Here is a 113298-nt window from a genome sequence, read left to right as displayed (position 1 = left end):
GACTGCCTTCTGGGCATGGAGCCGGTTCTCGGCCTCATCGAACACCACCGAATGCGGTCCGTCGATGACCTCGTCGGTAACCTCCTCACCGCGATGCGCCGGCAGACAGTGCATGAACAGCGCATCCGGCTTGGCTTTCGCCATCAGTGCCGCATTGACCTGATAGGGCAGGAAGACATTGTGGCCGCGGGCACGGTGCTCCTGGCCCATCGACACCCAGCAGTCGGTGACGATGCAGTCGGCCTCGTAAACGGCCTCCTCGGGCGAACGGGTGAATTTCAGCTTGCCGCCATTGGCTTTCGACCAGTCGACATGCTTCTGGGCCGGTTCGCTGCCCTCGGGCACGGCGACATTCAGCTTGAAATGGAACCGCGCGGATGCCTCCAGCAGCGAATGCAGCACGTTGTTGCCGTCGCCGGTCCAAGCGATCGTTTTACCGGCCACCGGACCGCGGTGCTCTTCGAAGGTCATGATGTCGGCCATCAGCTGGCAGGGATGGGTCTCGTCGGTCAGCCCGTTAATGACGGGGACCGTAGCGTTTTCCATCAGTTCCAGCAGCCGGTCATGCGAGGTGGTGCGGATCATGATGGCATCGACGTAGCGCGACAGCACCTTGGCCGTGTCGGCAATGGTCTCCGAGCGGCCAAGCTGCATCTCGGTGCCGGTCAGCATGATCGTCTCGCCACCCAATTGCCGCATACCGACGTCGAACGACACGCGCGTGCGCGTCGACGGCTTGTCGAAGATCATCGCCAGCACCTTGCCTTCGAGCGGCTTGCTGCGTTCGCCGGCCTTGAGCCTTGCCTTTCGCACCGCTGCGTCGTCGAGCATGAAGCGCAGATCGCCTTCGGAAACGGCGGAAAGATCGGTGAAATGGCGAAGGGACATCAGGAATTCCAGGATTACTTCGCAGCGGCAGCGACGATGGCATCTGCCAGGCTCTTGGCGCCGACACGAATGCGCTCGAGCGCTTCGCGGATCTCGGCGTCGGTGACGGTGAGAGGCGGCAGCAGGCGGATAACGTTGTCGCCGGCCGGAACCGTCAAGAGATGCTGGTCACGCAGTGCCACCGTGACCTTGGTGTTGGGCATCGCGCATTTAAGCCCGAGCATCAGGCCGGTGCCCCTGATGCTTTCGATAACATCCGGAAATTCGTCGGCGACGCCAGCGAGCCCCTGCTTCAACAGCAGTGCCTTGCGCTGGACGTCTTCGAGAAAGCCGTCTTCCAGTACCACGTCGAGCACGGCGTTGCCGACCGCCATTGCCAGCGGATTGCCGCCGAAGGTGGTGCCGTGCACGCCGGCGGTCATGCCGACCGCTGCCTCGTCGGTGGCGAGGCAGGCACCCATCGGGAAGCCGCCGCCGATGCCTTTGGCCACCGCCATGAGGTCGGGGGTGACACCCGCCCACTCATGCGCGAACAGCTTTCCGGTGCGGCCGACGCCGCATTGGACCTCGTCGAAAATCAGGAGCAGTCCGTGCTGATCGCAGAGCTGCCTGAGCCGCTTCAGCGATTGCGTCGGCACTTGCCTGATGCCGCCCTCGCCTTGCACCGGCTCGATCAGGATCGCCGCGGTTTCAGGCGTGATCGCCTTCTCGGTGGCATCCACATCGTCGAAACCGACCTGGTCGAAGCCGTCGACCTTGGGGCCGAAACCTTCCAGATACTTGTACTGGCCGCCGGCGGCGATGGTCGCCAGGGTGCGGCCGTGGAAGGCGCCTTCGAAGGTGATTGTGCGGTAGCGCTCGGGATGGCCCTTGACGAAGTGGTAGCGCCGCGCCGTCTTGATGGCGCATTCGAGCGCCTCTGCGCCGGAATTGGTGAAGAACACCTTGTCGGCAAAGCTTGCGTCGGCCAGCCGCTCGCCGAGCCGGCTCTGTCCCGGAATCTCGTACAGATTAGAGACGTGCCAGAGCTTGGCGGCCTGCTCGGTGAGGGCCGCGACCAGATGCGGATGGCTGTAGCCCAACGAATTCACGGCGATGCCGCCGGCGAAATCGAGATATCGCTCGCCCTTGTCGGTGACCAGCCAGGTGCCTTCACCGTGGTCGAAAGCCAGGGGTGCGCGAACAAAGGTCTCGAAAAGCGCCGAACCGCTCATTATATGCGTCTCCGGAACCGGAAAAATCAAAAAGCCGCCAAAGCGGCGGCCCTTGTGGCTTATCGTGTTTTTCGGCCGTGAAGTCAACGAAAAGGTCGCGCAAGGTCGCGCGGCAAGCCCCCCAGCATAACGCCGGCTCCTAAGCGACCGGGCAAGTTGGGGAAAACCGAAAAAACCGATTCGTGTTGGCCTTGGGACTCTTGTCACCGAGTCAGCGCATAAGGTAATTGTAGTAGAGAAATAACTAGATTTCGTGCGGCGGACCTAATCACCCGATATATGTGGTGTCTGCCCGGCAGAAGCCGGGTCGGGAATGGATTCCGATTGCCGCACGTTTCAGCAGGAGCGCGGTCTCATGAACTGGACTGACGAGCGAGTCGAACTTCTCAGAAAATTGTGGTCGGAGGGCCTCAGCGCCAGCCAGATCGCCGCACAGCTTGGCGGGGTCAGCCGCAATGCGGTCATCGGCAAAGTGCACCGGCTGAAACTGTCCGGTCGCGGACGCACGACCGCCTCACCGGCACGCCAGAAGAAGACGGTGCAGGGATCGACGATCCAGAAATCGGTGTCCCGGGCAGCAAGCGCCACGCGCCATGCCACCACCTCGATGTCGATCGGTGCGACCGCGCTCAAGGCGCAGTTCGATGCCGAACCGGTGGCGCGCCACTATATCCGCCCGGTCGAGAACGTCGTCGTGCCGATCTCGCGGCATCTGCAACTTGTCGAACTCAACGAGCGCACTTGCAAATGGCCGAACGGCGATCCGCTTTCGGAAGACTTCCATTTCTGCGGCAACGACGCCGCCGAAACCGGCCCCTACTGCAAGTACCACGCCCGCGTGGCGTTCCAGCCGGCATCGGAGCGGCGGCGGAGCAGGTGAATGGTGAATGGTGAATGGTGGCGGGCTGAGCTTGGAGTAAGAAAGCAAGGCTCTTGCCTAGCCCTATTCACTATTGATCATTCACCCACTTCATAGCCACCCATTCTTGCGAAACCGCCAGTAAAGAAACGTGCAGATCAGGGCAATTGCCGCCAGGACGGCCGGGTAGCCATATTCCATCCTCAGTTCCGGCATGTCGCTGAAATTCATGCCGTAAATGCCGGCGAATGCCGTCGGCACGGCCAAGATTGCGGCCCATGAGGCAAGCTTCTTGGAGATCGCCGTCTCCTGGCTTTGACCGACCAGAAGGCTCGCCTCGAAGGCGAAGGCGAGAACCTCACGCAGGCTGTCGATCTTTTCCTGGACAGTGCGGATGTGGTCGGTGACGTCGCGAAACAGCGGGTGCATGGCTGTGTGGATTTGCGGCAGATCGGCGCTGGTGAGCCGCCGGCAGACCTCCACCAGCGGCAGGGCCGCATTACGCAGGCGCAAGAGATCGCGGCGCAGCATGTAAAGCCGTTCGATATCGGAGCCGGTCATCGGTTTCAGCAGAACCTTGTCCTCGATCGCCTCGACCTCGTTTTCGATCTGCTCAAGCACCGGCATATAGTTGTCGACGATGAAATCGAGAATGGCGTAGAGGACGAAATCCTCGCCCTTGGCAAGGGAATGCGGGCAGCTTTCCCAATGCTGGCGAACGGCGGCGTAGGAGGTCGACGGGCCATGCCTGACGCTGACGATGTAGCCCGCGCCGACGAACAGATGCGTCTCGCCGAAGGTGACGCGGCTGTCGATCAGCTGCGCCGTGCGGGCAACGATGAACAGGGCATCACCATATTGCTCGATCTTCGGTCGCTGGTGCGGATGCTCGGCGTCCTCGATCGCCAGCTCATGCAGATGGAATTGCGCCTGGACGCGCAGCAACAAATTGCGGTCGGGCTCCAGCAGTCCGATCCAGACCACGTGGCCCGGCTTCCCGGCCCATTCGCCGGCTTCCTCGATCGGAATGTCGGCGATGCGCCGCCCAGCCGTATAGACGCCGCAAGCGATTATACCCGACATCGGCGGCGCAGGAGCAAACTCGCGGACATATCCCATCGCAGCCTCCTGAAGGCGGGGCCTTCATCGCGGAACTGAGAAGTCGGCGCGTCGAAAGCTTAGCGCAATTTTCTGTCGGGTGGCGAATCCGAAATTCGCATCAGTGCTGAGAGAACTCACTTCGCTGGTTGGGTTGCGGGAAGAATAATCTTGTCCGTCTTATCGCCCTTCGGACGATCGGCCGGCATCTGGTCGCCGGTGACGATATAGTAGATCGTCTCGGCGATGTTGGTGGCGTGGTCGCCGATGCGCTCGATGTTCTTGGCGCAAAACAGGAGATGTGTGCAGGGCGTGATGTTGCGTGGGTCTTCCATCATGTAGGTCAGCAATTCGCGAAACAGAGAGGTGTACATGGCGTCGATCTGGTCGTCGCGGTCGCGCACGAAACCGATTTTCTCCACCGACCGCGACGCATAGACGTCGAGTACTTCCTTGAGCTGGGTCAGTGCCAGATTGGCCAAAGCCTCGAGGCCGCGGAACAGGCTGTTCGGCTGGCGCCCGTCTGCGACGGCAACCACCCGCTTGGCGACGTTCTTGCCGAGGTCGCCTACCCGTTCGAGGTCAGCCGAGATGCGGATCGCGCCGACGATCTCGCGCAGATCCGTCGCCATCGGCTGGCGTTTGGCGATGATGATGATCGCCTTGTCGTCGATCTCGCGCTGTCCCTCATCCAGAACTAGGTCGTCCCGAATGACTTTCTGGGCAAGCCCCGGATCCGCATTGACCAGCGCCGCGACCGCCTGCTCGACCATGCGCTCGGCATGCCCGCCCATCGCAGCGATGCGCTTCGACAGATATTTCAGCTCCTCGTCATAGGCGCTGACGATATGCACGGACTGCATGGACGAAATGCCTTCCCGGGATCTCGTGGTTGAGTCGTTCCCTCGAATCCCCGCTGATACGCTAGCCGGATGACAGAAAAAAGAAACGGCCCATTATGTGCTAGAGATAGTACTACGTTAGCGAGCCGGCAAATGGACCGTGAACGCCGCACCCTTGCCGATCTCCGACCTGATGGAGAGTCTGGCGTTGTGGCGGGTCAGGATATGCTTGACGATGGACAGGCCAAGGCCGGTGCCCTTCTGGGTTCGGCTGTTCTCGACGTCGACGCGGTAGAAACGCTCGGTGATGCGCGGGATGTGCTCTTCGGGAATGCCGGGGCCGAAATCCCTGATGGTGACGTCGATGCCCGGTTCGGGATCGCTGTCGCTGCGTATGATCGACACCACGACACGTCCGCCCGACTGACCATATTTGCAGGCGTTTTCCAGCAGATTTTCGAAGACCTGGAAAAGCTCGTCCCGATCGCCGGCCACGTCGAGCGGCCCTTCCGCGAAATCACGCTCGATGACGACGCCGTTTTCCTTTGCGAGCGGCCCAAGCGAATCGATGACGCTGTCGATGGCCTGGCGCACGTCGACCTCGGTTCCCGGCTTGAGATAGGGCTTCATCTCCAGGCGCGACAGCGACAGAAGGTCGTCGATGAGGCGCGCCATGCGGCTGGTCTGGTTCTGCATGATCTGCAGGAACTGCTCGCGCGCCGCGGGGTCGTTGCGGGCCGGCCCGCGCAGCGTCTCGATGAAGCCGGCGATCGAGGCGAGAGGCGTGCGCAGCTCGTGGCTGGCATTGGCAATGAAGTCGGCACGCATTCTGTCGATCCGGCGCGCCTCACTCTGGTCCTTGAACACCAGCACGTAGAGATCCGTGGCATGGCCGACTGAAGACGCGCTCACCCGATAGGCTCGTTCGACCGGCAGCTTTTCTATGTAGTCGACGCTGTCCGAAGCGACGTTGCCCGCCAAGATGCTATCCAGCAAGGCCTGCATTTCCGGCGCGCGGAATTTCAGCGACAGCGACATGCCGGGGGCAATCCCACCGAAGGCGGCAAAGGCAGCGGCGTTGGCGTGGACGATGGCGGCGGAGCGATCGAAAATGATCAGCGGATCGGCAACCGCCGCCGCGAGATATTCGCCGGAAAGTTGTTGCACGCCCGACTCGATGGCCGCGGCATTTTCGGTCGATTGGCGGGCGATGCCGGCCGGCAGCATCGCAGCGGCAACCAGCACGGCGCCAGCCAGCAGCACCACATAGCCAGACATGCCGGCAAAACCATAGACCATCAGAACCGCAACGAGACCGGCCGCCAGCAGCCAGCGGCTGTTCCACAGCCGCATGGCGACGGTTTGCGCCCTGCCTCTCCGCTCTGTGCCGATGTCGGCCATTTGCGCTCCGTCTGCGGCCACTTCAAGAACTTCTTGCTGGACCGGCGCTAGAGCGCAGTGCGTCCAATTGGGCGCACAAAGGACGCTCTACCTCTTTATCTGCTGCATCGTTCTTTCCGAAAATCGATTCCGATTTTCGGGCCGATGCAGTAAGGCTCCCAATAGCACGAGTCCGGAAGCTGGAAAGGTTCGCCTCGATGAAAAACGCCAAGGAAAGCCCCGCCGCACCCTCATCGGGGCCGCTGAAGATCATGATCGGCGGCAAGGAGAGGGCGTTCGACATCGAGGCCCCCGCGCTTCCCGACTGGGTCGAGGACCGCAAGCTCACTGCCGGCGGTTACCCTTACGACAAGAAGATGAAGAGCGAGGAGTATGACGAGAGGCTAGAGAAGCTGCAGATCGAGCTGGTCAAGGCGCAGGCGTGGCTGCAGTCGACGGGCAAGCGGGTAATGTCGCTGTTCGAGGGGCGCGACGCTGCCGGCAAGGGCGGCACGATCTTCGTTTTGCGCCAGTATCTGAACCCTCGCACGGCGCGCAACGTGGCGCTGACCAAGCCAACGCCCACCGAGCTTGGACAATGGTACTTCCAGCGCTACGTCGACCACTTCCCGACGTCGGGCGAATTCGTCACCTTCGACCGCTCCTGGTATAACCGCGCCGGCGTTGAACCGGTGATGGGATTCTGCACGCCCGAGCAGCACGAGCAATTTCTGGACGAGGTTCCGCATTTCGAGCGGATGATTCGCAACGAGGGCATACATTTCTTCAAATTCTGGCTGAACATCGGCCGGGAAACGCAGCTCGAGCGATTCCACGACCGCCGCTGGAGCCCGCTGAAGAGCTGGAAGTTTTCGCCAATCGACATCGCCGGCATCACCAAATGGGACGAATACACCAAAGCGCGCGACCTGATGGTCGAGCGCACGCACAAGGAGTTCGCGCCCTGGATCATTGTGCGGGCGAACGACAAACGGCGCGCGCGGCTGGCCGTCATGCAGCGCATTCTCCTTTCGCTTCCCTATGACGGCCGCGACCTCGACGTCATCGGCAAGGAGGACAAGAAGATCATCGGCGAAGGGCCGACTTTCCTCGAAAAATAAGCTCACCTCATCGATACGCGGCTCTCATGCCGCCAGCCGGGCAATCCGCTGCAGTCGCTTCAGCGTGGTGTCGTCCTGCAGCGCCTGCTGGAAAAGCGAGATCTCCTGATCGATGCGGTCGCAGAGCGCGCCGGTGTCGCCCCTAAGCAGGTCGCGCGTCTGTAGCAGCGCCGCGACAGGCTTCTTGGCGAGTTGCCTGGCTCTTGCCAACGTGGCTTCCTCGACGCTGCCGTCCGTCACGATCTCGCCGACAAGGCCCAGTGCCCTGGCATCTTCGGCGGCGAGCGTGTCGCCCAGGCAGAAGAAGCGGAACGCCCCGGCATAGCCGAGCTTCTGCGGCGCCAGAATGCTGGTCGCCGCGTCCGGCACCAGGCCGAAATCGACGAACGGCACCCGAAACGTGCTCTTGCTCGAGGCGATCACCATGTCGCAGTGGAACAGGATGGTGCAACCGACGCCGACGGCGTCGCCGTCGACACAGGCAAGGACCGGTTTCGGAAACGTCGCCAGCGTGCGGAACATATCGGTGACGGCGGCGATCAGTCGCCGATGTTTGGTGGCGTCGAGAAATTCGGAGAAATCGGCACCGAGGCAGAAGCACCCGGCCAAGCCGCGCAGGACCACTACGCGGACGTCGTCGTCGACAGCGGCTTCGTGGAATGTCCTGGCCAGGCTTTCATAGGCCCGCCTGTCCAGCACCGGGCGGCCGTCACCCGACGATACCGTGACGATCAGCGTGTGATTGCGGAATTCTGCTTTTGAGTGAACGTTCATGGCCTCTCTCCAATCTCACGAGGCGCGTCTCTGTCCGAGCATGTCCGGGTACCCTCTGGCCAGCACCGGCGCAAAGTGGTTGCGGCGCGAACGCACCACGTCGAGCGTGTGCTCGTTGAAGGTGAGCAGTGTGGCAACCACCTGCTGGTTGCCATAGGTACGCTGGTAACCGAGCGGCGTTGCCAGGAAATGCAGCTGCAGCGCGCGAAGCACCCACATCGGCTCGAATTCGATGATCACCTGGTTGACGTTGCGCTTCAGACCCCACTCGACGAAGCCGGCGATCAGCTCGGTGCCGACCGTCGACACGCCGCGCCGACCGTCGCGGAATCCCGGCGCAACCGCATAGCGGGTCAGTTCATAGACATTCGGGCCCGACGGTGGGGTTCCCTCATAAAGGTCCGCCAGCACATCGGTTAGAAGATGGGCCCGGGTTGTCGGCAACATCCGCTGATAACCGGCGAGCTCGCCATTGCGGATGACGATCTGGTGCACTGCCTCGTCGTGGTCGAATTGATCGATCTCGAGGCCATCAGGGCGCTGCAGATCGGTCCATCCCATCTCTTCGACGAAAACTCTGTAACGCAAACGATGAACTGCCTCCCAGAGGTCGGGCCGTTCCATCAATTCCTGGGTTGTGAGGGAAAAAAGCATTTGCCGTCTCCTAGTTTCAATAGGAAGATACGGCCGTGCTTTCCCAAAAAAATTACGCGATCACGCAAGCAAGAATTTCTAGGCCGGCGCGGCCGACCTAGTTAATATAGCCGCGCCTTATCGCTTCCGCGACGGCCTGGACCCGGTTGACGGCACCGAGTTTGCTTTTGGCGTTAAGAAGGTGTTTCTCTGACGTGTGTTCCGAAATGCCGAGAATTTGTGAAATCTCCCATTCGGACTTGCCAACAGCAGCCCATTGCAGGCATTCGCGCTCACGCGGCGTTAATTCGACATGATCGATGGTTTTGCCCGCCATGGTGTGGAGCTGCATTGCGCGGCCAATCGCATAAGTCGAGACCAGCGACACCAACCCGAAATCGGCGCTCGACAATTCGACAGCCTCGCCGCCTAGCGACACCATGACGATCTGGCCATCGAGCGTGATTAGCGGGAAGGCCAACCCGTCGCGCAGCTTGAATTCGCCGGCATCGCCCATCACCTCGCCGCCGCTCTTGCCGATGCGGATGCCCTGAGATGCTTCCCGCCACTGGAATGGCGCTTGAAGCTGCTTCATGTGGCTGACGACGGGGTCGTGATCGACGTAGTTGCGCGCGACGTAGCGCTCAAGCCATTCAGCCGGCCAGTCGCAGAGCAGCACATGGTCCTTTTGCTGGTTTCTCGGTGTGCCAGGTTGCGGAACCGTCCCGGCCATCAGCGCCGTCAGCCCGAACCCGCTTGTTACCCCCAGCAGCTTTTCGCAGACGGCGGCGGCTGTGCCGGCGTGCTGCAACTGATCTATCAACTCCAGCGTACGATCGAAATGACCCATCGCAACATCTACCCCATGTTGCCTTCCGCTCTTGACGCCAATGGCAGTGATCAACCCGCACCACGCCATCAACCCCGGACTGCAAAGCTGCCTCCCCTGTGCGTCCTACTGCTCCTCTTCAGCCGGCATCACGCAGTCACTTGCAAACTCACTAAACAATATCCCTAAATTGCAATGATGAAACCAAAAACCGTCGTACCTGTGTTTTTTTCGTACAAAAACCTGTTATTTCGTACGAAAGCCGGGGCAAGACCCGGACGGAGTCGTCGCGTGGCGTTTCGGCGCATATCCATTTCATTGATCTCGATATTGATCGGAGCGCAATCGCTTGCGGTTGCTGCGCTCGCCGCGGAGCCGCAGGTGCCGGTGTTCTGGGACGCCAAGGAGCGGCTGCCAAAGCCGGACCTTTCGATGCTGCCGCGGCTGCGATTCCTGACCACCACGGATTTCCCGCCGTTCAATTTCCTCGATGGGGCAGGCCGGCTGTCGGGCTTCCATGTCGACCTGGCGCGCGCCATCTGCGCCGAGCTCGGCATTGCCGAAAAATGCCAGATCCAGGCGCTGCCCTGGGCCGAGCTCGAAGGTGCGCTCGGGAAAGGCGAGGGCGAAGCGATCATTGCCGGCATCGCCGCGACGCCGGAGTCGCGGTCGAAATACGCATTTTCACGCTCCTACCTGCAATTTCCGGCACGCTTCATCATGCTGAAGACACAGGCGCTGACCGAACCAATGTTCGACAAGCTGCGCAGCAAGCGTGTCGGCGTGATCGCCGGCTCCGCGCACGAGCGGATGCTGCGCGATTATTTCGGCGACGTCCAAATCGTCCCGTTCGCAAAGCCGGAGGAGCTTTATGGCGAGCTGAAAGCGGGCAAGATCGATGCCGCCTTCGGCGACGGCATGCGTTTCGCCTTCTGGCTCGGCGGTTCGGATGCAGCGGGCTGCTGCCGCTTTGCCGGCGGCCCCTATCTGGCGCCCGAATATCTCGGCTCAGGCATGACAATCGCCACCAGGGCCGACGATCCGGCACTGGCCGCCGCTTTCGACTACGCGCTGCAGGAAATCTCGGTGAAAGGCACGTTCGCCGAGTTCTATCTGCGCTATTTTCCCGTCAGTTTTTTCTGAGCTTGGCCGCCGGCTCAGGTCAGCGTGCGAAGGCGGGCCTTGGCGGCTCGCGCAATGGCGGCGACCGTCAGCGCATCGAGGTCGAGTTCCCGGCGGACGAGCTGCAGAACGCGTACCTCCTCCAGGCGCATTTCGAGATCGACAGCTGCGACCTCGAAGGCGGCGGCATAGGCGGTGTCACGCAGGCGTTCGGGCAGCGCCTCGGCGACGCGCGCCAGGACGCCCTCCAGCCCATCCTTTTCATGCAGCATTTTCTGGCAGGCCTGGGCGACCTCGACCAGCCGCTCCTGGTTGAAATCCTCAAACACCGGCCAGGATCGAACGACGTCGCCGATCCGCGCCAGTTCGACGTCGGTCATGTCGCGGTCTGACGCCGAGGTGATGACCATCAGGTAGATCATGGCTTCGTGTGGCGACAATGGCATTTACAACTCCTTGAGATGGTCCCGAAGTTAGGAACGAGGGACCGGCGCCGCAAGGAAAAACAGCCGCGATCGTTGGCGCTCCGATCACGCCTTGGAAGTTGATCCATCCTGACTATCGGGACGGGGGCTCTTAATCTTCTTGCCTGATCACGGTCCTGCCCGAAAACCGGGTTCCACTTTTCGGGATCATGGTCTAGAGCATGCGGCTGCCGGCATGGATGCTGGCAAAGTGCAGGAATAGCATCATGGCCGAACAACAGCCGATCGATCTCAGCCCGGAAGTCCTCGCCGCCGCCGCCGAAAGCAAGGCGTGGCCATTCGAGGAAGCGAAAAAGATCGTCGCCCGCTACGCGAGCAGCGGCTACCCGGAAACGGTGCTGTTCGAGACCGGCTACGGCCCGTCCGGCCTGCCGCACATCGGCACGTTCGGCGAGGTGGCGCGCACATCTATGGTGCGCCACGCCTTCCGCGTGCTGACCGAAGACAAGGTCAAGACGCGGCTGCTTTGCTTCTCCGACGACATGGACGGATTGCGCAAGGTGCCTGACAATGTGCCTAACAAGGACATGCTGCGCGCCTATCTCGGCAAGCCGCTGACCAGGATACCGGACCCGTTCTCCAATGAGTATCCGTCCTTCGGCGCCGCCAATAACGCACGGCTGCGCACTTTCCTCGACCGTTTCGGCTTCGATTACGAATTCGCTTCCTCGACCGACTATTATACTTCCGGCCGCTTCGACGCGACGCTGCTCAAGATGCTCGAGCGCTTCGATAAGGTGATGGCAATTATGCTGCCGTCGCTGCGCGAGGAGCGGGCGCTGAGCTATTCGCCCTTCCTGCCGATCCATCCCAAGACCGGCATCGTCATGCAAGTCGCGATCGACGAGCGCAAGCTCGACGCCGGCACCATCGTGTGGCGCGACCCGGACACCGGCGAGCGCTTCGAGACGCCGGTGACCGGCGGTCATGCCAAGCTGCAATGGAAGCCAGATTGGGCGATGCGGTGGGCAGCACTCGGCGTCGATTACGAGATGTCCGGCAAGGATCTGATCGATTCCGTCAAGCTCGCCGGGCAGATTTGCCGCGCGCTCGATGCTCCGGCACCGGAGGGCTTCAATTACGAGCTGTTCCTCGATGAGAACGGCCAGAAGATCTCGAAGTCGAAGGGCAATGGGCTGACCATCGACGAGTGGCTGACTTACGCGCCGACCGAGAGCCTTAGCCTTTATATGTTCCAGCGCCCGCGAACCGCGAAGAAGCTCTATTTCGACGTCATCCCGAAGGCGGTAGACGAATATTACACGTTCCTCTCTGCCTATCAGAGGCAGGACTGGAAGGAGCGGCTGGGCAATCCGGTCTGGCACATGCATGACGGCAATCCCCCGGCAGTCGACCTGCCGGTTCCGTTCTCGCTGCTGCTCAACCTGGTCAGCGCCTCGAATGCGCAGAACAGGGACGTGCTGTGGGGTTTCATTTCGCGCCACGCGCCGGGTGTGACGCCGACAACCCATCCCGAGCTCGACCGGCTGGCCGAATATGCCATCCGCTATTTCGACGATTTCGTGAAGCCGGCGAAAGTGTACCGTGCTGCCGACGCGGTCGAGCGCGAGGCGCTGACCAAGCTTTCGGAAGCGCTCGCCGCGCTGCCGGCTGATGCCGACAGCGAGGCAATCCAGAACGCTGCCCTCAATGTTGCGCGCAAGATCGAGCGCTACCAGGATCATTCCAAGCAGAGCCCGGAGGGCGGACCCGGTGTCTCCGTCGCCTTCTTCCAGATGATCTATCAGGTGCTGATAGGTCAGGAACGCGGACCGCGCTTCGGCTCCTTCGCCGCGCTCTACGGCATCGCCGAAACGCGCGAGCTCATTCAGCGGGCGCTGGCTGGTCAGCTGGCGGCATGAGGACGCCGTCTTGCTCCTCCAGGATCGAGCTAGGCGCTACAGGCGCGGATCGCGACGCAGCAGCCGGGAGCGGCGGCAGGCCTGAAACGCTCGGCGCCGGCCCGAAGACGCCTTTTTTTGCTGCACGCGCCTTCTCGCCGGCTTCTACGTAAGGGCCGCCCTTGGCGGCGCGCGCCCAGCCATTTTCGACCAGCCATTGACCGACATCCTGATTACCGATCCGGCACTCGGCGGCGATCAGATCACGACCGCCTTCGGGCGGCACGGCACAGACCACCGCACGACTGCGGAGAAAGGCGCGGAAGGCCGTTCGCGCCCGAATGCCGCAATTCCAGGACTCGCCGCCGTCGGTGCAAGTCTCCTCCTGCTTGACGATGTCGATCCCGGAAACCGCAATCGAATAGCCCTTTGCTTCGATGACCCCGGCGGCCGACGCGACGGGCTGGAATAGTTTCGTGCCTTTCCAGTCGTCGGGCATTTTCGTTTTTGGCGGCTTGGGCGGTCCAGCCAATGCCAGATCGCTCAACGGGGCGCGCGGCTCTATCCGTTCAAGCTCGTTGGAACCGGGCTGCGGCGGCACCACGATGTCTGGATCGATTGCCCTCGAATGCGCCGCCTGCTTGGCCGGCACTGGTTTCGGGATGGCCGACGTAGCCGGCGCGGCGGGCTGAGTTTCGGCGCCGACCTGGATTTGCTCCCAGGGGCCGCCGCTTTCGCTCTGGACGGCGCGGCCGCCGGCGACAATTGCCGTGGCCATCGCCGGGATCGCCAGAACAGCCAAAGCAAGGTGAGGCAGACGCACCGGCCCCGCGCCTACTGGCTTGCCCAGACAATCCGCGCCACCCATTCGACATCGCGCATGAGGATGTCGCGGTCCGGGTGATCGGGATTGAGGGAGACCAGCGCGATCGACCTCGGTGTCTGGCGGTCAAGCACCTTGGCCATCACCTCGCCGGCATTGGTCTTGACGACGACGCGATCACCCTTTCGTATGGTAGCCCCTGGCTCGACGATCAGGACATCGCCATTGCGATAGAGCGGCAGCATGGAATCGCCCTGGACCTTCAAGGCATAGGAGGTCTCGGTTGCCCGTGCCGGAAGCTCGATCAGATCCCATCCCTGCCCCGCTGGAAACCCGGCGTCGTCGAAGAAGCCACCGGCGCCCGCCTGGGCGAAGCCGAGCAGCGGCACCGACGATCTCTGCACGGGTAGTGCGCCGGAATTACCCCGACCCTCGACCAGCCCCGCAAATTCGTCCAGCGAGGCGCCGGTCGCCTCAATGATCTTGGCCAGCGATTCGGTCGACGGCCAGCGCGGCCGTCCATCTGAGGACAGCCGCTTCGATTTGTTGAAGGCGGTCGAGTCGAGGCCTGCGCGCCTGGCCAGTCCGGAGGCCGAAAGCGAATAACGCTCGGCGAGAGCGTCGATGGCGGCCCAAACGCGGTCGTGCGAGAGCACCTTGCTCTCCTTCGAAACAGGAAAAAATACCTTCCGTGTTCTACCCCTTGGCCGCCATCTTGTCCACCGCCGAAGACGGCGTCAGGCCGCCTCCTTGGCCTCGTCCCTGGTATAGGGATCGAAGCGCTCGTAGAAGGTCTCGCCCTTCTCGGCCATATCAAGCAGCAGCTTCGGCGCCTTGAACTCGGTGCCGTATTTCTTCTGCAGGCGCTTGGCGATTTTGACGAATTTCTTAGCGCCGATGCCGTCGATGTAGGACAGTGCACCGCCTGTATAGGGCGCGAAGCCGAAGGCCAGGATCGAGCCGACATCGGCCTCGCGTGGGTCGGTAACGATGCCCTCTTCCATCACCCGTACCGCCTCAAGCGCGATGGTGACCAGCAGCCGCTGCTTCAGTTCCTCATAATCAACCTGCTCCGGCGCCAGCTGCGGGTAGAGATCCCTGAGACCTGGCCACAGCTTCTTCTTGGCCGGTTTTGCCGGATAGTCATAGAAGCCCTTGCTGTTCTTGCGGCCCAAGCGACCATGCGTGTCGACCATCGTGTTGATCAGCGCCATCTGCTTCGGATCGACCGCCTTGTCGCCGAGATCGCGCATGGTCTGCTTCATGATCTTCTGGGCAAGGTCGATCGCGGTCTCGTCGGTCAACGCCAGAGGACCGACCGGCATGCCGGCGGCTTTCGCCGCATTCTCGATCATCGGCGCCGGAACACCTTCGATCAGCATCTTGTAGGCTTCCGACATGTAGCGCAGTACGCAGCGATTGACGTAAAAACCGCGCGTATCGTTGACAACGATCGGCGTCTTCTTGATGGCGCGGACGAAGTCGATTGCGGTGGCCAGCGCCTTGTCGCCGGTCTTCTTGCCGAGGATGATCTCGACCAGCATCATCTTGTCGACCGGCGAGAAGAAGTGGATGCCGATGAAATTCTTTGGCCGCGCCGAATTCCTGGCCAGCGATGTGATCGGTATGGTCGACGTATTCGAGGCGAAGATCGCCGACTGCTTGAGCACAGCCTCGGCCTGTTCGGTGGCATCCTTCTTGACGGCCGAGTCCTCGAACACCGCCTCGACCACAAGATCGCAGCCGGCAAGATCCGCGTAATCGGCCGTCGGCGTGATCAGCGACAGCAACCGATCCTTGTCCTGCGGCTTGGCACGGCCCTTTTTCACCTGATCCGAGATAAGGGTCTCGGAATGCGCCTTGCCCTTGGCGGCGGACTCCATGTCACGGTCGAGCAGCACCACCGGAATGCCGGCCTTGGCCGTCACATAGGCAATGCCAGCGCCCATGAAGCCGGCGCCGAGTACGCCGATCTTCTTGAACTTCGTTTCCGGCACACCGGCCGGGCGGCGCGCGCCCTTGTTCAGTTCCTGGAGCGACACGAACAGCGAACGGATCATCGCTGCCGCTTCCCTGGTCTGCATAATCTCGGTGAAATAGCGTTGCTCGATCCGCAGGGCGGTGTCGAACGGCACCAACAAGCCCTCGTAAACGCATTTCAGGATGGCGGCAGCGGCGGGATAATTGCCATAGGTCTCGCGGCGCAGAATGGCGATGGCCGGGGGCCACAGATTGGCACCGGCCACCGAATAGATCGGGGCGCCGGGCAGCTTGAAGCCCTTTTCATCCCATGGCGCCACCGGTTTCAAGCCGTCCCTGATCATCGCCTTGGCGGTTTCGACCAGCTTGTCCGGCTCGGCAATCTCATGGATCAAGCCCATCGACTTGGCCTTCTGAGGCGACAGCGTCTGGCCGGACGTCAGCATTTGCAGCGCCTGCTGCTGGTCGGTCAGCCGCGGCACGCGCTGGGTGCCGCCGGCGCCCGGAAAAATGCCGATCTTCACTTCGGGAAGCGCCATCCTCACTTTGTCTGAATCGGCCGCGACACGGCCATGGCAGGCGAGCGACAATTCGAACGCGCCACCCATGCATGTGCCGTTGATCGCCGAAACCCATGGCTTTCCCGACGTTTCCAGCTTGCGGAACAGGCCGTTCATGGTGCCCGCATTGTCGAACAGGGCCTTGGTCGCCTTCTCCGGGTCCTTCGCCTTGTCGGCGGCGAGGGTCGCCAGCATCTTCTGCAGCATGGTGATGTCGGCGCCGCCCGAGAACGTATCCTTGCCGGAGGTGATCACCGCGCCCTTTATCGCTGCATCGCTCGCCACTTTGTCGACGATGGTATTCAGTTCGAGCATCACCTCCTCGGTGAAGACGTTCATCGAACGGTCCGGCATGTCCCAGGTGACCAGCGCAATGCCGTCGGCGTCGATGTCGAGGGTGAAATTGGTGTAGCTCATCATCTCTCTCCGTCAGACGCGTTCGATGATCGTTGCAGTGCCCATGCCGGCGCCGATGCAAAGCGTCACCAGCGCGGTGTTGAGGTCGCGGCGTTCCAATTCATCCAGCACCGTACCGAAAATCATCGCACCGGTGGCGCCGAGCGGATGGCCCATGGCGATGGCCCCACCATTGACGTTGATCCGGTCATGCGGAATGTCGAAAGCCTGCATGTAGCGCAGCACCACCGAAGCGAAGGCCTCGTTGAGCTCGAACAGGTCGATGTCCGACAGCTTCATCTTCGCCCGCTTCAACAGCTTCTCGGTGACGTCGACGGGGCCGGTCAGCATCAGCACCGGTTCGGAGCCGATGTTGGCGAACGCACGGATGCGTGCGCGCGGCTTGAGGCCGAGCGTCTTTCCCGCCTTTTTCGAGCCGAGCAGCACGGCCGCCGCGCCATCGACGATGCCGGAGGAATTGCCGGCATGGTGGACGTGGTTGACCTGTTCCACCTCGGGATGCTTCTGCACGGCGACGGCGTCGAAGCCGCCCATTTCGCCGGGCATGACGAAGGACGGGTTGAGCGCGGCAAGCGACTGCATGTCGGTCGAGGGCCGCATATGTTCGTCATGGTCGAGGATGGTCAGGCCGTTCTGGTCCTTGACCGAGATCACCGAATTCTTGAAGCGGCCCTCGCCCCACGCCTTGGCGGCACGCTTCTGGCTTTCGACTGCGTAGGCATCGACGTCGTCGCGCGAAAAGCCGTATTTGGTGGCGATCAGGTCGGCCGAGATTCCTTGCGGCACGAACCAGCCGGGTAGGCCGACCGATGGGTCCATGAACCAGGCGCCGCCGGAGGCGCCCATGCCGACGCGCGACATCGATTCGACGCCACCGGCGATGACGACCTCGTCGGCGCCCTGCGCGATCTTGGCGGCGCCGAAATTGATGGCGTCGAGGCCCGAGGCGCAGAAACGCGATATCTGCATGCCAGGCGCCTTGGTGTCGTAGCCGGCCTCGAAAGCGGCGGCACGTGGAATGACCGCACCCGCCTCGCCAACCGGATCGACACAACCGAAGATGATGTCGTCGACGGTGCCGGTGTCCAGCCCGTTGCGGTCGCGGATGGCCTCGAGCACCTTGGCGCCGAGCCGCACCGCCGGCACTTCGTGCAGAGAGCCATCCTTCTTGCCCCTGCCGCGCGGCGTGCGCACGGCATCATAGACATAAGCTTCGGCCATTTTCCTGCTCCTTGGGTTTGCCGAAAAGTCGCTCAGAGCGAGCGCCCGATCAGCAATTTCATGATCTCGTTGGTGCCCCCGTAGATGCGCTGGACGCGGGCGTCGCGAAACATGCGCGCAATCGGATATTCATTCATGTAGCCATAGCCGCCATGCAATTGAAGGCATTCGTCGACGACTTTTCCTTGCAGGTCTGACAGCCAGTATTTGGCCATCGAAGCGGTCACCGGGTCGAGGCCGCCGTTAATGTGGCGTGCAACGCAGTCATTATAGAAGACGCGGCCGATGGTCGCCTCGGTCTTCAATTCGGCAAGCTTGAACTGGGTGTTCTGGAATTCGATGATGGCCTTGCCGAAGGCCTTGCGCTCCTTGACGTAGTCGATGGTAAGCGCCAGCGCCCGCTCGACCATGGCAATAGCAGTGGTGCCGATCTGCAGCCGCTCCTGCGGCAATTGTTGCATCAACTGGACGAAGCCCTGGCCTTCGTCGTTGCCGAGCAGGTTCGAGGTCGGCACACGTACGTCGTTGAAGAACAGTTCCGACGTGTCGTTGGCCTTGAGGCCGATCTTGTCGAGGTTGCGGCCGCGCTCGAAACCCTCCACCTCGTCGGTCTCGACGACGATCAGCGAGATGCCCTTGGCGCCCTTCTCAGGATCGGTCTTGGCAACGACGATGATGAAATTGGCGAGCTGGCCGTTGGTGATAAAGGTCTTCGAGCCGTTGAGCTTGTACTGGTTGCCGTCCTTTTCGGCGCGCGTCTTGACGCCCTGAAGGTCGGAGCCCGCACCGGGCTCGGTCATGGCGATGGCGCCGATCAGCTCGCCGCTCGCCAGCCTCGGCAGCCACTTCTTCTTCTGCTCCTCCGAGCCGTAGTGGAGGATATAGGGGGCAACGATCGAATTGTGCAGGCCAATGCCGAACCCGTCGACGCCGACATGGCCGATCGCCTCGATAATGGCGCTCTCATGCGCGAAGGTGCCGCCCGATCCGCCATATTCCTCCGGCATCGAGGCGCACAGCAGGCCGGCAGCACCCGCCTTCAGCCAGCTCTCGCGGTCGACCATTTCGTTCTTCTCGAACTCGTCGTAACGCGGCGCGATCTCTTCCGACATGAAGCGGTGCGCCATGTCGTAAAGCATGCCGACCTCGTCCGCCGCCCAGGCGGGCTTGGGAAGGCCAAGGATTTCGGCGGGGTGGGTCATGATTTCTCCCTCGCGCCGACGTTCCCCTCCCCCTCGAGGGGAGGGTGGCCGCGAAGCGGCCGGGTGGGGTCGCCGATGACTTGCTCGACCTTATCTTTTACAACCTGCGCCATGTGCCACGGCATTGCGATCATTTTCCTCCAAGGCATGCACCAGAATGGAGGTCGGCGCACTGCACGCAGGACCCCTCCCGGCCCTTCGGGCCACCCTCCCCTCGAGGGGAGGGGAACGCCGAAGCTAGAACGCTTCCGCCGGCAGTGCCATCAATGTGTCGGCACCGCTGGAGATGCGGGCAAGATGTGCCGACGTCTCCGGCATGATCCGCTCTATGAAGAAGCGCGCCGTCACCAGCTTGTTGTCGTAGAAAGACGAAGCGCCGTCAGCGCCATCAGCCAATTTCGCTGCGGCCACCCTGGCCATCCGGGCCCACATATAGCCCAGCGCCACCAGGCCGAAGAGATGCATGTAGTCGGTCGAGGCGGCACCGGCATTGTCGGGCTTGGCCATGCCGTTCTGCACCAGCCACATCGTCGCCGCCTGCAGATCGTTGAGGCCCTTTTTAAGCGCCTTGGTGAAGGGCGCCATCGTCTCGTCGGTGCGGTTCTCCTCGCAGAACTCTCCGACTTCCCTAAAGAAGGCCTGGACCGCGCGGCCGCCATTCAAGGCCAGCTTGCGGCCGACGAGATCGAGCGCCTGGATGCCGTTGGCACCCTCATAGATCATGGCTATGCGGGCATCGCGGACGAACTGGCTCATGCCGTGTTCTTCTATATAGCCGTGGCCGCCGAACACCTGCTGCGCCATTACCGCGTGATCGAAACCCTTGTCGGTGAGCACGCCCTTGACCACCGGCGTCATCAGGCCGGTATAGTCGTCTGCGACCTGGCGATCTTTGTCGTCACCGGAGCGGTGAGCGATGTCTGACTTGATTGCCGTCCACAGCGCCAGCGCGCGCCCGGCCTCGTTGAACGCCTTCATGGTCATCAGGCTGCGGCGGATGTCCGGATGGACAATGATCGGATCGGCCTTCCTGTCCGGCGCCTTCGGTCCTGACAGCGAGCGGCCCTGCAGACGGTCCTTGGCGTAGGAAACCGCATTCTGATAGGCGACCTCCGATAGCGAGAGGCCCTGCAGGCCGACGCCAAGCCGCGCCTCATTCATCATGGTGAACATTGCTTTCAGCCCGCCATTGGCCTCGCCGAGCAGCGTGCCTTCAGCGTCGTCGTAATTCATGACGCAGGTCGAGTTGCCGTGGATACCCATCTTCTGCTCGATCGAGCCACAGGAGACGGTGTTCTTCTCGTCCGGATTGCCTGAGGCATCGAGCTTGAGCTTCGGCACGATGAACAGCGAGATGCCCTTCACGCCATCCGGCGCGCCCTCGATACGGGCCAGCACCAGATGGACGATATTGTCCGACATGTCATGCTCGCCGGCAGAGATGAAGATCTTCTGACCGGAGATCCTGTAGGTGCCGTCGCCATTTGGGACGGCCTTGGCGCGCAGCAAGCCAAGATCGGTTCCGCAGTGTGGCTCGGTCAGGTTCATGGTGCCGGTCCAGGCGCCCTCGACCAGCTTCGGCAACCATGTTGCCTTCTGCTCTTTGGTGCCATGGGTGATGATCGCAGCGATCGCGCCTTGCGTCAGGCCGGCATACATCATCAGCGACATATTGGCCGACACCATGTATTCGGCAACCGCAGTGTGCACCGCGTAGGGCAAGCCTTGCCCGCCAAACTCGACAGGTGCCGCGAGCCCCATCCAGCCGCCTTCGCGATACTGGTCGAAAGCTTCCTTGAAGCCTTTCGGCGTCGTTACCGAACCGTCGTCATGGCGCATGCAGCCTTCCACGTCGCCAACGCGGTTCAGCGGCTGCATCACGTTTTCGGCGAGCTTCGCGCCCTCGGCAAGGATGGCCTCGAGCACATCCGGCGTCGCGTCGGAAAATCCGGGAAGATTGGAATAACGCTGATATCCCAGCACTTCGTTCAGCACGAACAGCGTGTCCCGGACCGGCGCTCTGTAGATCGGCATGCGTTTCCTCCACCATGCGGTCTTGGCCCTGAAATCAGCCCCAGCATATGAGGATGGCAGACGGACCAACGTTGTGGTCGAGATAACAAATATTGACGTTTGCGTAAACGTCAATTCTGTGCTGAGGTAAATTTTCTCCGGCGCGCCAGGACGACAAACGACAAAGCACGGCAAACGACGAAAAACCGCGCAGCGAAAGCCGCGCGGCTCTTATTCGTCACAAATCGAAAGCTTAGTTTAGCTCGCCACACTGGCCTGCGGCGTCGAGCGCTCGATCAGCATTTGCCGGACGGTCGACATCGAAGCACTCAGTTCGCTGATGGCATCGTCGATCAGCGCCCGCTGCTTCTGCAGGCGGGCAAGCTGCTTCTCCGACTTGTCGAGCGCCAGCCGCAATTGCTTGGTGTTGGAGCCGTTCGGATCGTAGAGGTCCATCATCTGCTTGACGTCACGCAGCGAGAACCCGACCTTGCGGCCAAGCAGGATCAGCTTCAGCCGGGCCCTGTCGCGGCGTGTATAAAGACGGGTCGAGCCGTCGCGCTGCGGGTTGAGCAGACCCTTGTCCTCATAGAAACGCAGCGTACGCAGCGTCACTCCGTATTTCTTGGCCATTTCGCCGATGCGGACAAGCTCTTCACCGGCTTCGCTCGACATATCGTTGGTGTTGGCCGCGGCTTGGCCGGGCGAAATAAGTTTCATGGTCACTGGCTTTCCCCGTCTGGTGGCGTCGCGGTCGCCGACCTTGCGTCGCCTGAGTGAAAGCGGGGGCGTGCTTCCACTCGTGGTTTCAACAAACAAATCGCAAACGGCGTAATCCGCTCATTTACGTTTACGTCAATTCTATATCGATAGCCGCCTCAGCACGCAAGAGTGTTCTGGTCTTGCAACTTTATGCCGCAGCACCAGCGGACAACCTAAAAGGTCGTTGCCGATTTCGGGAGCGATCATGCGGCTGATCAAAATTCTACAACGTCTTTTGCGCGTCCAAAAAAGACACCCGCGCCGTCGGCAGCCAGCCGACAAAGTTGCAACTTCTTAAGCTTGGTTAACGCGTTGTTTACCACGTTGGGGCGAAATGTGCGCATGTCGGTTACCCGTGTCTATCCTGTACTGAATTTTTCACGGTTTTTCGGAGCGCGGATGAGACCGGGAAGCTCGTCTTCCACTGCAACAAGCCAAGCAGTCGCCTTCGTCCCGGCAGGACTTTGGGAACCTGGTGAAAGCCAGCAATTCTGAAACGGGCGCATTGATGAACAGCAAGCGGTCCTACCTCGATACACTCAACGCCGGCAGGCAACGCCGGCCGCACACGACGCTTGAAGAGCTCAACCGCTCCCTGGAAACTCTGGAGCAGCGGCTGGAGCGGACGCGCGAGGAGACGGCAAGCCACCCCGATCCGCGCCGACCAGCGGCAGAACCACGCTATCCCAGCGCCCAACCCTATGGCCAGCAGCGCCGGTATGAGAATCCACGCGCGCAGCGGCCGAAAGGTCCAGCAGCGGCTTTCGACCAGAATTACCAGGCGATCGCCCGCGATATCGACCGGGTGCGCGGCCAGGAGGACGGCGTCGCCCTAGCCGGCAAGATCGCCGGGGAATTGCGCGGCCTGCGCGAAGAGTTGCGCCAGCAGATGACCTCCGGCATGCAACGCGAGTTCGAGGTACTGCGGAAGAATATTGAGCGAGCCTTCCAGTCAAATGGCGGCGGCAAAGGCAGCGCCGAACTCAGCGTCGAATTCGAGCGGCTTTCCGGCGCCATCCAGACACTGGCCGAAAAAAGCGACGACAGAAGCGTCAATATGCTGCGGCTCGAGCTTGAGCAGGTCAAAGCCGCGCTCGATACGCTAGCGCGCGAGGAGAGCGTGCAGGCGGTCGGACGCCGCTGGGACGATTTCGACCGCCGCTGGAACGCTTTCGAGGATCGCGTCGAGGCCGATCAGCGCAAGCGTTCCGATGCACCCGGCCTGTCGGCGCTGACGGAGCGGCTCGAACAGATCAGCAATGCCGTCAGCAATCTGCCGGAATCGCTGTCGCTGCGCTCGCTCGAGGAAAAGGTCCGCACGCTTGCCGGAGCGGTCGACCATTTCGCCCGCCAGCAGGACAATCGCGGCGGCGACACATTCAGTCAGATCGACGAGCGGCTCGACGAGATTTCCCGCGCGATCGTCGCCTCGACGGTTGCCGCGCAAGCCAATTCGTTCGACCCCGAGCCCTTCGAACGCATCGAGAAGCGGATCGATTCACTGGCCCAGCAAATCGAAGAAGTGTCGCAGGATCGTCCGGGTCGGGAGGTCATCGACCGTCTCAACACATTGTCGAGCCGCGTGGATGAACTGGCCGGCCGAGCCAATCTGCCGGAACAGGCGATGGAGCGCCTTGCCAGGCAAGTCGCGCTTATTGCCGACAAGATCGACCACGCACCTGCCATGCCCGACGCCGACTACATCTTCCAGGGGCTCGAGCAGCGCTTCGACGTGCTGTCCAGCATGATGGAACGTCGCCAGGGCGACGCAATCGAACAAGGCAACATGCTGTTTCGCGACCTTGAGCGCCGGTTGGACGAGGTCGCCGACAGGCTAGACCAGCGCATGCCGCAGGTCGATAGCGCCGGCATCATGGATGCCATCGACGCCCGCTTCACCGCGCTGGCCAAGCGGATTGAGACGCGCGTTCCAGATCCCGCCAACGAGGCGGCGATCCGTGGCCTGGAGAGCCGGCTCGAAGACATCTCAAGCCGGCTGGATTCGTCCGCGGCACAGGTCGCCAGCATCGACCCGGCGTTGATCCGCAGCCTTGAAGCGCAGGTCGCCGGCCTGGCGGCGCATCTTTCCAAGCCCGGCACGCCGCTGCCGGAATTCGACGACATCAGCCCGCGTCTCAACGAAATCGAGAAGTCGCTGGCCGGAACCCGCGATTCCATCCTCGGCGCGGCGCGCGAGGCGGCTGAGAGTGCCGTCCGCTCACTGGCCGGATCAAGCGCCAACACGGCGGCCGTCACCGGCCTCGCCCAGGACCTGAAGACGCTCGAGGCACTGACGCGGCGTTCGGACGAGCGCAATTCGAGAACGTTCGAGGCTATCCACGATACGCTGCTCAAGATCGTTGACAGGCTTGGTTCATTGGAGACGGGCGAACCGGCAAGCGCGGAGTTGAGCAAGCGTTTCGGCCGGCCATCCAAGATCTCGGTGCAGGACGCACCGTCGATGGACCTCGACCAGCCGCTGCCGTTGACGGGCAGCATGGCCGATCTCGACGGCCGCGCCGCGGCGCTCGTGCGCGACGAGCCAGGTCCGCGTACGCCAGCCGAGGCCGCCGCCGCAGCAGCCCTGGCGGCTCTCGGTTCAGACACGACGCGTGAAAAAACCGAGCAAGGCGGCGGCAGGAAATCGATGTTAGGCGGGCTGGCGCGCGCCTTGAAGGGCAAGAAGGACGCCGAGATGCCGCCGCTTGCAGGCTCGGCGCAGAGCGCCGAGGTACCGAGCGTCGATCTCGACGAGCCCCTCGACCCCAAGCTCGCCAACCGGCCACTGGAACCCGGCTCCGGCGCACCCGACCTCAGCGCCATCATGAAGCGCGTGCGCGACGAGCGCGGGCAGCCGACCCGGGAAGGCGGCGCTGAGGCGGCGAAATCGGACTTCATCGCGGCAGCCAGACGGGCCGCGCAAGCGGCGGCCGCCGAGGCGGACGCCCTCAAGCGCCAGTCGACGATGAAAGGCCCGGTCAAGGCGCTCAGGATCGGCGACCTGCTCAAGGCGCGGCGCAAACCGATCCTGATGGGGGCAATCGCGATCATGCTGGCGCTTGCCGGCCTGCAACTGGGCAAAGCCTTCTTCTCCGACCCGGTCGAAGTCACCAACAATGAGGCGGCACCGGCCGTGGCCGTACAGCCGGTGGAAACCGCTTTGGCCAGCGTTGCCAGCGAGCCGAAGGCGGACGCGCAGACGACAACACAGGAGAGCGCGCCGTCGCCCACCGTCAGGCAGGCAGAGCCATCCGCATCGATAACCAAGGACGACACGGCGGCGCAAACCGGCCCCGCTACACCGGCAGCCGAGACATCGACGGCGCCCTCGGCTTCCGCGGCGCCCGCTGACCTGGCGGCGCAAGACACCGCGGCCGCAGTGCCCGCGCCGGCAGCGGCGACGGCCAGCGACGCCGAGCCAATGGCTGCCGCGCCTGCTATAGCCACCGCTGCGACCCAGGACACGACCGGCACGGTGCCGCCGGCGGATGCTGCCGCGGCAGGCGTTGCCAAGATCGACGTTCCGGCCGATGCCGGTCCGGCCGCCCTGCGCGATGCAGCGGCCGGCGGCGACGCCAAAGCGCTGTTCGAGATCGGCTCGCGCTACGCCGAGTCTCGCGGCGTCAAAGAAGACATGGCGGCGGCGGCTAAATGGTATGAGAAAGCTGCCGAACTCGGTTTCGCACCGGCAGAATACCGCATCGGCAATTTCTACGAGAAGGGCATCGGCGTCGCACGCGACATCAAGAAAGCGAAAACCTGGTACCAGCTTGCCGCAGCGCAGGGCAATGCCAGCGCGATGCACAATCTTGCCGTGCTGTTTGCGATGGCGGCGGATGGCGTGACCGACAATGAATCGGCAGCGCGCTGGTTCCAGGCGGCGGCGGATCTCGGTGTCAAGGATAGCCAGTTCAATCTCGGCATCCTCGCGGCGAAGGGCGTCGGCATGAAGCAGAACCTCGAGGAGAGCTACAAATGGTTCGCACTCGTCGCCAAGACCGGCGACAAGGATGCGGCGGCCAAGCGCGACGAGATCGCCAAGGCGCTGAGGCCCGAGCAGCTGGAGCGTGCGCGGGCCGCGGCTGAACTGTGGAAGGCCAAGCCGCTCGATCCAGCCGCCAATTCGGCCGACGTTCCCGAATCGTGGCAGGACGGCACACCGCAGACGACCGCCGGCATCGACATGAAAAAAGCGGTCCAGAACATCCAGCGCATTCTCAACAAGAACGGCTACGAGGCCGGCAATCCCGACGGCATGATGGGCCAAAAAACCAAGAACGCGATCATGGCCTTCCAGGCCGACAACGATATGAAGGCAACCGGCGCGATCGACGAAAAGCTGGTCAAGGCGCTGCTTGCGCGTAAATAACGGCGGATGCGTCGTTTCCGCGACGCCCTTGCCACAGATTTGCCTGTTAACTGATTGAGTTGTTTTTTGTTTCGGCGGTGCGGCGAAGTTTGACTTCACGGCCCGGCCGGCGCAAGAACGAGATAGCCTTCTGACGCAAAATGCCCGCAACGGTTGCATTCGCCAGGAGGCAAACTGATCGAGACTGACGGGTGGGCATCTATCTCCCGATCGCGGAAATTTCCGTCAACATCTTCGTGCTGCTGGCCATGGGTGCGGCGGTGGGTTTCCTGTCGGGCATGTTCGGCGTGGGCGGCGGCTTTCTCATTACGCCGCTGCTGATCTTCTACAACATACCGCCGGCAATCGCGGTCGCCACCGGCGCCAACCAGGTCATCGCTTCCTCCTTCTCCGGCGCCCTGTCGCACATGAAGCGCGGCACGCTCGACTTCAAGCTCGGCGGCGTGCTTTTAGCCGGCGGCATCGTCGGCTCGACCGGTGGTATCTATGTCTTTGCGCTCCTGCGCCGGCTCGGCCAGCTCGACCTGTTCATCTCGCTGCTCTACGTCGTGCTGCTCGGCACCGTCGGCGGACTGATGCTTGTCGAGAGCGTCAATGCGCTGCGCGCCACTCGCAGCGGCGCCGCATCGGTGTTGAAGAAATCCGGCCAGCATAATTGGATCCACCGCCTGCCGCTGAAGATGCGGTTCAGGGCCTCGAAGCTCTTCGTCAGCGTCATTCCGGTGCTTGGGCTGGGCGCGGCGATTGGCTTCCTGTCCTCGATCATGGGCGTCGGCGGCGGCTTCATCATGGTGCCGGCCCTGATCTACCTTTTGAAAGTGCCGACCAACGTCGTCATCGGCACCTCGCTGTTCCAGATCATCTTCACCTCGGCTTACACCACGCTGGTCCACGCCACTACCAACCAGACGGTCGACGTCATGCTCGCCTTCCTGTTGATGGCAGGCGGCGTCGCCGGCGCGCAATATGGCGCCAAGGCTGGTCAGAGGCTGCGGGGCGAGCAACTCAGGGCGCTGCTGGCGCTGCTCGTGCTGGCGGTAGCCATCCGGCTTGCCATCGATCTTTTCGTCACGCCGCCCAATCTCTATTCTCTGTCCGGCGTGGGCCTGAGCTGATGGCCGGCCTAAGGACGCTCGCGGCCGCCGCCTTGCTGTCGCTGCTGGCTGCTGCGCCACCGGCGAAGGCGCAGGCGCCACTAACCGAAAACATCCAGATCGGCCTTTCCACCGACAATGTCTCGATTACCGCCGGCTTTTCCGGCGCCGACCTGACCATTTTCGGCTCACTGGAAAATGCCGATCCGCTTGTCGCGCGGCAAGGGCGCTACGACGTGATCGTCGTGCTGGAAGGCCCGGCTCGGCCGGTCGTCGTGCGCCGCAAGGACCGGGTGCTCGGCGTCTGGGTCAATCTGGAGTCGGAGACCTTCAAAAACGTACCTGTCTCCTATTCGGTGGCGACGACGCGGCCGCTGCAGGACGTCACCGATCCGAACAGCTACAAGCAGCTGTCGCTTGGCGCCTCCAACCTCTATTTGCAGCCGGCCGACGCGGAGGACAGCCCGGCGACAATCGAGGAGTTCACCGCCGCGCTGCGCGAACGCAAGGCGGCGACCGGCCTCTACAGCGAGAATGTCGGCGGTGTGCAGTTCCTGTCGCAGAACCTGTTCCGCGCCACCGTCAGGCTCGCCCCAAACGTTCCGGTCGGCACCCATAAGGCCCGCGCGTTCCTGTTCAAGAGCGGCCTGTTCATCAAGGAAAGCTCCGCCCAGCTCGAAATCCGCAAGTCCGGTTTCGAACAGTCGATCTTCCGCGTCGCGCACGACTATTCCTTCCTCTACGGTGTCTTTGCCGTATCGCTGGCCATGCTGACCGGCTGGCTCGGAAGACTGGTGTTCAGGAAAGACTGAACTCTCGTAAAAGTGGTTTCCCTTTCCGAGGGTATGGGTTAGACCGCGACCCCCGGCCCCGACCGGATACGAGCTGCTGCTCCCCAAATCAGAACTACAGGAACGCACGATGCGACCAGCATTTGCCGGTATCGACTTCGGCACTTCGAATTCCACCGTGAGCGTGGTCAGGAACGGGCAGCCGCGGCTGGTGGCGTTGGAAGACGGCCAGGTCACGCTGCCCAGTGCGGTATTCTTCAATTTCGAGGACAACCGCACCTATTTCGGGCGACGCGCCCTTGCCAACTATACGGACAGTATCGAAGGCCGCCTGATGCGCTCGCTGAAGAGTGTGCTCGGCAGCTCGCTTGCCCACGAAAAGACGCGCATCAAGGCGCGCTCGGTCGGCTTCATGGAGATTGTCGGCCTGTTCGTCGGCCATCTGAAAAAGAAGCTGGAAGAAGAAGCCCATGACGCGGTCGACAGCGTCGTGCTGGGACGGCCCGTGCAGTTCGTCGACGACGATGCCGAGGCCGACGCCAAGGCGGAGCACGAACTCGAAAATGCCGCTCGTGCCCACGGCTTCAAACATATCGCCTTCCAGTTCGAGCCGATCGCGGCGGCACTCGATTACGAACAGAAGGTGACGCGCGAGGAACTGGCGCTGATCGTCGACATGGGCGGCGGCACGTCCGACTTCTCAATCGTGCGGGTCTCGCCCGAGCGCGCCCGCTCGCTTGACCGCAAGGACGACATCCTGGCCAGCCGCGGCATCCACATCGGCGGCACCGACTTCGACCGGCTGTTGAGCATCGCCCATGTGATGCCGCAGCTCGGCCATCTCTCACCGACCAAGGATGGCAAACGTAATCTGCCGGCGAGCTACTTCATCGACCTGGCGACGTGGCAGCGCATCAACCTGGTCTATAACGCAAGGGCGATGACGCATCTGCGCCAGATCCGCTATGAGGCAGAGCGCGCAGACCTGGTCGACCGCTTCATCCACATCGTCGAGCATCGTTACGGCCACGCCCTGGCGGCGCTGGTCGAAAAGGCCAAGATCGAGCTGACGGACCGATCGTCGGCCGATGTCGAGGTCGCGCTGCCGGAGGTGAGGTTCACGGCAGAAATCACGCGCAAGAGTCTCGAAGCCACCATAGCCAGGGACATTGAGCGTGTTGCGGCTACGGTCGAGCAGACCATCCGCGACGCACAGGTGAAGGCCTCGGATATCACCGCGGTGTTCTTGACCGGCGGATCGACCGCGATCCCGCTGGCTAGGCAGCAGATCCTGGCGCTGGTGCCGCAGGCGTCGGTAATCGAAGGCGATGTGTTCGGCTCGGTCGGGCTTGGGCTGGCGCTCGACGCGCAGCGGAAGTTCGGCTGATCGGCTTAAAGCGGCGCGGCTCTCTCAGCTTTGCCGCCAAGATGCGCCTTGAGCGCCATCTGGGCCAGGCTTGGCTGCCGGTCGCGATGCGTGATCATGGCAAATTCGCGCTTCGGCAGATCGATCGGCACGGAACGCAGACTGCCTTCGGCGACCGCGCGCGCGACGACGAGTTCCGAAATGATGCTGGCGCCGGCGCCGGCCTCGACCGCCTGGCGAATAGCCTCATTGCTCGGCAATACCAGGAATATCTGCAGGTCCGCGAACGAAATCCCGTCGCGTCGGGCAAGGTCCTCCAGCGCCTCGCGCGTCCCCGACCCGCCTTCGCGAATGATCCAGCGAAGCCCGCCAAGGTCGGGATGTCCAGGCGAAACTTCTGCGATCTCAGGGTGCGAGCGCGCCACGACCAGCATCATGCGATCGATATCGAGCTTGGCACGGCGCAAAATGTCGGATTCGGTGCGCCCCTCGACCAGGCCAAAATCGGCTGCGCCATCAAGTACATTGGTCTCGACCTGCCTGGTGTTGCCAATGCTCACGCTCAGCCTGACGGCAGGATAGGCTTCGTGGAAAGAGGCGAGCCGGCGCGGCAGCCAATAACTGGCGATGGTCTGGCTGGCAGCGATCGAGAGACTGCCTGATATCGTCTGCGCGACATGCTCCAGCACATTGTGGGCGGCCGCAGTCCGCTCGAGGACCGCCTTGGCCTCGGGCAAGAATCGGCGTCCGGTCTCGGCGAGCTCGATATTGCGGCCCACTCGGTTGAACAACTGGACGCCGTGCTGCTGTTCGAGCGAGCGGATGGCGGCGGATGCGGCCGACTGTGAGATGCCCAGCAACTCGGCCGCTTTGGTCATGTGCGCCCGTTCGGCGACGGCGACGAAGATCCGCAACTGGTCCAGGGTCATTCCGACACTAAGAAGCAAATCCGATTGGAATTACAAGAGCAAGTTGTTAGACGGATCGGTCGCTTTGTTCTAAATTTTGACCCGAAATTGGAAAAAAGTCGCGCCAGAGCAGTCGAGGGTAGAATTGGTGGGGCGGTTCAAATCCGTGTTTGCGCACTGGACCCGCAGCCTGCGGCGGCGGCTCTTGGGTGAACGCTATCGGCCGGAAGAGCATTACATGCGCGGCCCCGGCCCGAAGACGAGAGCCAAGGTCGCGGAGCGCAAGAGCATCACCGGATCATGACCAACAACCTGCTGCGCGGAGCCAATTCGGCACCATCACAACGGCCGCTTGCCGATACGCGCGCGCCCGCTGAAGGCGACGGCGTCGATACGTCGCCCGATGTCTCCGACAGCATCGCCAAGACGACTTGCTACATGTGCGCCTGCCGCTGCGGCATCGACGTCCATATCAAGGACGGCAAGGTCCGCTACATCAACGGCAACAAGGATCACCCGGTCAACCGCGGTGTGCTGTGCGGCAAGGGCAGCGCCGGCATCATGCAGCATTACAGCCCGGCCCGGCTGAAGAAGCCGCTACTGCGCACCGGCCCGCGCGGCTCGGGTGAGTTCCGCGAAATCGAGTGGGAGGAAGCCTTGTCGATCGCGACAGAACGGCTTTCGAACATCCGCCGAACCGATCCGAAGAAACTTGCCTTCTTCACCGGGCGCGACCAGTCGCAATCGCTGACCGGCTGGTGGGCGAGCCAGTTCGGCACGCCGAATTTTGCCGCCCATGGCGGCTTCTGCTCGGTCAATATGGCGGCCGGCGGCCTCTACACGATTGGCGGTTCGTTCTGGGAGTTCGGCGAGCCCGACTGGGACAACACCAAATATTTCATGCTGTTCGGGGTTGCCGAAGACCATGATTCCAATCCGATCAAGATCGGCCTCGGCAAGCTCAAGGCGCGCGGCGCCAAGGTGGTTTCAATCAATCCCTGCCGCACCGGCTATAATGCAATTGCCGACGACTGGATCGGCATCCGGCCCGGCACCGACGGCCTGTTCGTATTCGCCCTCATCCATGAATTGTTGAAGGCTGGCCGCATCGATCTCGAGTACCTCTTGCGCTACACCAATGCCCACATCCTGGTCGTTCAGGAGCCTGGAGCTGTCGATGACGGGCTGTTCATGCGCAATGGCGACGGCAATCCGCTGGCTTGGGACAGGGTGGCGAAGATGCCTGTCAATGCCAGCGATGCCGACGCGAAGCCCGCATTGACCGGCAGCTTTCTCGTCGACGGCCGCCGCTGCGTGCCGGTCTTCCAACTCGTCGTCGACCGTTATCTGGACGAGACCTATTCACCGGACGCCGTCGCTGACCGGTGCGGCATCTCCGCCGACACCATCCGACGCATTGCCGCAGAACTCGCCCATGTCGCCTTCGAACAGCAAATCGAATTGCCGGTGGCCTGGACGGACTGGGCTGGCCGCCGGCACGAGACCATCAAGGGCCGCCCGGTGTCGATGCATGCGATGCGCGGCATCTCGGCCCATTCAAACGGTTTTCACTCTTGCCGGGCCATTCATCTGCTTCAGGTGCTTCTCGGCACGGTGGACGTGCCGGGCGGCTTCCGCTTCAAGCCTCCCTATCCGCGGTCCGCGCCGCCGGGTCCCAAGCCAGCCGGCAAGAATGTGAAGCCGATGACGCCGCTCGAGGGCATGCCGCTCGGCTTCGTCTGCGGGCCGGGGGACCTGCTGATCGATGAAGCCGGCAAGCCCATTCGTATCGACAAGGCCTACTCCTGGGATGCGCCGCTGGCCGCACACGGGCTCATGCACACGGTTATCCGCAACGCCTGGGCCGGCGATCCCTACACAATCGACACTCTGTTCATGTACATGTCCAACATGGCTTGGAACTCGTCGATGAACACCGTCGAGACGATGGCAATGCTGACCGATATCGATGCGTCGGGCGAGTACAAGATCCCGTTCATCATCTATTCCGACGCCTATTATTCCGAGACCCTGCCTTTTGCCGATCTGGTGCTGCCGGACACGACCTATCTCGAGCGTCATGACTGTATCAGTCTGCTCGACCGGCCTATCAGCCATGCCGACGGTCCGGGCGACGCCATCCGCCATCCCGTCGTCGAGCCGGACCGCGACGTCAGGCCGTTCCAGACGGTGCTGATCGAACTCGGCGCGCGGCTCAGCCTGCCCGGCTTCGTTGACGACGACGGCTCCGCCAAATACCGCGACTATGCCGACTACATCGTCAATCACGAGCGCACGCCAGGTGTCGGTCCGCTCGCCGGCTGGCGCGGCGAGGACGGGACCTCGGTCGGCAAGGGCGACGTCAATCCCGACCAGTTGCAGCGCTACATCGACAATGGCGGCTTCTGGCACCAGGACTTCGCCGCCGATCAGCGCTACTACAAGATGGCCAACCGCTCCTATCTCGACTTCGCCGAGAACATGGGCTTCATCCCGAAAGCCGAGCCGATCGTGTTCCAACTCTATTCGGAGCCGATGCAGCGCTTCCGCCTTGCGGCGCGCGGCCATGGCCGGGTGCTGCCGCCGGAGGCGGAGCGCAGCCGCATCGAGACCTATATGGATCCGCTGCCATTCTGGTATGCGCCCTTCGAAGAGGCTGCGGTCGACAGCCAAGCCTATCCGCTGCACGCGCTGACGCAGCGGCCGATGCACATGTACCATTCCTGGGGCGGGCAGAATGCCTGGCTAAGGCAGATCACCAGCCAGAACCGGCTGTTCGTGCACGATCGGACCGCCGCCAGCCTCGGGCTTGTCGATGACGACTGGGTGTGGATCGAGAGCATCAACGGCAAGGTCAAAGGACAGATCAAGCTGGTCGACGGCGTCAACGCCAATACGGTGTGGACCTGGAACGCGATCGGCAAACGACGCGGCAGCTGGGGGCTCAAGGACGACGCGGCCGAATCCAATCGCGGCTTCCTGCTCAACCACATCATCGGCGACCAGACCTCCGCCGATGCCAACGGCAAACGCTATTCGAATTCCGACCCGGTAACGGGCCAGGCCGCATGGTTCGACCTGCGCGTGCGCATCGTCAAATGCGCGCCCGAGGAAGCGGGCTTCACCGAACCGCAGTTCGAGCGGTTCCGCCAGCTGCCGGACTCTGAGCTCTCGCCCGATAAGCTTAGTTTCGGCGCCGAATTCCGCCGGGAAAGAGAAGCTGCCAAATGACTTGCCTTCCCACCCACACCGACAAAAAGCTCGGCCTTGTCATTGACCTCGACACCTGCGTCGGCTGCCAGGCCTGCGTTACCGCCTGCAAAGAATGGAACACCGGCGGCCATATGGCGCCGCTAACCGACATCGACCCCTATGGCGGCAATGTCGACGGCGTCTGGTTCAACCGCGTGCACAGTTATGAGCACATGACCGAGATGGGTGGGCGCACGGTCAATTTCCCACGCTCCTGCCTGCACTGCGAGACGCCGGCGTGCGTCACGGTCTGCCCGACCGGCGCCTCCTACAAGCGGGCGTCGGATGGCATCGTGCTGGTCGACGAGGATAAATGCATCGGCTGCAAACTGTGCAGCTGGGCCTGTCCCTACGGAGCGCGCGAATTCGACACCGATGTCGGCGTGATGAAGAAATGCACGTTGTGCGTCGACCGCATCTACAACGACAATCTGGCGGAAGAAGATCGCGTGCCGGCCTGCGTCGCTGCTTGCCCGACCAGCGCGCGGCATTTTGGCGATCTGGGCGATCCGGCATCCGCTATCTCGCAACTGGTGGCCGAGCGCGGCGGTGTCGATCTGATGCCGGAAATGGGCTATAAGCCGACCAACAAATATCTGCCGCCACGTGCCCACACCACCCGCGCCGCATCGGTGCCGGCGCCAGCGCTTGAAGCGGTGCGGGCCGAAGGCGGCTTCCTCGGCTGGGTCGACCGCATGCTTTCGAACTGACCCGTGCCTTCATGCATCCAGCCTTCTCCGTCGTCTTTTTCACCACGGCCACGGGCGCCGGTTACGGCCTGCTCGCGCTGCTTGGCGTGCTCGCCGGACAGGGCTTTATCCCGCCCGATTTCTGGCTTGGCCTCACCGGCATGGGGCTGGCGCTTGGCCTGATCTCGACAGGCCTGCTGTCGTCGGCCGGCCATCTCGGCCGGCCCGAACGCGCCTGGCGTGCCTTCTCGCAATGGCGTAGCTCATGGCTGTCGCGCGAAGGTGTTGCCTCGGTCGCCACCTTCGTGCCGGCGGGACTGTTCGGTATTGGCTGGGTGGTCCTCGGCCGTACGAGCGGCTGGGCGGCTGTCGCCGGGCTGCTCGCTGCCATCGGCGCGGTCGCAACCGTCTGCACCACCGGCATGATCTACGCGTCGTTGAAGCCGATTGCCCAGTGGCACAGCCGCTTCACCCTGCCCGCCTACCTGGTCTTTTCGGCGATGACCGGCAGCGTACTGCTCAACGCCCTGCTGCAGGGATTTGCCGCAGGCTCGAATATGCTTCTGGCGGCTGCCCTGTTGCTGACCGCGCTCGGCTGGGGTTTGAAGCTGGCGACCTGGCGATACAATGACAGGCTGGAGATCCCGACCAATGCCAACACCGCAACCGGGCTTTCCGGCGGCACGGTGCGGTCGCTGGAATGGCCGCATACCGAGGAAAACTATCTGCTCAAGGAGATGGGTTTTCGCATTGCGCGCAAGCACAGCGCTAAACTCCGCCAGATCACGCAGGTGCTGGCCTTTGCTTTGCCCGCGTTGCTGCTGGTCGCGGCGTTCGCCTTGCCGTGGCCCTATGCGGCAGCACTGTCGATACTCGCCGCAATCGCCCAACTCGCCGGAATGCTGGTCGAGCGCTGGCTGTTCTTCGCCGAGGCCAAGCACACGGTTACTTTGTACTACGGCAGGTAGGTTCAGCCCGGCCTGAGCATCGCGTGGGAAATCGCGAAAATGCGCTCTGTGCCAAGCATATAGGCCATCAGCGTTTCACGGCGGAACAGCCCGGCATAGGCGTGATCGAGCACGTTGAGCGAGCCGGTATAGGCGCCGAAAGCCGGCATGATCATGCGGCCGCCATCGCCGGCAAAGCAACGACGCCGCACCGAACGGCCTTGCTGCACGATGCGGGCGCAAGGATGCAGGTGGCCTGATATCTCGCCTTCCACTCTCACCGCCGAAGGCTCGTGCCGGAAGAGTAGCGAGCCTATGGCCAGCTCGCGCACGGTCTCGCCCGGCAGGTCGGCCGGCGCTTCAGGATCATGATTGCCGGCGACCCAGAACCAGTCGCGCCCGACCATCAGCCCTTCCAGCCTTTGGCGAAAGCTCGCGTGCATACGTGCGGCGCCGCCGCCATCGTGAAAACTGTCGCCCAGGCTGATAACGATCGCAGGCTGATAATCGGCGATCACCGCCTGCAGCCGGAGCAAAGTCGCACCGGTGTCGTAAGGTGGGACCAGCGTGCCGCGCCTGGCCAGTGATGAGCCTTTTTCCAGATGCAGGTCGGATACGGTCAGAAGCCGGAATTCGGGAAAATAGAGCACGCCGCGACGGTCGCAGATCGCGCGTTCGCCGGCGATACGGACAGCGCCCGCATCCGCCAGAGGCGCAGCCATGGCGAGCGCGACAGTCATTTCGTCCCCATGGCCTCCTCGACCAGCGTGGCAGCATCCATCAGCAGCGTGTCATCGGCCTCGCCGTGCACCGGCATTTTGCCGATCTCGAGCATGATCGGCACGGCGAGCGGCGATATCTGCTCGAGGTTCTTATGCATGATTCGACCTTGGACGCGCGAGAGCATCTCGGCAAGTCTGCTGACATCCAAGAGACCGGTCGCGGCATCGGCACGCGTCGCCTGCAAAAGGATATGGTCGGGCTCGTGGCTGCGCAGCGCGTCGTAGATGAGATCCGTCGACACGGTTACCTGGCGGCCGCTCTTCTCCTGCCCTGGGTGGCGTTTCTCGATCAATCCCGAGATCAGCGCGCAATTGCGAAAGGTGCGCTTCAACAACCAACTGCCGGCGAGCCAGGCTTCGAGGTCGTCGCCCAGCATGTCCTGATCGAATAGCGCAGCCAGCGACGGTTTCTTCGCCCTGAACATATGGCCCATATCGGCCAGCGACCATATGGCAAGCGCATAGTCGGTGGCGACGAAGCCGAGCGGCTTGGCTCCCGCCCTATCGAGGCGGCGGGTGAGCAGCATGCCGAGCGTCTGGTGCGCCAGCCTGCCCTCGAACGGATAGGCCACCAGATAGTAGCGGTTGCCGCGCGGAAAGGTCTCGATCAGCAGATCGTCGCGTTTCGGCAGCACCGACTTGTCGGCCTGAAAGCGTAACCAGTCGGCGACCTGCTCCGGCAGCTTCTTCCAGCGCTGCGGATCGTCCAGCATGGCGCGGACCTGTTCGGCCAGGTACGTCGAAAGCGGGAATTTGCCACCACCGTAATACGGCACCTTGGCGTCGCTGCCGGGTGCATTCGAGACAAAGCACTCATTCTCGCGGATACCTTCGAAGCGCAGCACCTTGCCGGCGAACATGAAGGTGTCGCCATGCGTCAGCGTTTCGAGGAACGCCTCCTCGATTTTGCCCAGAACCCGGCCGCCACGCGAAGCCGCGCCTCTGCTGCCGGCCTGGACATAGCGGACGTTGAGCGCCGGCACTTCGATGATGGTGCCGACATTGAGCCGGTATTGTTGGGCGACGCGAGGATTTGAGACCCGCCACAGCCCGTCCTTGTTGAGACGAATACGGGCGTAGCGTTCATAGTTCTTCAGCGCATAGCCGCCGGTGGCGACGAAATCGATGACGCGATCGAATGTCGGCCGATCGAGATCGGCATAGGGTGCTGCCGTTCGCACTTCCTCAAACAGCGCATCGGCATGGAACGGCGCACCGCAGGCACAGCCCAGCACGTGCTGCGCCAGGACGTCGAGCCCGCCATTGACCAGCGGCGGCGTATCCTGGGCACCGAGATAATTGGCGTCGAGCGCCGCCCTGCATTCCAGCACCTCGAAGCGGTTGGCCGGTATCAGGATCGCCTTCGACGGCTCGTCCATACGGTGGTTGGCGCGGCCGATGCGCTGCGCCAGCCGGCTGGCACCTTTCGGCGCGCCGACATGGACGACTAGATCGACATCGCCCCAGTCGATGCCGAGGTCGAGCGTCGACGTGGCGACGATGGCGCGCAGGGCGTTCTCGCCCATTGCCTTTTCGACACGCCGGCGCTGCGCGACGTCGAGCGAGCCGTGATGCAGCGCGATCGGCAACGTCTCCTCGTTGACCCGCCACAACTCCTGGAACAGCAACTCCGCCTGGCTGCGCGTGTTGACGAACAGCAGGGTTGTCTTGTGGCGCTTGATCTCGTTGTAGATTTCCGGCGTTGCGTAGCGGGCCGAATGTCCCGCCCACGGCACGCGCTCCTCCGAATCGAGAATGGAGATGTCGGGCTTGGCGCCGCCAGTGACGACGATCAGTTCGGCCATCGGCCCCGGTGGATTCTGGCTGACCAGCCAGCGCCGCAATTCGTCAGGCTCGGCGACCGTCGCCGACAGGCCTATCGTCTGCAGGGCGGGCACAAACGAGCGCAGCCGGGCCAGCCCGAGCGACAGGAGATGCCCGCGCTTCGAGGTCACCAGCGAATGCAATTCGTCGAGCACGACATAGCGCAGGTCCTCGAAGAAGCGCCTGGCATCGGGCGCGGCAATCAGCAGCGCCAATTGCTCGGGCGTGGTCAGGAGAATGTCGGGCGGCGCCAGCTTCTGCCGCTGGCGCTTGTGTGCGGGCGTGTCGCCGGTGCGCGTCTCGACGGTGACCGGCAGCCCGATTTCTTCGACGGGTTTGCCGAGATTGCGCTCGATGTCGACGGCCAGCGCCTTCAGCGGCGAGATGTAGAGTGTGTGGATGCCTCGATGCGCCTGCCCCGGCCTTCTCCTCGGCCGGCCGGCCAGTTCGGTCAGCGATGGCAAGAACCCGGCCAGCGTCTTGCCGGCGCCGGTCGGGGCGATTAGCAATACCGACCGGCCGCCCTGGGCTTTGGCCAGCAAATCGATCTGGTGGGCGCGCGGCGACCAGCCCTTTTCCGCAAACCATTTGACAAATGGCTCGGGCAGGACGACGGCGGCATTCTGTTCGGCAAGGCGCGGCTGCTCTGTCACGCGCCAGACGTAGCGCGGCGGCGCGCAATCGCCAAGCAGAATCAGAACAAAAGGTGATCGATTCGCGCTACGGCCGGCGAAACCCGGTCGGTCCGCCATAGAGATAGCCGATACGGGCGACCGCCTCCCTCAGTCCTTCACGCGACACCAGCATGGTGTGGCCGTTGGCGTGGATCATGGTCTCCGGATCTGTCATGATCGCGACGTGGCCTTTCCAGAAGACCAGGTCGCCGCGCCGCAACCCGGCAAAATCCGGCCCGGGTTCGAGCGGCTCGCCGACGGTCGCCGCCTGCATGTCGGTGTCGCGCAGCACTTGCCTGCCAGCCATGTGCATTGCAAGTTGCACGAGACCGGAACAATCGATGCCGAAGCCGGAGACGCCGCCCCACAGATAGGGCGTGCCGAGAAACGCCTCGGCGACCGCGACGTAGTCGGGATGAACCTCGGCGACCGGCCTGAGATGACCCGAGATGACCGCCTGGCCGGACGGCAGCAGAGCATAATGCGTGCCGCGCGTTTCCGCTGAGCCCGTCACCGCCACCAATGACCCCATCGAGAGCTCCCCGCTCACCGGGAACCGCAAATCCGGTCCCGGATAGAGGAAAGTGCGCGGCACCGAGACAACATGGGTGGGCGCATGCTCCCGACCGCCCAGCACGGTGTCGGCGACATAGCCGACATAGCCGTCGCGCTCGGCCTGTATCCAGGCCCAGCCCTCAACGTCCTCGAAGACGAGGACGTCTTCGCCGAACAGAAGCTGGGTATCGACGCCGGCGTCCGGGCTCGGCGCCTTGCGGATGTCGGCGACGGAGGCTGATATGCGAGCCGGCCGGCCGGCGACGAAACGGTCGGCGGCGACCTCGCCTCGCAGCCTGGCGTCGGCGAGATCGGAGCGGAAGGCATGGAGGCGGGCATCCCTGGCGGTCAAATCGGCAACTCGTTCAAATTGGCAACTCTTGGGCTCTGGCAATGATAACATCGCCAAAGCGCTCGACAAAGAGCGCGCCTTCGACTGTGCGCCTGACCAGCACGTTGCGCTTGTCGAGCTCGTCGCGGTGGCGCGACACCAGTTTCAGCGCCCCCATCGTATCGAGCGCACGGGTGATCACCGGCTTGGTGACGTTGAGGCGGGCGGCTAACCCCCGCACCGTGTGCGGCGGCGGATCGAGATAGATGGTGAACAGGATCGCCGTCTGGCGCATGGTGAGATCGGGCGCGTCGTCGCGCACCTCCGACAGCACCACCTGTTGCCATAGTCGCAACGCTTGGCTTGGACGCATGATAATCGACATCCGTCCAGCATGACGGAAAATTGTTTCGGTTCCGTTTCAGTCAAAACCTTCGTCGGCTATGTCCTAGAATCAGCCGTAGCGGTTCGAAATGACCTGCTCCAGCGCCCGGATGCCTTGCGCTTCGCCACCGGCAAGGCCGTGCGGGCGGTCGAACGGGTTCCAGGCGAAGATGTCGACATGCGCCCAGCCGGCGGTCTTTTCCACGAAGCGCTTCAGGAAAAGCGCCGCCGTGATCGAGCCGGCGAAACCGTCCGGCGTGACGTTGTTGACGTCGGCCACCTTCGACGCCAGCTTGGCGTCATAGGGCTTCCACAACGGCATCCGCCATAGCGGATCCTCGACCGCAACGGAGGCGTCCGCCAGCTCGGATGCAAGCGTCTCGTCACCGGTATAGAACGGCGGCAAGTCGGGACCGAGCGCAACACGGGCAGCGCCTGTCAGCGTTGCCATATCGACCAGCATCTGCGGCTCTTCGTCATCGGCCAAGGCCAGGGCATCGGCGAGCACCAACCGTCCTTCGGCGTCGGTGTTGCCGATTTCGACGGTAATGCCCTTGCGGCTCACCAGCACGTCGCCTGGCCGGAAGGCGTTGCCGGCTATCGAATTCTCGACAGCCGGGATGAGCACGCGCAGCCGAACCTTCAACCCGGTGGCCATGATCATGGAAGCGAGACCCAGCACGTTGGCAGCGCCACCCATGTCCTTCTTCATCAAAAGCATGCCCGAGGACGGCTTGATGTCGAGACCGCCTGTATCGAAGCAGACGCCCTTGCCGACCAGCGTTATCTTGGGGGCATTGCTCGGCCCCCAAATCATGTCGATCAGGCGTGGCGCGTCGGCAGAAGCCCGACCGACGGCGTGGATCATCGGAAAGTTGGCGGTAAGAAGATCGTCGCCTTTGGTCACCGATATTTCGGCCTTGTGCGTCGCGGCCAAGGTCCGGGCGGCCTTCTCCAACTGCCCGGGGCCCATATCGCTGGTCGGTGTGTTAACCAGATCGCGCGCGAGGAAAATGCCATCGGCGAGGCGGCGGATGCGGGCGGCGTCGGTGCCTGCCGGCAGCGCGAGGCGAAGCGTCTTGCCTGGCTTCTTGCCGTAGCGGGTGAAGACATAGCCGCCGAGCGCCACGGCGAGTGCCGTAAGCTCCGGCTTGGCCGGTGCGGACGCAAAATGCCACTCGCCTGCGGGCAAGGCTCTCGCTAGTGCGCCGATGGCCAGTGCGCCCTCGCCATCGCCGGTGCCGAACAGGGCTCCGGCAATCGCGCCGTTGTCGCCAGGCATGATCAGCGTCCTGCCGGCCTCGCCGGAAAAGCCGTTGGCCTTGGCCCAGGCGACCGAGGATGGCGCAAGGCCCGCCGCCGCCAGAGCATCCTTCGCCACCAGATGGACCGGCAGCGCATTGCTCAATTCTTTCTCGACGAGTTCGACAGGCATTCGCTGGCCTCCGGCTTCCGAGTCGGCGTTTCTTAACTCTCCGTTAGGGTTAACAGAATATTTCTGCGGGAGGAAAGATGACCTCGCAAATGGTCACGCGCATGAACGGAGCCCTGGTGCCGATGCCGACCAACCGCAGGATGAACGCCAGCGCAAATAGGCTGATCACCACGGCGTTGATGATGGTGCTTGCTGCAGGCGTCGCCGGCTGCGGAACCAGCAAATTGACGACTGGCTCGATTTCTCGTCCAAGCGGCAAGCCGCTGGAAACAATGTCGGCGGGCGAACTGCACAACGCTACGATGGCGCTCGGCCAGTCCTATTCGAAAAACCCCAGCGACAAGCGGATCGCGACAAATTATGCCGCGGCGCTGCAGATGGACGGCGACGCAGACCAATCGCTTGCGGTGATGCGCAAGCTGGCGATCGCCTTGCCGAAGGATCGCGACGTGCTCGCCGCCTATGGCAAGGCGCTTGCCGCCAACGGACAGTTCGAGCCGGCACTCGATGCCGTGCGCCGCGCCCAGACGCCCGAATATCCTGACTGGAAACTGGTATCGGCGGAAGCTGCTATTCTCGACCAGCTCGGCCAGAAGGACGAGGCTCGCCAAGGCTATCGCAAGGCGCTTGACCTCAGGCCGAACGAACCGTCGATCCTTTCCAATCTCGGCATTTCGTACGTGCTGGAAGGTGATTTGCGCACAGCCGAAACCTATATGCGCTCAGCCGCCCAGCAGCCGAATGCAGACAGCCGCGTCCGCCAGAACCTTGCGCTGGTCGTCGGTCTGCAAGGCCGTTTCGACGAGGCAGAGAAGATCGCCTCGCAAGAGCTGTCGCCGGATCAGGCGCAGGCTAACGTCGCTTACCTTCGCCAGATGCTGGCGCAGCAGAATGCCTGGAGCCAGCTCAAGGACCAGGACAAGGCAAAGCCCGCCACCAACTGACCGCTTCGAGCGCCGAACCGGCGCGCGAATTCCGCAACATATCTAACGCAAAGAGCCGCGCTGCACCGGCAGCGTGGCTCTGGATCGTATCAGCGTTTCTGGCAACGCCGCTGGCGCTACTCGCTGCTTGATTTCGGCTGGTCGCCAAAGATGCCGCGCTGGCTCACCTGGATGCCGGCGGGACCCAAAATGATGGCGAACAGCACCGGCAGGAAGAACAGGATCATCGGCACGGTGAGCTTCGGCGGCAGCGCGGCCGCCTTCTTCTCGGCGGCATTCATGCGCATGTCGCGGCTCTCACTGGCAAGCACCCGCAATGCATGCGCCACGGGCGTGCCGTAGCGCTCGGCCTGAACCAACGCCTGGGACACCGACCTGACGGATTCCAGGCCAGTTCGGCTTGCAAGGTTCTCGTAGGCCTGCTTGCGCTCCTGCAGATAGGAAAGCTCGGCGTTTGTCAGGATGAATTCTTCCGCCAATGCCACCGATTGCGCGCCGATCTCATCGGCGACCTTGCGAAGCGCCGCTTCCACCGACATGCCGGACTCGACGCATATCAGCAACAGGTCGAGCGCGTCCGGCCACGCCATCTGAATCGATTGCTTGCGCTTGGTAGCGCGGTTGTTGACGTAGAGCACCGGCGCGTAGAATCCCGCATAGGCTACCACGATGCACACGAACAGCTTCACGAAAAGCGGCTGCTCGGGCAATCCGCCGAGCACGAACAGATACATTGCCGCCAATGCAAAGCCGATGAAGGGCAGGACGAGACGGAAGAAAAGGAAGCGCGTCAGCGGATTTTGCCCGCGAAAACCCGCCACTTTCAATTTCTGCAAGGTACCTTCATCCGCCAGCGCACGCCTGAGATCCAGGCGATCGACAATATTGCGCATGCCGACCGACTGTTCTTCGCGCAGGCCCTTGCGGCGGCGGTCGGCTTCGACTGCCAGCCGCGCGCGCTGCTTGGCGCGCAGCTCATCGCGCTCCAGCGCTACGGATTTCATGCGCGCCTTGAGCTGGTTCCCGCCAAAAGCGGGCAGCAGCGTGAAGACGGTCGCAAACACCGCGATGCCGACCAGCAGTGCGATCAGCAGGGACGGGTCGGTGAGAGTTCTGATGACGTGATCGGTCATACGCGAGTCCTAGACTTCGAAATTCATCATCTTGCGCATTACCAGGACGCCCATCGACATCCAGATGCCGGAACAACCGAGGATCAGATGGCCTGTGCTGGTGATGAAGAGGGGCATGATGTAGTTCGGGCTCGTCAAATAGACGAGAAAGGCGACGACGAAAGGCAACGCGCCGATGATCACGGCGGACGCCTTGGCTTCCATGGACAATGCCTGGACCTTGGCTTTCATTTTCTTGCGGTCGCGAAGCACGCGCGAAAGATTGCCCAGCGCTTCGGAAAGATTGCCGCCGGCCTGAGACTGGATCTGGATGACGATGCCGAAGAAGCTCGCCTCGGTGCACGGCATCGTTTCTGGCATGCGCATGGCCGCGTCGGGGATCGACAAACCCATTTGCTGCGAATCGACTATGCGGCGGAACTCGGTCTTGACCGGCTCGGGGGATTCGTTGGCGATCAGGCGCACGGCGTCGTTCAGCGGCAGGCCGGATTTTACCGCACGCACGATGATATCGAGCGCGTTCGGAAATTCGTTGAGGAACGCCTTGACGCGGTGCGCGCGGCGAAACGAGACGAACCAGCGGGGCAGACCCAAGACGCCGACCAGCAGCGCAGCCGGCAAGACCAGCAACGGTGCGCCGATGAAATAGACAAGAGCCGTCAAGACGACGCCGCAGACCGCCGAGTAGACATAGAAGCGCTCAAGCGAGATCTTCATGCCGGCCTGGCGGATTTGGATCTTCAGCGGTGGTTTCTTGACCAGGCTCTGATTGGACTTTTGCTTTTGATCGAGATCCTTCAGCGAATCCTGGACGGACTTGCGACGCTTGGCCGCTTCCGCCACGCGATCGCGCGACGCCTTGACGACGGAACGATCCGTCTCGGCGGTCTTGATCGATTCAAGCCGCTTGCCAACCTGCTTCTCGGTGCTGATCCGGTTGAACAGGAAAGCATAGGCCACAGCGCCGGCGCTGAAGCCGGCGAGCACGACGAATGCCAATACGGTGCCGTCAATTCCGAACATCGACCCTGGCCCCCACGCTTCCAGACGGATCAATCAGCGCGTTTCTCCATCGCCTCGAGCGCGACCGCGAGGCGCTGCTCCTCACCGTAGTAGCGGGCGCGCTCCCAGAAATGCGGACGGCCGATGCCAGTCGACACGTGCTCGCCCAGCAGCCTGCCGCTCGCGTCCTCGCCCTTGATGTTATAGAGAACGATGTCCTGGGTGATGATGACGTCGCCTTCCATGCCGATTACCTCGGTGATGTGGGTGATACGCCGCGATCCGTCGCGCAGGCGTGCAGCCTGTATGATCACGTCGACGGAGCCGACGACGATCTCGCGCACGGTTTTTTGCGGCAGCGTGTAGCCGCCCATGGCGATCATCGACTCTATGCGGTTGAGGCATTCGCGCGGGCTGTTCGAGTGGATCGTTCCCATCGAGCCGTCATGGCCGGTGTTCATCGCCTGCAGCAGATCGAACACTTCGGGTCCGCGCACTTCGCCGACGATAATACGTTCGGGGCGCATGCGCAGACAGTTCTTGACCAGATCGCGCATGGTCACTTCGCCCTCGCCTTCGAGGTTGGGCGGACGGGTTTCGAGACGCACCACATGCGGCTGCTGCAATTGCAACTCAGCTGAGTCCTCGCAGGTGATGACGCGTTCTTCGCGGTCGATATAGTTGGTCAGGCAATTGAGCAGCGTCGTCTTGCCTGAGCCGGTACCGCCCGAGATGACAATGTTGCAGCGGACACGCCCGATGATCTTGAGAATCTCGGCCCCTTGCGGAGAAATCGAGCCGAACTTGACCAGCTGGTCGAGCGTCAGCTTGTCCTTCTTGAACTTGCGGATGGTAAGTGCGGTGCCGTCGATAGCCAGGGGCGGTGCGATGACGTTGACACGGGAGCCATCAGGAAGACGCGCATCGCAGATCGGGCTTGATTCATCGACGCGGCGGCCAACCTGGCTGACGATACGCTGGCAGATGTTGAGGAGCTGCTGGTTGTCGCGGAAACGGATGCCGGTCTGCTCGACCTTGCCGTTGACTTCGATGTAGACGTTCTTGGAGCCATTAACCATGATGTCGGCAATATCGTCGCGGGCAAGCAGTGGCTCCAGCGGCCCGTAGCCCAAAACGTCGTTGCAGATATCCTCGAGAAGCTCTTCCTGCTCGGCGATGGACATCGCGAAATTCTTGATCGCGATGATGTCGTTGACAATGTCGCGGATTTCCTCGCGCGCGCTTTCGGGATCGAGTTTGGCGAGCTGCGACAGATCTATCGTATCGATGAGTGCGGCGAAGACCTGGCTTTTGGTGTCGTAGTAGGTTTCGCTCTTTTGGCGCTGGATACTTTTCGGCTCCGGCGCCAATGGCGGCGGCTCGACCGCACGGCGAACCGCCGGCGCGGCAGGCGCGCCGGATGGCGGCAGCGCCGCCGGCCTGGCAGCTACAGCCACTTCCACAGGGTTCGCGGCCGCCGGCGCGGCAGGCGCGGGTGCTGGCTGACGGAATTCCGGAATGGTCCGGTTGCCGTCGTCGCTGCCTCTTTTACCAAACATGATCGCTTACCAATTCCACCGCTGAGGCATCACTTCTTGTTGCGCGAAAGCTTGCCGATCAGACTGCCGAGGCCAGCCTTCTTCTTCACCTTGATTTCGCTGCGCCCTGTCAGCACATGGGCGATCTCGTTGATCGTGGCGACAACCGGACTCTTGGCATCCATCTCACCGAGCATACGTCCGTTGTTGGCAGCATTTCCGAACAAAAGCGGCTCGAACGGGATGACCGACATCGGCGAAAGGCCGAGCGATTCGGAGAAGTCGGACGGCGTAATCTCAGGACGTTTCGGCACACCGGCCTGGTTGATCACAAGCTTTGGCGCTGGGTCGTTCGGACGAAGCCGCTTCAGCATGTCGACCAGGTTCTTCGTGTTGCGCAGATTGGCAAGTTCGGGCGTCGCCGTGATGACGATCTCGTCGGCCTTGACCAGCGTGTTCTTGGTCCAGCCGGCCCACACGTGGGGAACATCGAGCACGAGGAGCGGCGCGCTACGCTGGGCTATGTCGATAAGCTGGGTGAAGGCGTCGGGATCGAAATCGTACACCCGCTCCAGGGTCGAAGGGGCCGCAAGCAGCGACAGGTGCTCGGCGCATTGGGCGAGCAGCCGGTCGAGATAGACCTCATCGACGCGTTCCGGCGAGAAGACTGCCTCGGCAATGCCTTGCGCCGGATCCTGGTCGAAATTGATATTGGCCGTTCCGAAGGCGAGGTCGAGATCGGCGACAACCACTTCGGATTTGAAAAGGGACGACATGGCCCAGGCCACATTATGGGCTATGGTCGAGGAGCCGACGCCGCCTTTGGCGCCGATGAAGGCAATCGAGCGGCCGATCGGCTCAGCTTCCGGATCAACGAAGATCGAAGACACCACGCTGACTATGTCGGCCATCGATACGGGCGCGATGACATACTCGGAAATGCCCGAACGGATGAGTTCGCGATACAGGCCGACATCGTTGTAGTGGCCGACAACCACCACCTTGGAGGTCGGGTCGCAATGCTCGGAGAGCTGGGCGAGTTGTTCCAGCAACAGCTTCGGCTCGCTGCGCGATTCAAGCAGGATCAGGTTCGGCGTCGGCGCCGACTGATAGAATTCGATAGCGGTGGGGATGCCCCCCATATGCACCTTCAAATGGGCCTTGGCCATGCGGCGATCCTCGCCGGCGCGCTCGACCGGATTGGCTACGCCTTCGGTCTCGCAAAATGCCTGGATCGAAATGCGCGGGATCGGCCGCAACGCCTGCATCGCGGCAATATCCTGCTCCGAGGTTTCGCCGCCCGGTACCTCTGTGTCATAGGCAAGATTGCTCATTGTCATCACTTTCCGTGACTTGCGCGGCTTAGGGTTTGTTGAGCCTCAACACTCGTTAATATTCGACTTCCGAATTGCCGAGGAATTCGTCCGAAATACCTCTGTCACGATAGACGTCGATCACCGCGCCGCGATTTTCCGCGTCGATCGGCGTCGGCTTGCGTGGCCCGATCAGATCGGACGGATTGGCCATCTGGGCAGCCAGGTTGTTCTGATACGAACAGCCGAAATCGGCATAGTGCTTGTTTTCCGAAGTCTGCAGCAGGTCTTCGGGCCAGCGCCCGCATTTATCCGTCTGAGCCTTCACCGAGACGTAGGCAACACGAACCGGTGCAGACGCTTCGGCCGAAACAGACTGATAGGACCGCATGTCGATCCGCTTCCGGCTGATGCCGCTGGCTATGGCCAGCCTGGCGAAATCGCGGCCGGCCGCGGCCGCTGCGATTTCGTTGGCTGAGCCGCTCGGAATCTCGATCGTCAGCACCGGAGCCGCGCTCCTGTCGTATCCGTCCAGGAAGCCCAGGAGCGTGTCACGTTGGGATCTGGTCATGCCACGGTCGCCGGCGCCGACCGGAAGGTCGATCTTCTGTACCTTCTCGGCTATGACGATCGGATGGGTGGTGCGATAATCGTCCGGTATGGCACCCACCGTGACGCTGTCGCGATTGGCGCAGCCGGCCAGCAATGCCGCCATCGCGATCGCCATAATGGGAACGGCCGGCCGCCAGATTCGCGAATGGACTGACCGCGTCGCGGTGATCGCCCGTGCCTTCGATGTTGCCTTAGACATGACCGCTTCCCCGCTTACTTGTAGATAAAGCCGACAACGCCGTGGTAACGGCCGTTGGGCTTGTCGGTCTGCATGGTGCCGTAGACACGGTTGACGCGGCCAAGGAAAATGCCGGCGCCATCGCTGGCGGCGTTGAAATTGTCATCCGGCTTGGCAAGATCGTTGCGCGCCACCGGCTTCACCAGATAGGGCGTAATGATGATGACGAGCTCGGTCTCGTTGCGAACGAAATCCCTGCTGCGGAACAGCGCGCCAAGCACTGGAATCTTTGTCAGACCGGGCAAGCCGTTGACAGCTTGCCTGAGATCATCGCGGACAAGGCCGGCAATCATCATCGAGCCGCCCGAAGGCAGTTCCACTGTTGTGTCGGCCAAGCGCTTGCGGAGCGACAGGGCATTCATGCCCGGGCTCGTTACGCCTTCGGACAAAGACACAGATCCCTCCGTTGTCGGCTCGGAAACCGAGGTTCTGACTTTCAGGCTGATACGGCCGGGAGACAGCACCACAGGCTGGAATTCCAGGCCAATGCCGTATTCGATCTTCTCGACCGAATACGTCTTCAGACCGGTCTGGTTATCGTTTGATACGGCTTGGGAAACGCTGGTCACCATGTTGTATTCGCCGCCAACCTTGAAGGTCGCCTTCTCGCCGGATACGGCCGTCAATGTTGGTTCGGCGAGGGTTTTCATGACACCGGACTGTTCCATGGCATTGATGTAGGCCTGCAGCGTCGAGCTCCCGATAGAGAGGCCGGAGTTCGACAGCGACTTGCCCAAACCAGTGAAATTGTCGCTTACCGCGCCCCAGCTGATGCCGTTGCTGCTGCCGTTGCCCACCATGTTGACGCCGAGCTGCTTCATCACCGAGCGGCTGACTTCCGCGACCGTCACCTTCAGCGTCACCTGGTCGTCGCCGATGATCTGCAGCAGGTTGACGATCTTGCTGACGCGGCGCTCGGCATCCGGGTTATCGATCGCGACGCCGGCTTCAGCCGAACCGCCGGCAGCGGTCTGCGAATATTGACCCGTGGTTGCCTCGCCGCCGGACACGAAAATAGTTGCCAGATCGGCCGCGCGCTTGGCGTCCAGAGGAGTGTCCACGGTTCCGGTCAGAACGACGTTGTCGTTCAGCAACTCGACCTTGACCTCCGATGACGGGATGAAGCGCTTGATATAATCCTCCAGCCCGGCGACGTCACGTTCGACCGCTAGGTCAAGGCTGACGATCTGCTCGCCATTCGGGCCAAAGACGAAGATATTTGTCTCGCCGACCGCCTTTCCAAACAGATAGATGCGCCTGGCGGTGCGGGTCACCGCGTCGGCTACAGCGGGGTTGGCGACGAGAATGTCGTAGGCATCGCTCGGGAGGTCGATGACCACCGACTTGTTCAGTCCGAGCTTAACCCGCTGGGTGGCGGTCGAAGCCGTCACCCTGGCATTGCCTGCCGCACTGGCATCGACAATGCCATATGCATTCGTTCCAAGGAGAAACAGGCCGATCGCCGCAGCCAGGATGAGCGGCAGTTTGGTTTTTAGCCTCATTTCCTTGCCCCCACTTCGGAAACTTCGCCCGACTTGATCAACCGCACTGTTCCGCGCCGGCCATTGCCGGAAACCAGGTAATCGGCTTCGCCCACATTCTTGTCCTGGCTGTCCTTGATCGAGCGCAGCGCCAATGTCAGGCGATCCGCCATCTGCTGTGCGACGGTGATGATCTCGGACTGCTGCGGCGTCAGTTCCAGGGTGGCGGTCTGGCCAACCCTGGTCTTCTTACCTTCCTCGTCCTCCTGAATGGTCTGGTCGATCGCCAGGACGCGAATGTTCTTCAGGATAGTTTCGGTAGTGAAGCCCGGACCACCGCCATTGGCGGGATCGGCTCGGCGGGTCATGATGACGTCGACGAAATCGTTGGGAAGAATAAAGCCACCGGCCGAGGTGTCGGCCGAGATGCTTGTGGCAACGGCCCGCATGCCGGAGGGCAGGATCGACGACATGAAGCTTTGCCCTTCACCGATCAGCTTCGAGCGCCGCAGCGGCTCGCCGGCGTAGAGCGCCACGCGAGCGACGGCGCCCTTCAGCTTGTCCAGCGCTTCAGGCTCGGCGGCGCGGGTGATGAAATTTGCGTTGATGCCTGCGGACGGCCATGACTCCCAGGAAATGTTGTTTTCAAGCGGACTGCCCATCGGAACGTCGCCGGAAAGAACAAGCACATCCTGCAGCGCGATCGCCGGCGCCTGAGGACCGGAATCGACAACCGGAGGCGGCGGAGCCACGACCATGTTCTTCGCTACATAGCCTGCACCACCGGCCGCGGCTATCGCCACGCTCAGAATAATCAATCGGGATGCTGGCATCTGTCCGAACCTCGCCTTGGCAAACCACGTAGCCAAGCGGGACTTTGCAGCGGCAATCGTCAAAACAAGGTTAATGTTATACTTACGATCGTGATTAATTTAACGTTTATATAAATTGGACCGACAAGCCCGGCCCGAAGGAAAACGTGGCCAACTCGCCTGCTCGGCGCCAACCGCGTAAAGTGAAATTCAGCCCGCCAGCCTGGTAAGTCCCCAGGCCATCAATGGCGAGTCGGAATAGGTGAGCAGACCGCCAATGCCAAGCGCGATGCCGTACGGAACGCCGGTCGCCTCATCGGCGAAATGGCGCAGGAACGGATTATGGCTTGTGACGGCGGCAAGCGGCGATTTTCGATAGGCGAGGATGGCTAGCGTCAGCAGGCCGCCGATGAATGTCGAGGCGACGAGGTATTCGATGAGATGGATGTTCAGTCCCATCCACATGGCAGTGGCAGCCAGAAGCTTGGCGTCGCCGCCGCCCATGCCGCCCAGCGCGAACAGGCCGAACGTCACCGCGAGAACCAGGCCGGCGGCGGCGAAATGCCAGCCATAGGTGGCCCAGTCCATACCGGTCAAAGGCGCAACCAAGGCGAAGACGACCACAAGCAACACCGGCACGCGATTGGCGATCGTCATCGAAAGCATGTCGGAGATCGCGGCAAAAAGCATGCAGAACGGAAATACGACGAAGATCACGGCTTCAAGCATCGGCGCGCCTATGACCCAATTGCATCTGGCCCCCAACCCAATCCTATTCGACTAACGACTGATGAGGCCTAAATTTCAATTCATACCAGGACTAAATAAGGGCCGCCAGTGCGGCGGCCCTTATTTCAGAACAACCGAACCCGTTACGGTCAGCTACCGTTCACCTTGGTGGAGATGGCGGTGAACTTGGCGTTCAGCGAGTTGCCGAGCTGGCCGGCGCCGACCATGATGGCGAGTGCGATAAGAGCGGCGATCAGACCGTATTCGATAGCGGTCGCGCCGGATTCGTCCTTCACAAAACGTGCGATGAGGTTAGACATTCGAGCTCCTACTCCAATTGTTACAGCACTTCCGTCAACTTCTCTTGGTGGCTGATCGGATACTGCGAATCTAAGGAGAAGCTGTTTCAATCGGCTTAATAAACAGGCTTACCGATTCCTTTCCCGCTTCGACGACATTGCGTGGTTAACCCAGAACTAAAATACCCGCCGCCAGGGCCCCGGCCGACAAAAGGCGCAACAGGCGCAATTCGGCAAAGACGTTTCAGCCGTGCCGCTAGGCCCAATGCCGGTTCCGGCTTGATCCTGAATTCCAGCCGCTTAACGGTTGGTTCACCAATCTCGTTCATGTTCCGTTGAACAGTTTGCCAGGGGGCGCCTCAATGGCCGGGCCGAGATCATCATTTCCAGTTGCCGTGCTTTTTGCCGCAGCGGCTTTCGCCTTTCCAGCCAAGGCCGGCGCCGGCATCGAGGTGACGATGAACCAGGCAAAGATCATCAAATTGTCGCGCGCCGCCGATACGATTGTCGTCGGCAATCCGGCGATCGCCGACGCCTCCGTGCAGGACGCATCGACGATCGTACTGACCGGCAAGGGATTTGGCGTCACCAATCTCGTCGTCCTCGACCAGGAGGGCAATCCGATCGTCGATGAGCAAATAACCGTCGTCCGCCAGGCAGCGTCGTCGGTGCGCATCTATCGGCGTTCCGAAGTACAGACCATGTCCTGCGCGCCATATTGCGAAAGCTCGTATAAGAGCGATGCCGAGAAGGCCTCTGAAGCCGAAATGAGCGCCGTGCATTAGCTAGCCGACGTCTCCGTCTTTGGCGGGAACGTGCTTCGGTTATCGCCGGGTTAAGGCCTTCCCGTTGAATTTAACGGTCATTCCAACCGGACTTCAATCGGTTCCGACTAAGGGTGGACCGATACAGAAGCGGCATCGGCGGGCAGCGGACATGAGCAAGGCAGGACGAGCAGGCTCTCCAAGACGGTTTTTGGGCGACCGCCGCGGAAGCACGGCGATCGAATTCGCCATGCTTGCAATTCCTTTCGCGCTTCTTGTCTTCGCCATCCTGGAGAGCTGCATTTCTTTTGCCGCACAGGAAGTGATGGCAAACGCAACCGACGACATCGCGCGCCAGCTGCGTACCGGCCAATTAAGACCGACCGATGTGTCCGGCACCAAGCTGCGGGATATGATCTGCACCAAATTGGAGATCATGGTCGCCAAGACCTGTCCCGGATTGCTGGTGGACTTGCGCGAATATCCGACCTTCGCCGATGCGGCGCTGGCCGGTTTCAAGATCCAGGATGGCGACGTCGTGCTGACCAAAGGCACGAGCACACAGACCTTCACCGTCGCACCTGGCCTGGCGGAGTCGAGAAACATGCTGCGTGTTTTTTACAAATGGCCGGTGATGACCGACTTCATGGCCAAATCGATGGCCAACCTGAAGGACGGCAAAACGCTGCATTTTGCTTCGATCACTTGGCAGAACGAGCCGTTCGACAACTGAACCACGTAGTCGCTTGAAAAGGGCAAAGCCATGATTCGTGCGGGGGCACAGCTGGGCATCGCAGGGATTTGTACAAGAGCAGTCCGGCTTTGCTCGGACCGCCGCGGTATTGCGGCTGTCGAGTTTGCCCTCATCGTGCCTGTCCTGTTGATCATGTACTTTATGACAATGGAGGCCTCGCAAGCCATCGAGACCAGCAAGAAGGTCAGCCGCATCGGCAGCATGGTAGCGGACCTCGTCACGCAGCAGCAGACCGTCAAGGCGGCCGATGTCGATGCCATCATGGCGATCGGCAGTTCCACGCTCCAGCCCTACAACCGCTCGAAACCGAAGATCATTATCACGGCGATACAGGTGACCAACGAGACGACGCCGAAAGTCCTGGTCGTGTGGTCGCGCAAACTGGTCGATGGCGTCTCTAGCGTCGACGCTGTCAAGGATTCCACCACAACGGTCCCGAGCGCGCTCAAGATCAAAGGCACGTTCCTCATCCGGGTCGAAAGCGATCTCGCCTACAAGCCAATCATTACCTGGTCGGCGGACGGCCAAAGCCGGTTCGGGTTGAGCTCGGTCTTCAATTCGATATCGATGGCGGAAACATATTATCTGCGGCCGCGCAGGAGCCCGACCATTCCGTGCAGCGATTGCTGACGCCTGAAGCCCGCTAACCGGTCTGTTGCTATTGCTTGCGACCGCGGGCCGAGACTAGACGCACGATGGCTGCAGCCAGCACATAGTCCCTCGGACCGGCAACGGTTCGGCGACGATACCGATACAGAACGTTCCGATAACATCGCGCCAATCGGCTCGCGCCAGGTTTGTGCAAGACGCATCCAGCAGCAAAGCCAGTACGGTGGCGAATGCTGTCAGGGCAAGCCTCATGCGAGCTCCGCGCCGCGCATTTCCATCCGCAGATCGACCATGCTGCGATTCGTCTCTCCGGGACCAGCACGCCAAGCCGTGCTGTTTGGGTTTCCGAATTGCCAATGGCGGCGCGGAACCCTATGTCTGAGCCAACACACAGGCAATGATGAACCTTTCGATGGCACGCGCCTTCCTTTTTGTCCTCGACTCCTTCGGCATCGGCGGCGCGGCCGATGCCGAACGTTATGGCGACACCGGCTCCAATACGTTCGCACACATCGCGCGGGCCTGCGCAGAAGGCCGCGCCGATCGCGAAGGCCTGCGTGCCGGACCCCTTCTTGTACCAAACATGCTCGCGCTCGGTCTCGGCCAGGCCGCGGCAACGGCAACGGGTTTCAGGTTTGAGAATGCCGGCAGTGCACCGCTTGCCGCCGCCTTTCACGGCGCGGCCCAAGAGGTTTCGAGCGGCAAGGACACGCCATCGGGCCATTGGGAAATAGCCGGCCTGCCGGTCCGTTTCGACTGGGGTTACTTCCCAGACAAGATTCCCGCCTTTCCGGCCGAGTTGACCGAAGCAATGGTGCGTGAAGGGAAGGTGCCTGGCATCCTCGGCAATTGCCATGCTCCGGGCACCGAGATTATCGAACGGTTCGGCGAAGACCATATCCGCACCGGCAAGCCGATCTGCTACACCTCGATCGACTCCGTCCTGCAGATCGCCGCGCATGAGGTTCATTTCGGCCTGGAACGGCTTTACGAGTTCTGCAAAGTGGTGCGCAGGCTCGTCGATCCGCTGAATATCGGCCGCGTCATCGCGCGGCCGTTTATCGGTGAAACCGCCGCCACGTTCGAGCGAACGCATAATCGTCGCGACTATGCCGTACCGCCACCGGAACCGACGCTGCTCGACCGGCTGACGGCGCGCGGCAGCCGGGTTATCGCGATCGGCAAGATCGGCGACATTTTCGCCCATCGGGGGATCTCGGAAGTCCGCAAGGCTGCCGGCAACATGGCGATGTTCGACAAAACGCTTGGTGCCATGGAAGACGCCCGCGACGGCGACCTCGTCTTCGCAAACTTTGTCGACTTCGACACCGAGTTCGGGCATCGGCGCGACGTTGCGGGATATGCCGCCGCACTCGAAGCTTTCGACCGGCGCCTGCCCGAGGCATTCGCACGGCTGAAGCCAGGCGATCTGCTCATCTTGACCGCCGATCACGGCAATGATCCGACGTGGCGCGGCACCGACCACACGCGCGAGCGTATTCCGATTATCGGGACACGGCCGGGTTTCAAAGGCGCAGACATCGGACTGAGGACAACATTTGCCGACATCGGCGAAACCGTGGCCGAACATCTCGGGCTGGCGCGCGGCCGTCACGGCACCTCCTTCCATGCCACGATAGGTGGCCATGCCTGAGTTGCCGGAGGTAGAGACAGTCAGGCGCGGTCTGCAGCCGGCCCTTGAAGGTGCCCGCATTGTCGGTGTCGAGGCACGCCGGCCGGATTTGCGGTTTCCGTTCCCCGAGAGATTTTCGGAGCGGCTGACCGGCAAGACGATTGCGGCGCTCGGCCGCCGTGCCAAATATCTGACAATGCACATGGACAACGGCCCGGTTCTGATCTGCCATCTCGGCATGTCGGGTTCGTTTCGCATCGAAACGGCCGACGAGAGCGCAACGCCTAGCGTGTTCCACCACGAACGTTCGAAAAACACTGCTCACGATCACGTCGTCTTCGACATCGCATCCCCTGCCGGCGTCCGCTCTCGCGTGATCTTCAACGACCCGCGCCGCTTCGGGTTCATGCTGTTTTCGGAAGGCGAGCCCGACATGCATCCGATGCTGGCGGGATTAGGCGTCGAGCCTACAGGCAACGCACTGGACGGCGCGCTGCTCGCTTCGTTGCTGAAAGGTCGCAAGTCACCGCTGAAAGCGGCACTTCTGGACCAGAGGCTGATTGCCGGGCTAGGCAATATCTACGTCTCGGAAGCGCTTTGGCGGGCCGGCCTGTCGCCGCTGCGCGAAGCGGGCACCCTCGCGAGAGCCGGCAAGAAAGCCAAAGAGCAGAGCGAACGCCTGGCCGAAGCAATCCGCTCGGTCGTCGCCGATGCGATCGCCGCCGGCGGCTCGTCGTTGCGCGATCATATGAAGACCGATGGATCACTGGGCTACTTCCAGCATTCCTTCGCGGTTTACGATCGCGAGGGGGAAGGCTGCTCCAAGCCTGGTTGTGGCGGCCACATCGAGCGTATCGTGCAAAGCGGTCGTTCGACCTTCCACTGCCGGGCCTGTCAGGCTTGAACCAGAACCGAGGAGGAGCAAAGTATGGGCTATGAAACCATCATCGTCGAAACCCGCGGCAAGGTCGGGCTGATTACGCTGAACCGGCCGCAGGCGCTCAACGCGCTGAATTCACAAGTGCTGGCGGAACTGGTCGCGTCGGTGAATAGCATGGCCGCCAATGCCGACATCGGCGCCATGGTCATCACTGGTTCGGAAAAGGCTTTCGCGGCAGGTGCCGATATCAAGGAAATGCAGTCCATCTCCTATGTGGATGCCTATCTGCAGGATTTCTTCGTCGGCTGGGAAGAATTTACGCGGGCACGAAAGCCGATCATCGCGGCGGTGGCGGGCTATGCGCTGGGGGGCGGCTGCGAACTGGCGATGATGTGCGACTTCATCATCGCCGCCGACACTGCCAAGTTTGGCCAACCCGAGATCACGCTGGGCGTCATGCCCGGCATGGGCGGATCGCAGCGCCTGGCCCGCTTTGTCGGCAAGTCGAAGGCGATGGATATGTGCCTGACGGGTCGAATGATGGACGCAGCCGAGGCCGAGCGTTCCGGCCTTGTCTCGCGCGTGGTGCCAGCCGGCGAGTTGATCGAGGAAGCGCTTAAGGCAGCGGCCAAGATCGCTGGTTTTTCCTTGCCGTCGGTGATGATGGCAAAGGAGGCCGTCAACCGCGCCTATGAGACGACGCTCACCGAGGGTCTGCGGTTCGAGCGCCGGCTGTTTCATTCGCTGTTTGCGCTGGATGACCAGAAGGAAGGCATGGCGGCCTTCAGCGGCAAGCGGAAGCCGAATTTCACGAACCGATGAGATGACGAAGGCGCCGGTCAAAAAGAAAGCGCTGCAGCGTTGACGCGCCGGAAAAGCTGAACTATAAGCCGCACCAACCGAGGCGGCCCTGTGGCTGCCCGTTTGTTTTTTGCGCCCTGCGGTATCCCGCAAGCGCCCACCAGATCAGAAGAGAGGCACCATGGCCAATACCTCCTCGGCCAAAAAGGCAACGCGCAAGATCGCCCGTCGCGCAGCGATCAACAAGAACCGCCGCTCCCGCGTCCGGACCTACATCCGCCAGGTCGAAGAGGCGCTCGCGGCCGGCGATAAGGCGGCCGCACAGGCTGCCTTCAAGGTGGCCGAGCCGGAATTGATGCGCGCCGCGACCAAGGGCGTGGTGCACAAGAACACGGCATCGCGTAAGGTGTCGCGGCTGGCCCAACGGGTCAAGGTGCTGTCGGCCTAATATATCTTTTCCTGAACTGCGCTTCTTCAAACCCGGCCAATCGCGCCGGGTTTTTTTCGTTTGCCGGCAAGTACTTAAAAGAAAGCCCGCAAAATGGCGCTCCGCGTGCATTTCAAAGTTCGAAATGCTTTGCCGGCGTATACATACCCGCTGATATTCGCAGCCTTCGAAACTGCCAATGCGAAAATTTCCGAGCGTCACAGATTACTGTTTTTTTTCAGAGGTTTACCGATGGTGATCCACAGCTTGTTCACATCGGCTGCGGCCGATAGGCGGCAATTGGCTGTCAAGCGAATTATTTCAGAAAATTTCGCATTTGTGTGGCCTTTTTCACATTCGCCGGAAAAGGGTTTGAATCACAATGGCTTTGTCAAAATCAACTGTTGCGGCATGGCGTTCGAAACGTGCCTTCCTAGTCAGATTCCTTAAAAATCCGTTAGGGGTGGCCTTGCCCTATCCACAGCGATTTCGGTAATGTCTGTCCATCGAAGGGACGGGCCCTTGGCCCTTGACCAGCCTGAAACCGGCCAGCTCAAATTGGCAGAGTTTACACCGCGGATTTAACTCCGCGGACGGGGTTGGTTTGTCTTTTCGATACGGTAGGGGACTGGCGTAATTGTACATGGCAGGTCGACGGTGCGCCGGCGGTTTTTCGCCGGACGGCATTTTGTTGCCCTGACATGACCAAAGCGGATCGGCTCTTCGGCGCCGGACCGACAACGAGGCGATTCATCAGCCGGCGGCGGCGATGGTGTCGCAGCGAAGACACGGTCGCCGGAAACATGGATGCAGGAGGCGCATCCCCGGCGGAAAACAGGTACAAGAGACAAGGAACTCGATCATGCAGAGCGGCGGCATCGAAAGGGAGGTTACAGGCGACCTCCCATTTCCTGGAACGTTAATCGGAAGGAACGACATGGCGGCTTCCAATGAAGCTGAACAGAAGTTCGATCGGGTCAAGGCCCAGTTGAAGGCGCGACTGGGAACCGAGGTCTATTCGAGCTGGTTCGGGCGCATGAAGGTCGCTGAATCCTCTAAGGGCATTGTCCGCATCTCAGTGCCAACCGCATTCCTGCGTTCATGGATCAACGGCCACTATCTCGATCTCATCACCGAGTTGTGGAAGCACGAGGATCCGGAGATCCTCAAGATCGAGATCGTGGTTCGCACCGCCACACGGCAGGGCCGCAACAGCGTCGAGCCAGAAGTGGCCCCGGCGCGCAAGATGACCAGGCAGACGCAAACCGCGCTCTCTGCGGGCACGGCGAGCCCCAGCAGGGTCGAACGGGTCCCGGTACCCCGCCCGGGGATGCCGGCAGAAACCGAGTTCCGGCACAATGTTCTCGGTTCGCCACTCGATCCACGCTACACTTTCACCTCCTTCATCGAAGGACCATCGAACCGAGTGGCTTTTGCCGCCGCCAAGGCGGTCGCGGAATCGCAGTCGAGCGCGGTGCGTTTCAATCCGCTCTTTCTGCACGCGACGGTCGGGCTGGGCAAAACGCACCTGTTGCAGGCGATCGCCGCAGAATCGCTGAAGCAGAATCCGAAATCGCGGGTCGTCTATCTGACGGCTGAGTATTTCATGTGGCGGTTCGCCACCGCGATCCGCGACAACAACGCACTGACGCTGAAAGAACAGCTGCGCGACATCGACCTCCTCATCATCGACGACATGCAGTTCCTGCAGGGCAAGTCGATCCAGCACGAATTCTGCCATTTAATCAACATGCTGCTCGACAGCGCCAAGCAAGTGGTGGTCGCTGCCGACCGGCCGCCGTCGGAATTGGAGTCGCTGGAGCCACGCGTCCGCTCGCGCCTCAACGGCGGCGTCGCGCTGGAAATGTCAGCCCCGGATTTCGCCATGCGTATCGGTATGCTCAAGCTCAGGCTTGCCACCGCCAAGCTCGACGATGCGTCGCTCGATATTTCCGAAGAGATCCTCAACCACGTCGCCCGCACGGTGACCGGCAGCGGACGCGAGCTCGAAGGTGCCTTCAACCAGCTTTTGTTTCGCCAATCCTTCGAACCGCAGATCACCATCGACCGCATCGACGAGATCCTTGGCCACATCTATCGTTCGGGCGAACCCAAGCGGGTGCGTATCGAGGACATCCAGCGCATCGTCGCGCGCCACTACAACGTGTCGAAGACCGAACTTCTGTCCAACCGGCGCACACGCACCATCGTCAAGCCACGGCAGGTCGCCATGTATCTGTCGAAGGTGATGACGCCGCGCTCGCTGCCGGAGATCGGGCGGCGGTTCGGCGGTCGTGACCATACGACCGTGCTGCATGCGGTGCGCAAGATCGAGGATCTTTCCGGTGCCGACAACACACTGGCGCAGGAACTCGAATTGCTGAGAAGGCTGATCAACGACCAGGCCTGACGGCCCGAAAAACGCCGGCTCGCGGACTCCGGCCTTTTTATCCCCTTTATCCCCGGAAAGCCCGTGCAGCCGGTCCGAACCGGTGGCGCGGGCTTGCGTTTGCCGGGTTTTTCCTGTCAGTTTACGCAGATTCTGAGCCTGTTCAGACCTTTCGCGGGGCGCCGCTTGCCGGAGACCCGTTCATTCATTCAAGCGAGCCTGTTTTGTCATGCGTGTTATCCTGGAACGGTCAAATCTCCTGAAGTCGCTCAACCATGTTCACCGCGTGGTCGAGCGGCGCAATACCATTCCGATCCTGTCGAACGTGCTGCTCAGCGCCGAGGGGGCCAGCCTTGAAATGAAGGCGACCGACCTCGACCTGGAGGTGACCGAAGCAACGCCGGCAAAGGTCGAACGTGGCGGGGCGACGACGGTCCCGGCACATCTGCTCTACGACATCGTGCGCAAGCTTGCCGACGGCGCGGAGGTGGCGCTGAAGACCGACGAAGACGGCAACGCCATGACGGTGACGTCGGGGCGCTCGAGCTTCCGCCTGCAATGCCTGCCGCAGTCCGACTTTCCCGAGCTTTCAGCCGGGTCGTTCTCGCATATTTTCCGGCTCGATTCCGTCGGACTAAAGGGCCTCATCGAAAAGACCCAGTTTGCCATCTCGACCGAGGAGACGCGCTATTATCTGAACGGCATTTATCTGCACACGCACGAGGCCGGCGGCAAGCTGAAGCTGCGCTCTGTCGCGACCGACGGCCACCGGCTGGCGCGCGCCGAGATCGATGCGCCGGCAGGCTCGGAGGGCATGCCTGGCGTCATAATCCCGCGAAAGACGGTCAGCGAGCTGCAAAAGCTGGTCGACGATCCCGATGTTGCAGTCACCACCGAGTTGTCCGACACCAAGATCCGTTTCACCATCGGCAGCGTTATCTTGACCTCCAAGCTGATCGACGGCACTTTCCCGGACTACCAGCGCGTCATTCCGACCGGCAACGACAAGAAGCTGATTATCGATCGCCAGAGTTTCGCCGCTGCCGTCGATCGCGTTTCGACCATTTCGTCCGAACGCGGCCGGGCGGTGAAGCTTTCGATCGCCGAAGGGCAGGTCACGCTTGCGGTCAACAACCCGGATTCGGGCAGTGCCACCGAGGAACTGGCGGCCGACTATTCGTCCGATCCGATTGAAATCGGCTTCAACGCCAAATACCTGCTCGACGTTGCCGCGCAACTGACCGGCACGGAGGCGAAGTTCATGCTGGCGGATGCCGGTTCCCCGACGCTGATCCACGACATGGCCGACGAGACCGCGCTCTACGTGCTGATGCCGATGCGGGTGTAGGGCCCGAACGGGGCCATCTTGCTGTCGTGACCAGATCTGCAAAACCGCAGCAGACGCACATAAGTAAGCTCACACTTACGAATTTCCGCAACTATGCGGCGTTGGCAATAGACCTTGATCCCGGCGCTGTCGTTTTCTCCGGCGACAATGGCGCCGGCAAGACCAATCTGCTTGAAGCGATCTCGCTGCTCACGCCGGGCCGCGGCCTGCGCCGCGCACCCTATTCCGAGGTGGCGCGCGAAGGCGGCGACGGTGGCTTTGCGCTGCATGCCCGGCTTGACGGGCCGGAAGGCCAGGTCGAGATCGGTACCGGAATATCGGGCAGCGACGGCGAAGCCGGCCGGCGGGTGCGGATCAACGGCGCGACGGCACGCTCAGCCGAAGACATGCTGGAATGGCTGCGCGTGGTCTGGCTGACACCGGCCATGGACGGCCTGTTCCCCGGGCCGGCTGCCGACCGCCGACGCTTCCTAGACCGGCTGGTGCTGGCGATCGATCCTGGCCACGGCCAGCGCGCGCTTGACTACGAAAAGGCAATGCGCGGCCGCAACAGATTGCTCGCCGACGGTTCACGCGACGGTGCCTGGTTCGATGCGATCGAGATGCAAATGGCCGAGACCGGCGTGGCGATTGCCGCGGCGCGTGCCGAACTGGTGCGCCTGCTCGCCGCCATGATCGACCGGCTGCCCGGCGACGGACCGTTTCCGCAAGCCGACATCGGCATCTCTGGCGAACTGGAAGGCGAACTCGGTATTTTGCCGGCCGTCGACGTAGAGGAACGGTTCCGTCGTGCGCTTGCCCAGGGGCGCGACCGCGACCGCACCGCCGGACGCACGCTCGACGGCCCGCACCGTTCCGACCTCGTGGTGCGCCACCGGCCCAAGGCGATGCCGGCCGAGCTCTGTTCGACCGGCGAGCAGAAGGCGCTGCTGGTCGGCATTGTCTTGTCGCATGCGCGGCTAACCGGTGAGATGTCGGGCATGACACCGATCCTGCTGCTCGACGAGATCGCCGCCCATCTCGACGGCGGTCGACGGGCGGCCTTGTTCTCGATCCTGGAGGAACTAAACTGCCAGGCCTTCATGACCGGGACCGATGCCGCGTTGTTTGACAGCCTCAAGGGACGCGCGCAATTCCTGACCGTCGATCACGGCACGGTCAGGCCGACCATTTGAACTTGGTTCATGGCGCACTTCTGAGCGGCATGCATTGATACCTGACAAGCTTTTTCCTCCGCTATATGGTCCGGCGATGATCACAGCCGCCCTCACCGATGAAGAGCTCGAACGCTACGCCCGCCACATCGTGCTGCCCGAGATCGGCGGCGCCGGCCAGCAGCGGCTGAAGCGGGCGCGGGTGCTCGTCATTGGCGCCGGCGGATTGGGAGCGCCTGTGCTCGAATATCTCGCCGCCGCAGGGATTGGCACTCTCGGTATCGTCGACGACGACATCGTTTCGCTTTCCAACCTGCAACGACAAGTGATCCACGGCACGGACATGGTCGGCATGGCAAAAACCGACAGTGCCAGAGCGGCGATCATCCGCATCAATCCAAACGTCGTCGTGGAAGAGCACAATTTCAGGCTGACCGTCGACAACGCCCCTACCCTCATTGCCCGTTATGACATCGTCGTTGACGGCTCCGACAATTTCGAGACACGCTACGCGGTGGCCGACGCCTGCGCCGCGGAAAGCCGGCCGCTCGTGCATGCCGCCGTTGGCCGCTTCGACGGCTCGGTCACCGTACTGAAGCCATTCGAAACCGGCCCGGACGGCAAGTTGAACCCAAGCTACCGCGATCTCTTTCCCGAGGCGCCGCCGCCGGGACTTGTGCCATCCTGCGCGGTGGCCGGCATTGTCGGCGCGCTGACCGGGGTCATCGGCACGCTGCAAGCCATGGAAGCGATCAAGCTGATCACCGGGATTGGCAAGCCGCTGGTCGGACGACTGCTGCTCTACGATGCGCTGGCGGCACGCTTCGACACGATCCGCTACAAGCGAACCAGCCCATGAGCCTGCCTGCCGACGTTTCCATCGTGCAGCTTGCGGCCGATTTCGACCGTTGGGACGAGGTGCTGGCGCTGGTCATGCGCGCCTTCGCCTTTATGGACGAGGTTGTTGACCCGCCGTCCTCGGCGCATCGGCTCACCGTTGAAAATCTCAGGGCTAGAGCGCTGGAGGAGACAGCATTCCTGGCACTGAAGGGAAACGAGATCGTCGGTTGCGTCTTCGTCCTGAAGCGCGCAGACGACCTCTATATTGGAAAGCTCGCGGTCGAGCCGACGCTTCAGGGACAAGGCATTGGAAAACAGCTGATGCAGGCCGTCGAAGATCTTGCCCGCAGCCGCAACAGGACCGCCATCGAGCTCCAGACCCGGGTCGAACTGACTGGAAACCACGCTGCCTTCGCCCGCCTCGGCTTTCGCGAAACCGAACGGACAGCACACAAAGGTTACGACCGGCCGACCTCAATCACCATGCGCAAGGTGCTTTTGTAAGCAAACGCTATCCAAAAGCGAGCAGGCAGCTGCCGCGACCAGAATTCGCTGCCACGATGGCCGGTCACGCCCGCAGCGGCAGCACGCGGTCGGGCGGGCGATGACCGTCGAAGAAGGCGCGGATGTTGATGATTACCTTCTCGCCCATGTCGATACGGCCTTCGAGCGTCGCCGAGCCCATATGCGGCAACAGCACGACCTTGCCTTTGTGGGCGAGTTTCAGCAGCTTGCTGTTCAGCGCCGGCTCGTGCTCGTAGACGTCGAGGCCGGCGCCGGCGATCTTGCCGTCATGGATGAGCTTGACCAGCGATTCCTCATCGATGATATCGCCGCGCGCGGTGTTGACTATGTAAGCTGACGGTTGCAGAAGCGCCAGCCGCCGCGCCGAAAGCAGGTGGAAGGTTGCCGGTGTCGATGGACAATTGACCGAGATAATGTCCATGCGGGCGAGCATCTGGTCAAGGCTTTCCCAATACGTGGCTTCCAACTCGTCCTCGATTGCCGGCAGTACGCGGTGGCGGTTGTGGTAGTGGATCGAGAGGCCAAACGCCTTGGCACGCCTGGCGACGGCGGTGCCGATGCGACCCATGCCGACAATGCCGAGCCGTTTGCCCCAAATGCGCCGGCCGAGCATCCAAGTCGGCGACCAGCCCGCCCATTTCTTATCGCCGGTCAGCACGTTGGCGCCTTCGGCCAGCCGCCGCGGTACGGCCAGCATCAGCGCCATGGTCATGTCGGCCGTATCTTCGGTCAGCACGTTCGGCGTGTTGGTCACGGTGATGCCTTTCTTGGCCGCTGCCGCAACGTCGATCTTGTCTACCCCATTGCCGAAATTGGCGATCAGCTTGAGGTTGTCGCCGGCCTGGGCAATCAGCGCCGCGTCGATATTATCGGTGACGGTCGGCACCAGCACATCGGCCTCCTTGACCGCAGCCACCAGTTCCGGCTGCGTCATCGGCCTGTCCTCCACATTCAAGCGGGCGTCGAACAACTCGCGCATGCGGGTCTCGACCGGGTCGGGCAATTTGCGCGTGATGACGACGAGGGGCTTCTTTTTGCCTGCCATTGTTTTCCTCGAACCCGATCTCGTTGAGACCTCTTTAACCAAGAACGGCGAAACTGAGAGCCGATCGCGGTACCGGTCATTCATGTAACAAGCGGTTCCGCCGAAGACAAAGAAAAAGGGGCGAAGGCCGATGGGCCGGTGCCGAAAGGAACGAAAGTGTCTGGTTTCGCGTCGCTCCGCCTGACCCTCAGTGCAGCATTCCTCGGCGCTCTCATCCATAGCCCACTGGTGATGGCGCAAAGTGCCGCCGCACCCGCCCAGAGCATCACGCTCGGACCAAGCGGCTTGCCGCTGCCGCGCTTCGTCAGCCTGAAATCCGGCCGCGTCAACTCGCGCGTTGGGCCGGGCGTCAATTATTCCGTCGACTGGATGTATATGAAGCCAGGCCTGCCGATGGAGATCATCCAGGAGTTCGATACGTGGCGCCGTGTGCGTGATGCCGACGGCTCGGAAGGCTGGATCAATCAGTCGCTGCTTTCGGGCCGTCGCACGGCGATCGTCGCCCCCTGGCAGCGCGGCAAGGACGCTCGCGTCAACCTCCTTGACGACCCGGCAAAAGACGCAGGCGTCATCGCGATCCTCGAACCGGGGGTGATGGGCACGATCAAGTCCTGCGATGGCCAGTGGTGCGAAATGACCTTCGACGGCCATACTGGCTGGCTCGCGCAGTCGCTGGTCTGGGGTGCCTATCCCGGCGAAAAGGTCAAGAACTGACTTTCCGAACCGCAGGTCGGGCGGCGCTGCAAGCACCGGATCCGGCATTTGTTTCGCTGATCTTCGGTTCGGGGATGGTTTAGCGGCCGATGCGGCCGAGATGGGTATCCTGGAAACTGCTTGACAGCTTCAAACCATAGCCCAGAGCGCGGTCGATGGCGATGTGGGCGATCCAGATCAGCGCGACAGCTACCGCCATTGCATTGTCAAAGACGCTGCCGACAAGCGCCAGCAGAACGGGGAAGATCAGTATGTGCAAGGCGTTGTAGGCGACGGCCCCGACGCGCGGCCCGGCCATGTAACCCAGCATCGACAGGTCGGGCGCCAGAATGAGCACGGCAAACAGCCACCAGGAAACACCGGCGATTGCATAGAAGATAAGAGCCGCCACCGCGACGGCGACCCATTCGAGCCGGAGCGTCAAATCCAGGAATTTCATAAGTGCCGGTCAGTCGCAGCGTTTCGGACGCAGTCTCACCACGATATCGACATTGGCGATCTCCATGCCCTCCGGCGGCTCCGGCAGGTTGGAAACCGTCACCGGGCCGCTGTCAATATCGAAGATCCTGTTTTCGCCCTCGATATAGAAATGATGGTGATCGGAGGTGTTGGTGTCGAAATAAGTCTTCGATCCCTCGACGGCAAGGATGCGCAGAAGACCGGCCTGGGTAAACTGGTGCAGAGCATTGTAGACGGTGGCCAGAGACACCGGCACGCCGGCGGCAAGCGCCTCCTCGTGCAGTTCCTCGGCCGAAAGATGGCGGTCGCCCTTGGCGAAAAGCAGATCGGCCAGCGCGATGCGCTGGCGTGTCGGCCTCAGACCGGCCTCACGAACCCGCTTGTCCACAGCGACATTATCCTTCCGGCAACCCAGATCCATCTATCCGTCGCGCTCACAGTTCCGCCTCAGACAGGTCCAAAATGGCAGAAATTGAGCATCTGCCGAAACTGGACGTGTCCTGACATATATTCTGTCGACCGAATGCGATCAATAGCGCGCATTGACCCGGGCAGACGGGCAGGTTAAGCGCAAACGCCGGTTTCCGGCCTGAAACAGATTGTGTTAGGAAACCACCGACAAGGGCTCCTTTCGCGCGGGACGATCACGGGGACGAGATTGATGGCGGATCCGAAATCCAGCTACGGTTACGAGGAATTGCTTGCCTGCGCCCGCGGCGAGCTGTTCGGACCGGGAAATGCGCAGTTGCCCTATCCGCCGATGCTGATGTTCGACCGCATCACCGAGATCAGCGAGACCGGCGGTGCGTTCGACAAGGGTTTCATCCGCGCGGAATTCGACATCAAGCCGGATTTGTGGTTTTTCGCCTGCCATTTCATCGGTAATCCGATCATGCCGGGATGCCTGGGCCTGGACGCCATGTGGCAGTTGACGGGGTTCTATCTCGGATGGCTCGGTGAACCCGGCAAGGGGATGGCGCTGTCGACCGGTGAGGTGAAGTTCAAAGGCATGGTCACGCCTTCGGTCAAGAAGGTGGAGTATGGCGTCGACTTCAAGCGCGTGATGCGCGGTCGGCTTGTGCTTGGCATCGCCGATGGCTGGCTGAAGGCAGATGGCGAGCCCATATACGCGGCAACGGATCTGAAGGTCGGTCTGTCCAAGCAATCGGCCGCCGTCTGAACGAAGACCCTGCAGTACGACGTCTTGGACGTCTGATGAACGCTGTAGCACTTTAATTTTGCGCATGGTTCCATTCCGGAAATTGATTTCAGGTTCGGGGTCCGCTGGAAGGAGTTGCGAATGAGACGGGTCGTAGTCACAGGTCTCGGCATCGTGTCGTCGATAGGCAACAATGCCAACGAGGTGCAGACCTCGCTGCACGATGCCAGATCCGGCATCAGCTTCTCCGACTCTTTCGCCGAGCATGGCTTCCGTTGCCGGGTGTGGGGTGCGCCGACGCTGGACCCATCGGGCATGATCGACCGTCGCGCCATGCGCTTCCTGTCGCAGGGTGCTGCCTGGAACCATGTCGCAATGGACCAGGCGATCGCAGACGCCGGCCTCGACGAGGCCGACATCACCAATGAGCGCACCGGTATCGTGATGGGCTCCGGCGGACCGTCGACCCGTGCAATCGTCGAGGCGGCCGAGACCACGATCAAAAACGGCAGCCCCAAGCGGATCGGGCCGTTCGCGGTGCCAAAAGCGATGTCGTCGACCGCGTCGGCGACGCTTGCCACCTGGTTCAAGATCCACGGCGTCAACTATTCGATCTCATCGGCCTGCTCGACGTCTGCGCATTGCATCGGCAATGGCTACGAGCTGATTCAGTGGGGCAAGCAGGACATCGTCTTCGCCGGCGGCCATGAGGATCTCGACTGGACGATGTCGGATCTCTTCGATGCCATGGGCGCCATGTCGTCCAAGTTCAACGACAGGGCGTCGGTCGCCTCACGCGCCTACGACGTCGATCGCGACGGTTTCGTCATTGCCGGCGGCGCCGGCGTGCTGATTCTTGAAGAGCTCGAGCATGCCAAGGCACGCGGCGCCAAGATCTATGCCGAGATCGTCGGCTATGGCGCGACATCGGACGGCTACGACATGGTGGCGCCGTCGGGCGAAGGCGCGGCGCGCTGCATGAAGCAGGCGCTCGCAACGGTGTCCTCGCCGGTCGACTACATCAATACGCACGGCACCTCGACGCCGGTCGGCGACTCCAAGGAAATGGGCGCCATCCGCGAGGTGTTCGGCGAGAAGATGCCTTTCATCACGTCGACCAAATCGTTAACCGGCCATTCTCTGGGCGCCGCCGGCGTGCAGGAATCGATCTACTCGATCCTGATGATGCAAGGCGGCTTCATCGGCGAGAGCGCCCACATTGAGAACCTCGATCCGGAATTCGAGGGCATGCCGATCGTGCGCAAGCGCATCGACGATGCAAGGATCGACACCGTTTTGTCCAATTCGTTCGGTTTCGGTGGCACCAACGCAACGCTGATTTTCCAGCGCTATTCCGCATAAGGATTTGCCGACCATGGACGGATTGATGAAGGGCAAGCGCGGGCTTGTCATGGGTGTTGCCAACGATCATTCGATCGCCTGGGGTATCGCCCGCAAACTGTCCGAACATGGCGCGGACCTCGCCTTCACCTATCAGGGCGAGGCCTTCGGGCGCCGGGTCAAGCCGCTCGCCGAGAAATTGGGCGCATCCCTGGTGGTGCCTTGCGACGTCGAGGACAGCGTGTCGGTCGCCGCGACTTTCGAGACTTTGGGGAAGGCATGGGGCGGGCTGGATTTCGTCGTCCATGCCATCGGCTTTTCCGACAAGAACGAGCTGAAAGGCCTCTACGCCGACACGAGCCGCGACAACTTCATCCGCACAATGGTGATCTCCTGCTACTCCTTCACCGAGATCGCCCGTCACGCCGCCACATTGATGAAGGACAGCGGTTCGATGATCACGCTGACCTATGCCGGTTCGGTCCGTGTCATGCCGAACTACAACGTTATGGGTGTCGCCAAGGCGGGGCTGGAGGCCAGCGTCCGCTATCTCGCCAACGACTACGGCCCGCGCGGCATCAGGGTGAACGGCATATCGGCGGGACCGGTACGGACGCTTGCGGGCGCCGGGATTTCCGACGCACGCCACATGTTCTCCTACCAGCAGCGCAACTCGCCGCTACGCCGTACAGTAACGATCGATGAAGTCGGCGGCTCCGCGCTCTATTTGCTGTCCGACCTGTCCTCCGGCGTCACCGGCGAAATCCATTATGTCGATTCCGGCTATCACATCGTTTCCATGCCGACGCTTGACGAATTGAAGCAGACCGACGGCGGGCGGGAATAGCGCGAGCGACGTATCGCCGGCTTGCCCCGCAGGATTTCAGCGTCGCGCCGATAAGACCTTGAACATGCCGTCGCGGGCGAGCTCCGCATGGCTGGAGAAGGCGGCCGCCAGCACCGGTTCGTAGGGAAGCTGGCGGTTTGCCACCATGAACAGCCGGCCGCCGGGCTTCAGCGCCTTGCCTGCCGCGCGGATCATGCCGGCACCGATTTCCGGCTCAGTCGCCCGGCTGCGGTGAAAGGGCGGGTTCATGACGACCACGTCGTAGCGGCGCTCGACCGGTTCGCTCAACAGATCTATCCAGAAGAAACGTGGCTCCACGCCTATGTTGCCGACATTGGCCTTGGCCGCCTCCAGCGCCTCGAAGTCCGCTTCGTAAAGGTCAAGCGCCGATATGCCGGGTGAGCGGGCGGCGACTTCGGCGGCGACATAGCCCCAACCGGCACAGAAGTCCGCAACGCTGCCACGCAGATCGTTGGGCAGATTTTCGACTAGCAGCTTCGATCCGGCATCGATCTTGTCGAAGGAAAACATGCCTGGGGCCGTGCGGAAGCGGTCCTCGACCACCAAGTCCGGATTGGCGGCGCGAAGCGTTGCCGCGGCAACGGTATCGGCCGGCCGGCGAAACCAGAAGGCAATGCCGTGATGCTTCGGCAGGTGGCCTTCGAGCGGCACAAGGGCGCCGACATGCTTGCGCAGGCTGGCGATTCCATCGTCCTTGCTGCCGGCGACGACGATCAACCCGCCTGGTGCTGCGCGTTCGACCGCTTCGGCAACGCGCAACTCGTTTTGGCCGCGATGGCGGCCAGCGAGCACAAATGCCGCGTCGAAAGCCTCGCCTTCGACCTGCGGCGTGACCGCGAAGCCGGACGCCTGCAAGGCGCGAAAGTGCGGCCTGAAGCCTTGGACAAGATGAAGCTTGGCATCAAAACTTTCGGGCAAGCGAAAGCCGGGCTCGGCACCGAGAAAGAGTATGCGTTCATCCTTTCGTGGCAGGGAGACAGCACCGGCCTCGAACGGATGGAAAAGCGTTTTCAGCGGCTCGGCGGACATTCACCACTCTTGAACTGCAAGGCTGTTGTTGAAACGCAAACGGGCGCGACCTTCCGGCGCGCCCGCTTCGATTGCATAGTTAGATCAGCTTAGGCGGCGTTTTCTTCGCCTTCGCTCTTCTTGTCGCGCACGATTTCCTTGCCGGTGGCCTGGTCGACGACCTTCATCGACAGGCGGACCTTGCCGCGCTCGTCGAAACCCATCAGCTTGACCCAGACCTTGTCGCCTTCCTTGACCACATCGGAGGTCTTGGCGACGCGGTCATTGGCGAGTTGCGAGATGTGGACGAGGCCGTCACGCGGACCGAAGAAATTGACGAAAGCGCCGAAGTCGGCGGTCTTGACGACCGTGCCTTCGTAGATTTCACCGACTTCCGGCTCGGCGACGATGGTGTGTATCCACTTCTTCGCCGCCTCGATCTCCTTGGCATTGGCCGAGGCGATCTTGACGGTGCCGTCGTCCTCGATGTTGATCTTGGCGCCGGTCTTTTCGACGATCTCGCGGATGACCTTGCCGCCCGAGCCGATCACGTCGCGGATCTTGTCGGTCGGGATGTGCATGACCTCGATGCGCGGCGCGAACTCGCCGAGCTCGGCACGTGCGCCGGACAGCGCGTGGGCCATTTCGCCGAGAATGTACTGACGGCCATCCTTGGCCTGGTCGAGGGCGATCTTCATGATCTCCTCGGTGATGCCCTCGATCTTGATGTCCATCTGCAGCGAGGTGATGCCGTAGGCGGTGCCGGCAACCTTGAAGTCCATGTCGCCGAGGTGGTCCTCGTCGCCAAGGATGTCGGAGAGCACGGCGAAGCGCTCGCCTTCCTTGATCAGGCCCATCGCAATGCCGGCGACCGGCTTGGCAAGCGGCACGCCCGCGTCCATCAGAGCCAGCGAGGTGCCGCAGACGGTAGCCATCGACGACGAGCCGTTGGACTCGGTGATCTCCGAAACGACGCGCAACGTATAGGGGAACTGGTCGGCGGTCGGCAGCATCGGCCGGATGGCGCGCCAGGCGAGCTTGCCATGGCCGATTTCGCGGCGGCCCGGCGAACCCATGCGGCCGGTTTCACCGACCGAATAGGGAGGGAAGTTGTAGTGCAGGAGGAACTTCTCCTTGTACATGCCGGTCAACGAATCGACATACTGCTCGTCCTCGCCGGTGCCGAGCGTGGCGACGACCAGCGCCTGGGTCTCGCCGCGAGTGAACAGCGCCGAGCCGTGCGTGCGCGGCAGGACGCCGACTTCCGAGACGATCTTGCGGACCGTCTTCAGGTCGCGGCCGTCGATGCGCGAGCCGGTGTCGAGGATGGTCCAGCGCACGACCTTGGCCTGGAGCTCCTTGAACACGGTGCCGATCTGTTCGGACGTGTATTTGGCCTCTTCGCCTTCTGCCGGCGCGAACGCGGCCTTGACCTTCGCCTTGACGGCGTCGACGGCGGCATAGCGCTTCTGCTTGTCGGTGATCTTGTAGGCGTCGCGAAGCTCGCCTTCGACGATCTTGAGCATCTCGGCTTCAAGTGCGGAATAGTCCGGCGCGTTGAAGTCGCGCGGGTCCTTTGCCGCGACTTCAGCCAGCTTGATGATCGCGTCGATCACCGGCTGGAAGCCCCTGTGGCCGAACATGACGGCGCCGAGCATAAGGTCCTCGCCGAGTTCCTTGGCTTCGGACTCGACCATCAGCACGGCGTCGGCGGTGCCGGCGACGACTAGGTCGAGCTTCGATTCCTGCATCTCGTCGACATGCGGGTTGAGCACGTATTCGCCGTTGATGTAGCCGACGCGGGCGCCGCCAACCGGACCCATGAACGGCACGCCGGACAAGGTCAGGGCGGCGGAGGTGGCGACGATCGACAGGATGTCCGGGTCATTTTCGAGATCGTGCTGGACGACGGTGACGACGATCTGGGTGTCGTTCTTGTAGCCTTCGGCGAAGAGCGGCCGGATCGGGCGGTCGATCAGGCGGGAAACCAGCGTTTCCTTCTCGCTCGGACGGCCTTCACGCTTGAAATAGCCACCCGGGATCTTGCCGGCGGCGTAAGTCTTCTCCTGGTAGTTGACCGTCAGCGGGAAGAAATCGAGGCCGGGTTTCGGCTCTTTCATCGAGACTACGGTGGCGAGAACCTTGGTTTCGCCGTAGGTGGCCAGCACCGCGCCATCAGCCTGACGCGCGATCTTGCCGGTTTCGAGAATGAGCGGACGGCCGCCCCATTCGATTTCGACTTTGTGGTAATTGAACATGTCTTGTCCTTCGTATGCGGAAAGGGCCGCGCCGTTTCAGCGTGCGCGGATGCCCTTTCCCTTGGCTTCCTTTCTCGGGCAGCCACGGGCAAGACAACGGGAGGCTCGGCTTATTCGGCGCGGTGCCGCACGAGCGTCCTGCAATCCTGCCCCATGACCGTCCATGGGCGGTTTCGAGTAGCCCTCTGCTGTTTCGAAACCGGGTTGGCCAATCGATCCGACTGGCCTTGCGCGTGAACCCGAAAACCAGGTTTTCGGAAAGTATCCTGCGCAAATCTAAACTTCAGAGCGTCCTTTGCGCGTCCAAACCGGTGCGCGGCGCTCTGCTTTCTTCATTGGAGCCTTGGATGATCCGATGCTCCAATGCGCGACCGGCGGGCTCTCGAAAGAACCCGCCGGTCAATTCGTCAACGGCGCAGACCGAGCTTCTCGATCAGTGTCTGATAGCGCGCGTCGTCCTTGCGCTTGAGATAATCAAGCAGGCTGCGGCGCTGGGAAACGAGAGCGAGCAGACCACGGCGGGAATGGTTATCCTTCTTGTGGTCCTTGAAATGGTCGGTCAGGTTCTTGATGCGCTCCGAAAGGATGGCCACCTGGACTTCCGGAGACCCGGTATCGCCCTTGGCGGTTGCGAATTCGCCCATCAATTCCTTCTTGCGTTCGGCAGTAATCGACATCGTGTTTTTCCTTGTCTGTTTGAGGAAACGGGACGCCCTCAGCCGGGATGTCGTCCAGCAGGGGCCGGTGCAAGCAACGCGTCAAAGCGCGAAGCTGCGGCGCATATAGTGCAATTCCGACAAAAAGGCCAGCCTAATTCACAAGCCGGCTTTTTGCTGCATAAACGGGCACTTCCGCCTAGTCAGAGCCATTTCTTCCATTTGAAGTACGCAAAGAGCCCGACCGCAACAAGCGCCATGAAGACGAGCGACAGGGGATAGCCGTAATAGGCTTTCAGCTCCGGCATGTTCCAGGGCGAGGTGTCGGGGTCGAAATTCATGCCCCATACGCCGACGAGAAAGGTAAGCGGCATGAAGATCACCGAGACGATCGTCAGATAGCTGATGACGTCGTTGGTGCGCGCCTGGCTGAGCGACAAGTGCATCTCGATCAGGCCGGTCAGCATGTCGCGCTGGGTTTCGACCAGTTCGATCAATCGCAGCGAATGATCGAGCGTGTCGTTCAGAAATATCTTGGTTTCGGCCTTCACATAAGAGACGTCGTTGCGGATCATGGTCGCCAGCGCGTCGCGCATCGGCCAAAGCACGCCCTTCAGCACATTGGCATCGCGCCGCAATTCGTGAAGCTGCCGCATCTGATGCTTGTGTGCCTGGTTCAGCATCTGCTCCTCAATGCTGTCGACCAATTCGCCGGCAGCCTCGATCGGCGGGAAATAGCTGTCGACGATAGCGTCGATCAAAGCATAGGCGAGATAGTCGGCGCCGCGCGAGCGCAAGCGGTTGGGCACCGAGCTTGCGATCCGCTTGCGCACGGGATCAAACGGGTCGCCTTCGCGCTCCTGGAAGGTGACGACGAAGGTCTTGCCGAAGAAGATGGCGATCTGTTCGTAACGGTGCGCGGTGACGTCGTCGATCATCCTGACGACGACAAAGGCGTGGTCCTCGAAGAAATCCACCTTCGGCCGCTGACCGGTGTTGACGACATCTTCCAGCGCAAGCGGATGCAGGTTGAAGATCCGCCCGATCTCCTCGATCAGCTGGATGTTGGCGAGGCCTGTGCAATCGAGCCAGATAACCGGCCAATTGTGGCAATGGGTGTTGACGTCGTCGATGCTGGCATTGTCGATGGTCTTGAACTTTTCGGGCGAGATCAACGTCAGCCTGAGCTCCGAGCGGCGCGCCGCCGGGTCGGCGATCAGCGTGCCCGGCGAAGCCCCGACCGGCGGCCTCCGTGTTTTGAGCGCCGCTCGTTTGTTGACCGTGTCAGCCTTTGCCATGTGCCCCCTCGAGTGCAGCGTCGAACGGCACTACAGCGCAGCGCATCCTTTCGGACGGCAAACGACGCCGTAGGCCTGTTGATTTAGCGCATGATCCTTTCCCAAAATAGAATCCGGTTTGGAGATCATGCGCCGGGCGACAGCTGTTACCCGACAAAGACCCGCTTTGGCTTGAACATGCCTTGCTCGATGGCGCCGATGGCGACCAGCTTGCCGCGCGCGGTGGCGCAGGCCTCCTCAGCTTCTACCGGCGCGTCACGGCCGCGAATGATGACCGGATTGCCGAGGCGGATTTTGGTTGCCGCATCGTCGCTGATCGCAACCTGCGGCAAGCATTCGAGCGCCGCGGCGGTGTCGAGCAGAAGGGCATCGATGGTACCGAAGTCGATCGGCGCGTCTGCTGCTTGCGGCTCGCCCTGCTCGCCGAAGCGGGCGGCCTCCAACTCGGCCAAGGTGACGAAATCTTCCTGCGTGAACGGCTCGACCTCGACCCGCCGCAGCTCGGCGATGTGACCAAAACAGCCAAGGTCGCGCCCCATGTCGCGCGCCAGCGAGCGGACATAGGTGCCCTTGCCGCATTCGACCTCGAAGATGGTGCGATCTGCCATGTGCTCGACCAGGTCGAGCCGGCCGATCTCAACCTCGCGTGGCGGAATGTCGATCGTCTCGCCATCGCGGGCAAGGTCGTAGGCGCGCTCGCCGGCGATCTTGATCGCCGAAAATTGCGGCGGCGTCTGCATGATGACGCCGGTATATTTCGAAAGCAGCGCCCGTACGTCGGCTTCCGCCGGACGGCGGTCCGAGCTTTTGGTCGCCGGGCCTTCGAGGTCGTCGGTCGAACGCTCCTCGCCCCAGGCAACCGTGAAGCGGTAGACCTTGGCGCCGTCCTGGACGTATGGCACGGTCTTGGTCGCTTCGCCGAGCGCGATCGGCAGCATGCCGGACGCCAGCGGGTCGAGCGTGCCGGCATGGCCGGCCTTTTCCGCCTGGAACAGCCATTTGATCTTGGCGACGGCTTCAGTCGAGCCCATGCCGACCGGCTTGTCCAGTACCAGCCAGCCCGAGATCGGCCGGCCCTTCTTCTTGCCGCGACGCGCCACTATTCGCTGTCCTTCCGGTCGTCTTTGTCTTTGTCGTCGGCGCTGAGATCGCGCGCCACTTCGGGCGAGTGCAGCAATTCGTTGATCTTCTGGAAATTGTCGTAGCTGGTGTCGAGCCGGAAGCGGAATTCCGGCATGTACTTCATCTGCCGCAGCGCGCCGGAGACACGGCCGCGGACGAACTTCGCATGCTTGTTGAGCGCTTCGACCACCACGCCGGCATCCTTGGCGCCAAGCGGCGAGACGAAGGCGGTGGCGATCTTCAGATCGGGCGACATGCGCACTTCCGAGACCGACACCACGGCATTCTCGATCAACGGATCGAGGATCTCGCCACGTTGCAAGGTTTCCGACAGAGCATGGCGCACCTGCTCGCCGACGCGAAGCATACGCTGGGATGGGCCAGCCGATGGTGGTCTTGGCATGAAAATTCTTCCTTCGCGCGGGTTCGAACCGCCTCAAACCGCTGACTTAACGCCGTTGGGCAGGTTTGGCTACCCTGGGCAACTGACCTTAATAGGTCTTCGTTCTACGACCGAGCCTGAGTTGCCCAGATTTTTATTTTCTCGAGCGCATCGGCGGGAACGACATCCCTTGGGATAAAAACGAAACGGGTACCGTTATCTATGAGGAAAAACAGGTAGTCGTTGCTCAGTTGCACCCGTTCTATCCTTCGATTCTTTATCGAGTTCTCGTCCAAAAACTGAATAATATACCCATCGAAGATCTTTACCGGTTCGGTGATATTGCCAATTTTCTTATTATTTACTTTCCTTTTAAAGAAACCAAAAAAACTACGAGCTACTATAATATATATAGTCCCCATCGCAATTGGGGTGAGAACGTAAATTGTCTCACTGGAGACCACGCCCTTTGAAAGGTACTCCAGCAGAGCGACGGCCAACGCAGATCTCCAGATAATCAAAAGAACTGAGGCTATCAAAATCAGCCAAGCAAGACCTGTGAGAATCCAACGCCTGGATCGACCATACCGCAGGTCGGAAAACGAACGCGCAGCACGTTTAAGCTGCGTATCATTTGTTTGGAAGGTATATTCCCATAGAGGGAACATACCTTCCAGATTTGAAGCGTCCTGGCCCATATCGGTGCCAAGCGCTTTACAGCGTCCTGGTCACCATCTCGACGCGGAAGCACTCGATGACGTCGCCGACGCGCATGTCCTCGTAGTTCTGGAAGGCCATGCCGCATTCCTGGCCGCCCGGAACTTCCGAAACCTCGTCCTTGAAGCGCTTCAGGGTCTTCAGCGTGCCTTCGTGGATGACGACGTTGTCGCGGATCAGGCGGACGCCCGCACCACGCTCGACCTTGCCTTCGGTGACACGGCAGCCGGCGATCTTGCCGACCTTGGTGATGTCGAAGATCTCGAGGATCTCGGCATTGCCGATGAAGGTCTCGCGACGCTCCGGCGAGAGCAGGCCGGAGAGCGCCGCTTTCACATCATCGACCAGATTGTAGATGATCGAATAGTAGCGGATCTCGATGCCTGCCGCAGCCGCGGCTGCGCGGGCCTGCGCATTGGCGCGAACGTTGAAGCCGATGATCGCAGCCCCCGAAGTTTCCGCCAGCGACACGTCGCTTTCGGTAATGCCGCCAGCCCCCGCATGGACGATGCGGGCGCGCACCTCGTCGGTGCCGAGATTGTCGAGCGCGGCGTTGATCGCCTCGATCGAGCCCTGCACGTCGCCCTTGATGACCAGCGGGAATTCCTTCAATCCGCTGGTCTGCAACTGCGACATCATCTGTTCAAGCGAGCCGCGCTGGCCGGCATGCCTGGCCACCGCCTTCTCACGCGCCAGACGCTGGCGATATTCGGTGATCTCGCGGGCGCGGGCTTCGTTGTTGACCACGGCGAAGCGGTCGCCGGCCTGCGGCGTGCCTTGCAGGCCGAGCACCTCCACCGGCATTGCCGGCGGCGCTTCCTTGACCTGCTCGCCGCGATCATTGACGAGTGCGCGTACCCGGCCCCATTCGTTGCCGGCGACGAGAATGTCGCCCGGCATCAACGTGCCGGTCTGCACCAGCACGGTAGCGACTGGGCCGCGGCCCTTGTCGAGCTGGGCTTCGATGACCACGCCTTCGGCGGTGCGGTCCGGATTGGCCTTCAGGTCGAGGATTTCGGCCTGCAGCAGGATCGCTTCGAGCAACTTGTCGAGATTGATGCCCTTGGTCGCCGACACCTCGACATCCAGCACCTCACCGCCCATGGATTCGACGAACACCTCGTGGCGCAGCAGTTCCGAACGCACCTTCTGCGGGTCGGCGTCATGCTTGTCGATCTTGTTGATCGCCACAATGATCGGAACGCCGGCCGCCTTGGCGTGATTGATCGATTCGATCGTCTGCGGCATGACGCTGTCGTCGGCTGCCACCACGAGGATGGCGATATCGGTCGCCTGGGCACCGCGGGCACGCATTGCCGTGAAGGCGGCGTGGCCGGGCGTGTCGATGAAGGTAACCTTGTGAGCGTTCTTCTCGACCTGATAGGCGCCGATATGCTGGGTAATGCCGCCGGCCTCGCCGGAGACGACGTTGGCATTGCGGATGGCATCGAGCAACGAGGTCTTGCCGTGATCGACATGACCCATGATCGTTACCACCGGCGGACGCGGCTGCAGGTCCTCGGGACGATCGGCGATGTTGAACAAGCCCTCTTCGATGTCGGACTCGGCGACGCGGCGGACCGTGTGGCCAAATTCGGTGGCGACGAGTTCGGCCGTGTCGGCGTCGATGACGTCACCAGGCTTCAGGATCTGGCCCTGCTTCATGAAGAACTTGACCACGTCGACAGCGCGCTCGGACATGCGCTGCGCCAGCTCCTGGATGGTGATGGTTTCGGGCAGGATCACTTCACGCATGACTTTCTCGCGTGGCTCGTTATGCAACGCGCGCTTGAATTTCTCCTGACGGCGGCGCATCGACGAGAGCGAGCGGGCGCGCGCATCCTCGTCGGAAAGCGCCGAATTCAGAGTCAGCTTGCCGCGGCGGCGGTCTTCCTCGCCCTTGGTCGGTTTGGCCGGACGCGCCACTTCCGGCGTAACCAGACGGCGCACTGGTGCGCCGGCACCGGTCCGCTTCGGTTTGACCTCTTCCTCGTCATCGACTGTTGCCAGTTCGGCGGCGAGCGGCGCACGGCGGCGCGCCTCTTCCTCGGCACGGCGGCGGGATTCGGCCTCGGCTTGCAGCCGTGCCTCTTCCTCGGCCTGACGGCGAGCCGATTCCTCGCGCTCGCGGCGGCGGCGCTCTTCGTCCTCGCTGCGGCGCTTGGCTTCCTCGATGGCGCGCTGGCGATCCTCGACATCGCGGACCTTCGAGCCCTCGAGAGCCCGGCGGCGTGCTTCCATTTCCTGGCGCGACAACTCGTTCAGCACCATGCCGCCGCGTTCGACCGGCGGCGGAGGGGGAGGCGCCTTGGGAGCTTCCTGCACGGCAGGCGCTGCCGCGACCGGCTTCGGCGTGAAGACGGACACAGGCGCTGCCGCCGGCTCCGGCTTGTCGCCGGGCAGCGAGAACTTGCGCTTCTTGGTCTCGACGACCACCGACTTGGTGCGGCCGTGCGAGAAGTTCTGGCGCACCGTGCCCTGTTCCATACCGGGGCGCTTCAGCGTCAAGGTCTTCTTCGGCGTAACACTCAGCGTCTTGTCGTCGCCCGATTTCGTATCGCTCATTCCATATCCTCTGCGGCATCATCTTCGTCAGCAACGGCCGCAAGCATTGCCAGATCGTCCGGGGAACCGCCCCGATATCGGTCGAGCGCAACCATGCGCTTCTGGACCGCCCTGCCCGCGTCTCCCGCGAGAACGGCAGCATGTATCACATTTGTACCCCCCAATGCCAAGCTCAACTCGGCCTCGGAGAAAAGTTTGTAAGCGCGGATCGCAGGCCCGCCAAGGTGGACGGTTGCCCGTCGCGCCTGGCTTATCTTGCGGACGCCATCGTCGGAAGCCTCGGTCGCGTGGAGCACGAAAAGTGCAAGTCCGCCGCGCACGGCGCTCTCGACCTTGGTCGCTCCGAGCGCTATGGCGCCCGCCTTGCGGGCCAGGCCAAGCATGCCCAGAGCGGACCTGGAAAGTAGCGCGTCGACCATGCCGCCAAGATCGGCCGGCACGCTCACCTGCGCCTTAAAAGCACGGGCAAACAGATTTTTGGCCGCTGCCTTTTCTATATGTAGGCGGTCGGCCGTCACCCAGCAACCGCGGCCGGGCAGGTTTCTCTTGATGTCCGGAACGACGGCCGAACCCGGGCCGACGACGAAACGGATCAGTTCATCCGGTTCGGCTTGCCTGCGGGTGACGATGCAGGTGCGATCGTTCATCTCGTCCAAGGGCGGGTTCGGTGCGATGCGGTTTCACCTCACGCACCGACGGTTTCGTCAGCCGGCACGCCCTCGGCGGCAAGCTCGTCTTCGGTGATCCAGCCAGCCTTCAGGCGAGCGGCCAGGACCATCTGCTCGGCATCGGCGCGTGATACGCCGTGGTTGGCGAGCACACCCGGGAATACCTTCGTCTCGCCGTCCTTGCGTTCCTTCCAACCGGTCAGGTCGTCGGCGGCGTAGCCGGCGAAATCCTCGATCGTCTTCACGCCGTCCTCGCCGAGCGTCACCATCATGGCGGTGGTGATGCCGGGAATCTCGCGCAGCTCGTCCTTGACGCCGAGCGCCTTGCGCTTCTCGTCATGCTCGGCTTCGATCTTCTCCAGATATTCGCGGGCGCGGGTCTGGATTTCCGAAGCCGTGTCCTCGTCGAAGCCGTCGATCGACGCGATTTCGCCGGAGTCGACATACGCGACCTCCTCGACGCTGGTGAAGCCTTCGGAAGCGAGCACCTGGCCGACCATCTCGTCGACGTCGAGGGCTTCCATGAACAGCGACGACCGTTCGACGAATTCCTTCTGGCGGCGTTCGCTCTCTTCCTGCTCGGTCAGGATGTCGATATCCCAGCCGGTGAGCTGCGAGGCAAGACGGACGTTCTGGCCGCGGCGGCCGATGGCCAGCGACAGCTGATCGTCGGGAACGACGACCTCGATGCGCTCGGCATCCTCGTCGAGCACGACCTTGGCGACTTCCGCCGGCTGCAATGCATTGACAATGAAGGACGCCGCCGAAGGCGACCACGGAATGATGTCGATCTTCTCGCCCTGCAATTCACCGACGACCGCCTGGACGCGGCTGCCGCGCATACCGACGCAGGCACCGACCGGATCGATGGAGCTGTCGCGCGAGATGACAGCGATCTTGGCGCGCGAACCCGGATCGCGGGCGACCGACTTGATCTCGATGATGCCGTCGTAGATTTCCGGCACTTCCATGGTGAACAGCTTCGCCATGAACTGCGGATGGGTGCGCGACAGGAAGATCTGCGGGCCGCGCTGTTCGCGGCGCACGTCATAGACATAGGCACGGACGCGATCGCCATACTTGTAGTTTTCGCGCGGAATCAGCTCGTCGCGGCGGATGATCGCTTCGCCGCGGCCGAGATCGACGATGACGTTGCCGTATTCGACGCGCTTGACGGTACCGTTGACGATCTCGCCGATACGGTCCTTGTATTCGTCGTATTGCCGGTCGCGCTCGGCCTCGCGCACCTTCTGCACGATGACCTGCTTGGCGGACTGGGCGGCGATGCGGCCAAAATCCATCGGCGGTAGCTGTTCTGCAATGAAATCGCCGAGCTGGGCGTCCGGATTGCGCTCGCGCGCCGAGGAAATGGCAATCTGCGTCGCGTAGTCATCGACCTTCTCGACCACTTCCATCAGCCGCTGCAGCTTCATCTCGCCGGTGTTGGCATTGATGTCGGCGCGGATATTGGTTTCCTGGCCGTAGCGCGAGCGCGCGGCCTTCTGGATCGCATCGGCCATGGCGGCGATGACGATCGACTTGTCGATCGACTTTTCACGCGCGACCGCATCGGCGATCTGCAGCAGTTCAAGCCTGTTGGCGCTTACAACCATCTTCTTTCTCCCGAGCTTGTTGCCGACCTTTACGGCCGGCAGCCCAATCACATTTCCTGTTCGGTTTCGTCTTCCGCACCCTCTGGTGCGTCTTCGGGTTCGCCGCGGCGTTTCCTGGCTTCCTTGCGCGCCCGATTGTCCTTCGACAGCGCATCGCGGATAAGGTCGTCGGTCAGAATCAGCCGCGCTTCGGCAATCGCATCGTAGGGAACACGTACCGTCGGCTCCTCGCCGTAAGCGGCCTTGTCACGCTCGATCAGCACACCGTCCGCGTCGCTTTCGGCGATCTTGCCCTTGAAGCGCTTACGGTCGGCGACGAGAACCGACGTTTCCATCTTCACCAGATGGCCGGTCCAGGCTGCAAAGTCCGATTTGCGGACCAGCGGCCGGTCGATGCCCGGCGACGACACTTCGAGATGATAAGCCTTCTCGATCGGATCATCGACATCGAGCGCCGGCGATACCGCCCGGCTGACCTCTTCACAATCCTCGACCGTCATGGTGCCGTCCTCGCGCTCGGCCATGATCTGCAGCGTCAGCCCGTTCTGGCCCGACAGGTGCACACGTACCAAGCGGAAGCCAATGGCGCGCAGTACCGGCTGAACGATCAGCGCGATGCGCGCATCGATGCCGCTTTCGCGGATGATGCGGTCGTCGCCTTCGCTTGCCGTCACTGTCATTCGGTCCTGTCACTCGATTTCTGTTGGTCGGCAGGTAATAAAAAAGAGCGGGACCGGGTGGACCCACTCTTCGTCATACCGACCAAGAATTTGAAGCTGATATAGACGATCGTGGTCCTCGTTTCAAGCCCGTCCTGCATGACGGCAAGGCTCCGAGTCCGCAGCACTGCGCCAAATGCATGGCGCCCATGCAGTGATCACCGTTTGAGCACCGGCCACGCACGACTATCTACGTTGCATTGCACAATTGGAGCGCTCACTGCGCTCGATAGGGTCCCATCATGAACAATCGTGGATTTTTTTCAGCCATAGGCAATGTCTTTAGCGTGTTCGGCAGCGCCGTAGCCGCGTCGCGGGCTGTGGAATGCGGTCGCAAGCCGCGTGGGCATGATCTGCGCAATCTCGGCATGGAGCCGGCAGCCTTCAACAAGATCCGTCGCTTCTGAGCCAGGTGGGCGCCGAGAGCCTTCGGCCCGCTCGCCTTGTGCTCAGCTCTAATTTCCCGCTTATTTCCGCACGAAGGTGAGATAGGCGGGCCGTCGGCCTTCGCGAATGGCCTTGGCCTCATAGCGCGTCCCCGGCCAGCCATCATAGGGCCGGTGCCAGTCGGCTGCTTCGCTTGCCTGCCACGTGAAGGCGTCGTGCGCCCGGCAATGCAGGAGCGTCCAGTTCACATAGCTGTCGATATCGGACGCAAAGTGGAACTTTCCGCCGTGCTTCAGGACGCGCGCGAAGCGGTCGAGATTGACCGGGCTGACGAAGCGCCGCTTCCAGTGCTTCTTCTTCGGCCACGGATCCGGATAGAGAAGGTCAATGCCGTCAAGCGAAGCCTGCGGCAGCCAGTCCAGCAGACGTGTGGCGTCGTCGTCATAGACGCGCAGATTGGCAAGCGGCCGCTCCCGGACCGCCATCATCATCTTGGCCATGCCGTTGACGAAAGGCTCGACGCCGATAAAGCCGGTCGCCTGGCTGGCCGTAGCACGGTGCAGAAGATGTTCGCCGCCGCCAAAACCGATTTCGAGCTGGACAGCCGAAACTTCGGCTTCGAAAAGGCTGCGCAAGTCGGCCGGCGGTTCAACCGTCAGATCGAGCCTGTAGACGGCGAAGCCGCTCTCCAGCGCCGCTGCCTGTTGTGGTCGAATGGTCTTGCCGCGCCGGCGACCGAAAAAGGCCTCGGTCGCGCGGCTTGGCCGGTCCTTCGGATCCATAGGCGCCGCGGTTAGGCGGCGACTGCTTCGGCGACCGGTTCGGCGAGAGCGTCCTTGAGCGCCTTGGCGAGGTCGGTCTTCTCCCAGGAGAAGGATCCGTCGCGGCCGGCCTTGCGGCCAAAATGGCCGTAGGACGACGTCTTGGCATAGATCGGCTTGTTGAGATCGAGGTGGCGGCGGATGCCGGACGGCGACAGGTCCATCACGGCGCGCAGTGCACGCTCGAGTTTTGCCTCGTCGACCTTGCCGGTGCCGTGCAGGTCGACGTAGATCGACAGCGGCTGGGCGACACCGATCGCATAGGAAAGCTGGATGGTGCAGCGATCGGCGAGCTTTGCGGCAACCACGTTCTTGGCGAGATAACGCGCCGCATAGGCCGCCGAGCGGTCGACCTTGGTGGTGTCCTTGCCAGAAAAAGCGCCGCCGCCATGAGGCGCAGCCCCGCCATAAGTGTCGACGATGATCTTGCGGCCGGTCAGGCCGGCGTCGCCATCAGGCCCGCCGATGACGAACTTGCCGGTCGGATTGATGTACCAGTTGCAATTGTCGGCAATCTTCAGGTCGCCCAGTGCTTCGCGAATATAGGGCTCGACGACGTTGCGCACCTTCTTCGAATCCCACGTCTCATCGAGATGCTGGGTCGACAGCACGATCTGCGTCACTTCCGCCGCTTTGCCGTCGACATAGCGGACGGTGACCTGGCTCTTGGCATCCGGCCCGAGCCTGCCGGCATCACCGCTGCCTTCATGGCGCGCAGCCGCCAGCAATTCGAGGATCTTGTGGCTGTAATAGATCGGCGCCGGCATCAGGTCCGGAGTTTCGCGGCAGGCATAGCCAAACATGATGCCCTGGTCGCCGGCTCCCTCCTCGCCTTGCCGGTCGGAGGCGTTGTCGACGCCTTGGCCGATATCCGGCGACTGGCCGTGCAGCAGGACCTCGATCTTGGCTGTCTTCCAGTGGAAGCCGGCCTGCTCGTAGCCGATTTCGCGGATCGCCTTGCGAGCGACCGACTTGAACTTGGCCGGGTTGACGATCGGATGGCCGGCCGCATCCTTCAGGACGTTGCCCTCCTTGTCCTTCTTGAGCAGCGTCTCGGGGACGCGCACCTCGCCGGCGATGACAACGCGATTGGTCGTCGCAAGCGTCTCGCAGGCAACGCGGACCTTCCACGGGTCCATGCCGGTCTTTCTGGCTTCGCGATAGACGAGATCGACAATCTCGTCGGAGATGCGGTCGCAGACCTTGTCGGGATGGCCCTCGGCAACGGATTCCGAGGTGAAGAAGTAATTGTGCCGCGTCACGGGTGTCCCCTCTTGAAAAAAATATCGGCAGGCCGCCGATTTTGGCGCGCCAGTTGTTAACGGTGCCGGGCGTCGCTCGTCAAGCCATGCAGCCGTTCTGGCATGAATTTTGACGTTATTATCTTTGCATCCAGAGACGGCGGCAGGGCGCACTGCGATCAGCCCTTGCACCAACAGATAGAGGAAAACGGCTTCGAGGAAGCGAGTCGAGCGAAATCGATCTGCGCTTTAGCGCATCTGCGGAATGAACATCCCTCAATGCGCGCAGCCGCGAGAAATTGCATGCCCAGCTACGACGAGCCCTTCCTTGTTGAACTCTTCACGGGCCAGTCAATCGACTTCGTCGGTGGAAAGCGACTTCACCAGCTCGATGATCTTGCGGCGCACTTTCACATCGGCGATCTTGACGAAGGCGCGATTCAGCTGGAGGCCTTCCGGGCTGCCGCAGAATTCGACGGCGGAGGTCATCGAAGCATCCTCGGCAAATCCACGGTTGCCCACGGGCTCCTGACCGGGCGCATCCTCGAAAAAGAAGGCGACGGGGACGCCGAGTATGGAGGCGATTGCCTGCAAACGGCTGGCGCCGACGCGATTGGTGCCCTTTTCGTACTTTTGGATCTGCTGGAACGTTATGCCGAGGTTTTCACCCAGTTTTTCCTGGCTCATTCCCAGCATATTGCGGCGAAGCCGGATGCGGCTTCCGACGTGGATGTCGATCGGATTCGGCTTTTTCTTGTTTTCTTCTGTCATTTTTTCCTCGCCGAATTTTTCCGGCTTTTTCTATTTTGCTGCCCAAACGACGCCGCGGCCCGTGCCCCAACAGAACGACCTTATCGACTTCGAAAATTTTCAGGCGCTTACAGTATGAGTTTCTAATGTGTCGGCTGTCAATTCGCCCGTAGCCTTTGCCTTACGTTCAAAATGCATGCCGCAACGGCAAGCAAAAACATGATCAGCATTCCGTTAATGCGTCGTTGGCCGGAGGAAACGATGGCTTGGTCGGAGATCGGCACACGCACATCGATCGCGCCGCGTGCATCGATTGCCAGCGCGTCGACGATGCGACCGCGCGGGTCGACAACGGCCGAAATGCCGTTATTAGCCGCGCGCAACAGGGGCACCCCATTCTCCACCGCCCGGATCTGCGCCTGCCTGAAGTGCTGGTACGGCCCCGGCGTGTCGCCGAACCAGGCGTCATTGGTGACGTTCACAATAAGCTCGGCTGACGTTGCGTCAACTGCGACCAGATCGGGAAAGATGACCTCATAGCAAATAAACGGCAGCGCCCGGATACCGCCGGGCAGCGCGATCGGATGCCGCTCATTGCCCGCCGCGAAGGTCATTGGACCGGCAACAAGCTGCTCAAGCCCGAAGCGGCCGAGCAGATCGGCGAAAGGCAGGTATTCGCCGAAGGGTACCAGGTGGACCTTGTCGACGGCATCGACGATTTCGCCCCTTTCGTCGATCGCCACCACAGAGTTGTAGTAACGGCTGCCGGCCGCCGAGCCGCCTTCTTCGCGAACGACGCCGGCGACCAGCATCTGGCCATCGCCAAGCATCTCTCCGATCGCAGGCAGGGCATCCGGACGTTCGGTGAACAGAAACGGCACGGAGGTCTCCGGCCACAGAATCAATTGCGGCCTGTCATGGCCGGGTTCCGGCGCCTTGGCCGAAAGCCCCATCATGGTGGCGAAGATACGGTCACGCACCGAGGTATCCCATTTTTCGGTAAGGTCGACGGCAGGCTGCACGATACGGACGTCAAGGCTGCGGGCGGCCGGCTTTTCGGGGGCGGCGAGCCGGATATAGCCGAAGCCGGCATGGGCGGCGACGAGCACGACAAGCAATGCCGCGCCGAGGCGGAGATGCCGGCGCGCCGCAAGCAGCGCCGGCAGCGCAAAGACGAAGACCGCAAGCGCGTCCATGCCGACCATGCCGGTCACCGAGACGCTCTGCATCAGCAAAGGTACCGGCATCGCCGCATAGCCGACGGCATTCCACGGAAAGCCGGTGAACAGGAAGCCGCGCAGCCATTCCGCCAGCGCAAAGCCGAAGGCGAGCGCGGCGATGCGTCCGATGTCGTTGCTCCACAACAGCCGGGCGACCACGGCGGCGAAACCATAGAAGAAGGCGAGCGCGAGGGGGATGCCGACCACCGCGAACGGCAAGGCCCAGGCAAAGCTGTCGGCCTCGACCAGAAGCGCCGAGCCGACCCACCAGAGACCGGCAAGAAAGTAGCCGAAACCGAACCACCAGCCGATGGCGAAAGCCGGACGCAAGCGCCGCAGAAAACCGTCCGAGGCTTCGCCGGTCGCGCCGTCGAGGAGCCACACCAGCAGGGGAAACGAAACGAAACAGACGGCGAAGAAATCGTACGGCGCCTGGGCAAGAACCGCCAGCGCGCCGGCAAGAAACGCCACCAGCGCGCGCCGCCAGCCCCAAAGCAGAATTATCCGGCCGGCCTGGCGCTCCATCTATGCTTCCGAGTCGTGCGAATCAGGAAGCAAGATTTATCAGGCCGCGGCCTTGGCTCCAAACCGGGCGACGTAGTCCGCTCATAGCTATCGATGCCAGCCTTGTATCTTCAGCCCGCCCAGCCGCTCAGCCTCTTCGCGTGGGACAGCGCCGACAGTCTGGGAAAAGGTCCAGACATGGCCTTCAGGATCGCGCGCGTCTTCTTGCCTGCAACTGAAGCCGGGCTGGCTATATGGTCGGCCCATTCGGAATCGACGATGATATAGCCGTCGCCGAACCGCATCTCGGAATGGACGAGCCTGCCATTAGCATCGCTGACCACCATGCTCGGCTCGAAGCCGAAAGCCTTTTCAAGCCATGTCAATGCGGCCCGCGGATTCTGGTAGAAGACACCCGAGCCCAAGGTTGAGTGCTTGAACGGGTCCTCAACCGGCATCGGGCAAGCCGCGTCCTTCAAGCCTGCTCGGTGCGGACGGCGCGGCGGCGGCGCTCGCCCTTCAGTGTCTCGACGATGCGTACGCGCTTGACGCGGCGCGGATCGGCGTCAAGCACATGGAACTCGAAGCCGGGTATGGCCTGCACCACTTCGCCGCGCGCCGGCACCCGGCCAAGCGTGTTGAAGATCATGCCGCCGATCGTGTCGACATATTCGCCGTGCTCGCCGGCGGCGAAATCCTCGCCGATCATCTTGGCGACATCGTCGATCTCGGCCTTGCCGTCGACGATGAAGACGCCTTCACCGGCCTGGGTGATCATCGGCTCGTCTTCGTCGTGCTCGTCCTCGATGTCGCCGACCACCATCTCGACGATGTCCTCGAGCGAGACGAGACCGTCAGTACCGCCATATTCGTCGATGACCAAAGCCATCTGGGTCCGCGTCGTCTGCATCCGCCCCATCAGGTCGGAGGCGAGCATCGAGGGCGGCACGAACAGCACCGGTCGGATCAGGTTGAGATCGCCGATGGTGCGCGCCAGATCGACCTGGGCGAGATCGAGAAGCGTCGCGACCGGAGTTTTCCTGGTCGTCCTGCCCTTTCTGACGCGGGCGACCTTGGTGATATGCGCCAGCACGTCGCGGATATGGACCATGCCGCGCGGATCGTCGAGCGTCTCCGAATAGACCGGCATGCGGGAATGGCCGGACTGCTCGAACAACCCCAGAAGGTCGCCGAGCTTCGTGGTGATCTCGACCGCCTCGATGTCGGCGCGCGGCACCATGACGTCCTCGACCCGCACTTCGCGCAGGCGCAGGATGTTGTTGAGCATGGCGCGTTCGCCGGGCGAGAAGGATTCTGCATCGCTCGCCGTTTCGGCAAGCGCACCGGCAATCTCCTCGCGCAGGCTGGTGCCGTTGCGGTGCCTGAAAAGCCCGAGCACGCGATCGAACAGGGAAGGACCGGCAGGCGATGCCTCGCTGGCGAAGCTGCCGGTCGTGGTACTCGGACTCGAGCCCTCTTCCGTCGTTTCGGAAGGCTTGATCACACTGCCGGCGTCGGAGCGGGCGGCAGTCTCTGGTTTGTCGTTCATCATCGTCCGGTCAATTGGTCTTTTGTAATTACGTGTAGGGATCGGGAATGGCAAGCCTCGCAAGTGCTGCGCGCTCTGTCGCTTCCATCAGTTCCGCTTCGGCATCCGTTTCGTGATCATAGCCCAGCAAATGCAGCAGGCCATGGATGACGAGATGGGAGATATGGTCCTCGATGGGCTTGTCTTCCAGTGCCGCCTCGCGCGCGACAGTCTCGGCGGCCAGCACGATGTCGCCGAGCATCGGCGGCAGAGGCCCTCCCCTGGCAAACGGAAAAGCTGGAAAAGACAGGACGTTGGTCGGCTTGTCCTTGCCGCGCCAGCCGGCATTGAGCGTGCGGATACGGGCATCGTCGGAAAAGACGATGCTGAGCTCGGAACGGCCGTCGGCACCGGTTTCGGCAAAGGCGGCCGAGACGGCGTGGTCGACCAGCCGCATCAGCACCGCCTCGTCGGGCCAGTCGCCCGCCTCGATCGCGATATCGATTTCGACGGGAAGCGGTCCCCCCGCCTTTTGCTCCTCAGCCATGCGGCCGCATAATCGTATCAGCTTTCGACACCCAAACCCCTGGCCAGCTTGCCGTCACGGTCGTAGGCCTTGACGATCTCGGCGACCAGCGGATGCCTGACGACGTCGCCTTCATTGAAGCGTACGGTCACCATGCCGGTGACGCCGTCGAGGATTCTCAGCGCCTCGACCAGGCCGGATTTGGTGTTTGGCGGCAGATCGATCTGGGTCGGATCGCCGGTGACGATCATGCGCGAGTTCTCGCCGAGCCGGGTCAGGAACATCTTCATCTGCATCGGCGTGGTGTTCTGCGCCTCGTCGAGGATGACGGCAGCGTGCGCCAGCGTACGGCCGCGCATGAATGCCAGCGGCGCGATCTCGATGACCTCAGCAGCAATCGCCCGCTCGACCTTGTCGGCCGGCATCATGTCGTAGAGCGCGTCATAGAGCGGCCGCAGATAGGGATCGACCTTCTCCTTCATGTCACCCGGCAGAAAGCCAAGCCGTTCACCGGCCTCGACCGCGGGGCGCGACAGCACGATCCGTTCGACCATGCCACGTTCGAGCAGCATTGCCGCATGCGCCACCGCCAGATAGGTCTTTCCGGTGCCGGCCGGGCCGATGCCGAAGACGAGTTCCGACCGCTCCAGCGCGCGCATATAGGCGTCCTGGTTGAGCGAGCGGGCATAGATGGTCTTCTTGCGCGTCGATATCTGGGCGGCGGACACCTTGCCCTTGCGCTCCAGCGTCGGCAGCGTCAGCTGGTCGTCGGTGGCGATCGCCATGCGCACGGCGCCGTCGACATCGGACTGGCCGATATCGGTGCCTTTCTGCAGAATGCCGTAAAGATTGTCCAAGGCGCGGCGCGCCTGCTCGGCGGCCGAGGAAGAGCCCTTGATGGTCAATTGGTTGCCACGCGAGCGGATGTCAACGCCGAGCTTCTGCTCGAGCCTGGCCAGATTCTCGTCGAACTGGCCGTAAAGGGCGCTGGCAAGCTTGTTATTGTCGAAAGTCAGTACGATGTGCGCGATATCCGAGGCCCCGGAGGGTAGGTTCTGGGGCAGGTTCTTGACTTCAGCAGCGCTCAACCGTCTCTCCTCATCTGCCGAGGCCTTCAGGCCAATTCGGCGAACAGGCTGTTGTAGCCCGTCTTCGTGATTCGTACCTGGATAATGTCACCGATTTCGCCGGCCTTTTCATCAACAATAACCGGCTGCAGCCACGGCGAGCGGCCAACCTTCTGGCCGGCCTGGCGGCCCGGCTTTTCGATCAGCGTGTCGATAGTCCTGCCGACCAGGCTTGCGCCGAAATGCTGCTGCTGTTTCAGAAGCAGCGCCTGCAGCCGCTGCAGGCGCTCGTCCTTGACGGCCTCCGGCACGTGATCGCCCATCTCCGCGCCCGGCGTGCCGGGGCGCGGAGAATATTTGAACGAGAAGGCCGAGGCATAGTTGACGTCTTCGACCAACTGCATCGTCGCCTCGAAATCCGCTTCCGTCTCACCGGGAAAGCCGACAATAAAATCGCCGGACAGTGCGATGTCGTTCCGTGCGGCACGGATGCGGTCGATCAACGTCAGATAGTCCTTGGCCATATGCCTGCGGTTCATCGCCTTGAGTATGCGGTCGGAGCCGGATTGCACCGGTAAATGTAGATAGGGCATCAGCGTCGGCAAATCACGATGGGCGGCGATCAATTCATCGTCCATGTCGCGCGGATGGCTGGTCGTGTAGCGCAGCCGCGCCAGACCTGGAATCTCTGCCAGCCTGAACAGCAGCCGGCCAAGGCCCCATTCCTCGCCGTCTTCACCTCTTCCGTGCCAGGCGTTGACATTCTGGCCGAGCAGCGTCACCTCGCGCACGCCGGCATCCGCCAGGCGCTCGGCTTCGGCGACGATCTGTGCCACCGGCCGCGAGACTTCCGAGCCGCGCGTATAGGGCACGACACAGAAGGTGCAGAACTTGTCGCAGCCTTCCTGAACGGTCAAGAACGCCGTCACGCCGCGCCTGATCAGTTCGGCGCGCTTCGGCTGCGGCAGATGCTCGAACTTGTCTTCGACGGCATAATCGGTCTCGACGATCTTTTCGCCGCTCCGCGCCCTCGCCAGCACCCCGGGCAGCCGGTGGTAGGTCTGCGGACCGATGACCAGATCGACAGCCGGCGAGCGGCGGATGATCTCGGCACCCTCGGCCTGCGCCACGCAGCCGGCGACGCCGACCAGCATTTCGCGCCCGGCCTTGGCACGCTCCGCCTTCAGCTCACGGATGCGCCCAAGTTCGGAATAGACCTTTTCCGCCGCTTTCTCGCGGATGTGACAGGTGTTGAGCAGCACCAGATCGGCCTCGCCGATGGCGTCTGTCGCGGCATAGCCGTCGGCCGCCAGAGCATCGGTCATGCGCTGCGAATCGTAGACGTTCATCTGGCAGCCATAGGTCTTGACGAAGACCTTTCTGGTCGCGGCAGGCGGAACGACCAGGTTTTCGGCGGCAGCGCCGATGTCGTCGCGTTCTATCGTGTTCAATTCCATTTCGCGGCTTCTAGCGCCTTTCCCCGACAAAAAACAGACGAATCTGGCCGGAACCTGCTCAGCCTACCGGCTCGGACGCGGTTCGGCGAGCGCCGCTTGTACCATCTCGCGAACCTGGCGTTCCATCTGCTTTGCCGTCTCCTTGCGGCTCGAGCCCCTGGAGAAAGCAATCGCCTCGCCAAAATGCACCTCGACGTCGAGGGCGCCCTCGGCCATCAGCACCTTGAGGTGCGGCATCAGCTCCTCATCGCCGATCCAGGCGGCAACCGGCCGATGCCGGCGGCCGAGCGGCACGCCATGCAGGCGCGTATAGACGATCGCCACCGGTTGGATGAAGACCTGTTCGGCCGCCCCTTCCGCAATCGCCATTGTAGCGGCGCCGAACAGCGTGCTCTTGAACGGCAGGATCATGTTCCCGTCGCCGGTCGAGCCTTCGGCAAACAGCACCATGGCGTCGCCCTTGGCCATCCGGCGGGCGATCTCGCTCGCCTGGTCGCCCGACGAGCGTTTGCGCTCACGTTCAATGAAGACGGTGCGTTGCAGCTTCGACAGCATGCCGATCAGCGGCCAGCCTGCCATATCGGCCCTGGCGATGAACGTCACGTCGACCATCGACCCCAGCACCATGATGTCGGTCCAGGAGATGTGGTTGGCAGCAATCAGCAATGGGCGCTGGCCGGACAGCGCTCCCTTGACATGGATGCGCAGCCCCAGCGCCCTGACGATCATCCTGTGCCAGATCTTCAGGATGAAGGTCTCGCGCCAGAGTCCGGTCCTCATCGACAGTATCTGCAAAGGCACAAGCACCAATGAGCCGACGACAACCAGCCCCAGGGCCAGGAAAATCCTGATTTTTCCTATCATCCCCACCACCCCGGCGTTTGGCTAACGAAGATCGCGGCGCATGACAAGCGCGCCGGTCGGGCCGAGCTCCGGCGACTTGTAATAGTTGGCGCGCTTGCCGACCTCGCGGAAGCCGAACCGTCGGTAGAGCGCGATCGCGGCGACATTGGTCTCGTCGACCTCGAGGAAAAGTGCCTCGGCGCGCTGTGCGTGCAGTTCACGCAGCACCGCATCCATCAATTGCCAGCCGAGCCCCCGGCGCCGATGCGAGCGTGCCACCGCGACCGTCAGGATCTCCCCCTCGCCGGCCGCCAGCCGAGCCAGCACGAAGCCGACCGGCGGCTTGGCACCCTGTCCGGTCTCGCGCGCGGCATAGCCGAACACCGTGTCCTGCTCGAGCAGCGCGGCGAATTCGTCGTCGGTCCACGGCCGCGCGAAATCCTCGCGATGCAGCACCGACATGGCCGCGCTGTCGGCAACCGTCAGCGGCTCGATCGCATAGTCCCTGCGACGCGGCTGGAGGAATGGAATGCGCATCAGTTTTTTTGCCTAGATAGAATAAAGCCGGCCTGCGGCTTGGCGTCGGCGCCGCGCAGATAGAGCGGTTTCGGCTTTTCGCCCTCGCCCTTTTTACCGGCACGTTGGGCGGCGGCCAGCCGGGCATAGACGGCGATGTCGGCGGTGGCCGCCGTCCCGCCGAGATCGAAGCTGCGCCCGGCCGCCGCGGCAATTTGGGTTGCCGCCGTGCCGGCGAGAACCGCAGATCTGTCGACCGCGATGGCGGCTGCTTGCGAGAGCGTGGTCACGGCCGGACCAAAGATCAGAACCGACCTCTCATCGTAAAGTGCCGCATGGATCTCCTCGCGACCTGCATCGAGCGCGGCGAGCACGGCGCGACCGGGAAATGCCGCTCTCGCTTGCGCCGCCAGGGCCTCCAGAGTCGTCACGCCGATCGCCGGGATTTTCAGCGCCAGCGCAAGGCCGCGCGCCGCCGAGACGCCGACGCGCAGACCGGTGAAGGAGCCCGGACCCGTCGAAACGGCAATGGCGCCGAGGCCGGAATAGTCGGTTCTGCTGGTCCCCAACGCCTTTTCGATGACACCCATCAGATGCTCGGCATGACCCTTACCGAGATCGAGCACCGAACGGCCGAGTTCTTTCCCGGCCGCCGCGTCGTAGACGCAGGCGGCGCAGAGATTGGCGGCACAGTCGATGGCAAGCAATTTCATGAAGCGGCCGGTTGAGACAGTTTCGAAAACAGCTTCCCTCTGCCCGCCAGGGCTGATCCCCGCAAGGGAATAATGGATAAATCGTCAGGCGACTTGGCTTCGGCGCGGGTCCAAGAATGTAAGTTCCAACGCACGCAATCGCCACAATAGGTATCGGGACTAGCCGACCTGCTCGATACGCAGCACGTGATTGTCCCAGACATAGTCAGGCTCGGAATGTATCGAGCCACCGGACTCGACGATATCGCCGGCGCCGGTCGTCGCCATGAAGCTTTCCCCATCGGCTGCAACGCCGCAAACCTCGACCAGCGCCTTGGTGGCGACGATGCGGCCGCTGGCCGCGTCGATCACGGCAAGCGAATTGCCCTCAGGCGAAGACACCGCGATGGTGCCGGCGGCAGGGTTGGCGGCGACCGAGCCGATATAGTTCCTGAAAGCCGAGAGCACGTCCTGCGACATGTCGAGTAATTTCAGGTCCATGCCGCGCGCCGCGCGGCCGAGCAGTGGGGGACGATCGGTACCGGGCCCCCTGTATTGACAGCCGAACCAGACGGTGCCGGAGCGGTCGGCATCCATATGGCGGATCGACAGTTGGTGCAGCGCCGGCGGTAATTCGTGCTTTTCGGTGAGATCGCCGGTAAGGCGGTCGACCAGAACATAGGAAGGCTTCATCGTTGCGATATTGAGCTCGGCGCGGCCATAATCCGGATGCGTTTCGATGCCGCCATTGGCGACAGCGATTGTCCTGCCGTCGGAGAGAAGCAGAAGTTCGTGCGGGCCCACGCCGTAGGTCGGGAACTCGCCGATGCGCTTGAATTTCGCATGCGCGTCATAGACGCCGACGACGCCGGCGGCATTGTCGAAATCGTTCTCGGTGGCGTAGAGCAGCGTACCGTCGGCCGAGAACACGCCGTGGCCGAAGAAATGCCGGCCGGCAACGCTGGCAACGGTCTGCGGTTCATCGCGGCCGGTATGGTCGAAGACGACAGCAAAGGTGCCCGGCTGCCTGGCAAACACCACCGAACGCTTGGACACCGGGTCGAAGGTAACGTCGTGGCCCCGATCGGGCAGATCGATCGTGTGCAACAACTTGCCGGCCTCGGACAGGACGGCCGCGCCATAGCTGCCGTCGCGCTTGACGAAAGCGGTGGCGAAGACCGAGTCGGCGTCGAGTGTCTTTGCCCAGGCCGACGGCGCCATCGCCGCTACGAAACCAGCGCCTGCGGCCCTCAGGAAATCGCGCCGATCGATCAGCGGCGTCCTCATGATCAGTCGCCATCCAATGACGAGAACCCGGCGGTCAGGCCGAATTCGGCGGTCAGCCTGGTGCCGATCAGGGTCGTCAGGCTGGATGTCACCAGCGAGAAATAGTCGAGCTTCTGGCGCAGCGCCGGATCGGCAAGTGCCTTGTCGATCGGTCCCCTGATCGCCTTGGCCGCCTCGATCCCGTTGGTGAGCTGGATGTGGACCGATTCTGCCATCCAGCGCGCATCGGGCGGCAGCGCGTCGCCAAGCTGCGAGGCCTGGAACAGCGTGTCCATGCCCGCCAGATTCCCGGTCAGCGAGCGGGCGGTGTTTTGCGAGCGCCAATAGATCGCCTGTTTCGGTTTGTCGGCCTCCGGCTTGGCGCCCAGGAAGCCTTTCAGGCGTACGTCGCGGACCATTTCCAGCTCGTTGATGAAGACGCCGACCAGTTCGGTCACCGCTTCGGTGCCGTCGTGGTAGAGCGCGTTCTGCGGACCCGGATTGGCCCAGAGCGCGGCAAAGCCGTTGGGCTCGTTCCAGGCATCGCCAACCTCGCCGGCAATCGTCTCGACATTGCCGGCAATGGCCGCACCGTAGGCGCAGCGATAGGCGTCGTCCCTGCCGACCAATTGACCGGCTCCGTCGCCGTAGAGGACGAATTCCAGTGCGCCGAGCCCTTGCATGGCGACGCTCTTTGTAGCCAGCTGGGCCGGATCGGCGGCTGTCGGATCCTTGCCGGCAAGTGCTGCCTGCACCTGCTTCAGGCCGATGCTCTTGCGATCCGGCCAAAACAGCATGCGCTCAAGCCGGTTGTTTTCCGCGATCGGCCCGAAACGGATGATTTCCACCACCGACCAGGCATCCACGACGCCTGAGAATTCGGCGCGTGCCGCATCGAGATTGTCTCGCGAGGGCGCTTGGCAAAGCGCGTGCATGGTCTTGGCCAAGCTGTCCGCATGGTCATGCAATCTGGCATAGGCCGGGCGGACGAAGCCGTCGATCGCCCGCTGGATCACATCCGAAGCCTTCACCGTCGCGGATGCCGGCAGCGCACCGGCGAGGACCAGCATCAGAGCGAATGCAAGACGCTTCCGCATCAGAGCGACTCCAGAAACTTGATCAGCGCGGCGCGGTCGGCCGCATCGGCAGCGGCAAAGCGGTCACGCGCCTTCTGACCCTCGCCGCCATGCCACAGAATCGCCTCGGCCAGGCTTCGTGCGCGCCCGTCATGCAGGAAGAAGGTGTTGCCGCTGACGGTCTGGGTGAGCCCGATGCCCCACAGTGGCGGCGTGCGCCATTCGCTTCCCGTGGCCTCGCCCACCGCCTGTCCGTCGGCAAGACCGGGTCCCATTTCATGCAGCAGGAAATCGGAATAGGGCCAGATCAGCTGGAAGGCCCGCGCCTTGTTCGGGGTGTCGCGACGGGTGACGAATTTCGGCGTATGGCAGGAGATGCAGCCCATATCGTAGAATAGTTTTTTGCCGGCGAGCACGTCCGGTCTGTCGAGATCGCGCCGGGCCGGCACGGCAAGGTTTTGCGAATAGAAGGTCACGAGGTCCATGACCGGCGGCGGCGCTTCGACCGGACCGAGGCGCTCCTGTACACCGTTAGGTAGGCCAAGGCAGGTCTTTTCCGCGGCGCTGCAATCGCCCCAGTGCTTCGGCACTTCGGGCGTCGAAATGCCAATATCGCCGGCAAAAGCGTCCGCCGATTGCTGGCGGATCGATGCCGCCTGCGCCTTCCAGCCGAAACGGCCGAGCGTCAGTTCACCGCTGCTGGCGTCGCGTATTATGTTTGGCCTGCCGGAAATCCCGTCACCATCGCGGTCGGCCGCATCGGCACGCGTAAGGATGTCGGCGGGAGCGATCTGCTCGACCAGGCCAAGGCCGATCATCGGCGGTGTCATGCGCGGCGACAGCGTGGTGTGCGGATCGAGCGGCCCGTAGGCGAGACCCTCGACCGAATAGCTCGGCTTGCGCAGCGACACGACGCTGCCGTCCGCCAGTTTTACTTTTTGCTCCTGATAATCGACATGCATCCTGCCTTCGCCCTGCAGGCCGGGAACGGCTAGCTCCTGAAGTTGTGTGCCATAGACCGGGTCGGGAAAGTTGAGCACCTTGTGATCGGCGAGCGCGGCTTTCTCCTCCTCGGTACTGGCTTCCCTTGCCAGGCGCAGGAACATCGAGGTGGTGCCGCTGTCGCCTTGGGGCGGATGGCCCCGACCGTCCTTCAGATGACAGTTCTGGCAGGCGCGCTCGTTGAACAACGGACCGAGCCCATCCGAGGCTTGTGTCGAGGATGGCGAGGACACCCAGTTCTTGCGGAAAATGGCGTTGCCAAGCTTGAAGGTGCCCTCTTCCTCGAAGCTGATGTTGGCGGAGGATTGCGAGAAGGCGTCCTTGTTGACGTCCTTCTTCGAGGTGCCGGCGCCGCCCTGCATCAGCTCGAATTGCTCGGGCTTGGAGAAATCGCTGGTCGGCCTGGTGATGGCGATGACGCGCGCCAGATCCTTCGGCGTCAGATCCGTGCGGCTGGTGGCAAGCCCCGCCGGTTGCGGCGCCCCGGCCAGCGCCGAGGCTGTGAGCGTCGCCACCACGGCAAGAAAGGCGCCGCGAAGGATACCGCATCGCGGCTTCTTCTGAGACGGCAGGCCACAATGCTCGGCCGGCCGCAAGCGGCGCATGAAATCTAGGGGGCGCCGCATTCCGGCATGTCCTTATTCCGCCTCGTCGGCCGACGCTGCGTTGAGTTGACCGTACTTTTCTTCGCCGATCGAGGCGAGCAGGTCGAGTTGCGTCTCGAGAAAGTCGATGTGACCTTCCTCGTCAGCCAGCAATTCCTCGAACAGCTTCATCGTCACGTAGTCGCCTGCTTCGTTACAAACCTCGCGCGAACGCTTGTAGGCGGTGCGCGCGTCATATTCGCCGGCAAGATCGGATTCGAGCACTTCCTTGACATTCTGCCCGATGCGCAGCGGCGCCACGGACTGCAGGTTCGGATGGCCCTCGAGGAAGATGATGCGCGCCACGAGCCGGTCGGCATGGTGCATTTCCTCGATCGATTCAGCGCGTTCCTTCTTCGCTAGCTTGGCATATCCCCAGTCTTCCAGCAGCCGGAAATGCACCCAGTATTGATTGACCGCCCCAAGTTCCAGAAACAGAGCCTCGTTAAGCCGCTCTATGATCTGCTGTTCGCCTTTCATGGGTTCTGCTCCCGTATTGGACGCGCAGGCCTCTGACGCGATCCAGGTGTGAAACGATGTCCACGCCACTCGCCGCCGAGCGGGCATGGTAATTTTCGGTGACCCGAATGATCGTTTCGACCACATTTGGGAAGCAGCCGCAACAGCGACCGCGCTTGTGCATGGCGTGATAGACCTTCGCCGGCACGATCAGCTGCCAGGGGTCCTCATCCAGCAGCCCGACGATCGTCTGCTCTATCTCCTTTTCGGTGATGATGTTGCAATGGCAGATCAGCATTTTTCGCTCTGGCTAACGGCGCTTCGTTGCGTCGCGTGGCTGGTGGTTTCGATAGTCTATTGGAACACCTTGTCCGGTGAATCGAGGCTGTCCGAGCCCTCGAAGGCTATCGCATTGAGCTTCAGGGTACCGACGGCGCGTTCGATCGACTTGGTCTGATCGACCAGCGCGTCGATCGCCGCCTGCACAGTGGCATTGCCTTCCGTGTTGCCTTCTCCGATCTGCTGGTCATAGGCCTCGCCGGCAAGCGCCCGCGCCTTGATGGCCTCCATCTTGGCGACGGTGACGTCCAGTTTGTCCGACAATTCCTTGGCAACCGCCGGGTCGGCCGCCTTGACCATGTCGGCCACCGACGGCCCCTCGACGACAGTGCCGTCGAGCCGCTTGTAGCTGCCGTGATAGGCGGCACGGATGCCGATCGCATCGTAAAGATGGGAGTTGTAGGTATTGTCGGAGAAGCAATCGTGCTCCTCTTCCGGGTCGTGCAACAAGAGGCCGAGCTTCATCCGCTCTCCGGCGAGCTCGCCATAGGACAGCGAGCCCATGCCGGTGAAGATGGTCGAAATGGCGGCGTTCGGCTCGCCATCGACAAGGTTCTTGCGGGCGGCGCCGCCCTCCTTCCAGTCGTCGACCATATCCTTTAGATCGGAAACCAGAAGGTCGCTCGCCGATTTCAGATACTGTCCGCGGCGGTCGCAATTGCCGCCGGTGCAATTGGCGAGGTCGTAATCGGTGTAGGGCCGTTCGCCGGCGCCCGGACCGGTGCCGTGCAGGTCCTGACCCCAAAGCAGGAATTCGATCGCGTGATAGCCGGTCGCCACATTGGCCTCGATACCGCCGGCCTCCTGCAGGGTGCCGGAGAGGAACTCCGGCGTCAGGTCGGTGGCGTCGACCTTCTTGCCGTTGATCTCGATCGACTTGTTGGCGATCACATTGGCGGTGTAGAGCGCGTTGGCGTCCGACTCGGTGCCGTAGCTCTTGGCCACATAGTCGATCAAGCCTTCGTCGAGCGGCCAGGAGTTCACCTTGCCTTCCCAGTCATCGACGATGGCGTTGCCGAAGCGATAGACCTCGGTCTGCTGATAGGGAACGCGCGATGCCTTCCAGGCCTCGCGGGCGGCGTTCAGCGTTTCGGCAGATGGCTTGGCGAGCAGCGCATCGACAGCCTTGTCGAGCGCCTCGGCCGCGATCAGCGAATCCTCGTATTTGGCGAGTGCAATGTCGGAATAGGTCTTGATGACCGCCTTGGCATCGGTTTGCGCCTTGGCCGGCAGCACGAACACGGCCGCCGTCAGCATCGCGGTGGCGCCGATCGCCGCAAGCCTGCCGCCATACCGCGCCGTGATCATCGTTCTCATGATTGTCTCTCCTCGGGAATCAATGAAATGCCGGCGCCGCGGCGGGCAGTGCCAGCGGGCAAAGAAGGGTCGCGCCATCGCGCGGTTCGCGGAAGAAAGACACCGAAATGCCTCCAATCGAAAGGGTTCAAGGCCCAGACATCAAAGGGATGCGCTGACGCGCGAGCTTCCATAAAACGGCGAAGACGCCGGATGTCAACTGGTGGCGTAGAAAAAATTCAATTGAAACAATAGTTTAGAATTATTCTAAACTAGAACTGTCAACTTTAACACCGACATATGAAGAATGCCGGCGCATGACGCAGTTGACAGGCGGCCGTTCCGGGTGCGACCCGGATCGGCGCTCTTGCGGCGGCGCCGGACAATCGCCACCTGGCGAGACGTCCTAGATTTGGATGAGGAATCGGGCTGTTATGAAGAACGGGGTCGTCATTGTCGGTGCGGGTCATGCGGGCGTGCAAGCGGCCGCCAGCCTGCGCGAAGAAGGCTATGACGGCCCGGTGATCCTGGTCGGCGACGAAAACGAATCGCCCTACCACAAGCCGCCGCTGTCGAAGACCTTCATCAAGGATCAGCAAGCAAAGCCGCAGCCGTTGCGCGGCGAGGCTTTTTATACCGGCAGCGCCATCGACTTCCGGCCAGGCATCCGGGTCGAGCGGATCGACGTAGGCGGCCGCAGGCTGGAGATATCGGGCGGCGGTGTGTTGCCGTTTGACCGGCTGATCCTCGCCACCGGCGCGCGGCCGCGCCTGCTGCCGCTGCCGGGTTCGGAGCTTTCCGGCGTTGTGTCGCTGCGCTCGCTCGGCGATGCCCGCCTGATCCGCGAATTGAGCGCGCAAAGCGAGGAGGTCGTCATCCTCGGCGGCGGCTTCATCGGCCTGGAGATTGCCGCGACGCTCACCGCGGCAGGCCGCAAGGTTACGGTGGTCGAGGCGGTCGACCGGCTGCTCGGCCGCGCCGTGGCACCGGTCATCGCCGGCCATGTGCGCCAGCGGCTGGAGGCCACCGGTGTGCGCATCCTTACCGGCACCACCATCGAACGGCTGGAGGACGAGAACGGCCGTGTTTCGGCTGCAATCACCTCATCCGGCGAGACATTGCCGGCGCAGATGGTCGTCATCGGTATCGGGGTCGTGCCGAATGTCGAATTGGCCGAAGCCGCCGGCATTGCCATCGCCAACGGCATCCGCGTCGACCAGCAGATGCGCACGTCGGTGCCGGAAATCCTCGCCATCGGCGACGCGGCGTCTTACCGGCACTGGTTCACCGGCGGCGACGTGCGGCTGGAATCGGTGCAGAACGCCACTGACCAGGCGCGGCTCGCCGCGCGCACCATCGTCGGCCACACCGACAATTACTCGGCGGTGCCGTGGTTCTGGTCCGATATCGGTGACATGAAGCTGCAGATGGTCGGCCTGATTGCGGGTGGCGACAGCCATGTCGTGCTGGGCGACGTGGCCGAGAACAAATTCTCCATCTACCACTATGCCGGAAGCCGGCTGCTCGGCATCGAATCGGTCAACCGGCCGGGCGACCACATGCTTGGCCGCAAGATGCTCGGCGCCGGCTTTTCGCCGTCGCCGCAGATCGTCGCGACCGGGCCCGACGGGCTGAAGGCCGCGCTCGCCGCCTTCCAGCAGGCAGAGCCGGCCCGCGCGGCAGGATAAGATCAAACCCAATCACCCTGAATGACCGAGTTCGACCGGGAGCTGACCTTCAAAACATATAGCGAAGTAAAGGAAACAGCGGTATTTTGACCAATTGAAATTCGTCGGGGGGTGCTCATGGCTCTATATGTCATTGGCGCAGGCATGGGTCGCACTGGCACATATTCGCTGAAGCTCGCCTTGGAGCATCTTGGGTTCGGGCCGTGTCATCACATGGCAGATGTCCACGCCAATCCCGAGCAGAAGGCGCTGTGGCGCGCCGCCGGACAGGGACAACTCCCGACCTGGGATGCGGCATATGCCGGCTATCTTTCCGCGGTCGATTGGCCAACGGCGCATTTTTGGCGCGAAGTGAGTGACCACTACCCTCATGCAAAGGTTATCCTGACAGTTCGTGACCCCGAAGCCTGGTATGACAGCATGGCGCAAACAATAGGGCTCACGATGGATGCTGCTACCAATGATCCACAGTCCTTTGGTGTGGCGGTGGTTGGAAACAGTGTCTTTGGCGGTCGATTTGATAACCGTGATCACGCAATCGCTGTCTATGAAGCACATAACGCTTCCGTGAAATCAACGCTGCCACCTGAACGCCTTCTTACTTATCAGGCCTCCGAAGGGTGGGAGCCGCTTTGTGCCTTTCTCGGTGTACAGTTGCCTTCCGAACCGTTTCCACGCACCAATTCGACTGCCGAATTTCGTGCTCGCATAGGGCGTTGAACGGCGGCTTGCCACCTATCTCGGCCTTCGCCGCAGTTGAATCTAGGCGATATCCTCGCCGCTCAGGCGGCGCGGGCCTCGCGGATCGAACTTTCCAGAATGTCGAGCGCCTCGTTCATGACGCCATCCTGGATGGTGATCGGCGCGAGGAAGCGGATGACGTTGCCGTAGACGCCGCAGGTCAGCAGGATCAGGCCCTTGTCGAGCGCCTTCAGCCGGACCGCATTGGCGAGTTCCGGAGACGGCAGGCCCTTCGCCACATCGTTGAACTCGACCGCGTTCATGAAGCCGGGGCCTCTGATATCGACGATCTCCGGGGCTTCGTCGCGGATCGATTGCAGGCGCTGCTTCAGACGGTTGCCCAGCGTGTTGGCCCGGTCGCAGAGCTTCTCCTCGTCGATGACGTCGAGCACGGCATGCGCCGCGGCGACGCCGATCGGGCTGCCGCCATAGGTGCCGCCGAGTCCGCCGGGGTTCGGCGCATCCATGACCTCGGCACGCCCGGTGACCGCTGCCAAGGGGAAGCCGCCGGCCAGGCTCTTGGCCATGGTGGTGATGTCGGCCGCCACTTCGTGGTGGTCCATGGCGAACATCTTGCCGGTGCGGGCAAAGCCGGTCTGCACCTCGTCGGCGATCAGCAGCATGCCATGCTGATCGCAGATCTTGCGCAATGCGGTCATGAAATCGCGCGGCGCCTCGTAGAAGCCGCCCTCGCCCTGCACCGGCTCGACGATGATGGCGGCAACGCGGGCCGGATCGACGTCGGCCTTGAACAGCCGGTCGAGCGCAGCCAGCGAATCGGCGACCGACACGCCGTGCAGTGCAACCGGGAACGGCGCATGGAAGACATCCGCCGGCATGGCGCCGAAGCCGACCTTGTAGGGCACAACCTTGCCGGTCAGCGCCATGCCCATGAAGGTGCGGCCGTGAAAGCCGCCGGAAAAAGCGATGACCGCCGGCCGGCCGGTGGCGTTGCGCGCGATCTTGATCGCGTTCTCGACCGCCTCGGCGCCGGTGGTGACGAAGATCGTCTTCTTGTCGAACTTGCCGGGCAGCATGCCATTCAGCCGTTCGGCCAGCCTGATATAGCTCTCATAGGGCACGACCTGATAGCAGGTGTGGGTGAAGCGGTCGAGCTGCGCCTTGACCGCTTCGATCACCCTGGGGTGACGGTGGCCGGTGTTGACGACGGCGATGCCGGACGAAAAATCGATATAGCGGCGGCCTTCCACATCCCAGATCTCCGAGTTTTCGGCGCGATCGGCATAGATCTGAGTGGTCATGCCGACGCCGCGCGAAATCGACTGGCTCTTGCGTTCGGAAATGGCTGAATTTGTCATCGTATCCCTCACCGGGCCGGCGCCCGCTCTCGTTGATGGCTGTTGAGACTCTTCTGGGCTTATTTCAGGTTTTCCTCAAGTTGGCACTGGCGGCGGGCGATTGGGCCTGCCCGTCCGGCGGGCGACCTGACACAAAGTTGCCAAGTCCCGTTCCTTCGCGCCCCCCTCTGTCCTGCCGGACATCTCCCCCACAAGGAGGGAGATTGGCAGCTTCGTCGGCAGCGTTCCTTCTATAACGTTGGCGATTGGCGAAATCAGTGGTGACAGCCAATCTCCCCACCCGTGGGGGAGATGGCCGGCAGGCCAGAGGGGGGCGCGAAAGAACACGACGCGGGGAATTGAAAGCAAGCCTACTCACGCCGTCCGCACGAACCCCTCGCTGGCCCTCAGCAAATTGCGCGTATAATCCTTGGTGACACGGCGTTCGACAAGATCGTCCGCGGTCAGATTCTCCATCGCCTCGCCGTTCTGCATCACCATCAGCCGTTCGCACATGTGGGTGATGATGGCTAGGTCGTGGCTGACCATCAGGAAGGTCAGCTTGCGGCGGCGCCTGATCTCTTCCAGCAGGTTCAGCACCTCCGCCTGCACCGAAGCGTCGAGCGCCGAGGTCGGCTCGTCGAGCAGCAGGATCGACGGTTCCAGAATCAGGGCGCGGGCGATCGCCACGCGCTGGCGTTGACCGCCGGACAATTGATGCGAATAGCGAAAGCGGAACCCGGTGCCGAGGCCGACCTCGTCGAGTGCCCGCTGGATGCGCTTTTCGCCGTCGGTGAAGCCGTGAATGGCGAGCGGCTCCTGCAGCAGGCGGTCGACGGTCTGGCGCGGGTGCAGCGAACCGTACGGGTCCTGGAAGACCATCTGCACCTCGCGGTAGAACGCCTTGTCGCGGCGCGCGCCGAGCGTTTTGCCGTTGACCGCGATGGTGCCCGAAGCGGCCGGCGCCAGGCCGGCGATTGCCCTGAGCAACGTCGACTTGCCGGAGCCGGACTCGCCGACCAGACCGAAGGATTCACCGGATTCGACCTCGAGGCTGACGCCTTTCAACGCGCGGAAGCGGTCGAAGAGCACCTCCAGCCTGTCGACGGAAAGGGCTGCCGTCATGCTGCCCACTCCGGCTTGCGGTCGAGCACCGGCAGCGGGTGACGGTCGGCGCCGATCTTGGGCATGCAGTTGAGCAGGCCGCGCGTATAGGGATGCTGGGCGCGGCCGAGCTCCGAGGCTTTGAGCTGTTCGACCACCTTGCCGGCATACATGACGATGACACGATCGCAGAAGGACGAGACCAGGCGCAGATCGTGCGAGATGAAGATCAGCCCCATGCCGCGCTCGCTGACCAGCCGGTCGAGGATGCCGAGCACGTCGAGCTGGACAGTGACGTCGAGTGCCGAGGTCGGCTCGTCGGCGATCATCATTTCCGGCCCGGCGATCAGCATCATGGCGATCATGGCGCGCTGGCCCATGCCGCCGGAAACCTCGTGCGGATGCAGGTCGAAGACACGGGCCGGATCGCGGATCTGCACCGCCTCCAGCATGGCCAGCGCGCGGTCGCGGGCTTCGGCCTTGGAGACCTTCTCATGCGTGCGCAGCGTCTCGACGATCTGGCGGCCGATGCTCATCACCGGGTCGAGCGAATATTTCGGATCCTGCAGGATCATGGCGATACGCTTGCCGCGCAGCGCGCGGCGCTCGCGCGGCGAGGCGGCCAGCAGGTCGATGCCGTCAAAAGCGAGCGTCTTCGCGGTCACCTCGGCCTGCGGCGGGGTGACGCCCATGATGGCGCGGCCGGTCTGCGACTTGCCCGAACCGCTCTCGCCGACGATGCCGAGCCGCTCGCGGCCGAGCGAGAAGGAAACGCCGCGCACCGCCTCGATCAGGCCGGTGCGCGTCGGGAAGGTAACGCGCAGGTCGTCGACTTCGAGAAGCGTGCTCATTGGTCGCCACTCATTGGTCACCGCTTCGGGGATCGAGCGCGTCGCGCAGGCCGTCGCCGAGCAGGTTGAAGCCGAGGCTGACGATGAGGATGGCAAAGCCCGGCGCGCCCGCCACCCACCACTGATCGAGCACGAAGCGGCGGCCCGACGCGATCATCGCGCCCCATTCGGGCAGCGGCGGCTGCGCGCCGAGGCCGAGGAAGCCGAGGCCGGCCGCGGTCAGGATGATGCCGGCCATGTCGAGCGTCACCCTGATGATCAGCGAGGAGATGCAGAGCGGCATGATGTGGCGAAGCACGATGCGAAACGGCGAGGCGCCCATCAATTGCACCGCCTTGATGTAATCGGAATTGCGCACCGTCAGCGTTTCGGCGCGGGCAATGCGGGCATAGGGCGGCCACGAGGTGATGGCGATGGCAAGCACGGCATTTTCGATGCCGGGGCCGAGCGCCGCGACAAAGGCCAGCGCCAGGATCAGCTTCGGAAAGGCGAGAAAGATGTCGGTGATGCGCATCAGGATCGCATCGGTCCAGCCGCCGGCGTAACCGGCGACGGTGCCGACCAGCAAGCCGATGGGCGCGGCGATAATGGCAACCAGAATGACGACGTAGAGTGTCCAGCGCGAGCCGAAGATGATGCGCGAATAGATATCGCGGCCGAGATCGTCGGTGCCGAACCAGTGCGCCGCACTGGGCGCCAGGAGCCGCGAGCCCTTGAGGTCGCCGAATGTCGGCGAATAGGGCGCCAGCACATCGGCGAATGCCGCGACCACCAGCAGGGCGACGATGATGAGCAGGCCGGCAAACGCCAGCCGGTTGGCGGAAAAGCGCCGCCACGCCACATAGGCGCGGCCGAGCCTCGCCTGGACGCGCGACGCCGGCCGCTCGCTGAGCAGCCAGTCGCGGCGAGTTTGAATCGCTTCCGTGCTCATCCTGCCTTGGTCCTCATCCTGCCTTGGTCCTTGGGTCGAGCAGCCGGTAGAGCAGGTCGGAGAATAGATTGATGGCGATGAAGACCGAGCCAATGATGATCGTGCCGCCAAGCACGGCATTCATGTCGGCGTTCTGCAGCGAGTTGGTGATGTAGAGGCCGATGCCCGGCCACGAAAACACTGTCTCGGTCAGCACCGAGCCTTCGAGCAGCCCGGCATAGGACAGAGCGATCACCGTGACCATCGGCACCGCGGCGTTGCGCAGCGCGTGACCCCAGATGACGCGCGTTTCCGACAGGCCCTTGGCGCGCGCTGCGACGATGTATTCCTGGGTGAGTTCGTTCAGCATGAACGAGCGCGTCATGCGGCTGATGTAGGCGAGCGAGAAATAGCCGAGCAGCGAGGCCGGCAGGATGATGTGGCGGAAGGCATCGGCAAATACGTCCCACTGCCGCTGCCAGAGCGCATCCAGCAGGTAAAAGCCGGTAATCGGCGTGAAGGTGTATTCGTAGACGACGTCGAGCCGGCCGGGAAAGGCGACCCATTGCAGCTTGGCGTAGAACAGCACCAGCGCCAGCAGCCCCAGCCAGAAGATCGGCACGGAATAGCCGACAAGGCCGATGATGCGCACGATCTGGTCGATGACGCTGCCGCGCCGCACGGCGGCCAGCACGCCAAGCGGCACGCCGATCACCGAACCGATCAATGTTCCCAATGTCGCCAGTTCGAGCGTCGCCGGAAAGGCGCGGCGGATATCGGTCATCACCGGATTGGTGGTCAGCACCGAGGTGCCGAAATCACCGTTCAGGGCATGTTTGACATAGATGTAGAACTGCTCGACCAGCGGCAGGTCGAGGCCCATCTCGCGGCGCGTTCGCTCGACGACGTTGGCCGGCGCCCGGTCGCCGAGCACCGCCAGCACCGGGTCGATTGGGATCACGCGGCCGATGAAGAAGGTCACCGCGAGCAGACCGAGATAAGTCGTTATCGCGATGACCAGGAACCGGGCGATCGATGAGGTCACGGCAACGGCGCGGGCGCCGCCGCGCCCTGCCGTCACTTCGCTTTCAACTACGCTCATACGGCGCGTCCGCCGGCGTCACTCCCCGGCATCACTCTTTCGAGACGGGGCCGACGAAGTTGGTGTCGAAGCTCGGGCCGAGCGCAAAACCCTTGAGGTTCTTGCGCAGGCCGGCCACTTCCAGCTGCTGGTGGATGATGACGAAGGGGCTGGTATCGAGGATCTTCTTCTCAAGATCCTGGTACATTGCGGCGCGCTTGGCCGCGTCCTTCTCGAGCAGGGCGGCTTCGGTCTGCTTGGTCAGGTCCGGGATGTCCCAGGCGTTCCGCCAGGCCAGCGTCTTGGTCTTGCCTTCATCCGAATTGTCGGGGTTGCTGGCGAAGGTCTGGGCGTTGGAGTTCGGATCGAAATAATCCTGGCCCCACTGGCCGATATAGATGTCGTGGTTGCGGGCGCGGTATTTGGTCAGCGTCTGCTTGCCGTCGCCGGGGATGATCTCCAGCTTGATGCCGGCCTGTCCCAGCGTCTGCTGGATCGATTCCGCCATGCCCGTCGTCGGCTGCCCGGTACGCACGTCCATGGTGACGCTGAAGCCGTCGGCGAGGCCGGCCTTGGCGAGCAGTTCCTTGGCCTTGGCGACGTCGAGCTTGAACGGATTCTCGTCCAGTTCGCCAAGCACGCCCTTGGGCAGGAAGGTCTGATGGATCTCGCCGATGCCCTTGAGGATGGTCGAGCTCAAGGCGTCGTAGTCGACCAGGTATTTGAAGGCCTGGCGAACCTCGGGCTTGGCCAGGTTGGCGTTCTTCTGGTTGAGGCTGATGTAATAGACCGTGCCCTTCGGCGCGCTGGTGGTGGTGAGGTCGGCATTCTTGGCGATGGCATCAAGGTCGTTCGGCTCGAGATTGCGCGCAACGTCGATGTCGCCGGCTTCCAGCGCAAGGCGCTGGCCCGAACTTTCCTTCATGTTGCGATAGATGACGCGGGCAAGCTTGGCCTTGTCGCCGTAATAATTATCGTTGCGCTCAAGGACGACGGCCTCGTTGGCGCGCCATTCGCGCAGTTTGAAGGCACCGGAGCCGGCATAGCCGGTCTTCAGCCAGGCGTTGCCGAAATCATTGTCCCATTTGTAGTCGGCGCTCGGCGTGACCGCGGCGACATGCTCCTTGACCAGCTTGGCGTCGACGACCGAGGCGACCGTCGCCGACAGGCAGTTCAGCACGAAGCTCGGCGCGTAGGCCTTGTCGACGGTGAACTGGAACGTGGTGTCATCAACGGCCTTGGCTTTCTCGGTGACGTTGCCGCCATCGATACCGAACTGGCCGATAATAAAGGCCGGGCTCTTGTCGAGCTTGATGGCGCGCTCGAACGAATAGGCGACGTCCGCCGCTGTGATCGGATTGCCGGAGGCGAATTTGAGGCCGGGCTTGAGCTTGAACGTGTAGGTCAGGCCGTCGTCGGAGACGCTCCAGCTTTCGGCGAGATCGCCCTTGACCTTGGATGTGTCGCTGAGGTCGAGGCGTACCAGAAGATCATAGGTGTTGCCGGTGACCTCTGCGGTCGACAATTCGAATGCTTCGCCCGGATCCATGGTGATGATGTCGTCGATGGCGAAACCCTCGACCAGCGTGTCGGCGGGCGTGACCGCGAAGGCAGGCGCACCGGCCAGAAGCAGCGCGGACATGGCCGCGCCCGCGAGCAAGAAGCGGGAGCGTAGAGCAAACTTTTCCATCATCATTTTAACTGTTCCCTGTTTTTGTTGACCTGAGTTCCCGGCTCAGGGTTGTGGCATTTCTTGCCGCGTCGAACGGTGATCCCCGGACCGTTGTCTTGGCAACTTTTTATGCGGTTCCGGTTCACCATATCCGGCGGTTTCGAGCGCGGCAACGAGCATTTGCAGAACGGTCGATTGGGCCAGACCGGCGGTGCGAAAATCCGGCTATTTCAGCGCGGTAACCAGGTCGGCGTCGGGAAAGCAGGTAGCGGAACGGCCGTTGCTGGCCTGCCATTTGCCGATCGAGCGGCGCGTCTTGAAGCCAGGCAGGCCGTCGGCGCTGCCGACATCGTAGCCCTTGGCTTCCAGCGCCCGCTGCAGGGCGGCGATGTCGGAGCGGTAGAGCCCGCCGACTGCGCCCCAATTGCCCGAGAAATTGCTGTCGCCATGGGCGATGCGATCGGCGCCATGGCCGATGAACAGGGCATAGAGATCGCTGGTGTTATACTGCTTCAGCACATAGAAATTGGGGGTGACGATGAAGGCCGGGCCGCTACGCCCGGCCGGCATCAAAAGAAAGCCCTCGGCTTTCAGTTCGCTCGGCGGGAACGGTTTACCCGACACACGCCTGATGCCCATATCAGCCCATTGGGAAATCTTCTTGCCCTGGTCCGGACCTTCGAGCGAGCACGGGACGCTGTCCGGCACAGTCACCTCGAAGCCCCAGCCGCGGCCCCTGACCCAGCCATAATGGACGAGATAATTGGCGATCGAGGCCAGTATATCGGGCGTCGAATTCCAGATGTCGGTGCGGCCGTCGCCGTCGAAATCGACGGCATGCTTGAGGAACGATGTCGGCATGAACTGCGGCTGGCCAAGCGCGCCTGCCCAAGACGATTTCATCGCGCCGACCGGGGCAAGCCCGCGCTCGACGATCTCGAGCGCAGCCAAGAGCTCGGTGCGGAAGAATTCCTTCTTGGTCGACATGAACGCCTTGGTGCCCAGCACCTCGAAGGCGTCATAAGGCATCTTCGCCGCGCCGAAGCCGCTCTCGCGGCCCCAGATCGCCAGCAGCACTTCGCCAGGCACGCCGTAGCGTTTCTCGATCGCGGCAAGAGTCCTAGCGTTGGTCGCCTCGCGGGTGCGGCCGCCGGCGGTCACCGCTCGGACTATCTTTTCAGCGAAATAGGCGCCCGGCGAACCGAACTCGGCCTGATGCTGCTTCTGCGGCGTCGTCGCCTTCTCGCCCGGCTTCACCAGGTCGGGCAGCTTCAAGTTCGGCTTGACGCCTTCGAAGGCGGCATCGAAGGTTTTCCTGGAGATGCCTTTGGCATTGGCTTCGGGCCAGAGGTCGTTGCCAAGCCAGGCGCGGAACTGGTCGTCGATTTTTGCGGCGGAGGCGGGAGTGGCGAGGAGGAAGGCGAGAAAAAACGCGACGGCCAGCCTGCGAAGTCGGCGTCCTGTCGCGCCCCCCTCTGTCCTGCCGGACATCTCCCCCTCCAGGGGGGAGATTGGCTGTCGCGTCTGTGTTCGCCAATCTTCAACGTCGCAAGCTTGGCGGGGATATCGAGGCTGCCAATCTCCCCCCTCGTGGGGGAGATGTCCGGCAGGACAGAGGGGGGCGCGACAGAATGCAATCATCTCGGAAGCACTCTCCCAGCAACTCGCCTCAAAACACTGTCCGCGACTTCAGCGCGGCGGCCAGCGTGCCTTCGTCGAGATAATCGAGTTCGCCGCCGACCGGAACACCGTGCGCCAGGCGCGTCACCTTGATGTCGAAGCCGGAAAGCTGGTCGGTGAGGTAGTGCGCGGTGGTCTGGCCCTCGACCGTGGCGTTGACGGCGAGGATCACTTCCTTGACTTCGCCGCCGGCGACGCGATCGACCAGCGAACGGATGTTGAGCTCATCAGGACCAATGCCGTCGAGCGGCGACAGCGTACCGCCGAGCACATGGTAGCGCACGTTCATGGCTGTCGCCCGCTCCAGCGCCCAAAGGTCGGCCACGTCCTCGACGACGATGAGCGTAGTGGGGTCGCGGCGGGGGTCGGTGCAGATCATGCATGGATCCGAGGTATCGACATTGCCGCAGGTCGAGCAGATGCGCACCTTGTCGACCGCCTCGCCCATGGCGGCGGCGAGCGGCGCCAGCAGCTGTTCCTTCTTCTTGATGAGGTGGAGCGCGGCACGGCGTGCCGAACGCGGACCGAGCCCCGGCACCTTGGCCAGCAGCTGGATCAGGCGTTCGATCTCGGGACCGGCGATTCGCTTCGACATCGCACCGGTTTAGGATTTTTCCGCGCGCTTTGGAACAGTTGAGCGGCCAGGGGCTCCGCTCTTCCCTTCTCCCCTTGTGGGAGAAGGTGGATTGGCGCGCAGCGCCAAGACGGTTGAGGGGTGTTGGCCGGAGCGCCGTCGATGCCAAGCTGGAGCACCCCTCATCCGACCTCGCTCCGCGAGGCCACCTTCTCCCACAAGGGGAGAAGGGAAGGCCGACGTCGCGGCCAGTGCTGCCGCCTCAGTTTTCTTCCAGTGGCCGGGTCTGGCCGGCGATCATCGCGCCGATGGCGTCGGTGTTCTCGGGCGTCGCCTCGAACGACATTGTCGGCTCTGCCGGCGCGGCCTGGAAGGAGGTGACAGGCCGCTCGCTCGCGGTTCCGCCAAAACGGGCCGCATCCGGCTCCTGCATTGGTTCCTGCAGCGCCACAAGCATCGGCTTCTCCGCCGTCGCCTTCTCCGGGGTCGCCATTCCGGCGGTCACCCTTGTCTGTTTTGCCGGCAGCGATGCGGCGGCGGTAACATGGGTTGCCTTGGCAAATGTCGGCTTGACCTCGCGAGCCGGCTCCGCCGAGGCGACAAGTATGGCCTGAGCGGCAGGCGCTTGCGGCTTGGCCTGGGCCATGGCGACCACCGGTTCGTCCGGCAGCGGCTGCCAGTTGCGGCCGCGCTTTTCATAAAAGGCATTGCCGCCGGCGACCATGGTGTAGTGCATGTTCTTGTAGGGGAAGCGCAGGCCGGCGGTGTGGAAATACATGGTGTTCTTCAGCTTGGCTTTGCGCTCGCCCTTGAGCACCGCCTCGGCGGCTTCCTCGACGTCGGGCATCGCCTTCGAATTCATCGGCCGTGTCATGACGCCCGGCGCGAACTGCCCGCGCTCGCCGACGACCTGGCAGATGGTGTTGCCGTGATTGCCGGACCGCAGCCGGTTCATCACCACGGTGCCGACCGCAATCATGCCGTCACGGCTGGAGCGGTTGGACTCGAAGAACATCGCCCGCTCCAGGCATTCCTTCTCCTTCGGCGTGGAATTGTAGGAGCGCGAGCTCAGGAAACTCGGCGTAATGGCATCGGTCAGGCTGGACATGCCGTGCGAGGCGGTCTGACTGCAAGCGGCCAAAAACAGCGGCGAGATAACGACGCCGAGCCGCAACGGCGTCTTCCATCGGGTAGAGATCAACAGGTGTCCCCTCAATTCTGCTGCCAGCCCGCCCCTGGTTGCGGCAAGAATGAGACACTTTCAGGCAAAAAGATGGCTAAAGCGTTATTAAGTGTGGGGAGTTGCCCAATAGACACAGTTGGCGGGCTTCCGAGAACCGGAGCGGAGCGTATGTTTCGTGAGCACCGGAAGCGCAGGAAGCCGCCGTTTGCAGGCCGGCATCACCTGGATATCAACACACCTTAGAACGGCAGTTTCATTCCCGGCGGGATCGGTAGGCCCGCGGTCAGCGCCCTGGTCTTCTCCTGCATGATCTGCTCGACCTTGGTCCTGGCGTCGTTGTGGGCAGCGAGAAGCAGGTCCTCGAGAATCTCGACCTCGTCTTCCTTGAACAGCGACGGGTCGATCTTCAGCGACTTCATCTCGAATTTGCCGGTCAGCGTCACGCTGACCAGGCCGCCGCCGGCCTGCCCGGTGGCTTCCAGCGTGGCGATCTCATCCTGCATGGCCTGGAACTTGGCCTGCATTTCCTTTGCCTTGCCCATCATGCCGAGAAGGTCTTTCATCGCACGGTCCTTTGCAGCTGGTCCTGGTTGTTCAGGT

At 62.4% G+C, this 113298-nt stretch carries 105 protein-coding genes and 1 pseudogene (2 of these 106 cut by a window edge); 31 read left to right on the top strand and 75 right to left on the bottom strand.

Annotated elements, in window-relative coordinates; genetic code table 11:
- Positions 1 to 888, bottom strand: the 5' portion of a protein-coding gene (argF, locus tag NKH28_RS02875) for an ornithine carbamoyltransferase (RefSeq protein WP_352977717.1). The gene continues 24 nt to the left of window position 1, outside the view; only the first 888 of its 912 coding nucleotides appear in the window; its start codon is at positions 886 to 888; its stop codon lies off the left edge, out of view.
- A gap of 14 nt (positions 889 to 902) precedes the next feature.
- Complete coding sequence (locus tag NKH28_RS02870) at positions 903 to 2102, bottom strand: aspartate aminotransferase family protein (protein WP_352541303.1); 1200 nt, start codon at positions 2100 to 2102, stop codon at positions 903 to 905.
- A gap of 355 nt (positions 2103 to 2457) precedes the next feature.
- Here NKH28_RS02870 and NKH28_RS02865 point away from each other — a divergent pair, with 355 nt between their 5' ends.
- A complete protein-coding gene (locus tag NKH28_RS02865) occupies positions 2458 to 2982 on the top strand; it encodes a GcrA family cell cycle regulator (RefSeq protein ID WP_023677348.1) in 525 nt (174 codons plus the stop codon).
- Positions 2983 to 3072: 90 nt separating this feature from the next.
- Here NKH28_RS02865 and NKH28_RS02860 read toward each other — a convergent pair whose 3' ends face one another.
- The 3 genes from NKH28_RS02860 to NKH28_RS02850 all read right to left on the bottom strand — a co-directional run bounded on the left by NKH28_RS02860 (position 3073) and on the right by NKH28_RS02850 (position 6302).
- Complete coding sequence (locus tag NKH28_RS02860) at positions 3073 to 4080, bottom strand: magnesium and cobalt transport protein CorA (protein ID WP_352541302.1); 1008 nt, start codon at positions 4078 to 4080, stop codon at positions 3073 to 3075.
- A gap of 116 nt (positions 4081 to 4196) precedes the next feature.
- Positions 4197 to 4922 carry a phosphate signaling complex protein PhoU gene (phoU, locus tag NKH28_RS02855; protein WP_023677346.1) on the bottom strand — a complete coding sequence of 242 codons (726 nt, stop codon included), beginning with the start codon at positions 4920 to 4922 and terminating at the stop codon, positions 4197 to 4199.
- Between the two features lie 117 nt (positions 4923 to 5039).
- A complete protein-coding gene (locus NKH28_RS02850; protein ID WP_352501704.1) occupies positions 5040 to 6302 on the bottom strand; it encodes an ATP-binding protein in 1263 nt (420 codons plus the stop codon).
- Positions 6303 to 6499: 197 nt separating this feature from the next.
- On the opposite strand from NKH28_RS02850, the gene ppk2 reads away from it, so the two are divergent.
- Entirely contained in the window at positions 6500 to 7402 is a 903-nt protein-coding gene (gene ppk2 / locus NKH28_RS02845; protein ID WP_352541301.1) for a polyphosphate kinase 2, read from the top strand.
- A 24-nt stretch (positions 7403 to 7426) separates the two neighbouring features.
- Here ppk2 and NKH28_RS02840 read toward each other — a convergent pair whose 3' ends face one another.
- From NKH28_RS02840 to NKH28_RS02830, 3 genes are all read right to left on the bottom strand, one after another.
- The gene (locus NKH28_RS02840) at positions 7427 to 8176 is read right to left on the bottom strand and encodes an enoyl-CoA hydratase-related protein (RefSeq protein WP_023677343.1); all 750 of its coding nucleotides are present in this window, start codon (positions 8174 to 8176) and stop codon (positions 7427 to 7429) included.
- 15 nt (positions 8177 to 8191) lie between these two features.
- Positions 8192 to 8830: an acyl-homoserine-lactone synthase gene (locus NKH28_RS02835; protein WP_023677342.1), complete on the bottom strand. Its 639-nt coding sequence runs from the start codon at positions 8828 to 8830 to the stop codon at positions 8192 to 8194.
- 97 nt (positions 8831 to 8927) lie between these two features.
- Complete coding sequence (locus NKH28_RS02830; protein WP_352470107.1) at positions 8928 to 9659, bottom strand: helix-turn-helix transcriptional regulator; 732 nt, start codon at positions 9657 to 9659, stop codon at positions 8928 to 8930.
- Between the two features lie 270 nt (positions 9660 to 9929).
- Between NKH28_RS02830 and NKH28_RS02825 the strand changes: the two genes are divergently transcribed.
- Positions 9930 to 10781, top strand: a complete 852-nt coding sequence (locus tag NKH28_RS02825; protein WP_352977714.1) for an ABC transporter substrate-binding protein — start codon at positions 9930 to 9932, stop codon at positions 10779 to 10781.
- Positions 10782 to 10795: 14 nt separating this feature from the next.
- Here NKH28_RS02825 and NKH28_RS02820 read toward each other — a convergent pair whose 3' ends face one another.
- Entirely contained in the window at positions 10796 to 11206 is a 411-nt protein-coding gene (locus tag NKH28_RS02820; protein ID WP_023677339.1) for a tellurite resistance TerB family protein, read from the bottom strand.
- 245 nt (positions 11207 to 11451) lie between these two features.
- Here NKH28_RS02820 and NKH28_RS02815 point away from each other — a divergent pair, with 245 nt between their 5' ends.
- On the top strand, positions 11452 to 13107 hold the full coding sequence (locus tag NKH28_RS02815) for a lysine--tRNA ligase (protein ID WP_352541298.1): 1656 nt from the start codon (positions 11452 to 11454) through the stop codon (positions 13105 to 13107).
- Here NKH28_RS02815 and NKH28_RS02810 read toward each other — a convergent pair.
- The 7 genes from NKH28_RS02810 to NKH28_RS02780 form a co-directional block, all read right to left on the bottom strand.
- Positions 13070 to 13909, bottom strand: a complete 840-nt coding sequence (locus NKH28_RS02810) for a thermonuclease family protein (RefSeq protein WP_352541297.1) — start codon at positions 13907 to 13909, stop codon at positions 13070 to 13072. The genes NKH28_RS02815 and NKH28_RS02810 overlap by 38 nt on opposite strands.
- An 11-nt stretch (positions 13910 to 13920) precedes the next feature.
- Positions 13921 to 14565: a S24 family peptidase gene (locus NKH28_RS02805; protein WP_352541296.1), complete on the bottom strand. Its 645-nt coding sequence runs from the start codon at positions 14563 to 14565 to the stop codon at positions 13921 to 13923.
- Positions 14566 to 14646: 81 nt separating this feature from the next.
- Entirely contained in the window at positions 14647 to 16866 is a 2220-nt protein-coding gene (locus NKH28_RS02800; protein WP_352977711.1) for a 3-hydroxyacyl-CoA dehydrogenase NAD-binding domain-containing protein, read from the bottom strand.
- Positions 16867 to 16878: 12 nt separating this feature from the next.
- A complete protein-coding gene (locus NKH28_RS02795; protein ID WP_352541294.1) occupies positions 16879 to 18087 on the bottom strand; it encodes an acetyl-CoA C-acetyltransferase in 1209 nt (402 codons plus the stop codon).
- 32 nt (positions 18088 to 18119) lie between these two features.
- Positions 18120 to 19289, bottom strand: a complete 1170-nt coding sequence (locus NKH28_RS02790) for an acyl-CoA dehydrogenase family protein (protein WP_352977709.1) — start codon at positions 19287 to 19289, stop codon at positions 18120 to 18122.
- A gap of 237 nt (positions 19290 to 19526) precedes the next feature.
- Positions 19527 to 21323: an acyl-CoA dehydrogenase gene (locus NKH28_RS02785; RefSeq protein ID WP_352977707.1), complete on the bottom strand. Its 1797-nt coding sequence runs from the start codon at positions 21321 to 21323 to the stop codon at positions 19527 to 19529.
- 237 nt (positions 21324 to 21560) lie between these two features.
- Positions 21561 to 22022, bottom strand: coding sequence for a MerR family transcriptional regulator (locus tag NKH28_RS02780; protein ID WP_023677331.1), 462 nt, complete (start codon positions 22020 to 22022; stop codon positions 21561 to 21563).
- A gap of 550 nt (positions 22023 to 22572) precedes the next feature.
- On the opposite strand from NKH28_RS02780, the gene NKH28_RS02775 reads away from it, so the two are divergent.
- The 4 genes from NKH28_RS02775 to NKH28_RS02760 all read left to right on the top strand — a co-directional run bounded on the left by NKH28_RS02775 (position 22573) and on the right by NKH28_RS02760 (position 29705).
- A complete protein-coding gene (locus tag NKH28_RS02775; protein ID WP_352977705.1) occupies positions 22573 to 26433 on the top strand; it encodes a peptidoglycan-binding protein in 3861 nt (1286 codons plus the stop codon).
- A 191-nt stretch (positions 26434 to 26624) separates the two neighbouring features.
- Positions 26625 to 27548 (top strand): sulfite exporter TauE/SafE family protein, encoded by a 924-nt coding sequence (locus NKH28_RS02770; protein WP_352541290.1) that lies wholly within the window; start codon positions 26625 to 26627, stop codon positions 27546 to 27548.
- Positions 27548 to 28339 carry a TIGR02186 family protein gene (locus tag NKH28_RS02765; protein WP_352455141.1) on the top strand — a complete coding sequence of 264 codons (792 nt, stop codon included), beginning with the start codon at positions 27548 to 27550 and terminating at the stop codon, positions 28337 to 28339. The genes NKH28_RS02770 and NKH28_RS02765 overlap by 1 nt, the downstream gene beginning before the upstream one ends.
- Positions 28340 to 28448: 109 nt before the next feature.
- On the top strand, positions 28449 to 29705 hold the full coding sequence (locus NKH28_RS02760) for an Hsp70 family protein (RefSeq protein WP_352977703.1): 1257 nt from the start codon (positions 28449 to 28451) through the stop codon (positions 29703 to 29705).
- 5 nt (positions 29706 to 29710) lie between these two features.
- Here the strand turns inward: NKH28_RS02760 and NKH28_RS02755 are convergent, their stop codons facing one another.
- Positions 29711 to 30613, bottom strand: a complete 903-nt coding sequence (locus NKH28_RS02755) for a LysR substrate-binding domain-containing protein (protein ID WP_352541288.1) — start codon at positions 30611 to 30613, stop codon at positions 29711 to 29713.
- 279 nt (positions 30614 to 30892) lie between these two features.
- On the opposite strand from NKH28_RS02755, the gene NKH28_RS02750 reads away from it, so the two are divergent.
- The 3 genes from NKH28_RS02750 to NKH28_RS02740 are packed head-to-tail and all read left to right on the top strand — an operon-like array spanning position 30893 to position 35501.
- Positions 30893 to 33823, top strand: a complete 2931-nt coding sequence (locus NKH28_RS02750) for a molybdopterin oxidoreductase family protein (RefSeq protein WP_352541287.1) — start codon at positions 30893 to 30895, stop codon at positions 33821 to 33823.
- On the top strand, positions 33820 to 34554 hold the full coding sequence (locus NKH28_RS02745) for a 4Fe-4S dicluster domain-containing protein (protein ID WP_352541286.1): 735 nt from the start codon (positions 33820 to 33822) through the stop codon (positions 34552 to 34554). The genes NKH28_RS02750 and NKH28_RS02745 overlap by 4 nt, the downstream gene beginning before the upstream one ends.
- An 11-nt stretch (positions 34555 to 34565) precedes the next feature.
- Positions 34566 to 35501 (top strand): dimethyl sulfoxide reductase anchor subunit family protein, encoded by a 936-nt coding sequence (locus tag NKH28_RS02740; protein ID WP_023676943.1) that lies wholly within the window; start codon positions 34566 to 34568, stop codon positions 35499 to 35501.
- A gap of 2 nt (positions 35502 to 35503) precedes the next feature.
- On the opposite strand, the gene pdeM is transcribed toward NKH28_RS02740, so the two are convergent.
- The 5 genes from pdeM to NKH28_RS02715 form a co-directional block, all read right to left on the bottom strand.
- Entirely contained in the window at positions 35504 to 36220 is a 717-nt protein-coding gene (gene pdeM, locus NKH28_RS02735; RefSeq protein ID WP_352541285.1) for a ligase-associated DNA damage response endonuclease PdeM, read from the bottom strand.
- Positions 36217 to 38739: a ligase-associated DNA damage response DEXH box helicase gene (locus NKH28_RS02730; RefSeq protein ID WP_352541284.1), complete on the bottom strand. Its 2523-nt coding sequence runs from the start codon at positions 38737 to 38739 to the stop codon at positions 36217 to 36219. The genes pdeM and NKH28_RS02730 overlap by 4 nt, the downstream gene beginning before the upstream one ends.
- Before the next feature lie 67 nt (positions 38740 to 38806).
- Entirely contained in the window at positions 38807 to 39718 is a 912-nt protein-coding gene (locus NKH28_RS02725) for a C40 family peptidase (RefSeq protein ID WP_502904298.1), read from the bottom strand.
- Positions 39681 to 40031: a MarR family winged helix-turn-helix transcriptional regulator gene (locus tag NKH28_RS02720; protein WP_023676939.1), complete on the bottom strand. Its 351-nt coding sequence runs from the start codon at positions 40029 to 40031 to the stop codon at positions 39681 to 39683. The genes NKH28_RS02725 and NKH28_RS02720 overlap by 38 nt, the downstream gene beginning before the upstream one ends.
- A 69-nt stretch (positions 40032 to 40100) precedes the next feature.
- Entirely contained in the window at positions 40101 to 41465 is a 1365-nt protein-coding gene (locus tag NKH28_RS02715; protein WP_352541282.1) for a leucyl aminopeptidase family protein, read from the bottom strand.
- Positions 41466 to 41587: 122 nt separating this feature from the next.
- Here NKH28_RS02715 and NKH28_RS02710 point away from each other — a divergent pair, with 122 nt between their 5' ends.
- The gene (locus NKH28_RS02710; RefSeq protein ID WP_352541349.1) at positions 41588 to 42409 is read left to right on the top strand and encodes a tetratricopeptide repeat protein; all 822 of its coding nucleotides are present in this window, start codon (positions 41588 to 41590) and stop codon (positions 42407 to 42409) included.
- A 116-nt stretch (positions 42410 to 42525) separates the two neighbouring features.
- Here the strand turns inward: NKH28_RS02710 and NKH28_RS02705 are convergent, their stop codons facing one another.
- The 9 genes from NKH28_RS02705 to NKH28_RS02665 all read right to left on the bottom strand — a co-directional run bounded on the left by NKH28_RS02705 (position 42526) and on the right by NKH28_RS02665 (position 51587).
- On the bottom strand, positions 42526 to 43542 hold the full coding sequence (locus NKH28_RS02705) for a type II secretion system F family protein (RefSeq protein ID WP_023676936.1): 1017 nt from the start codon (positions 43540 to 43542) through the stop codon (positions 42526 to 42528).
- A 9-nt stretch (positions 43543 to 43551) separates the two neighbouring features.
- Positions 43552 to 44565, bottom strand: coding sequence for a type II secretion system F family protein (locus NKH28_RS02700; RefSeq protein WP_023676935.1), 1014 nt, complete (start codon positions 44563 to 44565; stop codon positions 43552 to 43554).
- A 29-nt stretch (positions 44566 to 44594) separates the two neighbouring features.
- Positions 44595 to 46103, bottom strand: a complete 1509-nt coding sequence (locus tag NKH28_RS02695; RefSeq protein ID WP_352541281.1) for a TadA family conjugal transfer-associated ATPase — start codon at positions 46101 to 46103, stop codon at positions 44595 to 44597.
- A gap of 29 nt (positions 46104 to 46132) precedes the next feature.
- On the bottom strand, positions 46133 to 47416 hold the full coding sequence (locus NKH28_RS02690) for a CpaE/TadZ family protein (protein ID WP_352541280.1): 1284 nt from the start codon (positions 47414 to 47416) through the stop codon (positions 46133 to 46135).
- Between the two features lie 55 nt (positions 47417 to 47471).
- Complete coding sequence (locus NKH28_RS02685) at positions 47472 to 48206, bottom strand: CpaD family pilus assembly protein (RefSeq protein ID WP_352541279.1); 735 nt, start codon at positions 48204 to 48206, stop codon at positions 47472 to 47474.
- Positions 48207 to 48220: 14 nt separating this feature from the next.
- Positions 48221 to 49747, bottom strand: a complete 1527-nt coding sequence (locus NKH28_RS02680; protein ID WP_352448619.1) for a type II and III secretion system protein family protein — start codon at positions 49745 to 49747, stop codon at positions 48221 to 48223.
- Complete coding sequence (cpaB, locus tag NKH28_RS02675; RefSeq protein WP_023676931.1) at positions 49744 to 50559, bottom strand: Flp pilus assembly protein CpaB; 816 nt, start codon at positions 50557 to 50559, stop codon at positions 49744 to 49746. Before cpaB ends, NKH28_RS02680 begins: the two co-directional genes overlap by 4 nt.
- 189 nt (positions 50560 to 50748) lie before the next feature.
- Positions 50749 to 51267, bottom strand: coding sequence for an A24 family peptidase (locus NKH28_RS02670; RefSeq protein ID WP_352541278.1), 519 nt, complete (start codon positions 51265 to 51267; stop codon positions 50749 to 50751).
- A 149-nt stretch (positions 51268 to 51416) separates the two neighbouring features.
- Positions 51417 to 51587 carry a Flp family type IVb pilin gene (locus tag NKH28_RS02665; RefSeq protein ID WP_023676929.1) on the bottom strand — a complete coding sequence of 57 codons (171 nt, stop codon included), beginning with the start codon at positions 51585 to 51587 and terminating at the stop codon, positions 51417 to 51419.
- Positions 51588 to 51928: 341 nt separating this feature from the next.
- On the opposite strand from NKH28_RS02665, the gene NKH28_RS02660 reads away from it, so the two are divergent.
- The 3 genes from NKH28_RS02660 to NKH28_RS02650 all read left to right on the top strand — a co-directional run bounded on the left by NKH28_RS02660 (position 51929) and on the right by NKH28_RS02650 (position 53714).
- Complete coding sequence (locus NKH28_RS02660) at positions 51929 to 52351, top strand: pilus assembly protein N-terminal domain-containing protein (RefSeq protein WP_352541277.1); 423 nt, start codon at positions 51929 to 51931, stop codon at positions 52349 to 52351.
- A 151-nt stretch (positions 52352 to 52502) separates the two neighbouring features.
- Positions 52503 to 53063: a TadE/TadG family type IV pilus assembly protein gene (locus NKH28_RS02655; RefSeq protein ID WP_352541276.1), complete on the top strand. Its 561-nt coding sequence runs from the start codon at positions 52503 to 52505 to the stop codon at positions 53061 to 53063.
- A 30-nt stretch (positions 53064 to 53093) separates the two neighbouring features.
- Complete coding sequence (locus NKH28_RS02650; RefSeq protein WP_023676926.1) at positions 53094 to 53714, top strand: TadE/TadG family type IV pilus assembly protein; 621 nt, start codon at positions 53094 to 53096, stop codon at positions 53712 to 53714.
- Positions 53715 to 53816: 102 nt separating this feature from the next.
- On the opposite strand, the pseudogene NKH28_RS34420 reads toward NKH28_RS02650, so the two are convergent.
- Positions 53817 to 53945 (bottom strand): annotated as a pseudogene (locus NKH28_RS34420) (phosphate/phosphite/phosphonate ABC transporter substrate-binding protein); the annotation flags it as partial.
- A gap of 160 nt (positions 53946 to 54105) precedes the next feature.
- Here NKH28_RS34420 and NKH28_RS02645 point away from each other — a divergent pair.
- From NKH28_RS02645 to NKH28_RS02605, 9 genes are all read left to right on the top strand, one after another.
- On the top strand, positions 54106 to 55347 hold the full coding sequence (locus NKH28_RS02645; RefSeq protein WP_352541275.1) for a phosphopentomutase: 1242 nt from the start codon (positions 54106 to 54108) through the stop codon (positions 55345 to 55347).
- Positions 55340 to 56230, top strand: coding sequence for a bifunctional DNA-formamidopyrimidine glycosylase/DNA-(apurinic or apyrimidinic site) lyase (gene mutM, locus NKH28_RS02640; RefSeq protein ID WP_352541274.1), 891 nt, complete (start codon positions 55340 to 55342; stop codon positions 56228 to 56230). Before NKH28_RS02645 ends, mutM begins: the two co-directional genes overlap by 8 nt.
- Before the next feature lie 24 nt (positions 56231 to 56254).
- Positions 56255 to 57028, top strand: coding sequence for an enoyl-CoA hydratase (locus NKH28_RS02635; RefSeq protein ID WP_352541273.1), 774 nt, complete (start codon positions 56255 to 56257; stop codon positions 57026 to 57028).
- Positions 57029 to 57188: 160 nt separating this feature from the next.
- Positions 57189 to 57455, top strand: coding sequence for a 30S ribosomal protein S20 (gene rpsT, locus NKH28_RS02630; RefSeq protein ID WP_023676922.1), 267 nt, complete (start codon positions 57189 to 57191; stop codon positions 57453 to 57455).
- A 916-nt stretch (positions 57456 to 58371) separates the two neighbouring features.
- Positions 58372 to 59844 (top strand): chromosomal replication initiator protein DnaA, encoded by a 1473-nt coding sequence (gene dnaA, locus NKH28_RS02625; protein WP_023676921.1) that lies wholly within the window; start codon positions 58372 to 58374, stop codon positions 59842 to 59844.
- Between the two features lie 208 nt (positions 59845 to 60052).
- Positions 60053 to 61171, top strand: coding sequence for a DNA polymerase III subunit beta (gene dnaN, locus NKH28_RS02620; protein ID WP_023676920.1), 1119 nt, complete (start codon positions 60053 to 60055; stop codon positions 61169 to 61171).
- A 26-nt stretch (positions 61172 to 61197) separates the two neighbouring features.
- On the top strand, positions 61198 to 62346 hold the full coding sequence (recF, locus tag NKH28_RS02615) for a DNA replication/repair protein RecF (protein WP_352455124.1): 1149 nt from the start codon (positions 61198 to 61200) through the stop codon (positions 62344 to 62346).
- A 76-nt stretch (positions 62347 to 62422) separates the two neighbouring features.
- Positions 62423 to 63184, top strand: coding sequence for a molybdopterin-synthase adenylyltransferase MoeB (locus NKH28_RS02610; RefSeq protein ID WP_352541272.1), 762 nt, complete (start codon positions 62423 to 62425; stop codon positions 63182 to 63184).
- Positions 63181 to 63669, top strand: a complete 489-nt coding sequence (locus NKH28_RS02605) for a GNAT family N-acetyltransferase (RefSeq protein ID WP_352977697.1) — start codon at positions 63181 to 63183, stop codon at positions 63667 to 63669. Before NKH28_RS02610 ends, NKH28_RS02605 begins: the two co-directional genes overlap by 4 nt.
- Positions 63670 to 63733: 64 nt before the next feature.
- Here the strand turns inward: NKH28_RS02605 and NKH28_RS02600 are convergent, their stop codons facing one another.
- Positions 63734 to 64735, bottom strand: coding sequence for a 2-hydroxyacid dehydrogenase (locus NKH28_RS02600; RefSeq protein ID WP_352470076.1), 1002 nt, complete (start codon positions 64733 to 64735; stop codon positions 63734 to 63736).
- 156 nt (positions 64736 to 64891) lie between these two features.
- On the opposite strand from NKH28_RS02600, the gene NKH28_RS02595 reads away from it, so the two are divergent.
- On the top strand, positions 64892 to 65449 hold the full coding sequence (locus NKH28_RS02595) for an SH3 domain-containing protein (RefSeq protein ID WP_352541270.1): 558 nt from the start codon (positions 64892 to 64894) through the stop codon (positions 65447 to 65449).
- A gap of 79 nt (positions 65450 to 65528) precedes the next feature.
- On the opposite strand, the gene NKH28_RS02590 is transcribed toward NKH28_RS02595, so the two are convergent.
- Together NKH28_RS02590 and irrA are read right to left on the bottom strand one after the other, a co-directional pair.
- Entirely contained in the window at positions 65529 to 65888 is a 360-nt protein-coding gene (locus tag NKH28_RS02590; protein WP_352541269.1) for a DUF4260 domain-containing protein, read from the bottom strand.
- Positions 65889 to 65897: 9 nt separating this feature from the next.
- On the bottom strand, positions 65898 to 66329 hold the full coding sequence (irrA, locus tag NKH28_RS02585) for an iron response transcriptional regulator IrrA (RefSeq protein ID WP_023676913.1): 432 nt from the start codon (positions 66327 to 66329) through the stop codon (positions 65898 to 65900).
- Positions 66330 to 66569: 240 nt separating this feature from the next.
- Here irrA and fabA point away from each other — a divergent pair, with 240 nt between their 5' ends.
- From fabA to fabI, 3 genes are all read left to right on the top strand, one after another.
- A complete protein-coding gene (fabA, locus tag NKH28_RS02580; protein ID WP_352541268.1) occupies positions 66570 to 67088 on the top strand; it encodes a 3-hydroxyacyl-[acyl-carrier-protein] dehydratase FabA in 519 nt (172 codons plus the stop codon).
- 120 nt (positions 67089 to 67208) lie between these two features.
- The gene (gene fabB, locus NKH28_RS02575) at positions 67209 to 68429 is read left to right on the top strand and encodes a beta-ketoacyl-ACP synthase I (protein WP_023676911.1); all 1221 of its coding nucleotides are present in this window, start codon (positions 67209 to 67211) and stop codon (positions 68427 to 68429) included.
- A gap of 13 nt (positions 68430 to 68442) precedes the next feature.
- The gene (fabI, locus tag NKH28_RS02570) at positions 68443 to 69255 is read left to right on the top strand and encodes an enoyl-ACP reductase FabI (protein WP_023676910.1); all 813 of its coding nucleotides are present in this window, start codon (positions 68443 to 68445) and stop codon (positions 69253 to 69255) included.
- 36 nt (positions 69256 to 69291) lie between these two features.
- Here the strand turns inward: fabI and NKH28_RS02565 are convergent, their stop codons facing one another.
- The 11 genes from NKH28_RS02565 to rimP form a co-directional block, all read right to left on the bottom strand.
- A complete protein-coding gene (locus NKH28_RS02565) occupies positions 69292 to 70305 on the bottom strand; it encodes a class I SAM-dependent methyltransferase (protein ID WP_352541267.1) in 1014 nt (337 codons plus the stop codon).
- Between the two features lie 89 nt (positions 70306 to 70394).
- Positions 70395 to 72542 carry a polyribonucleotide nucleotidyltransferase gene (gene pnp, locus NKH28_RS02560; protein WP_352977694.1) on the bottom strand — a complete coding sequence of 716 codons (2148 nt, stop codon included), beginning with the start codon at positions 72540 to 72542 and terminating at the stop codon, positions 70395 to 70397.
- Between the two features lie 407 nt (positions 72543 to 72949).
- Positions 72950 to 73261 carry a 30S ribosomal protein S15 gene (gene rpsO, locus NKH28_RS02555; RefSeq protein WP_280940423.1) on the bottom strand — a complete coding sequence of 104 codons (312 nt, stop codon included), beginning with the start codon at positions 73259 to 73261 and terminating at the stop codon, positions 72950 to 72952.
- 140 nt (positions 73262 to 73401) lie between these two features.
- Positions 73402 to 74496 carry a magnesium/cobalt transporter CorA gene (gene corA / locus NKH28_RS02550; protein WP_352977693.1) on the bottom strand — a complete coding sequence of 365 codons (1095 nt, stop codon included), beginning with the start codon at positions 74494 to 74496 and terminating at the stop codon, positions 73402 to 73404.
- 146 nt (positions 74497 to 74642) lie between these two features.
- Positions 74643 to 75596: a tRNA pseudouridine(55) synthase TruB gene (truB, locus tag NKH28_RS02545; RefSeq protein ID WP_352541265.1), complete on the bottom strand. Its 954-nt coding sequence runs from the start codon at positions 75594 to 75596 to the stop codon at positions 74643 to 74645.
- On the bottom strand, positions 75596 to 76021 hold the full coding sequence (gene rbfA, locus NKH28_RS02540) for a 30S ribosome-binding factor RbfA (protein WP_352541264.1): 426 nt from the start codon (positions 76019 to 76021) through the stop codon (positions 75596 to 75598). Before rbfA ends, truB begins: the two co-directional genes overlap by 1 nt.
- A gap of 104 nt (positions 76022 to 76125) precedes the next feature.
- Positions 76126 to 76698, bottom strand: a complete 573-nt coding sequence (locus NKH28_RS02535) for a hypothetical protein (protein ID WP_352977690.1) — start codon at positions 76696 to 76698, stop codon at positions 76126 to 76128.
- 16 nt (positions 76699 to 76714) lie between these two features.
- On the bottom strand, positions 76715 to 79282 hold the full coding sequence (gene infB, locus NKH28_RS02530) for a translation initiation factor IF-2 (RefSeq protein ID WP_352470067.1): 2568 nt from the start codon (positions 79280 to 79282) through the stop codon (positions 76715 to 76717).
- Complete coding sequence (locus tag NKH28_RS02525) at positions 79279 to 79929, bottom strand: RNA-binding protein (RefSeq protein ID WP_352541262.1); 651 nt, start codon at positions 79927 to 79929, stop codon at positions 79279 to 79281. Before NKH28_RS02525 ends, infB begins: the two co-directional genes overlap by 4 nt.
- Positions 79930 to 79967: 38 nt before the next feature.
- Positions 79968 to 81563 carry a transcription termination factor NusA gene (nusA, locus tag NKH28_RS02520; RefSeq protein WP_023676901.1) on the bottom strand — a complete coding sequence of 532 codons (1596 nt, stop codon included), beginning with the start codon at positions 81561 to 81563 and terminating at the stop codon, positions 79968 to 79970.
- Between the two features lie 47 nt (positions 81564 to 81610).
- A complete protein-coding gene (rimP, locus tag NKH28_RS02515) occupies positions 81611 to 82243 on the bottom strand; it encodes a ribosome maturation factor RimP (RefSeq protein ID WP_023676900.1) in 633 nt (210 codons plus the stop codon).
- 281 nt (positions 82244 to 82524) lie between these two features.
- On the opposite strand from rimP, the gene NKH28_RS02510 reads away from it, so the two are divergent.
- Positions 82525 to 82689 carry a hypothetical protein gene (locus NKH28_RS02510; RefSeq protein WP_352977688.1) on the top strand — a complete coding sequence of 55 codons (165 nt, stop codon included), beginning with the start codon at positions 82525 to 82527 and terminating at the stop codon, positions 82687 to 82689.
- 60 nt (positions 82690 to 82749) lie between these two features.
- Here NKH28_RS02510 and trmB read toward each other — a convergent pair whose 3' ends face one another.
- The 18 genes from trmB to NKH28_RS02420 form a co-directional block, all read right to left on the bottom strand.
- Positions 82750 to 83451, bottom strand: a complete 702-nt coding sequence (gene trmB / locus NKH28_RS02505; RefSeq protein WP_352541259.1) for a tRNA (guanine(46)-N(7))-methyltransferase TrmB — start codon at positions 83449 to 83451, stop codon at positions 82750 to 82752.
- 11 nt (positions 83452 to 83462) lie between these two features.
- Positions 83463 to 84752, bottom strand: a complete 1290-nt coding sequence (gene metK, locus NKH28_RS02500; RefSeq protein ID WP_023676896.1) for a methionine adenosyltransferase — start codon at positions 84750 to 84752, stop codon at positions 83463 to 83465.
- A gap of 330 nt (positions 84753 to 85082) precedes the next feature.
- Positions 85083 to 85502, bottom strand: coding sequence for a helix-turn-helix domain-containing protein (locus NKH28_RS02495; protein WP_023676895.1), 420 nt, complete (start codon positions 85500 to 85502; stop codon positions 85083 to 85085).
- Between the two features lie 137 nt (positions 85503 to 85639).
- Positions 85640 to 87226: an apolipoprotein N-acyltransferase gene (gene lnt / locus NKH28_RS02490; protein WP_352541257.1), complete on the bottom strand. Its 1587-nt coding sequence runs from the start codon at positions 87224 to 87226 to the stop codon at positions 85640 to 85642.
- Positions 87227 to 87336: 110 nt separating this feature from the next.
- Positions 87337 to 87663 carry a VOC family protein gene (locus NKH28_RS02485; protein ID WP_352541256.1) on the bottom strand — a complete coding sequence of 109 codons (327 nt, stop codon included), beginning with the start codon at positions 87661 to 87663 and terminating at the stop codon, positions 87337 to 87339.
- Positions 87664 to 87680: 17 nt separating this feature from the next.
- The gene (locus NKH28_RS02480; protein ID WP_352541255.1) at positions 87681 to 88754 is read right to left on the bottom strand and encodes a hemolysin family protein; all 1074 of its coding nucleotides are present in this window, start codon (positions 88752 to 88754) and stop codon (positions 87681 to 87683) included.
- Between the two features lie 28 nt (positions 88755 to 88782).
- Positions 88783 to 89280, bottom strand: coding sequence for an rRNA maturation RNase YbeY (ybeY, locus tag NKH28_RS02475; RefSeq protein WP_352541254.1), 498 nt, complete (start codon positions 89278 to 89280; stop codon positions 88783 to 88785).
- A gap of 17 nt (positions 89281 to 89297) precedes the next feature.
- Complete coding sequence (locus tag NKH28_RS02470) at positions 89298 to 90347, bottom strand: PhoH family protein (protein WP_352541253.1); 1050 nt, start codon at positions 90345 to 90347, stop codon at positions 89298 to 89300.
- A 26-nt stretch (positions 90348 to 90373) separates the two neighbouring features.
- Positions 90374 to 91783 carry a tRNA (N6-isopentenyl adenosine(37)-C2)-methylthiotransferase MiaB gene (gene miaB, locus NKH28_RS02465; RefSeq protein ID WP_352541252.1) on the bottom strand — a complete coding sequence of 470 codons (1410 nt, stop codon included), beginning with the start codon at positions 91781 to 91783 and terminating at the stop codon, positions 90374 to 90376.
- A 63-nt stretch (positions 91784 to 91846) separates the two neighbouring features.
- On the bottom strand, positions 91847 to 92647 hold the full coding sequence (olsA, locus tag NKH28_RS02460; RefSeq protein ID WP_352470058.1) for a lyso-ornithine lipid O-acyltransferase: 801 nt from the start codon (positions 92645 to 92647) through the stop codon (positions 91847 to 91849).
- 21 nt (positions 92648 to 92668) lie between these two features.
- On the bottom strand, positions 92669 to 93163 hold the full coding sequence (rimI, locus tag NKH28_RS02455) for a ribosomal protein S18-alanine N-acetyltransferase (RefSeq protein WP_352541251.1): 495 nt from the start codon (positions 93161 to 93163) through the stop codon (positions 92669 to 92671).
- Positions 93163 to 93855 (bottom strand): tRNA (adenosine(37)-N6)-threonylcarbamoyltransferase complex dimerization subunit type 1 TsaB, encoded by a 693-nt coding sequence (gene tsaB / locus NKH28_RS02450; protein ID WP_352541250.1) that lies wholly within the window; start codon positions 93853 to 93855, stop codon positions 93163 to 93165. The genes rimI and tsaB overlap by 1 nt, the downstream gene beginning before the upstream one ends.
- Positions 93856 to 94014: 159 nt before the next feature.
- Positions 94015 to 95121, bottom strand: a complete 1107-nt coding sequence (locus tag NKH28_RS02445; protein ID WP_352977684.1) for a DUF1513 domain-containing protein — start codon at positions 95119 to 95121, stop codon at positions 94015 to 94017.
- Positions 95122 to 95123: 2 nt separating this feature from the next.
- Positions 95124 to 96197, bottom strand: coding sequence for an imelysin family protein (locus NKH28_RS02440; protein ID WP_352470054.1), 1074 nt, complete (start codon positions 96195 to 96197; stop codon positions 95124 to 95126).
- Positions 96197 to 97804, bottom strand: coding sequence for a di-heme oxidoreductase family protein (locus tag NKH28_RS02435; protein WP_352977681.1), 1608 nt, complete (start codon positions 97802 to 97804; stop codon positions 96197 to 96199). The genes NKH28_RS02440 and NKH28_RS02435 overlap by 1 nt, the downstream gene beginning before the upstream one ends.
- A gap of 12 nt (positions 97805 to 97816) precedes the next feature.
- A complete protein-coding gene (bfr, locus tag NKH28_RS02430; protein ID WP_023676883.1) occupies positions 97817 to 98302 on the bottom strand; it encodes a bacterioferritin in 486 nt (161 codons plus the stop codon).
- Positions 98268 to 98579 (bottom strand): (2Fe-2S)-binding protein, encoded by a 312-nt coding sequence (locus NKH28_RS02425; RefSeq protein WP_023676882.1) that lies wholly within the window; start codon positions 98577 to 98579, stop codon positions 98268 to 98270. The genes bfr and NKH28_RS02425 overlap by 35 nt, the downstream gene beginning before the upstream one ends.
- A 56-nt stretch (positions 98580 to 98635) precedes the next feature.
- Positions 98636 to 99928 (bottom strand): imelysin family protein, encoded by a 1293-nt coding sequence (locus NKH28_RS02420; protein ID WP_502895699.1) that lies wholly within the window; start codon positions 99926 to 99928, stop codon positions 98636 to 98638.
- A 422-nt stretch (positions 99929 to 100350) separates the two neighbouring features.
- Between NKH28_RS02420 and NKH28_RS02415 the strand changes: the two genes are divergently transcribed.
- Together NKH28_RS02415 and NKH28_RS02410 are read left to right on the top strand one after the other, a co-directional pair.
- Positions 100351 to 101604, top strand: a complete 1254-nt coding sequence (locus NKH28_RS02415; RefSeq protein WP_352977679.1) for an NAD(P)/FAD-dependent oxidoreductase — start codon at positions 100351 to 100353, stop codon at positions 101602 to 101604.
- A 117-nt stretch (positions 101605 to 101721) separates the two neighbouring features.
- Positions 101722 to 102324: a sulfotransferase family protein gene (locus NKH28_RS02410; protein ID WP_352969677.1), complete on the top strand. Its 603-nt coding sequence runs from the start codon at positions 101722 to 101724 to the stop codon at positions 102322 to 102324.
- 62 nt (positions 102325 to 102386) lie between these two features.
- Here NKH28_RS02410 and NKH28_RS02405 read toward each other — a convergent pair whose 3' ends face one another.
- The 11 genes from NKH28_RS02405 to NKH28_RS02355 all read right to left on the bottom strand — a co-directional run.
- A complete protein-coding gene (locus NKH28_RS02405) occupies positions 102387 to 103664 on the bottom strand; it encodes a 4-aminobutyrate--2-oxoglutarate transaminase (RefSeq protein ID WP_352977677.1) in 1278 nt (425 codons plus the stop codon).
- A 354-nt stretch (positions 103665 to 104018) separates the two neighbouring features.
- Entirely contained in the window at positions 104019 to 104768 is a 750-nt protein-coding gene (locus tag NKH28_RS02400) for an ABC transporter ATP-binding protein (protein ID WP_352977675.1), read from the bottom strand.
- On the bottom strand, positions 104765 to 105598 hold the full coding sequence (locus tag NKH28_RS02395; RefSeq protein WP_254816190.1) for an ABC transporter ATP-binding protein: 834 nt from the start codon (positions 105596 to 105598) through the stop codon (positions 104765 to 104767). Before NKH28_RS02395 ends, NKH28_RS02400 begins: the two co-directional genes overlap by 4 nt.
- Before the next feature lie 10 nt (positions 105599 to 105608).
- Positions 105609 to 106529, bottom strand: a complete 921-nt coding sequence (gene nikC, locus NKH28_RS02390) for a nickel transporter permease (RefSeq protein ID WP_352448584.1) — start codon at positions 106527 to 106529, stop codon at positions 105609 to 105611.
- 13 nt (positions 106530 to 106542) lie between these two features.
- Positions 106543 to 107610, bottom strand: coding sequence for an ABC transporter permease (locus NKH28_RS02385; RefSeq protein WP_352969681.1), 1068 nt, complete (start codon positions 107608 to 107610; stop codon positions 106543 to 106545).
- 31 nt (positions 107611 to 107641) lie between these two features.
- Positions 107642 to 109285, bottom strand: a complete 1644-nt coding sequence (locus tag NKH28_RS02380; RefSeq protein WP_352977674.1) for an ABC transporter substrate-binding protein — start codon at positions 109283 to 109285, stop codon at positions 107642 to 107644.
- Between the two features lie 201 nt (positions 109286 to 109486).
- Complete coding sequence (locus tag NKH28_RS02375) at positions 109487 to 110752, bottom strand: lytic murein transglycosylase (RefSeq protein WP_352977672.1); 1266 nt, start codon at positions 110750 to 110752, stop codon at positions 109487 to 109489.
- A gap of 178 nt (positions 110753 to 110930) precedes the next feature.
- Positions 110931 to 111536, bottom strand: a complete 606-nt coding sequence (recR, locus tag NKH28_RS02370) for a recombination mediator RecR (protein WP_023676872.1) — start codon at positions 111534 to 111536, stop codon at positions 110931 to 110933.
- Between the two features lie 241 nt (positions 111537 to 111777).
- Complete coding sequence (locus tag NKH28_RS02365; RefSeq protein ID WP_352977670.1) at positions 111778 to 112716, bottom strand: cell wall hydrolase; 939 nt, start codon at positions 112714 to 112716, stop codon at positions 111778 to 111780.
- A 221-nt stretch (positions 112717 to 112937) separates the two neighbouring features.
- A complete protein-coding gene (locus tag NKH28_RS02360) occupies positions 112938 to 113261 on the bottom strand; it encodes a YbaB/EbfC family nucleoid-associated protein (protein ID WP_023676870.1) in 324 nt (107 codons plus the stop codon).
- A 31-nt stretch (positions 113262 to 113292) separates the two neighbouring features.
- A protein-coding gene (locus tag NKH28_RS02355; protein WP_352540491.1) for a DNA polymerase III subunit gamma/tau crosses the window boundary here: on the bottom strand, positions 113293 to 113298 show its 3' portion. It continues 1827 nt past the right edge of the window; the window shows 6 of its 1833 coding nt (coding positions 1828–1833); its start codon lies off the right edge, out of view — the gene reads right to left on this strand; the stop codon is at positions 113293 to 113295.

The organism is Mesorhizobium sp. M1227 (genome assembly GCF_040318315.1).
Lineage (GTDB): Bacteria > Pseudomonadota > Alphaproteobacteria > Rhizobiales > Rhizobiaceae > Mesorhizobium.
Note: the sequence above shows the minus strand (reverse complement) of the source record. Positions and strands in the feature narration are given on the sequence as shown.

What these genes read in the sequence shown, in the direction of transcription:
- NKH28_RS02610 (WP_352541272.1), top strand. Translation starts at nt 62,423, where the DNA reads ATGATCACAGCCGCCCTCACCGATGAAGAGCTCGAACGCTACGCCCGC.
- NKH28_RS02385 (WP_352969681.1), bottom strand. Translation starts at nt 107,610, where the DNA reads ATGAGCGTAGTTGAAAGCGAAGTGACGGCAGGGCGCGGCGGCGCCCGC.
- NKH28_RS02820 (WP_023677339.1), bottom strand. Translation starts at nt 11,206, where the DNA reads ATGCCATTGTCGCCACACGAAGCCATGATCTACCTGATGGTCATCACC.
- NKH28_RS02535 (WP_352977690.1), bottom strand. Translation starts at nt 76,698, where the DNA reads ATGGGCCAGGACGCTTCAAATCTGGAAGGTATGTTCCCTCTATGGGAA.
- NKH28_RS02815 (WP_352541298.1), top strand. Translation starts at nt 11,452, where the DNA reads ATGGCCGAACAACAGCCGATCGATCTCAGCCCGGAAGTCCTCGCCGCC.
- fabI (WP_023676910.1), top strand. Translation starts at nt 68,443, where the DNA reads ATGGACGGATTGATGAAGGGCAAGCGCGGGCTTGTCATGGGTGTTGCC.
- NKH28_RS02800 (WP_352977711.1), bottom strand. Translation starts at nt 16,866, where the DNA reads ATGAGCTACACCAATTTCACCCTCGACATCGACGCCGACGGCATTGCG.
- NKH28_RS02870 (WP_352541303.1), bottom strand. Translation starts at nt 2,102, where the DNA reads ATGAGCGGTTCGGCGCTTTTCGAGACCTTTGTTCGCGCACCCCTGGCT.
- NKH28_RS02510 (WP_352977688.1), top strand. Translation starts at nt 82,525, where the DNA reads ATGAACAATCGTGGATTTTTTTCAGCCATAGGCAATGTCTTTAGCGTG.
- NKH28_RS02795 (WP_352541294.1), bottom strand. Translation starts at nt 18,087, where the DNA reads ATGGCCGAAGCTTATGTCTATGATGCCGTGCGCACGCCGCGCGGCAGG.
- NKH28_RS02600 (WP_352470076.1), bottom strand. Translation starts at nt 64,735, where the DNA reads ATGGCAGGCAAAAAGAAGCCCCTCGTCGTCATCACGCGCAAATTGCCC.
- recR (WP_023676872.1), bottom strand. Translation starts at nt 111,536, where the DNA reads ATGTCGAAGCGAATCGCCGGTCCCGAGATCGAACGCCTGATCCAGCTG.
- nikC (WP_352448584.1), bottom strand. Translation starts at nt 106,529, where the DNA reads ATGAGCACGGAAGCGATTCAAACTCGCCGCGACTGGCTGCTCAGCGAG.
- NKH28_RS02760 (WP_352977703.1), top strand. Translation starts at nt 28,449, where the DNA reads ATGCGACCAGCATTTGCCGGTATCGACTTCGGCACTTCGAATTCCACC.
- dnaA (WP_023676921.1), top strand. Translation starts at nt 58,372, where the DNA reads ATGGCGGCTTCCAATGAAGCTGAACAGAAGTTCGATCGGGTCAAGGCC.
- NKH28_RS02700 (WP_023676935.1), bottom strand. Translation starts at nt 44,565, where the DNA reads ATGTTCGGAATTGACGGCACCGTATTGGCATTCGTCGTGCTCGCCGGC.
- nusA (WP_023676901.1), bottom strand. Translation starts at nt 81,563, where the DNA reads ATGGTTGTAAGCGCCAACAGGCTTGAACTGCTGCAGATCGCCGATGCG.
- NKH28_RS02685 (WP_352541279.1), bottom strand. Translation starts at nt 48,206, where the DNA reads ATGTCTAAGGCAACATCGAAGGCACGGGCGATCACCGCGACGCGGTCA.
- NKH28_RS02695 (WP_352541281.1), bottom strand. Translation starts at nt 46,103, where the DNA reads ATGTTTGGTAAAAGAGGCAGCGACGACGGCAACCGGACCATTCCGGAA.
- NKH28_RS02785 (WP_352977707.1), bottom strand. Translation starts at nt 21,323, where the DNA reads ATGCCGATCTACAGAGCGCCGGTCCGGGACACGCTGTTCGTGCTGAAC.
- NKH28_RS02435 (WP_352977681.1), bottom strand. Translation starts at nt 97,804, where the DNA reads ATGCGGCGCCCCCTAGATTTCATGCGCCGCTTGCGGCCGGCCGAGCAT.
- NKH28_RS02865 (WP_023677348.1), top strand. Translation starts at nt 2,458, where the DNA reads ATGAACTGGACTGACGAGCGAGTCGAACTTCTCAGAAAATTGTGGTCG.
- NKH28_RS02765 (WP_352455141.1), top strand. Translation starts at nt 27,548, where the DNA reads ATGGCCGGCCTAAGGACGCTCGCGGCCGCCGCCTTGCTGTCGCTGCTG.
- lnt (WP_352541257.1), bottom strand. Translation starts at nt 87,226, where the DNA reads ATGGAGCGCCAGGCCGGCCGGATAATTCTGCTTTGGGGCTGGCGGCGC.
- rimI (WP_352541251.1), bottom strand. Translation starts at nt 93,163, where the DNA reads ATGCGCATTCCATTCCTCCAGCCGCGTCGCAGGGACTATGCGATCGAG.
- NKH28_RS02650 (WP_023676926.1), top strand. Translation starts at nt 53,094, where the DNA reads ATGATTCGTGCGGGGGCACAGCTGGGCATCGCAGGGATTTGTACAAGA.
- NKH28_RS02485 (WP_352541256.1), bottom strand. Translation starts at nt 87,663, where the DNA reads ATGCCGGTTGAGGACCCGTTCAAGCACTCAACCTTGGGCTCGGGTGTC.
- NKH28_RS02710 (WP_352541349.1), top strand. Translation starts at nt 41,588, where the DNA reads ATGCCGACCAACCGCAGGATGAACGCCAGCGCAAATAGGCTGATCACC.
- NKH28_RS02715 (WP_352541282.1), bottom strand. Translation starts at nt 41,465, where the DNA reads ATGCCTGTCGAACTCGTCGAGAAAGAATTGAGCAATGCGCTGCCGGTC.
- corA (WP_352977693.1), bottom strand. Translation starts at nt 74,496, where the DNA reads ATGGCAAAGGCTGACACGGTCAACAAACGAGCGGCGCTCAAAACACGG.
- NKH28_RS02405 (WP_352977677.1), bottom strand. Translation starts at nt 103,664, where the DNA reads ATGACAAATTCAGCCATTTCCGAACGCAAGAGCCAGTCGATTTCGCGC.
- NKH28_RS02395 (WP_254816190.1), bottom strand. Translation starts at nt 105,598, where the DNA reads ATGAGCACGCTTCTCGAAGTCGACGACCTGCGCGTTACCTTCCCGACG.
- NKH28_RS02720 (WP_023676939.1), bottom strand. Translation starts at nt 40,031, where the DNA reads ATGTCGATTATCATGCGTCCAAGCCAAGCGTTGCGACTATGGCAACAG.
- rpsT (WP_023676922.1), top strand. Translation starts at nt 57,189, where the DNA reads ATGGCCAATACCTCCTCGGCCAAAAAGGCAACGCGCAAGATCGCCCGT.
- NKH28_RS02655 (WP_352541276.1), top strand. Translation starts at nt 52,503, where the DNA reads ATGAGCAAGGCAGGACGAGCAGGCTCTCCAAGACGGTTTTTGGGCGAC.
- fabB (WP_023676911.1), top strand. Translation starts at nt 67,209, where the DNA reads ATGAGACGGGTCGTAGTCACAGGTCTCGGCATCGTGTCGTCGATAGGC.
- rbfA (WP_352541264.1), bottom strand. Translation starts at nt 76,021, where the DNA reads ATGCCAAGACCACCATCGGCTGGCCCATCCCAGCGTATGCTTCGCGTC.
- trmB (WP_352541259.1), bottom strand. Translation starts at nt 83,451, where the DNA reads ATGGATCCGAAGGACCGGCCAAGCCGCGCGACCGAGGCCTTTTTCGGT.
- olsA (WP_352470058.1), bottom strand. Translation starts at nt 92,647, where the DNA reads ATGATAGGAAAAATCAGGATTTTCCTGGCCCTGGGGCTGGTTGTCGTC.
- pnp (WP_352977694.1), bottom strand. Translation starts at nt 72,542, where the DNA reads ATGTTCAATTACCACAAAGTCGAAATCGAATGGGGCGGCCGTCCGCTC.
- NKH28_RS02380 (WP_352977674.1), bottom strand. Translation starts at nt 109,285, where the DNA reads ATGATGATGGAAAAGTTTGCTCTACGCTCCCGCTTCTTGCTCGCGGGC.
- NKH28_RS02755 (WP_352541288.1), bottom strand. Translation starts at nt 30,613, where the DNA reads ATGACCCTGGACCAGTTGCGGATCTTCGTCGCCGTCGCCGAACGGGCG.
- NKH28_RS02750 (WP_352541287.1), top strand. Translation starts at nt 30,893, where the DNA reads ATGACCAACAACCTGCTGCGCGGAGCCAATTCGGCACCATCACAACGG.
- bfr (WP_023676883.1), bottom strand. Translation starts at nt 98,302, where the DNA reads ATGAAAGGCGAACAGCAGATCATAGAGCGGCTTAACGAGGCTCTGTTT.
- NKH28_RS02775 (WP_352977705.1), top strand. Translation starts at nt 22,573, where the DNA reads ATGAACAGCAAGCGGTCCTACCTCGATACACTCAACGCCGGCAGGCAA.
- NKH28_RS02680 (WP_352448619.1), bottom strand. Translation starts at nt 49,747, where the DNA reads ATGAGGCTAAAAACCAAACTGCCGCTCATCCTGGCTGCGGCGATCGGC.
- NKH28_RS02860 (WP_352541302.1), bottom strand. Translation starts at nt 4,080, where the DNA reads ATGGGATATGTCCGCGAGTTTGCTCCTGCGCCGCCGATGTCGGGTATA.
- NKH28_RS02425 (WP_023676882.1), bottom strand. Translation starts at nt 98,579, where the DNA reads ATGCTGATCTGCCATTGCAACATCATCACCGAAAAGGAGATAGAGCAG.
- NKH28_RS02495 (WP_023676895.1), bottom strand. Translation starts at nt 85,502, where the DNA reads ATGACAGAAGAAAACAAGAAAAAGCCGAATCCGATCGACATCCACGTC.
- NKH28_RS02725 (WP_502904298.1), bottom strand. Translation starts at nt 39,718, where the DNA reads ATGTTATCATTGCCAGAGCCCAAGAGTTGCCAATTTGAACGAGTTGCC.
- irrA (WP_023676913.1), bottom strand. Translation starts at nt 66,329, where the DNA reads ATGGATCTGGGTTGCCGGAAGGATAATGTCGCTGTGGACAAGCGGGTT.
- NKH28_RS02480 (WP_352541255.1), bottom strand. Translation starts at nt 88,754, where the DNA reads ATGAACGACAAACCAGAGACTGCCGCCCGCTCCGACGCCGGCAGTGTG.
- NKH28_RS02850 (WP_352501704.1), bottom strand. Translation starts at nt 6,302, where the DNA reads ATGGCCGACATCGGCACAGAGCGGAGAGGCAGGGCGCAAACCGTCGCC.
- NKH28_RS02665 (WP_023676929.1), bottom strand. Translation starts at nt 51,587, where the DNA reads ATGTCTAACCTCATCGCACGTTTTGTGAAGGACGAATCCGGCGCGACC.
- NKH28_RS02840 (WP_023677343.1), bottom strand. Translation starts at nt 8,176, where the DNA reads ATGAACGTTCACTCAAAAGCAGAATTCCGCAATCACACGCTGATCGTC.
- miaB (WP_352541252.1), bottom strand. Translation starts at nt 91,783, where the DNA reads ATGGAATTGAACACGATAGAACGCGACGACATCGGCGCTGCCGCCGAA.
- NKH28_RS02690 (WP_352541280.1), bottom strand. Translation starts at nt 47,416, where the DNA reads ATGAGCAATCTTGCCTATGACACAGAGGTACCGGGCGGCGAAACCTCG.
- NKH28_RS02645 (WP_352541275.1), top strand. Translation starts at nt 54,106, where the DNA reads ATGGCACGCGCCTTCCTTTTTGTCCTCGACTCCTTCGGCATCGGCGGC.
- NKH28_RS02375 (WP_352977672.1), bottom strand. Translation starts at nt 110,752, where the DNA reads ATGTCCGGCAGGACAGAGGGGGGCGCGACAGGACGCCGACTTCGCAGG.
- NKH28_RS02590 (WP_352541269.1), bottom strand. Translation starts at nt 65,888, where the DNA reads ATGAAATTCCTGGATTTGACGCTCCGGCTCGAATGGGTCGCCGTCGCG.
- NKH28_RS02525 (WP_352541262.1), bottom strand. Translation starts at nt 79,929, where the DNA reads ATGAACGATCGCACCTGCATCGTCACCCGCAGGCAAGCCGAACCGGAT.
- NKH28_RS02830 (WP_352470107.1), bottom strand. Translation starts at nt 9,659, where the DNA reads ATGGGTCATTTCGATCGTACGCTGGAGTTGATAGATCAGTTGCAGCAC.
- NKH28_RS02780 (WP_023677331.1), bottom strand. Translation starts at nt 22,022, where the DNA reads ATGAAACTTATTTCGCCCGGCCAAGCCGCGGCCAACACCAACGATATG.
- tsaB (WP_352541250.1), bottom strand. Translation starts at nt 93,855, where the DNA reads ATGAAATTGCTTGCCATCGACTGTGCCGCCAATCTCTGCGCCGCCTGC.
- dnaN (WP_023676920.1), top strand. Translation starts at nt 60,053, where the DNA reads ATGCGTGTTATCCTGGAACGGTCAAATCTCCTGAAGTCGCTCAACCAT.
- NKH28_RS02420 (WP_502895699.1), bottom strand. Translation starts at nt 99,928, where the DNA reads ATGATCACGGCGCGGTATGGCGGCAGGCTTGCGGCGATCGGCGCCACC.
- NKH28_RS02400 (WP_352977675.1), bottom strand. Translation starts at nt 104,768, where the DNA reads ATGACGGCAGCCCTTTCCGTCGACAGGCTGGAGGTGCTCTTCGACCGC.
- NKH28_RS02745 (WP_352541286.1), top strand. Translation starts at nt 33,820, where the DNA reads ATGACTTGCCTTCCCACCCACACCGACAAAAAGCTCGGCCTTGTCATT.
- infB (WP_352470067.1), bottom strand. Translation starts at nt 79,282, where the DNA reads ATGAGCGATACGAAATCGGGCGACGACAAGACGCTGAGTGTTACGCCG.
- NKH28_RS02635 (WP_352541273.1), top strand. Translation starts at nt 56,255, where the DNA reads ATGGGCTATGAAACCATCATCGTCGAAACCCGCGGCAAGGTCGGGCTG.
- ppk2 (WP_352541301.1), top strand. Translation starts at nt 6,500, where the DNA reads ATGAAAAACGCCAAGGAAAGCCCCGCCGCACCCTCATCGGGGCCGCTG.
- phoU (WP_023677346.1), bottom strand. Translation starts at nt 4,922, where the DNA reads ATGCAGTCCGTGCATATCGTCAGCGCCTATGACGAGGAGCTGAAATAT.
- NKH28_RS02410 (WP_352969677.1), top strand. Translation starts at nt 101,722, where the DNA reads ATGGCTCTATATGTCATTGGCGCAGGCATGGGTCGCACTGGCACATAT.
- mutM (WP_352541274.1), top strand. Translation starts at nt 55,340, where the DNA reads ATGCCTGAGTTGCCGGAGGTAGAGACAGTCAGGCGCGGTCTGCAGCCG.
- NKH28_RS02670 (WP_352541278.1), bottom strand. Translation starts at nt 51,267, where the DNA reads ATGCTTGAAGCCGTGATCTTCGTCGTATTTCCGTTCTGCATGCTTTTT.
- NKH28_RS02360 (WP_023676870.1), bottom strand. Translation starts at nt 113,261, where the DNA reads ATGAAAGACCTTCTCGGCATGATGGGCAAGGCAAAGGAAATGCAGGCC.
- pdeM (WP_352541285.1), bottom strand. Translation starts at nt 36,220, where the DNA reads ATGACTGTCGCGCTCGCCATGGCTGCGCCTCTGGCGGATGCGGGCGCT.
- cpaB (WP_023676931.1), bottom strand. Translation starts at nt 50,559, where the DNA reads ATGCCAGCATCCCGATTGATTATTCTGAGCGTGGCGATAGCCGCGGCC.
- ybeY (WP_352541254.1), bottom strand. Translation starts at nt 89,280, where the DNA reads ATGGCTGAGGAGCAAAAGGCGGGGGGACCGCTTCCCGTCGAAATCGAT.
- NKH28_RS02440 (WP_352470054.1), bottom strand. Translation starts at nt 96,197, where the DNA reads ATGCGGAAGCGTCTTGCATTCGCTCTGATGCTGGTCCTCGCCGGTGCG.
- NKH28_RS02740 (WP_023676943.1), top strand. Translation starts at nt 34,566, where the DNA reads ATGCATCCAGCCTTCTCCGTCGTCTTTTTCACCACGGCCACGGGCGCC.
- NKH28_RS02660 (WP_352541277.1), top strand. Translation starts at nt 51,929, where the DNA reads ATGGCCGGGCCGAGATCATCATTTCCAGTTGCCGTGCTTTTTGCCGCA.
- rimP (WP_023676900.1), bottom strand. Translation starts at nt 82,243, where the DNA reads ATGACAGTGACGGCAAGCGAAGGCGACGACCGCATCATCCGCGAAAGC.
- NKH28_RS02790 (WP_352977709.1), bottom strand. Translation starts at nt 19,289, where the DNA reads ATGACCCACCCCGCCGAAATCCTTGGCCTTCCCAAGCCCGCCTGGGCG.
- NKH28_RS02835 (WP_023677342.1), bottom strand. Translation starts at nt 8,830, where the DNA reads ATGCTTTTTTCCCTCACAACCCAGGAATTGATGGAACGGCCCGACCTC.
- NKH28_RS02445 (WP_352977684.1), bottom strand. Translation starts at nt 95,121, where the DNA reads ATGAGGACGCCGCTGATCGATCGGCGCGATTTCCTGAGGGCCGCAGGC.
- NKH28_RS02415 (WP_352977679.1), top strand. Translation starts at nt 100,351, where the DNA reads ATGAAGAACGGGGTCGTCATTGTCGGTGCGGGTCATGCGGGCGTGCAA.
- NKH28_RS02605 (WP_352977697.1), top strand. Translation starts at nt 63,181, where the DNA reads ATGAGCCTGCCTGCCGACGTTTCCATCGTGCAGCTTGCGGCCGATTTC.
- NKH28_RS02705 (WP_023676936.1), bottom strand. Translation starts at nt 43,542, where the DNA reads ATGACCGATCACGTCATCAGAACTCTCACCGACCCGTCCCTGCTGATC.
- fabA (WP_352541268.1), top strand. Translation starts at nt 66,570, where the DNA reads ATGGCGGATCCGAAATCCAGCTACGGTTACGAGGAATTGCTTGCCTGC.
- NKH28_RS02565 (WP_352541267.1), bottom strand. Translation starts at nt 70,305, where the DNA reads ATGTCCGCCGAGCCGCTGAAAACGCTTTTCCATCCGTTCGAGGCCGGT.